Origin of the sequence: Trinickia sp. Y13 (genome assembly GCF_029522115.1) — a bacterium.
GTDB lineage: Bacteria > Pseudomonadota > Gammaproteobacteria > Burkholderiales > Burkholderiaceae > Trinickia.
This window is the reverse complement of sequence record NZ_JAKWFK010000005.1, coordinates 56791-170790: the sequence shown is the minus strand read 5'-3', so window position 1 is coordinate 170790 and position 114000 is coordinate 56791. Positions and strand designations below refer to the sequence as shown.

The 114000-nt window shown below is 63.3% G+C and carries 102 protein-coding genes and 1 pseudogene (1 of these 103 only partly in view); 51 read left to right on the top strand and 52 right to left on the bottom strand.

Annotated elements, in window-relative coordinates:
* The 4 genes from MMB74_RS11605 to MMB74_RS11590 form a co-directional block, all read right to left on the bottom strand.
* Nucleotides 1-615, bottom strand: coding sequence for a hypothetical protein (locus MMB74_RS11605; RefSeq protein ID WP_277428780.1), 615 nt, complete (start codon nucleotides 613-615; stop codon nucleotides 1-3).
* 52 nt (nucleotides 616-667) lie between these two features.
* Nucleotides 668-946: a DUF1488 domain-containing protein gene (locus MMB74_RS11600; protein ID WP_277428779.1), complete on the bottom strand. Its 279-nt coding sequence runs from the start codon at nucleotides 944-946 to the stop codon at nucleotides 668-670.
* 64 nt (nucleotides 947-1010) lie between these two features.
* Nucleotides 1011-1574 (bottom strand): type 1 glutamine amidotransferase domain-containing protein, encoded by a 564-nt coding sequence (locus tag MMB74_RS11595; protein ID WP_277428778.1) that lies wholly within the window; start codon nucleotides 1572-1574, stop codon nucleotides 1011-1013.
* Nucleotides 1575-1640: 66 nt separating this feature from the next.
* Nucleotides 1641-2195 (bottom strand): ferritin-like domain-containing protein, encoded by a 555-nt coding sequence (locus MMB74_RS11590; protein ID WP_277428777.1) that lies wholly within the window; start codon nucleotides 2193-2195, stop codon nucleotides 1641-1643.
* A gap of 247 nt (nucleotides 2196-2442) precedes the next feature.
* Between MMB74_RS11590 and MMB74_RS11585 the strand changes: the two genes are divergently transcribed.
* Together MMB74_RS11585 and MMB74_RS11580 are read left to right on the top strand one after the other, a co-directional pair.
* Nucleotides 2443-2838, top strand: a complete 396-nt coding sequence (locus tag MMB74_RS11585) for a DUF3175 domain-containing protein (protein ID WP_277428776.1) — start codon at nucleotides 2443-2445, stop codon at nucleotides 2836-2838.
* Nucleotides 2839-2868: 30 nt separating this feature from the next.
* Nucleotides 2869-4197: a cation:proton antiporter gene (locus tag MMB74_RS11580; RefSeq protein ID WP_277428775.1), complete on the top strand. Its 1329-nt coding sequence runs from the start codon at nucleotides 2869-2871 to the stop codon at nucleotides 4195-4197.
* Here MMB74_RS11580 and MMB74_RS11575 read toward each other — a convergent pair.
* Together MMB74_RS11575 and MMB74_RS11570 are read right to left on the bottom strand one after the other, a co-directional pair.
* Nucleotides 4194-4697 carry a hypothetical protein gene (locus MMB74_RS11575; protein WP_277428983.1) on the bottom strand — a complete coding sequence of 168 codons (504 nt, stop codon included), beginning with the start codon at nucleotides 4695-4697 and terminating at the stop codon, nucleotides 4194-4196. The two genes, MMB74_RS11580 and MMB74_RS11575, sit on opposite strands and share 4 nt — an antisense overlap.
* A 186-nt stretch (nucleotides 4698-4883) precedes the next feature.
* Nucleotides 4884-5318, bottom strand: a complete 435-nt coding sequence (locus tag MMB74_RS11570; RefSeq protein WP_277428982.1) for a response regulator — start codon at nucleotides 5316-5318, stop codon at nucleotides 4884-4886.
* 288 nt (nucleotides 5319-5606) lie between these two features.
* On the opposite strand from MMB74_RS11570, the gene MMB74_RS11565 reads away from it, so the two are divergent.
* Complete coding sequence (locus MMB74_RS11565; RefSeq protein ID WP_277428981.1) at nucleotides 5607-6410, top strand: MipA/OmpV family protein; 804 nt, start codon at nucleotides 5607-5609, stop codon at nucleotides 6408-6410.
* Nucleotides 6411-6427: 17 nt separating this feature from the next.
* Here the strand turns inward: MMB74_RS11565 and MMB74_RS11560 are convergent, their stop codons facing one another.
* On the bottom strand, nucleotides 6428-7903 hold the full coding sequence (locus MMB74_RS11560) for a PAS domain S-box protein (RefSeq protein WP_277428774.1): 1476 nt from the start codon (nucleotides 7901-7903) through the stop codon (nucleotides 6428-6430).
* 269 nt (nucleotides 7904-8172) lie between these two features.
* Here MMB74_RS11560 and MMB74_RS11555 point away from each other — a divergent pair, with 269 nt between their 5' ends.
* The 6 genes from MMB74_RS11555 (at nucleotide 8173) to MMB74_RS11530 (ending at nucleotide 13309) form a co-directional block, all read left to right on the top strand.
* Nucleotides 8173-8553 carry a response regulator gene (locus MMB74_RS11555; RefSeq protein WP_277428773.1) on the top strand — a complete coding sequence of 127 codons (381 nt, stop codon included), beginning with the start codon at nucleotides 8173-8175 and terminating at the stop codon, nucleotides 8551-8553.
* 202 nt (nucleotides 8554-8755) lie between these two features.
* The gene (locus tag MMB74_RS11550) at nucleotides 8756-9103 is read left to right on the top strand and encodes a hypothetical protein (protein WP_277428772.1); all 348 of its coding nucleotides are present in this window, start codon (nucleotides 8756-8758) and stop codon (nucleotides 9101-9103) included.
* Between the two features lie 209 nt (nucleotides 9104-9312).
* Entirely contained in the window at nucleotides 9313-9501 is a 189-nt protein-coding gene (locus MMB74_RS11545; protein WP_277428771.1) for a hypothetical protein, read from the top strand.
* A 386-nt stretch (nucleotides 9502-9887) separates the two neighbouring features.
* Entirely contained in the window at nucleotides 9888-12092 is a 2205-nt protein-coding gene (locus MMB74_RS11540; protein WP_277428770.1) for a PAS domain S-box protein, read from the top strand.
* Nucleotides 12089-12736, top strand: a complete 648-nt coding sequence (locus tag MMB74_RS11535) for a response regulator transcription factor (RefSeq protein ID WP_277428769.1) — start codon at nucleotides 12089-12091, stop codon at nucleotides 12734-12736. The genes MMB74_RS11540 and MMB74_RS11535 overlap by 4 nt, the downstream gene beginning before the upstream one ends.
* Nucleotides 12737-12898: 162 nt before the next feature.
* Nucleotides 12899-13309, top strand: a complete 411-nt coding sequence (locus tag MMB74_RS11530; RefSeq protein ID WP_277428768.1) for a response regulator — start codon at nucleotides 12899-12901, stop codon at nucleotides 13307-13309.
* A 31-nt stretch (nucleotides 13310-13340) separates the two neighbouring features.
* On the opposite strand, the gene MMB74_RS11525 is transcribed toward MMB74_RS11530, so the two are convergent.
* The 5 genes from MMB74_RS11525 to MMB74_RS11505 all read right to left on the bottom strand — a co-directional run bounded on the left by MMB74_RS11525 (nucleotide 13341) and on the right by MMB74_RS11505 (nucleotide 20455).
* A complete protein-coding gene (locus tag MMB74_RS11525; protein ID WP_277428767.1) occupies nucleotides 13341-13658 on the bottom strand; it encodes a hypothetical protein in 318 nt (105 codons plus the stop codon).
* 246 nt (nucleotides 13659-13904) lie between these two features.
* On the bottom strand, nucleotides 13905-14516 hold the full coding sequence (locus MMB74_RS11520; protein ID WP_277428766.1) for a hypothetical protein: 612 nt from the start codon (nucleotides 14514-14516) through the stop codon (nucleotides 13905-13907).
* An 11-nt stretch (nucleotides 14517-14527) separates the two neighbouring features.
* A complete protein-coding gene (locus tag MMB74_RS11515) occupies nucleotides 14528-17917 on the bottom strand; it encodes an EAL domain-containing protein (protein WP_277428765.1) in 3390 nt (1129 codons plus the stop codon).
* Nucleotides 17918-18357: 440 nt separating this feature from the next.
* On the bottom strand, nucleotides 18358-19500 hold the full coding sequence (locus tag MMB74_RS11510; RefSeq protein ID WP_277428764.1) for a porin: 1143 nt from the start codon (nucleotides 19498-19500) through the stop codon (nucleotides 18358-18360).
* A 61-nt stretch (nucleotides 19501-19561) separates the two neighbouring features.
* Nucleotides 19562-20455, bottom strand: coding sequence for a LysR family transcriptional regulator (locus MMB74_RS11505; protein WP_277428763.1), 894 nt, complete (start codon nucleotides 20453-20455; stop codon nucleotides 19562-19564).
* A 164-nt stretch (nucleotides 20456-20619) separates the two neighbouring features.
* Here MMB74_RS11505 and MMB74_RS11500 point away from each other — a divergent pair, with 164 nt between their 5' ends.
* The gene (locus MMB74_RS11500) at nucleotides 20620-21027 is read left to right on the top strand and encodes a DoxX family protein (RefSeq protein ID WP_277428762.1); all 408 of its coding nucleotides are present in this window, start codon (nucleotides 20620-20622) and stop codon (nucleotides 21025-21027) included.
* Nucleotides 21028-21043: 16 nt separating this feature from the next.
* Here the strand turns inward: MMB74_RS11500 and MMB74_RS11495 are convergent, their stop codons facing one another.
* Nucleotides 21044-22228 (bottom strand): YncE family protein, encoded by a 1185-nt coding sequence (locus MMB74_RS11495; protein WP_277428761.1) that lies wholly within the window; start codon nucleotides 22226-22228, stop codon nucleotides 21044-21046.
* 51 nt (nucleotides 22229-22279) lie between these two features.
* A complete protein-coding gene (locus tag MMB74_RS11490; RefSeq protein ID WP_277428760.1) occupies nucleotides 22280-23095 on the bottom strand; it encodes a creatininase family protein in 816 nt (271 codons plus the stop codon).
* Nucleotides 23096-23281: 186 nt separating this feature from the next.
* On the opposite strand from MMB74_RS11490, the gene MMB74_RS11485 reads away from it, so the two are divergent.
* Together MMB74_RS11485 and MMB74_RS11480 are read left to right on the top strand one after the other, a co-directional pair.
* Entirely contained in the window at nucleotides 23282-23590 is a 309-nt protein-coding gene (locus MMB74_RS11485; RefSeq protein ID WP_277428759.1) for a DUF4148 domain-containing protein, read from the top strand.
* Nucleotides 23591-23876: 286 nt separating this feature from the next.
* The gene (locus MMB74_RS11480) at nucleotides 23877-24872 is read left to right on the top strand and encodes a DedA family protein/thiosulfate sulfurtransferase GlpE (protein ID WP_277428758.1); all 996 of its coding nucleotides are present in this window, start codon (nucleotides 23877-23879) and stop codon (nucleotides 24870-24872) included.
* Here MMB74_RS11480 and MMB74_RS11475 read toward each other — a convergent pair.
* Nucleotides 24869-25684 (bottom strand): alpha/beta fold hydrolase, encoded by an 816-nt coding sequence (locus tag MMB74_RS11475; RefSeq protein ID WP_277428757.1) that lies wholly within the window; start codon nucleotides 25682-25684, stop codon nucleotides 24869-24871. The two genes, MMB74_RS11480 and MMB74_RS11475, sit on opposite strands and share 4 nt — an antisense overlap.
* A gap of 186 nt (nucleotides 25685-25870) precedes the next feature.
* Here MMB74_RS11475 and MMB74_RS11470 point away from each other — a divergent pair, with 186 nt between their 5' ends.
* A complete protein-coding gene (locus tag MMB74_RS11470) occupies nucleotides 25871-26803 on the top strand; it encodes a LysR family transcriptional regulator (protein ID WP_277428756.1) in 933 nt (310 codons plus the stop codon).
* A gap of 216 nt (nucleotides 26804-27019) precedes the next feature.
* Nucleotides 27020-27745 (top strand): pirin family protein, encoded by a 726-nt coding sequence (locus MMB74_RS11465; protein WP_277428755.1) that lies wholly within the window; start codon nucleotides 27020-27022, stop codon nucleotides 27743-27745.
* A gap of 68 nt (nucleotides 27746-27813) precedes the next feature.
* On the opposite strand, the gene MMB74_RS11460 is transcribed toward MMB74_RS11465, so the two are convergent.
* From MMB74_RS11460 to MMB74_RS11450, 3 genes are all read right to left on the bottom strand, one after another.
* A complete protein-coding gene (locus MMB74_RS11460; RefSeq protein ID WP_277428754.1) occupies nucleotides 27814-28209 on the bottom strand; it encodes a type II toxin-antitoxin system VapC family toxin in 396 nt (131 codons plus the stop codon).
* The gene (locus MMB74_RS11455; RefSeq protein ID WP_277428753.1) at nucleotides 28206-28451 is read right to left on the bottom strand and encodes an AbrB/MazE/SpoVT family DNA-binding domain-containing protein; all 246 of its coding nucleotides are present in this window, start codon (nucleotides 28449-28451) and stop codon (nucleotides 28206-28208) included. The genes MMB74_RS11460 and MMB74_RS11455 overlap by 4 nt, the downstream gene beginning before the upstream one ends.
* A gap of 71 nt (nucleotides 28452-28522) precedes the next feature.
* Nucleotides 28523-29188 (bottom strand): DUF1345 domain-containing protein, encoded by a 666-nt coding sequence (locus tag MMB74_RS11450; RefSeq protein ID WP_277428752.1) that lies wholly within the window; start codon nucleotides 29186-29188, stop codon nucleotides 28523-28525.
* Nucleotides 29189-29363: 175 nt separating this feature from the next.
* Here MMB74_RS11450 and MMB74_RS11445 point away from each other — a divergent pair, with 175 nt between their 5' ends.
* The 4 genes from MMB74_RS11445 to MMB74_RS11430 all read left to right on the top strand — a co-directional run bounded on the left by MMB74_RS11445 (nucleotide 29364) and on the right by MMB74_RS11430 (nucleotide 36558).
* Nucleotides 29364-31055, top strand: coding sequence for a VRR-NUC domain-containing protein (locus MMB74_RS11445; RefSeq protein ID WP_277428751.1), 1692 nt, complete (start codon nucleotides 29364-29366; stop codon nucleotides 31053-31055).
* On the top strand, nucleotides 31052-33328 hold the full coding sequence (locus MMB74_RS11440) for an ATP-dependent DNA helicase (RefSeq protein WP_277428750.1): 2277 nt from the start codon (nucleotides 31052-31054) through the stop codon (nucleotides 33326-33328). The genes MMB74_RS11445 and MMB74_RS11440 overlap by 4 nt, the downstream gene beginning before the upstream one ends.
* A gap of 230 nt (nucleotides 33329-33558) precedes the next feature.
* Entirely contained in the window at nucleotides 33559-35364 is a 1806-nt protein-coding gene (locus MMB74_RS11435; protein ID WP_277428749.1) for a methyl-accepting chemotaxis protein, read from the top strand.
* A 162-nt stretch (nucleotides 35365-35526) separates the two neighbouring features.
* Nucleotides 35527-36558, top strand: coding sequence for a hypothetical protein (locus tag MMB74_RS11430; protein ID WP_277428748.1), 1032 nt, complete (start codon nucleotides 35527-35529; stop codon nucleotides 36556-36558).
* 42 nt (nucleotides 36559-36600) lie between these two features.
* On the opposite strand, the gene MMB74_RS11425 is transcribed toward MMB74_RS11430, so the two are convergent.
* From MMB74_RS11425 to MMB74_RS11415, 3 genes are all read right to left on the bottom strand, one after another.
* The gene (locus MMB74_RS11425; protein WP_277428747.1) at nucleotides 36601-37242 is read right to left on the bottom strand and encodes an alanyl-tRNA editing protein; all 642 of its coding nucleotides are present in this window, start codon (nucleotides 37240-37242) and stop codon (nucleotides 36601-36603) included.
* Between the two features lie 174 nt (nucleotides 37243-37416).
* Complete coding sequence (locus MMB74_RS11420) at nucleotides 37417-38253, bottom strand: AraC family transcriptional regulator (RefSeq protein ID WP_277428746.1); 837 nt, start codon at nucleotides 38251-38253, stop codon at nucleotides 37417-37419.
* Between the two features lie 2 nt (nucleotides 38254-38255).
* Nucleotides 38256-39260 carry a LysR family transcriptional regulator gene (locus tag MMB74_RS11415; RefSeq protein WP_277428745.1) on the bottom strand — a complete coding sequence of 335 codons (1005 nt, stop codon included), beginning with the start codon at nucleotides 39258-39260 and terminating at the stop codon, nucleotides 38256-38258.
* A gap of 127 nt (nucleotides 39261-39387) precedes the next feature.
* Here MMB74_RS11415 and MMB74_RS11410 point away from each other — a divergent pair, with 127 nt between their 5' ends.
* The gene (locus MMB74_RS11410; protein ID WP_277428744.1) at nucleotides 39388-40233 is read left to right on the top strand and encodes an NAD(P)H-binding protein; all 846 of its coding nucleotides are present in this window, start codon (nucleotides 39388-39390) and stop codon (nucleotides 40231-40233) included.
* 147 nt (nucleotides 40234-40380) lie between these two features.
* A complete protein-coding gene (locus MMB74_RS11405; RefSeq protein WP_277428743.1) occupies nucleotides 40381-41355 on the top strand; it encodes a LysR family transcriptional regulator in 975 nt (324 codons plus the stop codon).
* Nucleotides 41356-41378: 23 nt separating this feature from the next.
* Here MMB74_RS11405 and MMB74_RS11400 read toward each other — a convergent pair whose 3' ends face one another.
* A complete protein-coding gene (locus tag MMB74_RS11400) occupies nucleotides 41379-42407 on the bottom strand; it encodes an AraC family transcriptional regulator (RefSeq protein WP_277428742.1) in 1029 nt (342 codons plus the stop codon).
* 102 nt (nucleotides 42408-42509) lie between these two features.
* Here MMB74_RS11400 and MMB74_RS11395 point away from each other — a divergent pair, with 102 nt between their 5' ends.
* From MMB74_RS11395 to MMB74_RS11385, 3 genes are all read left to right on the top strand, one after another.
* Entirely contained in the window at nucleotides 42510-43046 is a 537-nt protein-coding gene (locus MMB74_RS11395) for a carboxymuconolactone decarboxylase family protein (protein WP_277428741.1), read from the top strand.
* A 182-nt stretch (nucleotides 43047-43228) separates the two neighbouring features.
* On the top strand, nucleotides 43229-43648 hold the full coding sequence (locus MMB74_RS11390) for a DUF1801 domain-containing protein (RefSeq protein WP_277428740.1): 420 nt from the start codon (nucleotides 43229-43231) through the stop codon (nucleotides 43646-43648).
* 258 nt (nucleotides 43649-43906) lie between these two features.
* Nucleotides 43907-46459, top strand: coding sequence for an EAL domain-containing protein (locus MMB74_RS11385; protein ID WP_277428739.1), 2553 nt, complete (start codon nucleotides 43907-43909; stop codon nucleotides 46457-46459).
* A gap of 14 nt (nucleotides 46460-46473) precedes the next feature.
* Here the strand turns inward: MMB74_RS11385 and MMB74_RS11380 are convergent, their stop codons facing one another.
* The 3 genes from MMB74_RS11380 to MMB74_RS11370 all read right to left on the bottom strand — a co-directional run bounded on the left by MMB74_RS11380 (nucleotide 46474) and on the right by MMB74_RS11370 (nucleotide 50159).
* Nucleotides 46474-47889, bottom strand: coding sequence for an MFS transporter (locus tag MMB74_RS11380; RefSeq protein ID WP_277428980.1), 1416 nt, complete (start codon nucleotides 47887-47889; stop codon nucleotides 46474-46476).
* Between the two features lie 168 nt (nucleotides 47890-48057).
* On the bottom strand, nucleotides 48058-49206 hold the full coding sequence (locus tag MMB74_RS11375) for a CaiB/BaiF CoA-transferase family protein (RefSeq protein WP_277428738.1): 1149 nt from the start codon (nucleotides 49204-49206) through the stop codon (nucleotides 48058-48060).
* The gene (locus MMB74_RS11370; protein ID WP_277428737.1) at nucleotides 49203-50159 is read right to left on the bottom strand and encodes a hydroxymethylglutaryl-CoA lyase; all 957 of its coding nucleotides are present in this window, start codon (nucleotides 50157-50159) and stop codon (nucleotides 49203-49205) included. Before MMB74_RS11370 ends, MMB74_RS11375 begins: the two co-directional genes overlap by 4 nt.
* 162 nt (nucleotides 50160-50321) lie before the next feature.
* On the opposite strand from MMB74_RS11370, the gene MMB74_RS11365 reads away from it, so the two are divergent.
* From MMB74_RS11365 to MMB74_RS11355, 3 genes are all read left to right on the top strand, one after another.
* On the top strand, nucleotides 50322-51314 hold the full coding sequence (locus MMB74_RS11365; protein ID WP_277428736.1) for a LysR family transcriptional regulator: 993 nt from the start codon (nucleotides 50322-50324) through the stop codon (nucleotides 51312-51314).
* A gap of 121 nt (nucleotides 51315-51435) precedes the next feature.
* Complete coding sequence (locus MMB74_RS11360) at nucleotides 51436-53556, top strand: D-(-)-3-hydroxybutyrate oligomer hydrolase (RefSeq protein ID WP_277428735.1); 2121 nt, start codon at nucleotides 51436-51438, stop codon at nucleotides 53554-53556.
* 127 nt (nucleotides 53557-53683) lie between these two features.
* Entirely contained in the window at nucleotides 53684-54274 is a 591-nt protein-coding gene (locus tag MMB74_RS11355; RefSeq protein WP_277428734.1) for a YSC84-related protein, read from the top strand.
* A 38-nt stretch (nucleotides 54275-54312) separates the two neighbouring features.
* Here the strand turns inward: MMB74_RS11355 and MMB74_RS11350 are convergent, their stop codons facing one another.
* The 3 genes from MMB74_RS11350 to MMB74_RS11340 form a co-directional block, all read right to left on the bottom strand.
* Nucleotides 54313-55431, bottom strand: coding sequence for a 3-deoxy-7-phosphoheptulonate synthase (locus MMB74_RS11350; protein ID WP_277428733.1), 1119 nt, complete (start codon nucleotides 55429-55431; stop codon nucleotides 54313-54315).
* Nucleotides 55432-55588: 157 nt separating this feature from the next.
* Nucleotides 55589-56923 carry an argininosuccinate synthase gene (gene argG, locus MMB74_RS11345; RefSeq protein ID WP_277428732.1) on the bottom strand — a complete coding sequence of 445 codons (1335 nt, stop codon included), beginning with the start codon at nucleotides 56921-56923 and terminating at the stop codon, nucleotides 55589-55591.
* A 156-nt stretch (nucleotides 56924-57079) separates the two neighbouring features.
* The gene (locus tag MMB74_RS11340) at nucleotides 57080-57277 is read right to left on the bottom strand and encodes a ribbon-helix-helix protein, CopG family (RefSeq protein ID WP_277428731.1); all 198 of its coding nucleotides are present in this window, start codon (nucleotides 57275-57277) and stop codon (nucleotides 57080-57082) included.
* Between the two features lie 249 nt (nucleotides 57278-57526).
* Here MMB74_RS11340 and hyfB point away from each other — a divergent pair, with 249 nt between their 5' ends.
* The 8 genes and pseudogenes from hyfB to MMB74_RS11300 all read left to right on the top strand — a co-directional run bounded on the left by hyfB (nucleotide 57527) and on the right by MMB74_RS11300 (nucleotide 68758).
* The gene (gene hyfB, locus MMB74_RS11335) at nucleotides 57527-59533 is read left to right on the top strand and encodes a hydrogenase 4 subunit B (protein ID WP_277428730.1); all 2007 of its coding nucleotides are present in this window, start codon (nucleotides 57527-57529) and stop codon (nucleotides 59531-59533) included.
* Complete coding sequence (locus tag MMB74_RS11330) at nucleotides 59527-60477, top strand: NADH-quinone oxidoreductase subunit H (protein ID WP_277428729.1); 951 nt, start codon at nucleotides 59527-59529, stop codon at nucleotides 60475-60477. Before hyfB ends, MMB74_RS11330 begins: the two co-directional genes overlap by 7 nt.
* Nucleotides 60478-61137, top strand: a complete 660-nt coding sequence (locus MMB74_RS11325) for a formate hydrogenlyase (protein ID WP_277428728.1) — start codon at nucleotides 60478-60480, stop codon at nucleotides 61135-61137.
* Nucleotides 61130-62593, top strand: coding sequence for a hydrogenase 4 subunit F (locus MMB74_RS11320; RefSeq protein WP_277428727.1), 1464 nt, complete (start codon nucleotides 61130-61132; stop codon nucleotides 62591-62593). The genes MMB74_RS11325 and MMB74_RS11320 overlap by 8 nt, the downstream gene beginning before the upstream one ends.
* A gap of 3 nt (nucleotides 62594-62596) precedes the next feature.
* Nucleotides 62597-64159 carry an NADH-quinone oxidoreductase subunit C gene (locus MMB74_RS11315; protein ID WP_277428726.1) on the top strand — a complete coding sequence of 521 codons (1563 nt, stop codon included), beginning with the start codon at nucleotides 62597-62599 and terminating at the stop codon, nucleotides 64157-64159.
* Nucleotides 64159-64674, top strand: a complete 516-nt coding sequence (locus MMB74_RS11310; protein WP_277428725.1) for a formate hydrogenlyase — start codon at nucleotides 64159-64161, stop codon at nucleotides 64672-64674. Before MMB74_RS11315 ends, MMB74_RS11310 begins: the two co-directional genes overlap by 1 nt.
* A gap of 255 nt (nucleotides 64675-64929) precedes the next feature.
* Nucleotides 64930-67446 (top strand): annotated as a pseudogene (locus tag MMB74_RS11305) (transglycosylase domain-containing protein); the annotation flags it as partial.
* Between the two features lie 85 nt (nucleotides 67447-67531).
* The gene (locus MMB74_RS11300; RefSeq protein WP_277428724.1) at nucleotides 67532-68758 is read left to right on the top strand and encodes an MFS transporter; all 1227 of its coding nucleotides are present in this window, start codon (nucleotides 67532-67534) and stop codon (nucleotides 68756-68758) included.
* 89 nt (nucleotides 68759-68847) lie between these two features.
* On the opposite strand, the gene acnB is transcribed toward MMB74_RS11300, so the two are convergent.
* Complete coding sequence (gene acnB / locus MMB74_RS11295; RefSeq protein WP_277428723.1) at nucleotides 68848-71433, bottom strand: bifunctional aconitate hydratase 2/2-methylisocitrate dehydratase; 2586 nt, start codon at nucleotides 71431-71433, stop codon at nucleotides 68848-68850.
* A gap of 287 nt (nucleotides 71434-71720) precedes the next feature.
* On the opposite strand from acnB, the gene MMB74_RS11290 reads away from it, so the two are divergent.
* On the top strand, nucleotides 71721-73139 hold the full coding sequence (locus MMB74_RS11290; protein ID WP_277428722.1) for an acetate kinase: 1419 nt from the start codon (nucleotides 71721-71723) through the stop codon (nucleotides 73137-73139).
* 214 nt (nucleotides 73140-73353) lie between these two features.
* Here the strand turns inward: MMB74_RS11290 and MMB74_RS11285 are convergent, their stop codons facing one another.
* The 5 genes from MMB74_RS11285 to MMB74_RS11265 all read right to left on the bottom strand — a co-directional run bounded on the left by MMB74_RS11285 (nucleotide 73354) and on the right by MMB74_RS11265 (nucleotide 77563).
* A complete protein-coding gene (locus MMB74_RS11285; RefSeq protein WP_277428721.1) occupies nucleotides 73354-73983 on the bottom strand; it encodes a hypothetical protein in 630 nt (209 codons plus the stop codon).
* An 8-nt stretch (nucleotides 73984-73991) separates the two neighbouring features.
* Nucleotides 73992-74678, bottom strand: coding sequence for a C39 family peptidase (locus tag MMB74_RS11280; RefSeq protein ID WP_277428720.1), 687 nt, complete (start codon nucleotides 74676-74678; stop codon nucleotides 73992-73994).
* A gap of 3 nt (nucleotides 74679-74681) precedes the next feature.
* Entirely contained in the window at nucleotides 74682-75128 is a 447-nt protein-coding gene (locus tag MMB74_RS11275; protein WP_277428719.1) for a hypothetical protein, read from the bottom strand.
* A gap of 193 nt (nucleotides 75129-75321) precedes the next feature.
* Entirely contained in the window at nucleotides 75322-76554 is a 1233-nt protein-coding gene (locus MMB74_RS11270; RefSeq protein ID WP_277428718.1) for a hypothetical protein, read from the bottom strand.
* A 16-nt stretch (nucleotides 76555-76570) separates the two neighbouring features.
* Nucleotides 76571-77563, bottom strand: a complete 993-nt coding sequence (locus MMB74_RS11265; protein WP_277428717.1) for a hypothetical protein — start codon at nucleotides 77561-77563, stop codon at nucleotides 76571-76573.
* Here MMB74_RS11265 and MMB74_RS11260 point away from each other — a divergent pair.
* The 3 genes from MMB74_RS11260 to MMB74_RS11250 all read left to right on the top strand — a co-directional run bounded on the left by MMB74_RS11260 (nucleotide 77538) and on the right by MMB74_RS11250 (nucleotide 80324).
* Nucleotides 77538-77750, top strand: coding sequence for a hypothetical protein (locus tag MMB74_RS11260; protein ID WP_277428716.1), 213 nt, complete (start codon nucleotides 77538-77540; stop codon nucleotides 77748-77750). The two genes, MMB74_RS11265 and MMB74_RS11260, sit on opposite strands and share 26 nt — an antisense overlap.
* 928 nt (nucleotides 77751-78678) lie before the next feature.
* Nucleotides 78679-79023: a helix-turn-helix transcriptional regulator gene (locus MMB74_RS11255; RefSeq protein ID WP_277428715.1), complete on the top strand. Its 345-nt coding sequence runs from the start codon at nucleotides 78679-78681 to the stop codon at nucleotides 79021-79023.
* Complete coding sequence (locus MMB74_RS11250; RefSeq protein WP_277428714.1) at nucleotides 79020-80324, top strand: type II toxin-antitoxin system HipA family toxin; 1305 nt, start codon at nucleotides 79020-79022, stop codon at nucleotides 80322-80324. Before MMB74_RS11255 ends, MMB74_RS11250 begins: the two co-directional genes overlap by 4 nt.
* A gap of 68 nt (nucleotides 80325-80392) precedes the next feature.
* Here MMB74_RS11250 and MMB74_RS11245 read toward each other — a convergent pair whose 3' ends face one another.
* From MMB74_RS11245 to MMB74_RS11235, 3 genes are all read right to left on the bottom strand, one after another.
* A complete protein-coding gene (locus tag MMB74_RS11245) occupies nucleotides 80393-82039 on the bottom strand; it encodes a sensor histidine kinase (protein ID WP_277428979.1) in 1647 nt (548 codons plus the stop codon).
* A 267-nt stretch (nucleotides 82040-82306) separates the two neighbouring features.
* Nucleotides 82307-83752 carry a DEAD/DEAH box helicase gene (locus MMB74_RS11240; protein WP_277428713.1) on the bottom strand — a complete coding sequence of 482 codons (1446 nt, stop codon included), beginning with the start codon at nucleotides 83750-83752 and terminating at the stop codon, nucleotides 82307-82309.
* Nucleotides 83753-83846: 94 nt separating this feature from the next.
* Nucleotides 83847-84152, bottom strand: a complete 306-nt coding sequence (locus MMB74_RS11235; RefSeq protein ID WP_277428712.1) for a panthothenate synthetase — start codon at nucleotides 84150-84152, stop codon at nucleotides 83847-83849.
* A gap of 432 nt (nucleotides 84153-84584) precedes the next feature.
* On the opposite strand from MMB74_RS11235, the gene MMB74_RS11230 reads away from it, so the two are divergent.
* On the top strand, nucleotides 84585-84905 hold the full coding sequence (locus MMB74_RS11230) for a hypothetical protein (RefSeq protein WP_277428711.1): 321 nt from the start codon (nucleotides 84585-84587) through the stop codon (nucleotides 84903-84905).
* A gap of 92 nt (nucleotides 84906-84997) precedes the next feature.
* Here the strand turns inward: MMB74_RS11230 and MMB74_RS11225 are convergent, their stop codons facing one another.
* Nucleotides 84998-85735 carry an MBL fold metallo-hydrolase gene (locus MMB74_RS11225; RefSeq protein WP_277428710.1) on the bottom strand — a complete coding sequence of 246 codons (738 nt, stop codon included), beginning with the start codon at nucleotides 85733-85735 and terminating at the stop codon, nucleotides 84998-85000.
* Between the two features lie 505 nt (nucleotides 85736-86240).
* Here MMB74_RS11225 and MMB74_RS11220 point away from each other — a divergent pair.
* A complete protein-coding gene (locus MMB74_RS11220; protein ID WP_277428709.1) occupies nucleotides 86241-87914 on the top strand; it encodes a methyl-accepting chemotaxis protein in 1674 nt (557 codons plus the stop codon).
* A gap of 15 nt (nucleotides 87915-87929) precedes the next feature.
* On the top strand, nucleotides 87930-88478 hold the full coding sequence (locus tag MMB74_RS11215; protein WP_277428708.1) for a chemotaxis protein CheW: 549 nt from the start codon (nucleotides 87930-87932) through the stop codon (nucleotides 88476-88478).
* Nucleotides 88479-88752: 274 nt separating this feature from the next.
* Here the strand turns inward: MMB74_RS11215 and MMB74_RS11210 are convergent, their stop codons facing one another.
* The 10 genes from MMB74_RS11210 to pqqD all read right to left on the bottom strand — a co-directional run bounded on the left by MMB74_RS11210 (nucleotide 88753) and on the right by pqqD (nucleotide 98179).
* Entirely contained in the window at nucleotides 88753-89829 is a 1077-nt protein-coding gene (locus tag MMB74_RS11210; RefSeq protein WP_277428707.1) for a chemotaxis response regulator protein-glutamate methylesterase, read from the bottom strand.
* Between the two features lie 12 nt (nucleotides 89830-89841).
* Nucleotides 89842-90651, bottom strand: a complete 810-nt coding sequence (locus MMB74_RS11205; protein ID WP_277428706.1) for a protein-glutamate O-methyltransferase CheR — start codon at nucleotides 90649-90651, stop codon at nucleotides 89842-89844.
* 60 nt (nucleotides 90652-90711) lie between these two features.
* Nucleotides 90712-92184 carry a methyl-accepting chemotaxis protein gene (locus tag MMB74_RS11200; protein ID WP_277428978.1) on the bottom strand — a complete coding sequence of 491 codons (1473 nt, stop codon included), beginning with the start codon at nucleotides 92182-92184 and terminating at the stop codon, nucleotides 90712-90714.
* The gene (locus MMB74_RS11195; protein WP_277428705.1) at nucleotides 92105-92737 is read right to left on the bottom strand and encodes a hypothetical protein; all 633 of its coding nucleotides are present in this window, start codon (nucleotides 92735-92737) and stop codon (nucleotides 92105-92107) included. Before MMB74_RS11195 ends, MMB74_RS11200 begins: the two co-directional genes overlap by 80 nt.
* A gap of 50 nt (nucleotides 92738-92787) precedes the next feature.
* Entirely contained in the window at nucleotides 92788-93321 is a 534-nt protein-coding gene (locus MMB74_RS11190; RefSeq protein ID WP_277428704.1) for a chemotaxis protein CheW, read from the bottom strand.
* A gap of 18 nt (nucleotides 93322-93339) precedes the next feature.
* On the bottom strand, nucleotides 93340-95451 hold the full coding sequence (locus MMB74_RS11185; protein WP_277428703.1) for a chemotaxis protein CheA: 2112 nt from the start codon (nucleotides 95449-95451) through the stop codon (nucleotides 93340-93342).
* On the bottom strand, nucleotides 95448-95771 hold the full coding sequence (locus MMB74_RS11180; RefSeq protein WP_277428702.1) for an STAS domain-containing protein: 324 nt from the start codon (nucleotides 95769-95771) through the stop codon (nucleotides 95448-95450). The genes MMB74_RS11185 and MMB74_RS11180 overlap by 4 nt, the downstream gene beginning before the upstream one ends.
* Before the next feature lie 26 nt (nucleotides 95772-95797).
* Entirely contained in the window at nucleotides 95798-96166 is a 369-nt protein-coding gene (locus MMB74_RS11175) for a response regulator (protein WP_277428701.1), read from the bottom strand.
* 8 nt (nucleotides 96167-96174) lie between these two features.
* Complete coding sequence (locus MMB74_RS11170; protein WP_277428700.1) at nucleotides 96175-97323, bottom strand: methyl-accepting chemotaxis protein; 1149 nt, start codon at nucleotides 97321-97323, stop codon at nucleotides 96175-96177.
* A gap of 568 nt (nucleotides 97324-97891) precedes the next feature.
* Nucleotides 97892-98179, bottom strand: coding sequence for a pyrroloquinoline quinone biosynthesis peptide chaperone PqqD (pqqD, locus tag MMB74_RS11165; RefSeq protein ID WP_277428699.1), 288 nt, complete (start codon nucleotides 98177-98179; stop codon nucleotides 97892-97894).
* Between the two features lie 443 nt (nucleotides 98180-98622).
* Here pqqD and MMB74_RS11160 point away from each other — a divergent pair, with 443 nt between their 5' ends.
* The 6 genes from MMB74_RS11160 to MMB74_RS11135 all read left to right on the top strand — a co-directional run bounded on the left by MMB74_RS11160 (nucleotide 98623) and on the right by MMB74_RS11135 (nucleotide 104468).
* Entirely contained in the window at nucleotides 98623-100023 is a 1401-nt protein-coding gene (locus MMB74_RS11160; RefSeq protein ID WP_277428698.1) for an ATP-binding protein, read from the top strand.
* The gene (locus MMB74_RS11155) at nucleotides 100020-100667 is read left to right on the top strand and encodes a response regulator transcription factor (RefSeq protein ID WP_277428697.1); all 648 of its coding nucleotides are present in this window, start codon (nucleotides 100020-100022) and stop codon (nucleotides 100665-100667) included. The genes MMB74_RS11160 and MMB74_RS11155 overlap by 4 nt, the downstream gene beginning before the upstream one ends.
* A gap of 165 nt (nucleotides 100668-100832) precedes the next feature.
* Nucleotides 100833-101978 (top strand): pyrroloquinoline quinone biosynthesis protein PqqE, encoded by a 1146-nt coding sequence (gene pqqE / locus MMB74_RS11150; RefSeq protein WP_277428696.1) that lies wholly within the window; start codon nucleotides 100833-100835, stop codon nucleotides 101976-101978.
* Between the two features lie 107 nt (nucleotides 101979-102085).
* Nucleotides 102086-102583: a urate hydroxylase PuuD gene (locus MMB74_RS11145; protein WP_277428695.1), complete on the top strand. Its 498-nt coding sequence runs from the start codon at nucleotides 102086-102088 to the stop codon at nucleotides 102581-102583.
* A gap of 5 nt (nucleotides 102584-102588) precedes the next feature.
* On the top strand, nucleotides 102589-103719 hold the full coding sequence (gene serC, locus MMB74_RS11140; protein WP_277428694.1) for a 3-phosphoserine/phosphohydroxythreonine transaminase: 1131 nt from the start codon (nucleotides 102589-102591) through the stop codon (nucleotides 103717-103719).
* A complete protein-coding gene (locus MMB74_RS11135) occupies nucleotides 103716-104468 on the top strand; it encodes a hypothetical protein (protein ID WP_277428693.1) in 753 nt (250 codons plus the stop codon). The genes serC and MMB74_RS11135 overlap by 4 nt, the downstream gene beginning before the upstream one ends.
* A gap of 93 nt (nucleotides 104469-104561) precedes the next feature.
* Here the strand turns inward: MMB74_RS11135 and MMB74_RS11130 are convergent, their stop codons facing one another.
* From MMB74_RS11130 to MMB74_RS11120, 3 genes are all read right to left on the bottom strand, one after another.
* Nucleotides 104562-105308, bottom strand: a complete 747-nt coding sequence (locus MMB74_RS11130) for a glucose 1-dehydrogenase (RefSeq protein ID WP_277428977.1) — start codon at nucleotides 105306-105308, stop codon at nucleotides 104562-104564.
* 194 nt (nucleotides 105309-105502) lie between these two features.
* A complete protein-coding gene (locus MMB74_RS11125) occupies nucleotides 105503-107296 on the bottom strand; it encodes a methyl-accepting chemotaxis protein (RefSeq protein ID WP_277428692.1) in 1794 nt (597 codons plus the stop codon).
* A gap of 369 nt (nucleotides 107297-107665) precedes the next feature.
* Nucleotides 107666-108568, bottom strand: a complete 903-nt coding sequence (locus tag MMB74_RS11120) for a GNAT family N-acetyltransferase (protein ID WP_277428691.1) — start codon at nucleotides 108566-108568, stop codon at nucleotides 107666-107668.
* Between the two features lie 406 nt (nucleotides 108569-108974).
* Here MMB74_RS11120 and MMB74_RS11115 point away from each other — a divergent pair, with 406 nt between their 5' ends.
* The 4 genes from MMB74_RS11115 (at nucleotide 108975) to MMB74_RS11100 (ending at nucleotide 113434) form a co-directional block, all read left to right on the top strand.
* Nucleotides 108975-110105 carry a DSD1 family PLP-dependent enzyme gene (locus MMB74_RS11115; protein ID WP_277428690.1) on the top strand — a complete coding sequence of 377 codons (1131 nt, stop codon included), beginning with the start codon at nucleotides 108975-108977 and terminating at the stop codon, nucleotides 110103-110105.
* 388 nt (nucleotides 110106-110493) lie between these two features.
* On the top strand, nucleotides 110494-111162 hold the full coding sequence (locus MMB74_RS11110; RefSeq protein ID WP_277428689.1) for a haloacid dehalogenase type II: 669 nt from the start codon (nucleotides 110494-110496) through the stop codon (nucleotides 111160-111162).
* Nucleotides 111163-111371: 209 nt separating this feature from the next.
* Nucleotides 111372-112106 (top strand): cupin domain-containing protein, encoded by a 735-nt coding sequence (locus tag MMB74_RS11105; protein WP_277428688.1) that lies wholly within the window; start codon nucleotides 111372-111374, stop codon nucleotides 112104-112106.
* Between the two features lie 2 nt (nucleotides 112107-112108).
* Nucleotides 112109-113434, top strand: coding sequence for an FAD-binding oxidoreductase (locus MMB74_RS11100; protein ID WP_277428687.1), 1326 nt, complete (start codon nucleotides 112109-112111; stop codon nucleotides 113432-113434).
* Nucleotides 113435-113529: 95 nt separating this feature from the next.
* On the opposite strand, the gene MMB74_RS11095 is transcribed toward MMB74_RS11100, so the two are convergent.
* A protein-coding gene (locus MMB74_RS11095) for a M20 aminoacylase family protein (protein ID WP_277428686.1) crosses the window boundary here: on the bottom strand, nucleotides 113530-114000 show its 3' end. It continues 714 nt past the right edge of the window; 471 of the gene's 1185 nt are visible here — the last part of the coding sequence; its start codon lies off the right edge, out of view; the stop codon is at nucleotides 113530-113532.

Here is a 114000-nt window from a genome sequence, read left to right as displayed (position 1 = left end):
CTAATGATGCGCGGGCGCCTGCGTGCCCGTTGCGGAAGGAGGGCGCGCACCGGTCGCGCCGTCGATCGGCTCGACGTCTTTGGTCGGATCGAAATCGGCCCAGCGGCCGTGCTGCCAGCGTCCGTGCGCGCGCTCCACTTCGAGGCTGCCCGCTTCGCGCAATACCCGCGCCGCTTCCTGCTGGTTATCGGGCGACACGTGCACGGCAACGAGCACCCCCGAATCGCGCGCTTCATGCATGACTCGATGCTCGGGCAGTTTGCCGCCGCCGCGCGTATGCGACATCGCACCGATCAACGAACCCAAGTACGCGCCGACCCCGGCGGCCACGACGAGTATCAGAAACGGCGAGGAAAATGCGCTGAACAACGCAACGCCTATCACGGCGCCGATCACGGCACCGATGGCCCCGCCTTTTCCTGCCCCCTTCGCCGCGCTCGACGCCTGAGGATCGGCGTAGTGGTCGCCGCCGATCGGATAGCGCGCGTGCTGGCCGCGCGGATTGACGAAGAACAGCGTGACATCCTCTTGCACGAACCCCGCTGCGAAGAGGCGATTCGCGGCCGCCTCCGCAGCGGCGAACGTGGTGAAGCGGCCTGCGACGATGAGCGACATGACACGTCCTCCTAATTCGTTTTCGCGCGACCTGGCGACGGATGCCCCGGCGTCAAGCGCGCTCGATACGGAACAGGCCGCTGCGCAATACGACGGCGGCCCCGCCACTTTGCTCGATGGTACGCTTGCACACTTCGTGAATGCGCTCGCGGCCTTGAGCGAAGGCGCGCAGCAATTCGGCCTCGAGCGTAGAAGGGGCGCCGAAATGATCTTCCAACGCCTCGGCCGTGACCGCGCACGACACGGGCACGCCATCGACGATGGCAACAAAGCGCACTACCATCTGCGCGCCATCGAACATGGGCGCATCATCGGAAAAGATCACGCGCATTGCCGGCTCCGCGCGCTTTGCATTTGCCGCGCACGAGCGCGGGGCGGCAAGCTTTGGGCGCAACTCATGCGGCCTGCCCGCGATGTTCGAGCTGCGCGATCAGCGTTCGATTGAATGCCGGGATGTCGTCGGGCTTGCGGCTCGTGATGAAATTGCCGTCCTCGACGACTTGCTCGTCCACCCACGTCGCTCCCGCATTGCGCAAGTCGTCTTGCAAGCTCGGCCAGCTCGTCATGGTATGACCTTTGACGATGCCCGCGGAAATGGGAAGCCACCCGCCATGACAAATCACGGCGACCGGCTTATGGGCTTCGTCGATCTCTCGCACGAAAGCCTGCGCCTGCGGCACGGTGCGCAGCGCATCGGCGTTGACGACGCCGCCGGGCAACACCACCGCGTCGTATTGCTCGGGCCGCACTTGATCGAAGGTCGCATCGACGGTCACGGTGCCGCCGCGTTCGACGTGGCGAAAGCCTTGGATTTGCCCATGCTTGTTCGAAATCACATGCACGAGCGCGCCCGCCTCCGACAACGCCCGTTTCGGTTCGGTAAGCTCGGCCTCTTCGAAGCCGTCCGTTGCCAGCATCGCAACCTTGCAACCCTCCAGCGGTTTGGTCTTGGTGGTCATCGGCCCCACTCCTTTCATTGAATGAAGTGCTGCACGCACCGCAGCAATCGCGGTGCCCGGCGTGGATCAACGCCCCTTGAGCTCGCCCGGCAAACCGGCCAGCAAGTCCGCCATATCGTCGGCATGCTCCTCCTCGACGGCGAGGATGCTTTCCATGACGCGCCGCGAGGTAGGGTCCTTCTCGCCCAAGTACTGAATGATCTCGCGATAACTGTCGATCGCCACGCGCTCGGCCACGAGGTCTTCCTTGATCATGTCGACGAGCGAGGTCCCTTCCACATATTCGGCATGGCTTCGCGCAAGCAGTCCCTCGGGCGAGAAGTTCGGTTCGCCGCCGAGCTGCACGATACGTTCGGCAAGTTGATCGGCATGGCCTTGCTCTTCGTTCGAATGCTGCAGGAATTCATCGGCGACGCTTTTGGATTGGATACCCTTCGCCATGAAATAGTGCCGGCGATAACGCAGCGTGCAGACCAATTCCGTGGCCAGAGCATCGTTCAGCAGCTTGAGCACCGTTGTGCGATCGGCCTGATAGCCGGCGGTCACAGCCCCTTCCTCCATGTGCTCGCGCGCACGTTTTCTAATGGCCTGGACGTCCGACAAGAATGGTTGATTCGCCATGGGATTTCTCCATCGGTTTGTATTTACGAAACGCGGCTTAGACTGCACGCCGCCTGGGGTGGGAGGCGGGGCTCGACCTATCGCATGGCACGCATCAATCGTGCCAAAACGAATTGCCGGTTGTGCAAAAGGCCGGGCATAGGCATTGCGTGAATCCTCGCAAGCCCCTCTCGGGCCGCGCAAGACGACCCCCGCTTGCGCGACACCGTTCACGGACCACGCCGCTGATCAACATGTGAGACAACCGATGGCCTCCCGCACTGCTCATTCGTCGACGCGACGACGTGCCGGCCGCCCGCCGCGTCAACGCCACGCCCAAAGCCGGGCCGAACATCGCAAAGCCAGCAGCCATGCAAGCGCGCGCAAGCAACCGCATCGCTGGTCGCGCGACGTGATGGAACGTAGCGATGCCCTCGATCTCGAACCGGGCATTTTCAAATCGGCGAGTGCGGAAGAGATTGCGCAATCGCTCAGACGCTCGTCTCTCGCCAGCAAGCGAAGACGCGGCACGCCCTATCAGTCCGCGATGTCGATGCTCAACTTCTTCATCAACCGGGCGGGCAAGAACCTGCCGAAGACGCGCCGCGACGTGCTGCAAGCCGCCAAGGGCAAATTGCGCGAAGCGTTCGGCCGTCCCCGATAACGCCGCTCGAGTCGGGTTCATCTCAATCGCATGCGCGAAACAACCTGGTTTCTGATCGTCGGCGGCATGTTCGTCGGCATGGGCATCGCCAGTTCGCTGTTCAAGCGGTTGCCGCTGACGGGCGCGATGTTGTATCTAGCGACTGGCTTCGCCCTGGGGCCGAGCGGCGCCGGGCTGTTGGCAATCGATATCGTCAAGCAGGCGCCGCTCGTGCGCATCGTGACCGAAATCGCACTGCTCGCTTCGTTGTTTGCGATCGGGCTGCGTTTGCGCGCACCGATTCTCGCGTCGCTGTGGTCGCTGCCCGTGCGCCTAGGCTTGCTGGCGATGATCGTCACCGTGCCCCTGCTCGCGGCATTTTGCGCTTGGGGGCTAGGGCTCGAATGGGGTCCTGCCTGGGTCCTTGCGGCGATGCTCGCGCCGACCGACCCGGTGCTCGCGCACGACGTGCAAGTGCGCGACGCGAACGATCTGGACATCGTGCGGTTTTCGCTCTCGGGCGAGGGCGGGTTGAACGACGGCATTGCCCTGCCCTTCATGTTGTTCGCGCTCGCCCTTAGCGCGCACGGCGCGCCGCACACGGACGCGCTCGTCACGCTGCGAGGGCTCGCACAAACGGCATGGGGGATCGTCGGGGCCGTCGCGGTCGGCGCATTGCTCGGGTTTGCTACGACGCACGCGGTGGCATGGTTGAGAACGCGCTACGCACAAGCGCTCGGTCTCGAAGGGTTCTTCGCCCTGGGTCTGATCGAACTGTCGTACGGCACGGCGCAATTGCTCCATACGTTCGGCTTCCTTTCAGCCTTCGCGGCCGGTGTTGCGATGCGCCGCGTCGAGCACCGGGCGACGGGCGAGCGTTCGCCACAAGATGCGATCGGCGCGATCGACTCATCCGACGTCGCGGCCACCGCGGCGGACCCGGCGAAAGCCCATGCCTACATGGCCGAGTCCGTGCTGCATTTCACGATCGAGCTCGAACGCATCGCCGAGATGGGGATGATGATCATGATCGGCAATGTACTGAGCACGGTGTCGGTGTCGGCGCCGCTCGTCACGTGGCGCACGGCGGCGCTGGTGCTCGCGCTGTTCGTTGCGATCCGCCCGGCAGCCGTCGAGCTCGCGCTGCTGGGTTCCCGCGCCGAGCCGATCGAACGGCGCATGATGAGTTGGTTCGGCATTCGCGGCATCGGCACCGTCTTCTACCTGGCCTATGCGCTCGAGAACGGCCGCAGCGAGGCCATCGCACCGCTCGCGCCCTATGCGCTCGCCGTCGTAACGGCTTCGGTGTTCGTGCATGGCATGTCCGCCATGCCGCTCATGAAGAACTACCGGCGTGCGCGCGCGGCAGCGCGGCGCTAATCGTCATCGTGCGGATAAGCGGCCTTGTCGGGGTCGGCCTGCGTGCGATAGGGCAGCGACGAAGATCCCGGATCGGTCGTCATATCGTCGATGACGCGCTCGACGTCGGCCGTTTTCGCCATTTCGGAAAGGAACGCCTGCTTGTCGAAGTCCGGCACGACACACCCTTGCACGTAAATGAAGCGCCGCTGCAACGTCAACCAAAGCGTCGTGCGCTCGCGCCAATGCGTCGCGGCCTCGATAAAGTTCAGGCGCCGCTTGGCCGCCTCCTCGATTTCCTTGTCGTAGAGATAGCCGTTCGGCAGCCTGCAGCGCCCTTCCCACCAGCAACTGTTGCCGCGCTCGATTCGATAATGCGATTCGCCGAGCCATTCCTGCTCGGTCTCGAGCGGCCCGAGCGGGGCCGGGCACGCCGGTACCGCCTGCGAAACCTGAAAGAACGGGTCGTTGCCATGATTTGCGCGCGAGGCGTCGGCCCAGGCCGGCCCGCTCACCGTCATCGCGACCGCTGCGGCGGCCACGATGACGCATGCGTGCAGCGAATGCTTCATCGGTCGTTCCCCCCCGGATTTGCACTGCGCCTCACGGTGTCGGCGCAGCGTCGGCTGGGCGCGATTGGAGCACGCCGTAATGGCCTTGGCAAGCGGGGGCGAACGTTGCGCACGCAACCTGTGCGGCAGCGCCGTTCAAAGACGCGTGCAGGGCGCGTTCTCTTTCGAACCGTCGATCTCGTCCGCGACGCGGTGCGTACCCTCGCTCGCGAACTCGAGCACGCGAAGTATCAGTTGCGGCGTGAGCGGCTTCGCGCAATGCGCGTCGAAACCTGCGTGGCGTGCGCGCGCCCGATCCTCCGAGGAGGCGTAGCCCGTGCAAGCGATCAACAGCATGTGGGCCGTCTCGGGGTCGGCCCGCAACCGCCGCGCCAGTTCGAGACCGTCGAGCCCGGGCATCGCGATATCGAGCAGGACGGCGAACGGTTGCCATTCGCGCGCGATCGCGCAGGCAGCGTGCGGATCGCTCGTCGCGCGGCATTCGAAGCCATCGGCATCGAGCAAAAGTTGCAAGGCCTCGGCGGCATCGCGGTAGTCGTCCACCACCAGCACTCGGCGATGATCGGCCATCGCCGGTCTGAACGACCGCCACAGCACGACGTCTTCGTTCGTTTTGTCAGGCTCGGTCACAGCCGCTTCTCCTAGGTTGGTCTCGACGCAGAGCCGAACTAATGCAAATTGCGAACCCGAGACGCGCACTGCGACAAAAAAAAGGCATGCGCTTTGCTGTGAGCTCTGGCACGATTTGCTCAGGCAGCGCGCGCATCGTTCGCATGCCGCCGGGCGTTCCCATAAGGAAAACAGTTTATGTCGACCTCACACGCGGCATCGCGCATCGTCTTCGCCAGCGCGGCTCTCATGGTCCTCGCGCCCGCATCGGTCCACGCGCAAACGCCTTCGCCGCTCGCCGAGTGGCAATACTCCTCGGGCGTTCTGCTCGAGCAGATGTTCGAGCCCAAAATACCGACATGGCGCATTCGCGTCGGTCCATCTGCCAGCTTCCAGCCGCTCTACGACGGCTCCGACCGTTATCACTGGCTAGGCGGTCCGAGCCTTGACATTCGCTATCGCGACCGCTTCTTTCTTTCGACGGGCGAAGGCATCGGCATGAACCTCGCGACCGGACCGAATTGGCGGCTCGGCCTTGCAGCGAGCTACGATCTCGGACGGCGCGCGGCCGACGATCTCGGCCACTTGAATGGGATGGGCAACATCAATCCCGCTCCAAGCCTGCGGCTGCTTGGCGAATATGTGATTTCGAAATCGTTTCCGCTCGTGCTGCGCGCCGATCTTCGCCGCAATTTCGGCGGCGACAACGGATGGATAGGCGACCTTGGCGCTTATATGCCGATGCCCGGCAGCTCGGAGAGATTCTCGTGGTTCGCCGGCCCGACGATGACGATCGCCGATTCACGCTACATGAACAGTTGGTTCGGCGTCAATGAGGAGCAATCCGCGCGATCGGGATACCGGCAATACCACGCGTCGGCCGGCATTCGTTCGGTTGGGTTCGGCGTCACTGCTTCGCTGACGCTCAACAAGCATTGGATCGTAAGCGCCGACGGCGCATTCCAACAACTCGTGGGCGCGGCCGCGCACAGCCCGATCACGCAAACGCGCGCGTCTGGCGTTTTCAACGTTTCGGTCAACTACCAATTCTGAACCGCGCTCGGCGTGCGTCACGACGCGGCCGACGATTCCACGACCGCGCGCGGCAGCGACAAGCGGATCGAAAAGCCCTCGCCCGCTTCCCCGCCGATCTCGACCGAGCCGCCGAGCCGGCGCACGCGCTCACGAATTCCCGCAAGCCCGGAGGGACTCGGCCGCCCCATTTGTTCGCCCGCGCTCGCGTCCCCTGCCACGCCGTTATCGCGGATCGAGACGTTGCACGCCGTGGCGTCGCACGCGAGTTCGATGCGAACGGCAGTCGCGTTTTTCGCATGCCGCACGACATTGGTCAGCGCTTCCTGCACGATGCGAAAGATCGCTGTCGATGCGGCCTCGTTGAACACGACATCTTGCGCGTCGCTCGCGATGTCGATTCGCAAGCGCGAGCGCTGGCGAAAATCGTCGACGAGCCATTCGAGCGCCGGCAGCAAACCAAGATCGTCGAGCACGGCGGGACGCAATCCGGCCGCAAGCCGCCGCACCGACGCGATCGCATGATCGACGGCGTCGCGCATCGCGAGCGCCCGCGTTCGCACCGCATCGAACGCCTGCGGCTCGCTTTCGAGCGCCTGCGCATCGGCTGTCGCGAGGGTCGCTAGATCCATCTTCAGCGCCGTGAGTTGCTGCCCCAAGTCATCATGCAGTTCGCGCGCGATGCGCTTTTTCTCTTCTTCGCGCGTCGCCTCGATACGCGCGGCAAGCTCGCTCGCATATTCGAGCTGCCGCAACTGCTTGCGCTCGGTGATGTCACGCACCACCTTAGCAAAGCCCACGAGTTCCCCGGCCGCGCCATGAACGGCTGTCACGACGATATTCGCGCAAAAGCGCGTGCCATCCCGGCGCATGCGCCAGCCTTCCTTCTCGATGCGTCCACGGGCGGCGGCATCGGCAAGGTCGCGCTCCGGGCGGCGCTCGGCCGTCTCCTCGATCGGATAAAGACGCGAAAAATGCCGGCCGATGATTTCCTGCGCGCGAAAACCGAGCACGCGCGTGGCTCCGCCATTCCAACTCGTGATCTGCCCTCCGGGATCGAGCATGAAGATCGCGTCCTCCACGGCATCCATGAGCCGGCGCAAACGCTCCTCGCTCTGGCGCAGTCGCTCCTCGTTGCGGCGCCGCTCGGTCAAGTCGCGCGTGATCTTCGCGAACCCCATCAGCTCGCCTTTCTCGTCGCGCAACGCCGTAATCACGACGTTGGCCCATAGACGCGAGCCGTCTTTACGCATTCGCCAACCCTCGTCCTCCCAACGGCCGAGCTTGGCGGCGTGGCGCAGCTCTTCGTCGGGATAGCCGCGCGCCGCGACCTCCTGGGGATAAAACACCGAAAAATGGCGGCCGATGATTTCCTGCGCCCGATAACCTTGGATCCGCTCGGCCCCCGCATTCCACGTCGCGATCCGGCCCTTCGCATCGAGCAGAAAGATCGCGTATTCCTCGATCGAATCGACCAGCGCCCGGTAGCGATCTTCCGGCGAAATACGGGCCAAAAGCGTGTCGCCAATAGGCCTGTTCGAAGGTGACGGCTGACTATCCACTGACCCGGCTCCCGCTTACGCAGATATCCCAGTCTAGCCTTAGCGCAAGAAACGTGTCACGCAAGGCCGCACCGCATGGCAAACGTTTGCTTCGATTCGCTTGTAGGCCTTGCCTGACAAGGCAGCGCAAAGGCGCACAGAAATCCCGTCCACCGCTGATTTCCTCGGCGAATCGTTTCGTGGACACTCGAAGCGTCAAGTCGAAATCTCAGCTGTCAATCATGAAGGTGTTACTCGTAGAAGACTTTGCGCCTATCCGCGACCGCTTGTGCGAACTCGTGCAGATGGTCCCGGGCGCACAAATCGTGGCGCAAGCCGACGACCCCGACGCCGCGCTTGCCGCGATCCGCGAGCACGAGCCCGACGTCGCCATCGTCGACCTGCAGCTTCGGGCCGGCACGAGCGGCCTTACGATTCTGAAGTGGTTACGCGAGCATCGACCGGCGATTGCGGCGATCGTGCTCAGCAACTCGGCCTACGCGCAGATGCGAACGGCTTGTCTGGACCTCGGGGCGCGGCTCTTTCTCGACAAGGCGGTCGAATTCGCTCGCTTGCCAGATGTGTTGACCGAGCTGAGCGACCAGATGCCGCCCGCCGCCTGACGCTCGTGACCGTTCGGGAAGGTTCGCTGCCGCGCAAAACCATCGATCTGCTTTCTTTGTTTATCTGATTTTCTTTCATTATCGATACAACACGTGCAAATACGATGGCGGAACACGACACGGCGCTTTCTCGTTTGATTCATGTCAAAAGCGCGCCGTCGACGCACACATAAAGTGAAGCCGTCACCGACGGGAGATCGTCATGCAGCAGACTCATCGCGTTGATCGCGCAATCGCGCCGCACGCTGCGCCCACTTACCTCGGCAGCTATGTCTTCCCCGTGCTGCTGCTCTTCTTCGTGGTGTATCGGGTGGGCCATTGGATGGCCGCCCATGGCGTGGACTTCGCCGGATTCGGCGAGCGCAGTTTCCAGTATCCGCTGATGCTCGCCGTGTTCGCCGTCCAGCTCGTAGCCGAAGGTGTGTTTCTCGCCATCGCATGGGTGAGCCGGCAAGCGGATCTCGAGCGCCGCTTCACCACGCTCTCGCTCGGCCTCGTCAGCTCCTTGCTGATCCTCGCCTTCGACTACGGTTTGCAAATCGCGTTTTAGACGCGTCTCGCAGCGCCCTCGCGACTTCATACGCTCGATGTAGGCAAATGCTGACAACGATGCTCGCAGACCTACGCGAAGTTCGGCGACCCCTTATTTTCAATGCACGCAGCGCGGCCAATACTTTAGACAACGGATACCGATCCACAGAGCCGCACGCCGGACCTCGCCATCGCGGCTCTCGATCAAACGCCACACGGAGAGCCGCCATGTCACCCCACGTCACGAAAAAAGCCCCGGCCGGAAGCGTCGAAGCCATCCTCGAGCTCGCGCGCGACGCAGGTTTGCTCGTCACGCTCGACGGCCAGATCGGACGCGAGAAATACCAAAGCGTGGCCGGTTCGCTCACGTCGTTTTTGCGGTTCGTCGACGCGCTGCGCGAGACGAACGGCAACTGAGGCGGGCCGCTCGGCGCCCGCGCCAAAGGCTACGAGCGCGGCTTCTTCCAATACGGCGGATCGACCGTTTGCTTGATTTTCCAGCATGGCGCCATCGACCCATTTGATGCCGCAACCGCCGTTCGACGACACGACCCGGCCGATCGAGGTCAACGCCCACCTGGCCACGGCGCGCTATTCCATCGCGTCTTTTTCTTCTCTGATCTATTCTTTGCGTGAGCGGCGACGGTACGCACGATAACGTCCGCCATTGGCACGCAGGCGTTTATCCAGCACAATTGGCCGAACCACGCATAAAGCGCGCCAGATAATCCGTCATCAGCATCAGTTATTCCGGCCCCGGCCTGTTCAAGCGGCACGGGAACTCGACCTTCCGCAGGATGCGCATGTCCGCAGCAGGAAACACGTCCTCATCCGCCACGCCAGCCGCTACAGGAAAGGACGGCGGCACGCCGCTGCGCGCGCCCCTGCTGGCCGCCGCGCTGACGGGCGCCATTTTTCTCGCAGCGGCCCTCGTTGCCGCATTCGTCGTGCGCGACCATCTGCTGGATGTAGCGCAAGCGAACTTCGACGCGCGGGCCGCGCATGTCACCTCCGACATCCGGCGCGAACTATCGCTATGCTCCGAGTTGCTGCGCGGCGCCAGCGGTCTCATCGTTTCCCGAACGCAGTCGAGCGGCGACGGCAAGCCGACGGCGGAAGTCTGGGACCGGTACATCTCGCGTCTGGACTTGGACGACACCCCGCCCTGCGTACGCACGTTGGGTTACGCCGATGCATCGCCGGCTGCGATCGCGCAGGCCCCCGAGGGGGCTAGCGGGGGCGCAGCGACCGGCCCGCTCGCTCATTCGGTGCTGATGTGGCCGCCGCGCGGGGACGCGACCGATGGCGTGGACCTCGGCGTGAACGACGCGACGCGCGCCGCCCTGATGCGCGCCGCCAACAGCGGCGACGTGGCGATGTCGATTCGGCCGCTGGCGCGAGAAGGCGCGAATGGGAGCGATCCCAATGGCACCGAGCCCACCGAAAGCCAAGCGCGGGCGCGCGTCGATCTCTATCTGCCCGTCTACCGCGTAGCGCCGCCGCCCGTGCTCGTGCCGGCGCGTCGCGCCGCCCTGCTCGGTTTCGTCCTCGCGCGTCTGGACACCGAGTATTTGTTCGCGAGCATCGCGGCGCATGAACCCAATATGCAAATGCGCGTCTCGGCCGGCCAGCCGCCCATCGCGCTCTACCCGCCGGGCGCCGCGGTTTCGTCGCAAAACGACCGCAGCCAGCGTTTTCGCCATACCGACACGCTGCGTGTCGGCGGCCAGCCGCTCTCGCTCGACTACGCGACCAGCGATCCCTCGCTGACCGCCTCGGCCGATTTCAGCAGCAGCGCGATCTTGTCCGCGGGCTTCGCGGCCGCTCTGATCACCAGCGCGGCGGTGTTCGTGTTCATGCGCAAACGCGGCATGACACTTGCAGAAACCGGATTGGCGCGTTCTCGCTCTTCCTTGAACGAAGCACGGCTGATGGCGATTTTTCACTCGTCGGGCGAAGCGATCATCACCCTCGACGAACGGCAGCGGATCGTGATGTTCAACCCGAGCGCGGAACAAGTGTTTCGCTGCTCGGCGATGGACGCGATCGGCACGTCGATCGACCGCTTCATTCCCGCCCGCTTCCGCGAGGCGCACCGCAAGCATGTCGAGCGCTTCGGCGAGACGGGCGTGACGCAACGCAAGATGGGCCGGCAGCAGTTGGTGCTCACCGGTCTGCGGGCCGACGGCGAAGAGTTTCCGCTCGAAGCGTCGATCGCGCAGGTGGGCGACGGCCAGGGCGGCAAATTGTTCGCGGTTATGTTGCGCGATGTCACCGAGCGCGTGCAGGCCGAAGAGGCCCTGAAAGCGTCGCGCCAGGAGCTGCGCGAGCTGTCGGCCAACTTGCAGAACGTTCGCGAAGACGAAAAGACCCGCATCGCGCGGGAGTTGCACGACGACCTTGGGCAGCAATTGACCGCATTGAAGATGGATTTGTCCTCGGTCGAGCAGTCCCTCGCGGAAGTGCCGTCGGCGCCCCCGCCCGTGCTAGCGCAACTGCATGGCATGCGACGCCTCATCGATTCGACGGTCGGCTCGGTGCGGCGCATCGCGGCCGATTTGCGGCCCGTCATGCTCGACGATCTAGGCTTGCTGCCGGCAATCGATTGGTTGCTCAACGATTTCACGACGCGTTATGGCATCGACATCGAGCGCCGCATCGAACCGGGCAATACGAGCTTTTCGAAGAGCGGCGCAACGACGATATTCCGCATCGTCCAGGAAGCATTGACGAACGTGGTGAGGCACGCCGAGGCCACGCGCGTGTCGGTGTCGCTCGTCGGCGAAGACGGCCACTGCACCGTGCGCATCGCCGACAACGGCCGCGGGGCGCGCGATGTGCAAGCAACCGAAGGCCACGGGGAAAAGTCCTTCGGGTTACTGGGGATACGTGAACGGGTGCATATCTTGGGCGGGTCGGTTTCGATCGATACCGCGCTCGGCCGTGGCTTCGCGCTGACTGCGCGCATTCCGCTGGCCGCAATACAACAGGAAGAGGCCGTGCAATGACAAGAGTACTTCTAGCCGACGACCACGCGCTCGTGCGCGATGGCCTGCGCCATATTCTCGAAGGCACGAGCGGCTTCGAGGTGGTCGGGGAGGCATACGATGGGCCCACCACCATCGCGCTGGTGCGCAGCACGCCCGCGGACGTGCTCGTGCTCGATCTGTCGATGCCGGGCCGCAACGGCATCGAGCTCGTCAAGCAAATCAAGGACGAGCTGCCGATGCTGCGCGTGCTCGTCTTGACGATGCACGCGGAGCAACAATACGCCGTACGCGCGTTCAAAGCAGGCGCATCGGGCTATTTGACCAAGGAAAGCGCGAGCAAGGAACTCGTATCGGCGCTGAGCAAAATCTCGGCTGGCGGCGTGTACGTGAGCTTGTCGATGGCGGAGCGGCTCGCGCAGAGCCTGAACGAGCCCACCGACATGCTGCCGCATCAACGGTTGTCGGACCGAGAATTCGACGTTTTCCGGCGCATCGCGTCGGGCCAAACGATCAGCGAGATCGCGCACGAGTTATGCGTCAGCGCAAAAACGGTCAGCACCTACAAGACGCGCATTCTCGAAAAGATGCAGATGCCGCACGAAGCTGCCCTCGTCCGCTATGCGATCCAGCACAAGCTGTTCGAAGACAGCGAGGATTTGTAACGATCCGTTACTTCGGAGTCGCCGTTCCTTGCGCCGAAGCGCCGCCGCACGGGGCCGTTGTGCTTTCTGTAGGCAACGGCTGACAAGCGCCTTCCGCATGACTTACAACACATTCCTACCGGGACGATATTTATTTGGCCGAGCGCTGACGATACTGTGCTCATGAAATCGAGCATCCCCTCACCGCTAAGAGTGTTCGTCGTCGACGAGTCGACCCTCGTGCGCGAACGTCTCACGCAGCATATCGGCCCCGACGGCGCCGCATGCATCGTCGGCGAAGCCGAGGACGTCCAGATGGCGCTGCAAGGCATAGCCGATACGGACGCGGAGGCCGTTGTTCTCGATCTGCGCCTGATCGACAGCAACGGGATGGACTTGCTCCACGCATTGCGCGATCGAACCGATCCCATCGTCACGATCGTCCTGACCAACTACGCGTCGCCCGTATTTCGCGAGGCGAGCGTCACCGCCGGCGCCGACTACTTCTTCGACAAGACGACGGAATTCGATCTGGCGATGGAAACGATCGCCCGTTTGGCACGCGAAAAGGCGCACGGCCCAGGCCGTCATTGAACGCTTACGGCCAATCCCAAGCTCGTCGGCCTCACGCGCCGTGGCGGGCGAAATCGCCGCCGCGATGGGTCAGTTCCCGCTCGGCATAGTCGAACGCCGCGCGCACCGCCGCCTCCGGATCCTTGTCGGCGCAATGCGGCAGCGGAATGAACTGCTTCTCGGGCGTCACGATGTCGAGACGCGCATCGTAGTAGAGCCCGTTCGGCCCGCGCATGGCCTCGATCGCTAGATGACAATGGCTCACGCGCGCTGCGAAGCGCATGAGCCGCAAGAGTTGGACGCCCGCCTCGGCCTCGATTCGCGCCGCCCCGGGAAAGCCGACGTACACGATTTGCATGCCGATGCCCATTTACTATTCCTCGCCCTCGTTCGGTCACCGATCGAGCGCCGCATGCTGGCGGCGCTCGATGGATTCGCTCTCATGTTGGCGCATCGCGTTCGAAGGGGCTTGACCTGGGTCAATGCAGTTCGATAGTCCAGACGCGCCGCCTCGTGGCGTGTCTGCGGTAGCGGCGCGCACTGGCCGCTTCCGAGCGCGGCGGATAGCGCGAAACCGGGACGGCGGGCAAGTCGAACCGCCCCGTGCGGCAAGCGCTCAGGCGCTGCGGTGCCGCGCTGACTCGCCGCTCGCCGGCAACGCCATCGGACGAACGCAATACGCCTGGGCGTCGGCCTTGGCCTGGGGCTTCACGCAATACGCCTGCGCATCGCCCTTCGCTTCGGGTTTCACGCAATACCCCTGGGCGTCGCCTTTCGCCTCCGGTTTCACGCAATACGCCTGCGCATCGCCCTTTGCCGCAGGCCGCACGCAGTAGGCGGCGCCTTCGCCGAACTCGTATGCGGCCAAGTCGCTACTGCGCGCCGTCAGCGCGAGATGACGCGCCTCGTCCTCGCCGCCGTCGATACCGCTATACGGATCGTGATGGATCAGATAGCCGAAGATCCGTTCGCAATCGGCGCTATAGCGCTGCGTGTCGAGAATATGCATGTGCCAAAATTCGTCCACTTCCTTGCTCGGCACGAGCGGTGCATGGGGATATTTCGCCGCCAACTTGAGAAACTGCCGATACCCCGCTTCGGCTCGCTCGATCGTGCGCAACGCCAGCACGCCATCGCGCCGGTGCATGAGCTTGGCCTTGATCCGGCCGAAGTCGAGCGCGTCGATGGCGTCGTACATATCGGCAACACCCCGTTTCGTGGTCTGCATGATGCTTCCTTCTAGACATGGTGGGAGCCCTGTGGTCGATTGACGTCGGCTCCCGTTGTTGGCGGTCTCGCTAGCTCGAGACCGGAAGCCGCCACACGTCCAAGAAAACTTTCGACGTCGTCGGCGGGAATGGGACGGCTGAAGAAGTAGCCCTGCACCTCGTCGCAGCCTTCCTTACGGAGAAAATCGATCTGCGCTTGCGTCTCGGCGCCTTCGGCGATCACGGATAGGCCCAGGCTATGGCCGAGCGCGATCACCGCACTCGTTATTTGCGTGTCGCTATGACTGTCGGGCACATTGCGGATGAACGAGCGATCGATCTTGACGGTATCGATGGGGAAGCGATTCAGATACGCGAGGGACGAATAGCCGGTGCCGAAATCGTCGATCGAGAGCCGCACGCCGGTGCGTTTGATCGTGGCAAGCCAGCGCGCCGCTTGCTCAGGATGGCGCATCACCATGCTTTCGGTCAGTTCGAGTTCGAGAAACGCGCCTGGCAGCCCGGCATCCTCGAGCGCCTCCAAAATGCTTTCGTGCAGCCGCGGATCGGCGAATTGCCGCGCCGACAAATTCACCGCCACATGAATCGGACCCATCCCCCGAGCCCGCCACTGCGCCCCCTGCCGGCAGGCCTCGCGCAACACCCAAGCGCCGATCGGCACGATCGCGCCGGTTTCCTCCGCCACCGGGATGAAATCGACGGGCGATACCGAGCCGAGCACCGGACTGTTCCAGCGCAACAATGCCTCCACGCCCGTGCAATGGTTCGAGCGCAAATCGATACGGGGCTGATAGACGAGCGTGAATTCGCCGTTATCGACTGCATGCCGCAATTGAGCTTCCATCTCCACGCGCCGATGCAGCGACATGCTCATCTGCCGCACATACATTTGATAGGTATTCTTGCCGCGCTGTTTCGCCCCATACATCGCCATGTCGGCGTGCTTGAGCAAGGCCTGAGCATCGTCGCCGTCGCCAGGGAATGAACTCACGCCAATGCTCGCGCTTACTTGGAGTTGCGAGCCGCCGATCGTGAATGGCTGAGCGAGGGCCGCCTGAATTTCGTCGATCGTCTCGATGACGACCGTCAACCCGTCGCTCTCCTGCTTGACGAGCACGACGAACTCGTCGCCGCCGAGGCGAGCGATCATGTCGCTGTGCGTCAACGCGCCATGCAAACGCGCCACCACCGCCCGCAACAGCAAATCGCCGACGTTGTGCCCCAGCGAATCGTTGACGTCCTTGAACCGGTCCAGATCGATGAAGAGCACGTGCAACGCGGTGGCGTCCGCCCGTGCATGCGCGAGCAGCGCATCCAAATGCTCCCGGAACATCAAGCGATTGGGCAGGCCCGTCAATGCATCGTGCGTAGCCAGGAAATGCAAGTTCTCCTCGGCTTGGCGGCGCTGCAGGAAGTGGCTCATCTGGCCGACGATCGAGCGCGCCACCACCAGCGCCTGCGGTTCGACATGGCGTCGTTCGCGCGAATAAAACTCGGCCACGCCGACTACGACCGAACCCATCCGCAATGCGAACGAGAAAGTGGTGGCGATGCGAGCATCGACGAGCCACCCCGCCGCATCCGCCGGGCGCAACGCAGTCCAACACGGCGCCGGCGGGGCCTGCTCCTCGCTCGTCGCACTGGGCGCATAGGCCAGCAGCCACGCTTCCAGTTCGCTATCGAGCGCGGCCGACGTGGCGCACAGCAATTGCTTGATGCCCGAGGGCGTCGGACGGAAAGCGCCGCCGTCCCAACCCATGCCCCGGACGATCGATTCGATCAGATGCCGGCATACGTCGAACTCGTTGCCGGCGGTCGCAAGATAGAGCGTGAACGTATGCTCCAATTCCCTTGCTCGCTCGATCGACTTCTGCTTCGTGATTTCAAGCGCGGTGCCGCGCAAGCGGAGCGATCCGGTGGCGCCGTAAGCATGGCCGATCACGCGCAGCCACCCGCGCCGGCCACGCCGGGAACGATAGCGGCACTCGATCTCGAACGCATCGCGCGTCGCTGACGTCGCGCACGCGCGCTCGATCAGCAAACGCCGATCCGGCGCCTCGATCGTTCGCAGCAGCGCCCTGAGGGTTTGGGTTTGGCATGGCGAACCGATCAAGCGCGCCATCTCTTTGGACAGATGCGCCCGACCCTCATCCACATCGACGAGCCAATCGCCGAGATGCGCAATGCGCTGTGCCTCGGCGCGTGCTGCCTCGCTCTCGCGCAGATCGTGCGTCATTTGATCGGCCAGCTCGACCGCTCGGACCCTCGAGGTCGACAACGCGTACGCCAAGACCGCCAGCAACGCGCTGATCAGTAGCCCCGAGATCAACGCGAGATTGGGCAAGACCCGCTGTGTGCCGCTCAGCGCGCCGACATCGGCCGAAAATTCGATCACCCAGCGTCGCCCGGCAAAGGGTTGCTCTGCGCGCCGTTGCAGCCGATACGGCTTCGCCGTGCGGACCGCTTGCGGTGCGAACGGGGCGATCGGCGCAGCTACGGCCGCCGCGCGCATCGGAGCGCGCGTGAGCCCCCCGGTCGTCGCGGCGTGATGACGCGCCACGCCGCTCACGCTGTCGTACAGCAGCGATTCCTTCGAGGGCGGTGTCGCCGGGCCGCGCAAACCGCCGGCGTCGTAGATCTTGAACTTGATGACGCGCAGCGTGTTGGCGCCGAGCACCCCGTCCATCATGTCGTTGACGCGGATCCCAGCCCCCACGGACCCGATATAGGCACGACGGCGCTGCGCGACCGTGGAAACCTCCGTTCCCTTGCGATAAACGGGCATGCGCATCGCCAATCCGACGAACGGCGCACCGCGCTCGTCGAAGATCAATCGGCCGCTGCTGACCGGTTCGCCCGTATCGCGCAACGCTTCCATTGCCGCGCGCCGCTGCGGCGTCGCATCCATGTCCAGACCAACCGCCTCGCGGTTGACGCCGAGCGGCTCGAGGTAGGTCAGGACGTCATAGCTGTCGCGGATACCGGGCGGATGAATCGAAAAATCGATCCCCTCATGCTGCAAAATCGGATCCTTGCGCTGCGCCGAGCTGAATGTATCGGCATCGGCGGCGCGAACGAAAAACGCATAATTCAATGTCTGGAATCCGGGATATCGCCCCGGTAAATCCAGCCCATCGACAAAATCACGAAAGTTCTGCCGCGTCACCTGCGCGTCTTCGCCGAATAATGCGCGCATCGTGACCAGCACGTCCGTATAAAGGCGCACGCGAACGGCAATTTGCTGCTCGACGCTGCGAGAATCGTTTTCAAACCGCAGTCGGGCCTCCCGATCCACGAACTGCTGGCACAGCGAATAAACGGTGACCGTGGCGGCCAACGCAAGCGCGAGCACGCCGAGTGCTAAACCCTGGGCAAACCAATCGCGATAAGCGTGCCTCATGCGTTCGAAAAAAGGTCCCACATCCGCTCCCCAACCGCAGCCCCCAAACCCAGCGCACCAGCACCAGCACGAGTTCGACGCGCGCATGCTGTCCGCATAGGCCCAGGCGGCTGCGCCTTTCGGGTCCGCAACGCATTGCGTCGCATTGTGTTGATCGATCGCCGGACGTGTCGTATTCAGCAACATGTCGAACTGCGGCGTGCGTGCTTAGTAAAGGGAGCGCCAAGGCAAAACTACCCGAAATCATTCTCAGGCGTTCCGTGGATCATGTTCGATGTTTTATGACTGTATATGTACGAACAATGACGCACGCCAACTTTGATGCAAGTCAAAGAAACCCAACCCATAAACACACGCCGTGAAATTTCTTAGGTCGACGGTTAAAAAATGGGGAAATTCGAAATAAACGTTTTGTTAAAAGGCGGCGTAGCAAATTACCCCTAGAACAGGTGCCGCAGACCGACTGACACGACAGTTTGAGAATTCGAGCTTGCCGCCGGCAGGGAAAATAATTGCGCGCGCACGCCGCTACTCGCACGCAACATCACCGCGCTGCCATATATATCGGTGCGTTTGGACAGCGCGTAATCGATACCAGCCGCGATTTGATTCCAATGGGCATCGCCGAGGTTCGAATACGCGAAGCTACCCGCCACCGACAGAGCGAAGCTCAGCGAATACTTCACGCCTCCTTCTGCCGTGCGTAGCGACGCACTCGCGCCATCCTGCCGAAAATCGACGATGGTATAGAGCGCGTGCAAAAACGCAGGCCCCCATTGATAGCCCGCACCGAAACCGGAAACCGTCAACTTGTCGAACACCTTGAACGGCGAGAGCAGTCCTTGCGGTCCCGTGCCGACGAGCGAAGCGCCGAGCACGCTCGTGCCGATACCGAAAGGCGTCGCGACATTGTGAATACCCACATACGCCGCACCGGCGCGAAACGACCCGCGCGCGTAGGTCGCGCCAAAAGCCACCGCACTGTTCGCGACGAAATTGCCCGGTTGACCGCCAAACGAATAGAGTGCGCCGAACTGAAATCCGGCGATCTCGGGCGTGACGTAGCGAACCGCATTATCGACGCGTTCCGCGCCAAGACGGTCAAGATCGCCCAGGTGAAATGCAAAGACCGACGGCGTGAGCGAGGCCGCCGCAAATTGCGTCAGGTTCGTCGCCATGAAGTCGTACTGCCGGCCAAAGGTCAATGTCCCGAACCGGTCGCTCGATAGACCGACGAACGCTTGCCTTCCGAATTCGAGGCCGCCTTGCGAAAAACGTCCGTCGTTGATCGTGAAACCGTTTTCGAGGCGAAACAGTGCACGCCAGCCGCCGCCGAGCGCCTCCACGCCGCGCATCCCCCAGCGGTTGGATTGCCCGACACCGCTCGTCTGCGTCCATGTATGCTTGCCGCCCTCGTTGGAGACATACGCGAGCGCGTCGTCCACGATGCCGTAGAGTTGCACCGTCCCTTGCGCGCAGGCGTCGCTCGTCGCCCATAGCAGCACTGCACCGCAGAATAGCTGGGTGGTTTTTGCTCCGCGCCAGCGCGCACGCCGATCACACGAACCGCACGATTCGAACATTGCGCCTCCGTTGAATGTCGCCGCCAAACCGATATACGGCCGCGCTTTCGAGCATCACACATCAGCGCAAGCGCGCATCGTCGCACAGAAAATCCAAGAAGGTCCTCACCTTCGGGGAGAGGTACTTGCGATGGCGATAAACGCCATAGAGCTTGGTGCCGAAAAAGCGATAGTCGGTCAGCACCGCTACCAATGCGCCCGCTTCCAAATCGCGCGCAACCAGCACCTTCGGCAAGAACGCGAGCCCCATGCCTTCTAGCGCGGCCAGCCGTAGCAACGATTCGTTGTTCGTCTGCAAGACAGGATCGAACTTCAGTGCTTCGAGGCCCCGGGGTCCTTCGACCTCCAGCGTATTATTGGCCGGCAGCATCGAATAGCCAAGGACGGTATGACTAGCCAACGCTCGTGCATCGGGGGGCTCGCCCGCCACGCGCAAGTAGGCGGGCGAAGCGACGAGATGGAACGTTACCGGTGCAATCGGCCGCGCGATGAGCGCCGGCCCCAATGAAAGCGGATTGGTCACACGCAGCGCCAGATCGAAGGCTTCTTCGACGAGATTGACGAAACGCCCCGACAGATCCACATCGAACATGACGTCGGGATAGCGCTTTCGATAATCGTTCAACACGCCGACGAAGTCGGGGTTCGCCATCCAAACCGGCACACTGAGCTTGAGCGTGCCGTGCGGCGAGGCCGTCGATTGCGCGACCGCCGCTTCGACGTCGTCCAGTTCGTCGAGCCATTGACGCACGTGCTCGAAATAGGTAGCGCCCGATTCGGTGAGACTCAAATGCCGGCTCGTTCGATTGAGCAGCAGTGAGCCCAAGCGGCGTTCCAGATGCATGACGTGCTTGCTCGCCATCGCAGGCGACATATCGAGCCTGCGCGCCGCCGCCGCGAAGCTTTTCAGTTCGACGGCAAGGCGAAACACCCGCATGCTCGTTAGCGTATCCATCCATCGTCAACCAGGAGTAAATGGTGGATGAATCATAGTCGAGTTGATCGGCGCCGGCAGCAAACGTATCGTTGCGCCATTCACGGACCTTCGCGCCCGGAAATCGAGGGACGCCGTTGGTATGCGCGCCCCGCAATCTTTCTCATCCGTTACGGTAGACCATCATGATCAACGATAAAACCGCGCCGCTCGCCGCGCTCTTGCTGCGCGTCAGCCTGGGTGTGCTGTTTCTCGCGCACGTGGGCCTGAAGCTGTTCGTCTTCAGCGTGCCGGGTTTCGTCGGCTATTTCGCTTCGCTCGGTTTGCCAGCCGTCGCGGCCTATTTGACGATCGCTCTCGAACTATTCGGCGGTTTCGCGCTGATTCTCGGCATTTATGCGCCGTGGGTAGCCGTGCCGCTCGCCGTGGAAATGCTCGGCACGATCGCGCTCGTTCACGGGGCGAACGGTTGGCTCTTCACGAACAAAGGCGGCGGCTGGGAATACCCGATGTTTTGGGCCGTCGCCCTTATCGTGTTGTTCTTGCTGGGCGATGGCGCCTACGCGCTACGCCCGGCCAAGCGCAACGCATAGCGCGCGGCCAACCCTCTCAACGCATGTTGCCCGTATGCCCGAGCGAATACCGCCCGGGCTGCGGCCATACCGTCAGGCCGTGCGGCTCCATGCCGACGGGAATCGACTTGACTGCCCCCGTCGCGGTATCGAACGCATAGACGACATCGTCGAAACGCCCTGAGAGCCATAGCGTCTTACCGTCGGCGCTGACGTTGCCCATATCGGGACTGCCGCCGCCTGGAATCGGCCAGTTCGCCACCACCTGGCGCGTGGCGAAGTCGAGCACCGAGACGCTGCCCTTGCCGTGCCGCGAACCATGCACGTGGTTCGACCCGCGATTGGCGATGTACAGCTTCGTGCCATCGCGGCTCGGATACAGCCCATGGGTGCCTACCCCGGTATGGACGAAGCCGATGCGCTGGAAGCTGTCGCCATCGACGAGATACACGCCGTCGGCCATCATGTCGGCCACGTAGAACACTTTGCCGTCGGGCGAAACGCGAATGTCTTGTGGCATGCCCTTCTTGTGCAGTTCCAGATAACCGACGACCTTACGCTGCACCATGTCGATCTTCGCGAGCTTGCCGCCGAACTCGCAAGTGAAGATCGCGTATTTGCCGTCGATCGAAAAGTCGGCGTGATTGATGCCCTTGCATTCGGGCACGTCCAGGCTCGATAGCAGCCGCATGGTGTGCGGATCGCGAAAATCGAGCCGCGCGTGAGCCTCCGCCACGACGATCGCTTCCTTGCCGTCCGGCGTGAAATACATGTTGTAGGGATCGTCGACCGTCACATCCGGCCCGGGCTTGCCGGTAACCGGATCGATCGGCGTGAGGCTGCCGTCGGCGCGGCCTTCGGCGTTATTCGTCACCCATAGCGTGTGCAGGTCCCACGACGGCACGATGTGCTGGGGACTGCGGCCCACGGCAAACGTGTCGACGACTTTGAACGTCGACGGATCGATGACGTACACATCGTTGGAGCGCAAGTTCGGCACATAGACGCGCGACAGCGCGCCGGCCACGGCGGGGCTCAGGTGATTCGCGCGCGCCTCGCCATATAGATTCGACGCGTCGACCACGCTCGGCATGCCGGGCACTGTTCGTATCGTCGATGTCGATGCCGCTGCCGCGCTTGCCCCGAAGGCGATCGACGCGCCGACGAGCGCCGCGCCGATAGCCGATGCCAAGTGCGTGTACCGAAAGCCTTTCAAGCGCATCTCGCCTCCTATTCAGGGCCGTGGCCGCAGGCATGCGGCGAAGCCCACGTTTCAACGGTCCGCCGTTTCCTTGCGGATAGCCTCGGTCGTGCGGACAACGATTGCATCGATACCTATTCGTCCCAATTCGGCGCTCGCGCGCCGCGGATCTCCACCGTAGACGCCATCGGCCGCGCCAAGCTTCGGCGCGTGGCGCAGCGCATCGAGCCGCACCATGTTCGGGGCGACGGCGAGCAGCAACGATGTATCGGCCAGTCCCGCATGCGTGCCGATCTCGTCGTCGCGATATCCCTTCTCTCGCAGCGTGCGCGCATAGCCGTCCGAGCTCTCGGCGTAATACTCCGGCGGTGCGAAAGCGCGCGCTTTGGAGCCGGCCCATGCTTTGTTCAAACGCGCCACCGCGCGCTTGATGTCGTCCTGATAGCCGCCATGGTCGCCCAGAAATACCACATTCTTGACGCCATGCACTTTGAAGCTGTTGGCCGCCGACTCCAACGTTTTCTCGAAGACATCGTCAGATACCGTGATCGTGCCTGGAAAGCGCATGTGCGAGGTAGGCGGCAAATAGCCGCCCTCGGGAACGTAAGCGATGACCGGCGCGACGAGTGCATTGCCGAGCGCCCGAGCGATGCGTGTCGCAAGAAATTGAGCGCGCGCGTTGTGCTTGCCGAGCGCCACGTAGGGTCCGCTTTGCTCGGTGCCGCCGATGGGGATGATGATCGTCGTTTTCCCCGCGGCGATCTGATCGCGAAACTCCGTCCATGTCAGCGCTTCGAGCTGAACCGTATCGGGTGCTTGCGCGAACGAATGAACTTGCAATACGGACAGGCCGATGCCAATGAAAGCTTTTCGTAACGATAAACGCATGCCGAACTCCGCAATGAAGCTGCAATGATGCGCTGGACAGCGCGTCGATTATGACCAAATTTGTAACGATGATTTCTCCAATTAGGCGTTAACCCTAGCGCCTTCGATCGCTAGACTGCAGTCATCGGTTCCACACAACGAACCCGATGCAACAGCCAGGACAAACAAACTTTGGAGGTAGTTACCATGAAATCGCTCATTCAATCCGTCGTCATCGCCGCCGCTCTGACCGCTCCCGTTGCCGTCTTCGCCCAATCGAGCGCACCGGTGAGCCGTGCGCAAGTCAAGGCCGAGCTCGTGCAATTCGAGCAAGCCGGCGGCGCGCGCAGCTTCAGCAACGACCCGTACTACCCGACGGATGCGCAAACGATCCAAGCGCGAGTCAATGCCCAAAACGGCAACGATCAAGCGGTCGGCGGCGTTCACGCCGGTTCGTCGGCTGCGGGCGCGCCGGTTCAAGCGGGCAATGCCAAGTCGCTGTATTTCGGCAACTAAGTTGAGCCGCCGTGAAGTGGCGCGCAGCGGTGCCCCGCTGGCCGTACAGGTCGAGATGAGGCAGCTTCACCGTATAGAAGCGAAACCGGCTTGCTTCGTCATCACGACGACAAGCCGGTTTCGCGTTTTGTGCGTTCTTCGTATGTCTCCGCCCGCCCGGGTGACCTCGTCCCGCGCGGCAGACTGCGCCGCCGTCCGTTCGTGCTTCGCGCGCAACAACGCATCGATCGCGGCATAATTCGCGAGTGCCGCCTGCCAGCGGCCGCTCACCGCGAGGAAAACCCGAATGCTCCACGATCTAGTCGCGCGCTACGGCCCTGGCCTAGTCTTTGTCAATGCGCTGGCGGCATCGCTGGGGTTGCCTGTGCCCGCCATGCCCACGCTCATTGCATTCGGCGCCATGGCCGCGTTGCACCCGGCGTCGATCGGCGCGCAATTGCTGCCGGTGCTCGTGCTCGCCGTGTTCGCGTCGGTCGCGGGCGACAGCGTTTGGTTCTTTGCGGGCCGCTACTACGGGGGCGCCACCCTCAAAACACTGTGCCGCCTCTCGCTCTCGCGCGATACCTGCGTGAAGAAAACCGAACGCTTTTTCGGCCGCTGGGGGGTGCGCGTGCTGACCGTCTCCAAGCTCGTGCCGGGTTTGTCGCTGTTGTCCGTGCCGATGGCCGGGGCAGTGGGCGTCCCTTTTCGCGCGTTCGTCGCCCACGACGGCATCGGCGCGGCGATCTGGGCGACGCTCGGCTTGGCCGTGGGTGTGATGGTCTCGCGCCAGGTCGATTGGCTGCTCGGCGCCTTCAACCGCTTGGGCCCCCGCAGCTTATTCGTCGTCGCGGCGCTGCTGGCCGCTTACGCGGGCTATCGCTGGCTGCGGCGGCGCGCGCTCAACGCCAAACTCGTCGACGCGCGCATCGCCGAGGACGAGTTGCATGCATTGATGTCGGGCGAACCAGCCCCGGTCGTGCTCGACATTCGCTCCGATGAAAAACGGCAGCTCGAACCGTATGTGATCCCGGGCGCGCAATTGGCGGACGAACGGCGGCTGGACGAGATCATTGCCGCTTATCGCCCCGATCAGAAGGTCGTCATCTATTGCTCGTGTCCGAACGAAGTTTCCGCGGCGTGGATGGCGAAAAAATTGATCGAGGCGGGCTTTCACGATGTCTTGCCGCTCAAAGGCGGCATCGATGCCTGGCGTGACGCCGGGCGGGCCGTCGCCTCGCTGCCGCTTCGCGCGGAGGACGAGGGTCGGGCCGAAGGCCATTCGCCCCCTCGAGCAGCCTAGTCGCGCGCGCTCGACACGTCTTCGGCAAGAAACCCTAGAACCGCGTCGACGAACGCGCGCTCCACTTCGACGTTGGGCAGATGAACGCTTGGCAGCGCGAGATATCGTGCGCCGGGTATCGCCGCGGCAATCGCTTCGCCGTGACTGGCGGCTGTGACCGTATCGTGCTCTCCGGCAATGACGAGCGTAGGCCGATTCACGAGCTCGATGACCGGTCGCAAGTCGGCATCGCGCACCGCGGCGAAGCTTCCGGCCAGCCCTTGCGCCGACGTTTCCAACACCATCTTCCGAAACGCCTCGACCACGGGTAGGCGGGCATCCGCCATGCGCGCCGGAAACCAGTTCCGAATGAACCCTTCGGCCGTCTCGGTCATCTCGATGTCGCGCGCGAGCTCCGCGATTCGGCGATCGAAATACTCGGCCGGGCCAAGATGCGCGGACGTATTGCTGAGCACGAGCCGATCGATGCGCTCCGGTGCATGCACGCCCAGCCATTGGCCGATGAATCCGCCAAGCGACAACCCCAAGAAGTGCACGCGTTCGAGACCAAGCGCGTCCAGCAGCTCGATGACGTCGCGCCCGAAACGATCCAGCGAATAGGCCCCGGCAGGCGCTTGCGAAGCGCCATTGCCGCGCGTGTCGTAACGCAACACGCGAAACCGCTCGGCAAATTCAGGCATCACGCCGTCCCACATATGCAACGAAGTTGCGATCGAATTGGACAGCATCAGTACCGGCGCGTCTTCGCGTCCGTCAAAGCGATAAGCGATGCGGACACCGTCGCCGGTAGTGAAGAACGATAGATCTTCCATAAAGCGTCTCTCCTCGTGAGTCGAATCACTCGATTCGGTACCGGCATCGTAGGCGTGCACCCTCCGAAAAGACATTACAAAGTTTTGATATTCTTTGTAATGCCGCTTGGCGGCCTACTTCCCGGCCCACGCAAGCTGCGCTGCGCGCCATCCTGAAGCGCGCGTTTCGACCGGAGCCATGTCGCCATGAACGAATTCACACTGCACGACCTGCAGTGCTTCGACGCCGTCGTCCGCGCAGGCGGATTTCAAGCGGCGGCCGCCGCGTTGCACCGGTCGCATCCGGCCGTCTTCGCGGCCGTGGCAAGACTCGAGCGACAGTTGGGCCTCGCCTTGCTCGATCGCAGCGGCTACCGCGTGCGCTTGACCGCCGAGGGCCGCGCGCTGCATCGCAAAGCGCAAACGTTGCTGAGCGAATGCGAGGGGCTGCGCACCTACGCCACCCAGTTGGCGATGGGAGAAGAAAGCGCGTTGCACGTCGTGATCGGCGACTTGTGCCCGAGGCAGCCGGCGCTCGAGCTGCTCGCCCGCTTCTTCAGCGGGTGCCCGGGCACGCGCCTGCATCTGCACTTGGAAGCCGTCGCCGGCCCGCAGGAACGCCTGCTCGACGGCGATGCCGACTTGATCGTCCACGCCGTCGACAAGGCCGACCCGCGTATCGAATGGGTCGATATCTGCAAGGTCGCGCTCGTCCCCGTGATCGCCCCGGCGTCGTTACCGCCGGGACTGCCGCGCGCCGTCAGGCCCGAGCATTTGCGCGACCTGACGCAATGCGTCATGCGCGATACCGCGCGCCATACGCCGGCGCGCAACTATTTCGTGATCGAAGGCGCCGCGCAATGCACCGTCGCGGATCAATCGATGAAGCGCGACATCATTCTGCAGGGGCTTGGCTGGGGGCATCTGCCGCGCTATCTGATCGAAGACGATCTGCTGCGCGAGCGGCTGCGCTCTTTGGCCAACCGTCATCTGCCGGGGGCGAGCGAGCAAATCGTCATCGCACGCCGCGCCGACCGGCCTCACGGGCCGGTCGCCGAGCGGCTTTGGCGCTATCTGGCCGAGCGGGCGCCGCGCGCCATCGGCGCGCCCACGGCATCCCGAAAGCAGAGGCGTGCATAAGGAGCGACTGGGCCGGGAGCGATCGGCGATGCTCCGCCAACCCAGCCCATCAGCGCGTTCGATCCATCGGCAGTGCGAATGCGATTGTCCCACCCATGAGACGGTGAGTGTGTACGGTGAGTCTTCTTGCGGACCGTGCATTGGCCTAGACTTCTTAGTCATCGACACCGGCAAGCTTTTATTCGTTCGGCGTCCTAACGTTTCGGAGAAACGATAATGATCGAGATCAGGAAAGCGGCCGACCGCGGCGTTGCAGAACATGGATGGCTCAGTTCGCGGCACACGTTTTCATTCGCCAACTACTTCGACCCGGAGCAAACGGGCTTTTCCGATCTGCTCGTCATCAACGACGATCGGGTCGCCGCGGGCCAAGGCTTCGGCCGCCACCCGCATCGCGACATGGAGATCTTCTCGTATGTGCTCGAGGGCGCGCTCGAACACCGGGATTCGATGGGCAACGGTTCGACGATCGTGCCGGGCGACGTGCAGTTGATGAGCGCCGGCACGGGCGTCGCGCACAGCGAATTCAATCCGTCGGCCGATCACCCCGTGCATTTTCTGCAGATTTGGATCCTGCCTTCCGAATCGGCGCTGGGGGCGCAGCCTCGCTATCAGCAAATGCACGTGAACCCGCAAGAGAAGCGCGGGCAGCTACGTCTCATGCTTTCGCCAGACGGTTCGGGCTCCTCGCTTGCGCTGCGGCAGGATGCGCGCGTATATGCGGCGCAGCTCGACGGCGACGAGACGGTGTCGCTAGCGCTGCCGAGCGACCGTTATGCATACGTGCACGTGGCGCAAGGCGAGGTGACGCTCAACGGCATCAGGTTGACTGCGGGCGACGGCGCGAAGCTGCGTGAGGAGGCGGCGCTGACGCTCGCCGATGGCGATTCGGCGGAGGTGCTCGTATTCGATCTGCGTGCGCGGGAGACGACGTTGAAGTGACGAATCGAAGCCGGGGCACCGCGGCAATCACGCGGGCCCGGCTTCGAGCCGCAGACGATGGCAAGGTACTACTTGATAAGCCTCATACCCGCGATCTTAGCCGCCTTCGCATCGAAGGTCACCGTATGTTCGCACTGCGCGCGGTATCCTGCTCGCTCTATCAAGCAGTCGGCGAAATCGGCGGAAGAATTCGCAAATAAGCGCAGTGCTTGCCAGACGGTCTCGGATGCCTCCACCACGAGTTCCTTCGTCCGCAACAATGTCTCGACTACTTGCGCGATCTCGTCCCGCGCGGCGCGATACGCCCGTCCCAATACCCAAACCACTTCAATGAGAGCGACTAGCGTGACATAACCGGGCCGCTCGACCGTCAGCGATTCGATCAGCGAATTCGCCTTTTTCGATTGCGACGGATCATCTTGCGCGAAGTACCGCACTAAAACGTTCGTGTCGAGACCGATCATCGGGCCGAGGCTCCTTGCTTGGCAATCGCGGCATTCATGTCCTCGATCGACACCGGCTTAGCCGGTTTGCGGATGATCCCCTTGAGTGCGGTAACCGACCGCGTCGCCGGCACTACTTCATACCGCCCCGTTGCCTCATTGAAGATGAATTCAAGCCGATCACCGGTCGCAAGTCCCAATTGCGTTCGGACATGTACTGGGATCGTGATCTGTCCCTTCGATGTCACAGTGGCCGAGGTCATAATTCCTCCCGAAAATATCGTTTCCTTACATTAAGGTAAGGCACCGTAGAAGTCAAGGATCGCGACACGCCTCAAGACCCCAACAACCCCGCTGCAATATTCACCGAAAGGCCAATCACCGCGGCGTTGAAGAAAAATGACAAGATCGATTGCGCCAATGCCGTGCGTCTAGCGCGACGCGAGCACAGCGATACATCGGAAGTCTGCGAGGCCACCGCGATCGTGAACGAGAAGTACAGAAAGTCCCAGTAATCCAGCGGCTGGGCCGGCTCCGGAAACTTCAGCGATGCTTCGTCCTTCCCCGCCTGGTGGTAATAGCGTGCGTATTGCAGCGTGAATACGGTCGGAATGAGCAGCCATGTTCCGATCATCGTAGCGCCCGTCAACGAGTAGTTGATGCTCGCTTGAGCCGCCCCGAGTCCCTTCGCGGCCGACAACTCGACGACGATCGCCACCAAACTCGCAATAGCCGCACCCGTGATGATCGCGAGTACCGCCGTTGCGCCCTCGTCCTCGCGCTCGGCCACGCGCTGCACGGCTTCCGGGCTTGCCCGAGCCATGAGCGCCCATATCATGGCTAGGTACAGCCACATGCCAATGTCCCATGCGAGCAGCGCCCGCTGGATTGGCCGCAAATGCCAAGGCTCGATCCAATACGCCACGATACCCAGCACGACGCCGATGGAAATCCGCGGACGATTGCGCAAGAAGCGAGCGACGCGAGTCAATGTAGCCATAAGGCTCCGAACGAGTGAAAACACGACAGGCCAAGCGCCTGTCCGAAAATACGCCGTGCGCCATTATCGCCGCGCCTGCTACTCCCGCGCGAACTCGATCGACCCCTGCCAAACCGCGCAGCCCCCCGCGAATTTGCTATCATCCCTGTATATTTATACAGTCCCACAAACCGCCGTGTCGCCCCCCGCTCCGTCGCCCTATTACTTGTCGAACTTCGAGCGCGCGCTGGCCTGGATCGCCGAGCGCTACGGCGACTTGCTCGACGCCGCCGAGCACGCGTTTCTGCACGATTTCGCCCAATTGCCTCAGCCTTCGCGCGCATTGCTCGTGCGCATGCTGATGCGGCAAGGGCCGCTCTTTCGCGCCAGCCGCCTGGTGTACGAAGAGATCGGATGCCCGCTCCAAGCTGCCGCGCCTTTGGCCGCGCTGGGTTGGGTCGACGCCGACGCCCCGGTGACGATCGACGAGCTGTTCTCGATTGCCACGCGCCCCGAGCTGTGCCGCATGTTTCCGTCTGTGGCGGGTAACAAACACGCGCGCAAAGCGGCTTGGCTAGAAGCGTTGCGCGAGACACATGCCGAATCGCGCCGCTACGGCGAGTGGTATGAGAACGCAACCGAATCCGGATCCGACACTGCATTGCGCACGACGATCGATGCGCTTTGCGAGCGCCTGCGGCTCATGTTCTTCGGCAACCTGCACCAGGATTGGTCGGAGTTCGTGCTCGCCGATTTGGGCATCTTCCAGTACGAATCCGTTCCGTTTCCCGCATCGGCTCGCGCATTTCGCCAGCGTGCCGATATCGACGCCTATCTCGCGCTCCATGCGTGTCGCGCAGCGCTCGACGCGTTCGCCGACGAAGAGCACATCGCCTCCTTGCTCTCGGCGGCTCGCGCCATCGCCATCGACAACCCGTGGCTCGAGACCCGGCGCGCCAAACTGCTGTTTCGCATCGGCCAGCATGCCGAACGGCTAGCTCGCTGGCCCGTCGCGCTCGATGCATACGCGGGCAGCCAATGGCCCGGCGCGAGGCATCGCCGCATACGCGTGTTCGAACGCGATGGGCGCTGCGCGCAAGCGCTCGATTTGGCGAAGCAAGCCCTGCATGAACCGGAAAGCGAAGCCGAACACCAGCGCGTCGCGCGCATGCTGCCGAGGCTGCATAGAGCATTGGGACTGCCTGCCCAGCGCCTCGCGCGCGAACAGGCGATCGAGCGCGAAACGCTCGTGCTTCCCTACCCCGGCACACCGTTTTCAGTGGAGTACGTGGCGCGCGACCATCTGAGCACGGAAGCGGCTCCCGTCTTTTACGTCGAGAACGGCCTCGTCAATTCGCTTTTTGGGCTGCTGTGTTGGGAAGCCGTATTTGCCCCCGTGCCGGGTGCGTTCTTCCATCCGTTTCAACGCGGCCCGGCCGATCTGCACGCGCCCGACTTCCTCTCGCGCCGCACGGAAGTGTTCGCCCGCTGCCTGTCGCAACTCGATGACGATGGCTATCGATCGACGATTCGGCATCACCTCGAAGCAAAGGCCGGGCTGCAATCGCCGTTCGTATTTTGGTCGATGCTGACGCCGCAACTCGTCGATCTCGCCCTCGACTGCTTGCCCCCAGCGCACTTGAAACTGTGGTTCACGCGGTTGCTCGCGGACATCCGCGAAAACCGCTCCGGCCTGCCCGACCTCGTCCGCTTTTGGCCCGCCGAGCGGCGCTACGAGTTCATCGAAGTGAAAGGACCCGGCGATAAGCTGCAAGACAATCAAACGCGCTGGCTGCGCTTTTGCGTTGCGCACGGTATGCCGGTGCGCGTGCTCGATGTCCGCTGGGTTCAGGGAGACGGCGGTGCCACGATGATGGCCGCGGCATGACGTACGTCGTGGCGGTCCGCACGCTGTGCGAGTTCACGGCCAAGCGCGGCGACCTCGATCTTCGCTTCACGCCGTCGCCCACGGCGTTGGAAGGCATCGAAGGTCATGCGTACGTCACGTCCCGTCGCGCCGCCGGCTACGAATCCGAGCTGACATTGAGCGGCGCCTACGGCGAACTCACCGTGCGCGGCCGCGCCGACGGGTACGATCCCAAGGCGAACCGGCTCGAGGAAATCAAGACCTATCGCGGTCAGCTCGATGCGATGCCCGACAATCACCGCGCGCTGCATTGGGCGCAAGCGCTCGTCTATGGTCATTTGCTCTGCCAAGCAAGAGGGCTCGCGCAATTGGACGTGGCGCTCGTCTATTTCGACATCGGCACGCGCAAGGAAACCGTCCTGACGCAATCCTACGACGCGGCCGCCTTGCAAGACTTCTTCGCTCAGCAGTGCGAGCGATTTCTCAGTTGGGCCGCGCGCGAAAGCGCGCACCGGCATGCACGCAATGCGGCGCTCGAAGCGCTGCAATTTCCGCACGGCGCATTTCGCAGCGGGCAACGCGAACTCGCGGTGGCGGTCTACCGTGCCGCGCGCGATGCAAGCGCATTGATGGCGCAAGCGCCGACCGGTATCGGTAAAACGCTCGCAACGTTGTTTCCCGCACTCAAGGCATGCGGGCAAGGGCATATCGAACGGATTTTCTTTCTCACGGCAAAAACGCCAGGCCGAGCGCTCGCGCTCGACGCCATCGAGTCGTTGCACCGGCACGCAGCCGCGCAGGCCGCCGAAGTGCCATTGCGCACGCTCGAACTCGTCGCGCGGGACAAGGCGTGCGAACACCCGGACAAAGCTTGCCACGGGCAATCGTGCCCGCTCGCACGCGGCTTTTACGATCGGCTCGCCGACGCGCGTGAACGCTCGCTCGCTCAGCGCCGCCTCGATCGCGAGACGGTGCGCGAAGCGGCGCTCGCGCACGACGTTTGCCCTTACTACTTGGCGCAAGAGCTGACGCGGTGGTGCGACGTGGTCGTCGGCGACTACAACTATTACTACGACAGCAGCGCGCTCTTGTACGCGCTCGCGCGCATCAATCAATGGCGCGTCGCCGTGCTCGTCGATGAAGCGCACAACCTGCTCGAGCGCGCCCGCAAGATGTACACCGCATCGATCGATCAAGCTTCGTTCAAGGCTGCGGCAAAGCACGCGCCGCAGGCGCTCAAATCACCGCTGCAACGCTTGCAGCGTGAATGGAACGCGCTCAATCGGACGCAAACGGACGCGTATCTCGCGTATGCCGAGGTGCCTTCTCGGGTACTGTCAGCCGCGCAGAATCTGATCGGCGCCGTCACCGATCTCCTCGCCGAGGCACCGCTTTCGATCGACGACGCGCTAATGCGCGTGTTCTTCGACGCCATGCATTTCGTGTCGCTGTCCGAACAATTCGGCGAGCATTCGATCTTCGACGTGCAGTTAAGCACGCACGCCGCGGCGGGCCGTGCAAAGCCTCGATCCACGCTGTGCGTGCGCAACGTCGTGCCCGCGCCGTTTCTCGCACCCCGGCACGCACACGCGCATGCGACAGTCATGTTTTCCGGCACGTTCGCACCGGAGCATTTTTATCGCGACATGCTCGGCTTACCCGAGCGCGCGGCATTCATGAACGTGGACGGTCCCTTTCGCCCGCAGCAATTGACCGTCCATATTGCCGCGCATGTTTCCACGCGCTGGCGCGATCGCGAGCGGTCGCTGTTGCCCATTGCCAATCTAATGGCACGGCAGTACGCCGAGCGTCCCGGCAATTACTTAGGGTTCCTAAGTAGCTTCGACTACGTTCAACGCGTTTTCGCGCTCATGCAGGAACGGCATCCGGACGTCCCGCTATGGGTGCAAGCGCCCGGCATGGACGAAGCGGCCCGCGATGCCTTCCTCGCCCGGTTTCGCACGGCCGATAGCGGGATCGGCTTGGCGGTGCTGGGCGGCGCCTTCTCCGAAGGCGTCGATCTGGTCGGCGAACAACTGGTCGGCGCGTTCGTCGCCACCTTGGGCCTGCCGCAAGTGAACGAAGTCAACGAACAAATGCGCCGCACGATGGACGCCAAGTTCGGCAACGGCTACGACTACGTCTACTTGTATCCCGGCCTGCAAAAAGTCGTGCAGGCGGCGGGACGCGTCATTCGCACTGAAACGGACGTAGGCGTCTTGCATCTGATCGACGACCGCTATCGGCGCGCGGAAGTGCGGCGCCTGCTGCCTAAGTGGTGGGCGCTGCCTTGATTGCGGCCATCTAAAGCCGCCAGCAATCGGCCAGCGGCGATGCTGCGTTAAGCAAACGCCCCACTCGCCGTTAGACCGAACTTTATTCGGTGCGCGCCACGTAATGGATCAGCGAGCGCTGCCGGTCTACGGCCTAAAGTCGCGATTCCCCGCGCCGATAACAGCGGATGAGATGCTCGCCATCCAACCCCATTCCTGACAGCGCGGCTAACCAAGAGGGACTCAGACTTATGCTGGCATCGATTCGCGGACGTATCCTGGCGGCCTGCGTCGCCATCGTGGCGACGGCCCTGGCCGTGACAGGAGGCCTGGCCTACACCGTCGTCAAGCACCATAACGACGAGGCGATCGATCAGAATTTGATGTCGATCTTGACGGGGCATTCGCTTGCGATCGATGAATGGGTCTCCGACCGCGCGCGGCAAACCCAAGCGCTCGCGGATACGATCGCAATTGGCGAAGGCGATCCGCTGCCGGCGCTGAAGCTGCTGGCGAAATCGGGCGGTTTCGAAGTAATGACGCTCGGTCTGCCGGATAAAACGGCGGTCTCCAACGTGCCGCTCGCACCCGGCTACGATCCGACCGCGCGACCCTGGTACAAGCAGGCGGTCGCCGCCCAGCAATTGATCGTCACGGCGCTGTACAAAGACGCCTCGAACGGAAAGCCCGCATTCGCATTCGCCGTGCCGATCGTCCGGGACGGCGCCGTGAAAGCGGTCATGGCGGCCAGTCTCTACATGGAAAGCGTCAGCAGCATCGTGACATCGGTGCATCCCACGCCATCGAGCTTCGCATTTCTGGTCGACAAGGCCGGTCGTATCATCGCGTCGGCTAAAACCGATCTCATCATGAAGCCAGCCACCGAACTCGCGCCGGCCTTGACTCCGGAGATGCTGGAAGGGCTGAAGTCCGGGGCCAATACGGCTACGGTCGACATCGACGGCGCCACCAAACTGCTGCGCGCGCAGCCAATCACGGGCACGGATTGGTCGCTGGTGCTTGCGCTGGATAAGTCCGACGTGACGGCAGGGATGCGCGCCGTGGCAACGACAACGCTCGTCGCCATCATCCTGGTTGCGCTGATCGCGGCTGCGCTCGTGGGCGCGCTGACCAACGCGGCTTTCAAACGCGTGCTGCGCGTTCGAGATGCATTGATCGACGTGGCGAGCGGCAGCGGCGATCTCACGACCCGATTGCCCGCTGCAGGCAAAGACGAGGCTGCGCAGATCGCGCATGCGTTCAATCTCTTTGCGGAAAAAGTCAGCGCGATCCTGCTGCAGATCCGCGTCAGCAGCGAATCGGTCAACGTTGCAAGCGCCGAGATCGCGCAGGGCAATCAGAACCTATCGAGCCGCACGGAGCACGCGGCGTCTAGCTTGCAGGAGACCGCGGCGGCGCTGGAAGAAATCGCCGGCACCGCACGCAACTCGGCCGATGCGGTCACGCAAGTGAGTCAGCTCGCCGCGTCCGCCTCGACTGTCGCTACGCGCGGGGGTCAAGTCGTGGGCGATGTCGTTTCGACGATGGAAGAAATCACGAAGGCTTCAGATAAGATCGCCGACATCATTGGCGTGATCGACGGGATCGCCTTCCAGACGAACATCCTTGCACTCAACGCGGCCGTGGAAGCGGCAAGGGCGAGCGAGCACGGGCGCGGTTTCGCAGTCGTGGCCGCCGAGGTCCGCGCGCTCGCGCAGCGTAGCGCGCAGGCGGCCAAAGAGATCAAGGAACTCATTCACTCCTCCGTCGAAAAGATCGGGGAAGGATCGGCGCTCGTGCAAACGGCCGGCGCGACGATGACCGAGATCGTCGACAGCGTGCGCAGCATCTCGGGCGTGATCGACGAGATCACGGTCGCCGCCAGCGAGCAAAGCACGGGGCTGGGGCAGGTGAACCAGGCCCTCGCGCAGCTCGATCACACGACGCAGCAAAACGCGGCGCTAGTCGAGCAATCGACCGCGGCGGCCGCTCTGTTGCGTGAAGAGGCGTCGAAGCTCGCTCATGCGGTCGGGGAGTTCAAGCTCGCCCACCACTGACGCGTCTAACCCGCGGTGAGGGTGCGTCACCGCTCAGACAAGCGCATCCCAGCTTCGTCACAATCGATGGGCACGGCTCGAGAGGACAGTCCGCGAGCCTGACCTGCGCCCTGCGCGCCGGGTTTCCCACGACGAGAAAGACGAACGCAATGGGGCAGCGCCATGGCTCGTCGCACCGCATTGATCGGAGCCGGGGTCGCTTTGCTGGGGCTGTATGCCGCCGCCCAACCGGCGCCGCCGTTGGCTGCGCGCCCGATTCCGGTCCAAGCGCCTCTCGCTCGCGCGGCGCTCGACGCGCCGAAGGCGGCATCCTCGGCCGACGCCACTCAAATCGAAAGCTTGCTGGCGGGCCAGCAATTGAAGCCGGCGCCCACCGCCGTTCTCGCCGACGCCGACGCCGACGCAGCGACCGAGATCTCCCGCTGCGTTGCGCAAAACATCCGCACGCTCGATCCGAGCAATCCGCACTGGAACGAAACCGACCCGCGCTGGGAGCCTATGCAACGAACGATCGAGCACGATTGCGCTCGACGCCGCGAATACCGAATTCGCGACGTGGAGCCGCAATTGCAGCGGCTGTACCGGGATGCGCTCGCAAACAGCTATGCGAGACGATTGTCGCATCGCGACGCCGACTTCTTGATCGGTTTTTATGCAACGGGAACAGGCCACCGTTTTCAAGCGTTTCAAAACCGTTTGACGGAGATCGAATTCGCCGCGATGAAACACATGCAGGCGCTCGGCGATCGCGACGGCGCCGTCAGCCCGCCTGCCACCTCCCCGCCCGATGTCGTCAAACGTCGTGCCTCCCTATTGCTCATGTCGCGTCAGACCTTGCTGATGGTGCAATGGCAGCGCGATGCCGTCCGCGCGGGCGGCGACACGAGCGGCGGCGCCGTCGCACCGATGGTCATGAGCATGGCGGCGGCCACGGAAGGCGACGCGATCGATCGCGTCGACAAGGAATTCGCGCACGACTTGCCGGCCTTCTCCGCGTTTCTCGCTTCGCCAGCCGAGAAGAACGAGATTCGAGCGTTGGCCGACGCGCAAATGTCCTTCGGTAAAGCTTCGGCCACGCAACTGATCAAGCTTGCGCCCGAATGGAACGGGGATTTGCGCAAGTGGAGGGAACGGTACCGAGCTTTGGCGCATGCATCCGTCGCGGCGCCTGCCAGTGCGCCCGAGCGCAAGTGAGGGCTTGCGGGTGCGAGAGCAGTCGAGTTCGCGTCCGATACTTCACGACCGAGCGGCGTCGACGTCGTAGTGCACCGAAAGCTGCCCTTTCTTTTCTTTGACTTTGAGGATGCGGATCGCGCCGACGGCCGACGACGAAACGACATGGGTACCGCCGCACCCGTAAGCGGGCAGATGGCCGAAGCCGATGACGCGTTTCGCGCCGTCCCACGTCATATGGCGTGGCAGATCGGCGGCGACATAGGCATTGGCCATCGCTGACACCGTGTCCGCATCGAACGCGGGCGCACCGTCATTCACCTCGAAAACGACGCGCGCCTCGCCCGGCCAATGGTGCCCCTTGACGGCGCGCCAACCGAGCGCGTCGCCACAGTAGCCGATCAAATGGCCTGCCGAGTGCAAGCGCGCATGCAGCGCCCGCGCTTCGGCACACACTTCGATGGGGACTTCGCTCTCGACAACGGCCCGATCGCAGACATGGACGACCTCGTCTTCGACCGCCACGACCCGCAAGACGTTCGCGTCCGCTATCGTGCCGCGATCGGCCAGTTGCCCGCCCCCTTGCGGATGGAAAAGCGTTGCCGATAGCACCACGTCGAAATGACCGTCGTCGCGTTGCGTGCAACGCCGCACGCGGGCCGACGTCGCAAGGCGATCGTCCGTCATGTAAAGCCGTTCCGTCATGCTGCCTGTCCTTCTCTCCGGGTGGTGGGGAGCGGAGTCGAGCGCATGATCGCGATGCGCCCCGGTCCCGCTCGTTGGATAACCCAGAGCGTATCGGAACCCGCTTGCGGCGCATTGTAAAAAATTGACGGACGAACGGCGGCCCGGCGCGACCGCCGATGTCGAGCTCGGCGCTCAATACTTCGATGGCGCCACGCCAAATGCTTGCCGGAACGCGCGATTGAAGTGACTTTGATCGTAAAACCCCACACCCTGCGCCACTTCGGCGACCGATTGCGAACCGCGCGCCAACAACGCGCATGCATGCTCGAGACGCAGCCGCAACAGCCACGCGTGCGGCGTCATGCCGATCGTTTGCTTGAACTGCCGCAGAAACTGAAAACGTCCGAGCGCACACAGCGCAGCCAGCTCATCGAGCGTAATCTTTTCGCTCAGGTGTGCGAAACAATAGTCTCTGACGCTTTGCCACTGCCAAGGCGCGAGCGCGCCGCCCGTCTCCCGAGGCACGATCGCGCGCGAGCGCGTCAGCAATAAGTTCATCAAGCGCAGCCACTCCGACTGCACTGCAAGCGAATCGGTCGCATCGCTCGCCCGCATGACATCGAACAACCGCACGAACTGAGCCGCAAGCTGGGCATCTTCGAGCAGCGCGCCGGCGAACCGCGGCTCCCTCGATGTCTCGCTCACGGCTTCGGACACGTCGCACAGCAAATCGCGCGAAAGGCGAAACGTGCGCAGCGTGTACCCGCGCTCGCTGTCGCTCACGCCGTCATGGATCTCTCCGGGCGGCATCAGCGAGACGCAGCCGGGGCCGACCCGCACCGTCTTGCCGCCGAAGCGTTGCAGCTGCACACCCTCGGTTACGAGCCCGATGTGGTAGTCGAGGTGGAAATGACGATCGAAGCTGAATGTCGAAAACTGTGCCGCGCCCAGCACGAGGCCCGGCATATCGGCCAGATGCCGGTAGTGGACGATGTCTCGCCCGAGGGGAAGCCGCCTCGTTCTCGCCATGCTCAATCCACCTGCTCCATGGGCCGCCCCGGCGCCGGCGCAGCGCCGGGCAGGCGCTCGCCCGCGGCCCTGCGCGCCGCTGCGTGTGCGGGGCCCCAGTCGGCGTCCCCGTCACCGTATCGTTCGCGCAAAAACGTCAAGAATGCGTTGACCTTCGGCGATGCACTCAAGCGCGACGGATGCAACGCATAAAGCTGCAGCGGCTCGAGTTCCCAATCGGGCAACAGCCGGACGAGCCGGCCCGCCTCCACGTCGCTTCGCACTGCCTCGGGTTTGATCGCCGCAATGCCGCCGCCGCTCAGCGCGACCTGATAGCCGATCGACGGATCGGCCACGGTCACGCGCGGCTCGAAATTCACCTCTTGACGGGTTGCCCCACGCCGCATTCGCCACGAGGCGAACCCGGCCGGGAGGCCCGGGCCGCCACAGTGAGCAGTAATGCAATGATGCTCGCGCAAATCGGCCGGTTGTTTCGGCATGCGTCGGCCTGCGAGATACCCGGGGCTTGCGTACATTGCAAACCGGATCTTGAACAGCGGCGTTGCGCGCAGCGTGGAATCCGGGCTGGGATGCGGGCCGATCACGATGTCGGGCGCGGGATCGGTCACTCGATTTTCGCCGCTCACGAACTGCAGGTCCACACGGACTTCGGGATAAGCCGAAAGAAACTCGCCCAGCACGGGGCCTACGGCGAAGCGCGCAAACGGCACCGAGGTTGCGAGGCGCAACAGCCCGCGAGGCTGCGCGTGCATCGCCCCGATCGCGAGATCGGCTTGCTCGGCCTCCTCCAACATGCGCCTGCATCGCTCGAGGTAGAGCTCGCCGGCTTCGGTCAGCATCAGGCTGCGCGTCGTGCGTTCGATGAGCCGCACGCCCAAGCGATCCTCGAGCCGAGTCAGCGCACGGCTGACGCTCGACTTGGGCAGGCCGAGCCGTTCCGCGGCTACGGTGAAACTTCGCGCCTCGCAGATGTGCGCGAAGCATTGCATCTCGTTCAGGTCGATCATCGGCGCATCCCGCTCATTGTTCCCGCTCAGCAACAGACTGTTCAACCTCTGTCAATTGTTGCGAATGATAGCCAATCTTTCGCTCGAGCGTCTGATTCAGAATCCATCCACCCGAGGGAGAACATCGATGTATGTAGTTACCGGAGCAAGCGGCAATGTCGGCAATCAAATCGTTGCGCAGTTGGTCGCGGCGGGTCATCCCGTGCGCGCTTATGTGCGCGACCCGTCGAAGCTGGCGCAATGGGCGCAGCGAATCGAAGTGGTCGCGGGAGACTACGACACGCCCGATGCGTTCGCGGGCGCGTTGGAAGGTCACGTCGAAGGCGTCTTTCTGATGAACATCGGCAGCGCCGACGCTTTTCGCGAGCTCGTCGCGCGAATTGCCTCGAAGCGCGTGCCGCGCGTGGTGTTCCTGTCGACGTCGATGGTCCAAAACGGGCCCGACACGCTGCTCGGCCGCCTGCATGGCGAGAAAGAAGACATCATTCGCGCGGCCGGTCTCGATGGCCGTTTTCTGCGTCCTACCGGTTTCATGTCGAACGCTTACCTATGGCTGCCGAGCATCCGCGCCAACGGCGTCGTCCCGAACCCAATGGGCGACGGACGCGCGGCGCCGATCGCGCCCGAAGACATTGCGGCCGTCGCCGTGCGGGCATTGACCGACGCATCGCTCGAGGAAAGCGTATTGACGCTGACCGGAGGCGAAACCATCAGCGTGCCCGAGCAAGCCGCACTACTTGCGCAAGCGCTCGATCGCCCATTGCGCTGTGTCGATGTCACGCTCGACCAAGCGCTGGAGAACCTGACGCGAGCTGGCGTGCCGCAACCGATCGCGGCCTCGGTCGTCAAGGCGTACGAGCAGGTGAAGGCGGGAAATGCGGCCACGACTGTCGACACCGTGGAACGCGTGCTCGGGCGCAAGCCGATGCGGTTCGAGCAATGGCTGAAGACGCATGCCGAGCGTTTCGAATAACGTTGCGCATCGAGCTCCTCGCCATATCGGGGACACACCGCGGCGCGCCTTGCAGAATCAGGCTTGCGCGCCGCAGTCATAGGGAGGGGTTGAATCTCCCATGCCAAGCGGACTATGCTTTCCTGTTGGTCACACACAGGAGTGAGCATGGACCGCATTCAAGCAATGGAAGTCTTCACGCGCGTCGTCGATGCGAACAGCTTCACGCGTGCGGCCGAAACGCTGGGCATGCCGCGCGCATCGGTGACGACGATCATTCAAAACCTCGAGGCTTTTCTCGGCTTGCGTCTCATGCACCGCACGACGCGCAGGCTTTCGCTGACGCCCGACGGCGCCGCTTACTACGAGCATTGCATCAAGATCCTCACTGAGATCGCCGAGGCCGATGCGAGCTTTCAGGCCGGCAATCGCAAGCCGAGCGGCGCATTGCGCGTTCACATGCCGAGCGCGCTCGGGCGGCGCATCGTCATTCCGGCGCTGTCCACGTTCCATCAACGCTTTCCCGACATCACGCTGGAGCTCGGTCTGTCGGATCGGCCCGTCGATCCGATCGAAGAAGGCGTCGATTGCATGATTCGCATCGGCCCGCTCGAGGATTCGTCGATGGTGGCGCGGCGCATCGGCATGCTCAAACGCATCACATGCGCATCGCCCGCCTACCTCGCGCGCTGCGGCGAACCTGCCAGCATCGAGGATCTGGCTTCGCATCGCGCCGTGAATTTCCGCGCGGCGCATGGGGGGCGCCCGATTCCGTGGGTGTTCGTCATCGACGGCAAACCCGTCGAAGTCAAAATGGACAGCCTCGTCTCGGTGAACGACTCCGACGCTTACGTGACCTGCGCGATCGAAGGCTTCGGCATGATCCAGCCCACGCTTTTCATGGTGCTGCCCTACCTGCTCGACGGCTCCTTGAAAGAGGTGTTGGCCGGCTTCAACCCCAAGCCGAAGCCGATCTCGATCGTCTATCCGCACAATCGCCATCTTTCCGCGAAAGTGCGCGCCTTCGCGGAGTGGATCGACGAGTTGTTCGATTCGATGCCGGCGCTCGACGATGTCTCCCGTCCACGCGAGACGGCCAAGCAGAAAGAAACGCGGCAACGTAGCGATGCAGTCACCGCCTGATTGGGGCTCTTAACCTGAGGCTCTCAACCCTGTGCGCCGCCGCCGATCGAAACGACGCGAGGCGGCCGAACAGGTTCGACGCCCGCCTGCGGAGCCGCGCGCCAGGCCGCCGGCGTGAGGCGCGTCTCTCTCTTGAACGCCCGCTGGAATGCCGCCTCCGACGCGTAGCCGACGGCTTCGCCCACCGCCGCCACCGACTGTTCGCTTTCTTTCAACAATCGGCTCGCTTCGGCAATGCGAATGCGCATCACGAATTCGGCGGGCGTCATCCCAGCCACGGCGCCGAAGCTGCGAATCAACGACGAACGCGACATATTCGCAATCTCGCCCATCTCCTCGATCGTCCATGCTTGCGACGGCGTTTGAACGATTCGCACCGCGAGCTCCCGTAGGCGCGGATGAGCGGCCAATGCAAGCATGCCCGCGGGGGCGTGAGATTCATGCATCGCCGCGCGTAACGTGAGGCCGAACAGCGCCGCGGATAAGTTCCGCAAAACGGCGGCGTAGCCGGGCTGCAATTGCTCGGCCTCCTCTTTCATCAGCATGAGCAAACGGCTCAATCGCGCCTCGCTCGATGTCGCGATTGCGCTCTCGGCGGCACCCGCATGGGCGCGCACGATCACATGCTCCGGAAGCAACGCGCGATACAGCCGCCAGGCCGAGTAGGCCAATAAGAACCGCCCGCACAGTAGAACCGTGGGCACGCTGCCCATCTCGTCGCGCCTCGTCTGTAGCGCGTGGCTGGACCGCCCCTGGGCGAGCGTCGCGCCGTCCGCCTGGTCCACGATGCTGTGCGCCTCGCCCGAGGGCAACATCAGGATGTCACCCGCATATAGCGTGGTCGGTTCGAGGCTCGGCCCCCGCACCACCGCGGCGCCCGCGATCACGGCGTGGTAGGGGATTTCTCTCGGCCCGGTGCCTGCGTTCTCGAGCGCCCACGGCGAGCGCAATTCGCATCGCTCGTCGAGGCGGCCGTCGACGGCGCCGAGGTTCAACAGTCCATCGAGCAAATCCATATCCATCGGCCTGTTCATGTTGGAACGATCGAGCATGTTTGTGAGCCTAGCGAGCATTCATAGAAACCACCCGCCTTCTTAAAGTACAGACACCGCATCACGCGGCTTTATCCACCGAATGCAACCCAGGAGAACAACATGTCCAGACTTCCCGCCATCGCCCCCGACGACACGTCCGACGCAGCACGTCAGGTGTTCGATCGCGTCCGCAAGGCAGCCGGCAAGGTGCCGAACGCGTATGCGCTGATCGGCGGCTACAGCCCCGCCACGCTCGAACTCATGCTGCAAGGCGACGCCGTGCTTGCCAACGGCCAACTGAGCAAGGCGGAGATCGAAGCGATTCGAATCGCCGTCAGTTCGCTCAACGGTTGCGATTATTGCGTAGCCGCCCATTCGATGCTGGGCCAGCGCGCGGGTTTGCAATCCGACAGCTTGCGTCGGCTTCGCGCGGGCGAGGCGTTGGACGATGCGCGACGCGATGCGCTCGTCACGTTCGCTCGCACGGTTGCCAGCACGCAGGGCACGACCGACCCCGCCGTGCTGGCGGCCGTGCGCGAAGCGGGTTATTCGCCTGCGCAAATCGTCGAAGCGTTGCTTGCCATTTCGTTGATCACGTTTACGAATCTGTTCAACCGCGTCAACGATACGGAAATCGATTTTCCGATTCCGCAATGACGGCAGTAGCGTAGCAAAGCGATGCACGGCGGCACGCGCGTCCGTTCGAATCGAGATCGTTCGGGCTCGATTCGGTGCATCATACTAGGCGCGATAAGCATGCCCGGCGATGGAGCGACGCCTGTCGTCCTCGCCGGACGCCGCTTGACTTCTATAAGAACCTTGACGCGTGGGAGAAGACGTTGAACAAAGCGAACCCGACGGAAGGCCGGCCCGCATCCGAGCTCATCGATGAAAAAATCGCAAGCTTGGGCGATTGGCGCGGCGAGACTTTGAAGACCGTACGCGCACTGATTCAAGAAGCCGAGCCCAATGTCTTGGAAGAGTGGAAATGGATGGGCACCCCCGTGTGGTCGCACGACGGCATCATTTGCACCGGAGAATCGTACAAAGCGGTCGTGAAGCTAACCTTTCTCAAAGGCGCCGCGTTGAAGGATCCATCCAAGCTCTTCAACTCGAGTCTGGACGGCAATGCCCGCCGCGCCATCGACCTTCGAGAGGGCGAAGAGATCGACGCAAAAGCGTTCAAGGCGCTGATCCGCGAAGCGGTCGAACTCAATGCCGCGAACGCCGCGGCCAAGCCCAAGCGAGCAAAGAAGTGAATCCCATTTGATCGGAGGCCGCCGCGCGGCAACGGTTGTAGCGGCGCGCTTGCCCGACATCAGGAAGGGCACGCAAACCGCCCGGCCAAGGCCCGCTGCTGATTTCCCGCCTAACGCTAGGGTTGTCCGCACACTTCAGAAATCCCACATTCCTGCCGTTATCCCGGCAGAGAGCGCAGCTTCGGCGCGCAGCGACGCAGCCGATTCGGGAACCGCAGCCTGAGCGGCACTGCTTGGACGAACAGCCACTTGGACGGCATGGAAAACCCTGAGATGGACCGCGAGGACGAGTACCGTGTGCCAGTCGGCGATCTGCATATCGCCGTCATTCGCTACGATGCAAGCGGCCAGCGACGCTACATGAATCGTGCCGCCACGGCAATGATGACCGCCTTGTCGGGCGGCTCGCACGTGTTGCTCAGCGAAGCTCAACTGCTTTCCGCCCCGCGCTACCGGCGCTACCTCGATGCAATCCGGGAAGTTGCCGCCACAGGGGTCGCGCGCGAGATGGAGCTCGCATTCGACGGCTTGCCCTCGGCGCAACGTCAGCATTACCTCGTCCAGTTGGCGGCCGATCCCGCCAAAGACGGCATACCGGGCGTTCTCGCGATCTGCTTCGACATCACCGCGCGCATCCACGCCGAGGCGCAGCTGCGCGAACGCGAATCGTTCCTCGAATCGCTGCTCGACACGATTCCGATTCCGGTCTTTTCCAAAGACAGGCACGGGCGCTATCTTCAACTGAACCGAGCGTTCGAAGATTTCTTAGGGATTTCGAAGGCGCAATTCGTCGGCAAGACCGTATTCGAAGTCAATCCGCCCGAAATGGCGAAAACTTATTTCGAAAAGGACGAAGAGCTATTTACGCACGGCGGCATTCAGCGTTATGAATTCAAAGCGCGCAATGCAAAGAAGGAAGGCCGAGAAGTCGAATTCACGAAGGCTGTGTTTCACGACGCGGAGGGCCGCCAGGCTGGGCTGATCGGCGCAATTTTGGACATTACCGAGCGTAATCGGGCCGGTGCGGAGCTGCAAGCTCAATACGACCGCATTCTCGAGTTGAATAAGAACCTCGAGGAACAGGCGCTGGAATTGTCCAAGCGCGAGCGCGAATTCCGTACGCTCGTCGAACATTCGCCCGATACGGTCGCCCGTTACAACCGCGATCTTCGCCGTCTGTACGTCAATCCCACTTTTGCGTCGCATGCGCCAGGCGGCGAGCAGGCCGTGCTCGGCAAGATGCCGTCCGAATTCCCGGGCGGCCCTAGCGCCGCGCGGTACGAGCAAGAAATCGCACGGGTGATCGCTACCGGCGTCGATAGTCAATTCGAACTGAAATGGCGGCCAGGCGACGGCGAACAGTTGTGCCATTTGATCCGGCTGACGCCGGAATTCGGGCCGAACGGCGACGTGGAAACCGTGCTCGCGGTAGGCCGGGATATCAGCGAATTGCATGCGTCGAGAGAGAAGATTCATCGCATGGCGTATTACGATCCGCTGACGGACTTGCCGAACCGGACGATGTTCAATGAAGCGCTGCGTCGCATAACGGACGCCAGCGAGCAGGACAGGCTGACGGCTGTGATGATGATCGACATGGATCGCTTCAAAGGCGTGAACGACACGCTGGGCCACGCGGTCGGCGACGAGCTGTTGCGCGAGGCGGCCATTCGGCTGCTCGAAAGCGTACGGCCCGTCGATACCGTCGCGCGTTTCGGCGGCGACGAATTTGCCATTCTGCTGCCCGATGCGCGCAATCGCCGCACGCTGGAGCAGATCTCGACCGCGATCATCAACCGCCTCGGCGAGCGCTTCGTTCTGGGCGGCAAAGAGGTGTTCATCTCGTGCAGCGTCGGCATTGCGCTGTTCCCGATCGACAGCACCGACGCCGACGATCTGCTCAAATACGCCGATTCGGCGATGTACCTCGCCAAGCGCTCGGGCCGTCGCGGCTTTCGCTTCTACACGAACGAGCTAACCGTCGAAGCGACATCGAACTTGCAGTTGGAAACAGAGCTACGGCGTGCAATCGATCAAGGCGAACTCGAACTGCACTATCAGCCGCAAGTTGCGTTCTGCGATGCGAGAGTCATCGGCGTGGAAGCGCTGTTGCGCTGGAATCGCGCCGGTTCGGGCTTCGTTCCGCCGGATCGATTCGTGCCCGTCGCCGAGGAAACGGGACTCATCATCGACCTCGGAAAATGGGTGCTGCGCGAGGCCTGCAGAGCGGCTGCGGAGTGGAACACGGAGAGCGCGGCGCGGCACACGGTCGCTATCAATCTCTCGCCCCGGCAGTTTCAGGCGCGAGGTTTGGTGCAGACGGTCGAAAGGATTCTCGACGAAACGGGCTGCCGGCCCGAATGGCTCGAGTTCGAAATCACCGAAAGCCTGCTGCTCGAGGAAGACGAATCCGTTACGCGCGCCCTGGCCGCATTCAAGGAAATGGGAAGCTCGATCGCGATCGACGATTTCGGCACGGGGTACTCGGCGCTCAGCTACCTCGCCCGCTTCCCAATCGATACGCTGAAGATCGATCGCTCTTTCGTGCAGAAAGTCACGACCGATTCTCGTCACGCAGAACTCGTCAAAGCCATTCTGTCGATTTCGCGCTGCCTCGGGCATCGCGTCGTCGCGGAGGGCGTCGAGACGCCGGAACAAGCGGCGTTTCTCGAGATGCACGGTTGCGAAGTGGCGCAGGGCTTTCTCTACAGCAAGCCGTTGCGCAAGCTGGAAATCGCATCGCTGCCTCGCTATCTGAGGCCGGAACTCGAACTCGACTCCGACCTGCAAATGGCTCGCAGCGGCCGGTAGCTGCGGGACGGCTCTTACCGCGACAGCACTTCCAGCTGAATGCCGTTGGTTCGGGGGCCGAACCCGCCGATCGCAATCATCACCGTTACCATGCATGCGGTGATTCCGGCAAACACGCCCCCCACCCCGAAGTCGCGCAACAACGAAGCCACCAAGAACCCCGACATCATCGCGCCGGCACGGCTCGCCGAATAGACGATGCCGTTTGCGCGGCAGCGCACGGCCGTAGGAAACAATTCGGCCTGATACGCATGATATGAAACCGAGATCAGTTGCCCCGCGAGACTGATCAGCACCCCCAGGACGATCAGCCACGACGCCGCGCCGCCTCGAGCGAACAGCAAACCAAAGACAACGACCGCGAACGCCGATGCAACGATGATCCATTTGCGCTCGATCCGGTCCGCGATCGACATGCCGAGCAACGGCCCGATCGGAAGTGCGATCGCAATCACGAACGAATACAACAGGCTTTTCGTGACGGTCACGCCTTGTCCCACCAGCAGCGTCGGCACCCAGTTCGCGAAGCCGTAATATCCGATCGCCTGGCAAAAGTTGAAGACGATCAGGAGCGCCAAGCGAGCGCGATAAGGCGCTTGCCAAAGTTCGGCCAACGACGCGCGCCGATGCGGGGGCACCTGCAACACCGAAGCAGGTTCAGGCAACGCCCGCCCCAAGTCGGCTTGCGCCCTGTGCTCCATCTCGCACACGATTTGTTCGCCGCGTTCGAATTGCCCATGCGCCGCCAGCCAACGCGGGCTTTCAGGCACGGCTCTGCGAATGAACCAAACGAGCACCGCCCCGCCCGCTCCGGCCAGCATCACCCACCGCCATCCCTCGAGGCCGAACGCACTCGTCGGTACGAGCCAGTACGAGAGCAGCGCGGCGACGGGTGCGGCCATGAACATGACCGCCTGATTGAACGCCATCGCCCGACCGCGCATCGATTGCGGAACGAGTTCGGTCACGTAGCTGTCGATCGTCACGATCTCGATGCCGACGCCGATCCCCGTGATGAACCGCCAGAGCACCAGTCCTTCCGACGTATGCTGCAACGCCATCGCGATCGAGCCAAACGAGTACCAGAGCAACGAAAAGGTGAACACCGACCGGCGTCCGTAGCGATCGGGCAGCCATCCAAGCGCGAAGGTGCCGACAAATAGACCCGCGAAGGTGGCGGCAATGAAGCCCGCGATCCCGTTCAGGCCAAAGAACGCCGCCGTCGTCGTCTTCAGCAAACCGCTCTTGGCCACGCCCGGGGCGATATACCCCGTGAAAATCAGGTCGTAGACTTCGAAGAATCCGCCGATCGAGATGAGGAACACGAGCAGCCAGAGATGACGAGATGCGGGCAGCCGATCGATCCGCGCGGCCAGGCGCGGCGCCGCTAATGCCGCGTCGTCGAACGTCGTTCGCGCGAGCGGCAGCATACCGCTATCCACTATAGGTTGCATGTTTGTCTCCGTGAGGTTCCGCATCTTCGGCGGAATCGATTAATCGATTAGGACTACTAAATTAAGTGAAACCGCTCTTGGCCGAACGTAAAAATCGCTGGCCAATGGCGACGATAAAGGGCCCAGTGCGATGCGATCGCTTCGCTATCCCACTCGCGCTTTGATCCGCCCCAATATCTCCTGGGTGTGCTCCCCTATTCGGGCCAACGCCTGCCGCACCCCCGGCCGCCGGCCGCCCATCGTCAACGGCAGCAACACGACGTCGGTCGTGCCACCGTCCTCCGTCGTCATCGGGGCAAGGCCGCCGCTTGCTTTCAGATGCGGGTCGTCCAGCAACTGCTCGGGCCGCACGATCGGGGCATAGGGGATGCCCGCGGCTTCGAGCTTCGGCACGAGTTCGGCAACGCGATGCTCCAGTAAAAGCTGGGAGAGAATTGGAATCAATTCGCCGCGCGCCGCCACGCGTTGCGCGTTCGTCGCAAACCGCGGCTCGGCCGCCAAGTCGGGGCGTTGCAGCACCCCGCATAGCGCGACGAATTGCTTGTCGCTAACCGCGCCGACGAACAATTGCTCGCCTTGATCCAGCGTGAAAACATCGTAGACGCTCCACGCCGACACGCGCGCCGGCATCGGTGGCAGCGGCTCGCCCGTCATCGCATGCTGCTGCATATGCTGCGAGCACAAGAACACGCAGTTTTCGAACAGCGCGCTTTGCACTTCTTGCCCGCGCCCCGTTCGATCGCGCTCGCGCAGCGCCGCCAAGATCCCGATCGCGCCGAACATGCCGCCCATGATGTCGTTGACCGAGGCCCCGGCGCGCAGCGGGCGCCCCACCGGGCCGGTCATATAGGCGAGGCCGCCCATCATCTGCACGACTTCGTCGAGCGCGAGCCGCTTCTCGTACGGCCCTGGGAGAAAGCCCTTGTGCGATGCATAGACGAGCCGCGGGTAGCGTGCGCTGAGCGTCTCGTAGTCGAGCCCGAACTCGCGCATCAAGCCGGGCCGGAAGTTCTCGATCACCACGTCGCATTCGCCGATCAGTTCGGCGGCCTGCGCCTGCCCTTGCGGCGTCGCGATGTCGATCACCACGCTCTTCTTGTTGCGATTGAAGGTGCGGAAGAAGCCGATCCCCAGACCCGGAAGCCGGCGCGTCTTGTCGCCGCCGGGCGGTTCGACTTTGATCACCTCGGCGCCGAGATCGGCGAGGATCATGCCGCAGGTCGGCCCCATCACCATATGCGTGAACTCGACGACACGAATGCCCGAGAGAGGTAGCGAGGACGCGGCGCTCATTGGATCTCGCTCGCAAGAGGGTGGGAGGTGCCCGTGGCCGATGGCTTCGGCAAACCGGCTCGCGCAAGCGCGCCGTGCAACGTCTCGCCGGGCAACCAAGCGGGCAATTGAGCGCGCAGCGCCAGCAAACGTTCGATGTCGATGCCGGTATGCACGCCCATCTCTTCGAGCATGAAGACGAGGTCCTCACTCGATGCGTTACCGCTCGCACCGGGCGCATGGGGACAGCCGCCGATCCCGCCCAGCGATGCGTCGAACCGCTCGATACCGGCTTCGAGCGCAGCATAGACGTTAGCCAATGCAAGGCCCCTCGTATCGTGGAAGTGCGCGCAGGCCAGCGCTTGCCCTGCGATGCCGCGTGCTTTCTCGAACAGGGCGCGCACGGCCCCAGGCCCCGCATATCCCACCGTATCGGCCAAGCCAACTTGATCGGCGCCCGCATCGAGTGCGGCCTGCATGCAACGCAGGACCTCTTGCTGCGTCACTTCTCCTTGAATCGTGCAGCCGAAGGCCGTGCTGATGCCCACCTCGATACGCGTTCGCGAGCCCGATGCGTCGCGCGCCGATCGTATCCGCGCGATCTCGGCGATCACTTCGTCCGGTGTCCGGCGCAAGTTGGCGAGGCTATGTGCGCGACTCGCCGATAACGGCACGAGCAGCGCATGCGCTTGCACTTCGAACGCACGCTCCGCGCCTTTCAAGTTCGGCACGAGCACCGACACGACCAGGCCCGGCAAGCGCTTGGCGTAGGCGACGAGCTCGGCAGTATCGGCCAACTGCGGCATCAAGCGGGCGGGAACGAACGAGCCGACCTCCATTTCGCGCTGACCCGCCTCGTAGGCCCGGCGTATCCATTCGCATTTTCGAGCCGTGGGCAGGATCGTTCGAATGCTCTGCAGACCATCGCGCAGGCCCACTTCTCTGACGATTGCGCGGGTAGGGAATGACTTCATCGTAAAGATCGTCTCCGGTGATTCGCCGGTCGCTTACTCGCCGGCCGTGTGCTAACTTTAGACATTCCCGCTCGTCCATCAAGCGTTATTTTGGAAGCGGAGACATTCCAAATCGGAAACCCAACAAGCCGCATCTCAACTTCATACCCCACGGGCATTCCAATGCGTGACATCGACTTGAAGACGCTGCGCCTGTTCGTGGCGGTCTGCGATCACCGCAATATGGCGCGGGCCGCCGAAGAAATGCACATCGAGCCGTCGGCGATCAGCAAACGCATCGCGCAGCTCGAAAACGATCTGGCGGTCCCGCTCCTCGTGCGCACCCGCCGCGGCGTGCAACCGACGCCGGCCGGCATCGTCCTGCTCGAACATGCGCGCACCGCGCTCTTTACGATGGAGCGGATCGCCAACGATGTCGCGGGTTTCAAGCGCGGGCTCGTCGGCAGCGTAACGGTATGCGCATCGGCATCGGCCATTGCCGAGACGTTGCTCGACGATATCGCCTCGTTTCTGCGTCAGCCCGAGCACGAGAACGTGAAGGTCAGCGTCGACGAGCAAATCTCGCTCGAACTCGTGCGGCGCGTGCGCGACGGCGAAACCTCGATCGGCGTCTGTTGGGACAATGCCGATCTGCAGGGACTCACGCACCGCCCCTACCGGCACGACCATTTGGCGTTGGCCGTCCATCCCGGCCACTCGCTTGCGCGCCACACATCGCTTTCGTTCGAGCAAACGCTCGATTACGAGCATGTGGGCTTGCCGCCGTCGACGGCCGTGCACACCATGCTGCGCCGGGCCGCAGCCGCGCTGGGACGCAGCGTGTCGTATCGCATGATCGTCTCCACGCTCGACGCAACGTTTCGCGTCGTGGCGGCCAACCTCGGCATCAGCGTCGTGCCTGCCGAAGTGGGGCGAACCTACGCCCGGCTTTTCGACGTGAAGATCGTTGCGCTGACCGATGCATGGGCCGAGCGCCGATTCGCCGTGTGCTTCAAGGACTACGAAGCATTGCAGCCGGCCGCCCAGAGGCTCGTCGAACATTTGACGGCACTCGGGCCTGTTCACGCTAATAATGGGCTTGCGAACGTCGCAGGGAAAACAAAAGTTGATGGCCCCAGCAAGTTTGCTCACAATCGCGTGATCGACCGACGGTAACGCGCCCCGCTCTTCACGCTCGTGCTGCGCGTCGATGTCATGGCAGTGTCACGCAGGGTCTTCGCATCGAAAAACGGCGCACCGCGCGCCCACGCTCAACAAGCATTGCATGGAGACACCGATGAAAGCCACTCCTCTTGCAACTCCCCTTGCGGTTCTACTCACGGGCGCGGCGATTGCCTGCGCATCGTTCTCGTCCACGGCGCGTGCGGATGATCGCGACGGCGCGCGATCCCATGTCGATCGCTTGCCGTGGTTCGTCGTCCCAAGCAGCTTGAGCGCCACGACCTACGACGGCGTCAGCGACGACTTGCTCACGGCCGGGCTCGGCAAAACCGGGCTCGCGGGGCCCGCACCCACGATCGCGAACCCCGCTAGCCCAACCGCAGCCGAATTGCGCCGGCTAGCGATCTGGTCGAACTACCGCGCGCTCGTCGATATGACGGCCAATGGCGGTTATGGACGATTCTGGGGTCCCAATATCGACGTCGACGGCAACGACACCCTCGGCGAAGGAAAGATCGCCGGCGCCGAATACATCGCCTATGCGGACAATGGCAGCGGTAAGCAAAACGTCACGTTGATGGTGCAAGTGCCCACGCAATTCGATCCGCAGAAACCTTGCATCGTCACCGCGACATCGTCGGGCTCGCGAGGCGTCTACGGCGCCATTTCCGCAGCAGGCGAATGGGGGCTCAAGCGCGGCTGCGCGGTCGCCTATACCGACAAAGGCTCGGGCAACGGCGCGCAAGATCTGATGACGGGGCAGGTCACGCTCATCGACGGGCTGCTTGCCGACGCCGCGAGCGCAGGCAAGAAAAGCCTGTTCACGGTCGATGCGAGCGCGAGCGACCTCGCGCGCTACAACGCAGCCTTCCCCTATCGGTACGCATTCAAACACGCTCATTCGCAACAAAACCCGGAGCAGGATTGGGGCACGGACACGCTCGAAGCGGTTCAATTCGCCTACTGGGTGTTGAACCACCAATTCGGTCCGGCCGCCGCGGGCTCGCACCATCGCGTGCGCTATGAGCCGGGCAGCATCACGACGATCGCCGCCTCGGTCAGCAACGGCGGCGGCGCATCGCTCGCCGCAGCCGAGCAAGACAAACGCGGGTGGATCACGGCGGTCGTCGTGGGCGAGCCGCAGATCAACGTAGACATGCCCCATCGAGCTCGCGTCCTCGAAGGCGGCCAGCCGATCGCTCAAGCAGGCAAACCGCTGGCCGATTACGTGACGCTCGCCAATCTGCTGCAACCGTGCGCGGCGCTTGCACAAGCCGCAACCGGTGCGCCTTATCTGACCGCGCTACCGCTTGCGCGCACCACGGCGATTCGGCAAGCGCGCTGCGCCTCGCTCGCGGCGGCCGGCTACGTGAAAGGCGCCGACCTGCAAGCGCAAGCCGACGATGCGCTCGCGCAACTGCATGCCGCGGGCTACGAAGCCGATTCGGACTTGCTGCAAGCACCGATGTGGGACTCCCAGGCCGAGCCGGCCGTCGCCGTAACTTACGCGAACGCTTATACGCGCTCGAGCGTGCTCGATAACCTTTGCGGCTTCAGCTTCGGCACGACGAACCCGGCGACGGGCGCGGCAGGCGTGCCGCCGGCCGTCTCGCCCATGCCGACCGTTTTCGGCCTCGGCAACGGGATTCCCCCGACCAATGGCATCAGCCTCGTCTATGGCGATGGGACGACGGCAGCGGCCGATCACCGGCTCGCTACGCCCGACGCAAGCTTTGCGGGCGCCGTATGCATGCGCCGCCTTTGGACGCAGCACGACCCGCGTATGCGCATGAGTGTGCGCGCCGTCAGCGTCGAAGCCGACTTGCACGGCAAGCCCGCGATTCTCGTCCAAGGCCGCAGCGACGCGCTGGTCCCGATCAATCACGCTTCGCGCGCTTACCTCGCGGCGAACAGCCTGCGAGAAGGCGGACGCAGCCAGGTCTCGCTGTATGAGGTAACCAACGGCCAGCACTTCGACGCGTTCCTCGGCGTGCCCGGTTTCGATACGCGCTTCGTGCCGGTCCATTACTACTACCTCCAAGCGCTCGACCTCATGTGGCGTCATTTGCACGAGGGCGCGCCGCTGCCGCCGTCGCAAGTCATCCGCACCGTGCCGCGCGGCGGCACGCCCGGTGCGGCCCCGGCCCTGTCCACGGCCAACTTGCCCGCGATTCAATCGAACCCGGGCAGCAACGCGATCGAGGCGCGCCACGGCGTGGTGGAGGTCCCTCATTGAGACGAATAAGACTGAACTCCCGCGGCGTTTGAGGTGTCTTCGTATTGTGTAGTCTTGCGGCCTGTGCCGAGTGCCACGCATCTCGCTACAGGCCGTCATCCGATCGTGCGTCTTATCAGGAGGATTCATGCAACGCCGCCGATTCATCGCACTGACGGGCGCCGCGCTCGCCTCGAGCGGACTCGCGCTCTCGGGATGCACGACCACGCCGCCCTCCTCGAGCGCCACGCCCGAGGCCAACGCCGGACGGCGCGCGTCGATCGACGCCGACGTCGACGCAACGCTCGCTCGTCTTTACTCGACAGTGCGTGGGTCGCGCGAGCTCGTCAGCAGCGCGCGCGGCGTACTCGTGTTCCCCTCGGTCATCTCCGCAGGCTTCTGGGTGGGCGGGCAATACGGGCAAGGCTCGCTACGCATCGGCGGGCAAACGAGCGGCTATTACAGCATTGCAGCGGCCTCGTTCGGGCTGCAGATCGGCGCGCAGTCGAAAGCCATCATCATGCTCTTCATGACGCAAGAGGCCCTCGATAAATTCACGCACAGCCAAGGCTGGGCGGCCGGGGTCGACGCCACCGTCGCCGTGGTGCGCGTCGGTGCGAACGGCAATGTCGACACGTCGACCGCGACGGGTCCGGTGGAAGCGTTCGTGCTCACGAACGCGGGATTGATGGCCGGCGTTTCGCTGGAAGGCACGAAGATCTCACGGCTCGTGATCTAAGGCACGGCACGGCGCTGCGCCGTGGGCCCGACGCAGCGCTAGCGGGAGCGCCGCCTGCGCACGGCCTGCGCGAGCGACTCGAGCACTGGCTCGGTTTGCGCCCAACTCAAACAGGCATCGGTGATCGACACGCCGTGACGCAACGGCACGCCCGGCTTCAAATCCTGGCGGCCGGCCTCCAAGTGGCTCTCGATCATGACGCCGATGATGCGCGTGTCGCCGCTCGAAAGCTGCTCGCCGATATCGCTCGCGACGTCGATCTGCTTCTCGTGCGCCTTGCCCGAATTGGCGTGGGAGCAATCGATCATCACTTGTTCGCGCAGCCCGGCCGATCGGAGCGCCGCGCAACATGCTTCGACGCTCGCCCGATCGTAGTTCGGCCCCTGCTTGCCGCCGCGCAAGATCACATGGGCGTCCTGATTGCCGCGCGTTTCGAAAATCGCGGCCATGCCCATTTTCGTCATACCCATGAACGCGTGGCTCGCACGCGCCGCGACGATCGCGTCGGCCGCGATCTGCACGCCGCCGTCGGTACCGTTCTTGAACCCGATCGGGCAACTCAGGCCCGAGGCCAGCTGGCGATGGCTTTGGCTCTCCGTCGTGCGCGCGCCGATGGCGCCCCATGCGATCAGATCGGCGATGTATTGCGGGCCCAGCAAGTCGAGAAACTCGGTTGCCGCCGGCAGCCCCAGCCCGTTGATATCGAGCAGCAACCGGCGCGCGGCGCGCAAACCTTCGTTGATTCGGAAGCTGCCGTCGAGCCGCGGATCGTTGATGTAGCCCTTCCACCCCACCGTCGTGCGCGGCTTCTCGAAATACACGCGCATGACGATGAGCAACTCGTCGCGCCATTGCGCAGCGGCGGCCTTGAGGCGCTGGGCATAATCGAGCGCTTGATCGTGATCGTGGATCGAACAGGGGCCGACCACCGTCACGAGCCGATCGTCGCGGCCGTGCAGGATGTCGCCAATTTCCACTCGCGTGCGCTCGACGAGCGTTTGCACGTCGGACGGCACGGGCAGTTCGTCTTGCAGGAGCGCGGGAGAAATCAGCGGACGCACCGCGCCGATGCGGACGTCGTCGATTCGGGTCGTGTCTTGCGTCGCGTCCGCAACGCCGACTTCTAGATCGTGTGAGGGATTGTCGATGTTTCTCATTACCGTCGCTCCGGGCCGCATTAGAGGCGTCGATTATGGCACTTGCGACGCGGCCAACAGCGGCCGAAACACCAAAGGGATGAATGGCAAGCGTGCGGTCGATCACCGCACGCGAGGGGTACGGCCGCGCCATTGCGCGGCCGCGGAGGCTGGCCGCTTACTTCTCGTCGCCCTTGATTTGCGGGAGCGCCGACGCCTCGCCCGGCGTGAGCAGCCCGACTTGCGAGTAGATGCGCAGCTTTTCGCGCGTGTCGGTGATGTCGAGATTGCGCATGGTCAACTGGCCGATCCGATCGCGCGGCGAGAACGTCGATTGCACCTTCTCCATCGACAAACGTTCCGGCTGATAGGTCAGGTTCGGCGACTTGGTGCTGAGCAGCGAATAATCGTTGCCGCGACGCAGTTCGACCGTCACCTCGCCCGTGATAGCGCGCGCCACCCAGCGTTGGGCCGTCTCGCGCAGCATGATGGCTTGCGGGTCGAACCAACGGCCCTGATAGAGCAAGCGGCCGAGACGGCGGCCATTGTCGCGGTATTGCTCGATCGTGTCTTCGTTGTGGATGCCCGTGACGAGACGCTCGTAGGCGATAAACAGCAGCGCGAGCCCCGGAGCCTCATAGATGCCGCGGCTTTTCGCTTCGATGATGCGGTTCTCGATCTGATCGCTCATGCCCAGGCCGTGACGACCGCCGATGCGATTGGCCTCGAGCATCAACTCGACGGCATCGGCATATTCGACGCCGTTCAGTGCCACGGGGCGGCCTTCCTCGAAGCGAATCGTGACTTCTTCCTTGGCGATCTTCACATCGTCGCGCCAGAACGCCACGCCCATGATCGGGTTCACGATCTTGATGCCGGATTCGAGGCTTTCGAGGTCCTTCGCTTCGTGCGTGGCGCCGAGCAGGTTCGAATCGGTCGAATAAGCCTTCTCGGCCGACATCTTGTATTCGAAACCCGATTGGCGCATGAACTCGGACATTTCCGCGCGGCCGCCGAGCTCGTCGATGAATTGCTGATCGAGCCAGGGCTTGTAGATCTTCAGACCGGGGTTGACCAGCAGGCCATAGCGGTAGAAGCGCTCGATGTCGTTGCCCTTGTACGTGCTGCCGTCGCCCCAGATGTTGACGCCGTCTTCCTTCATCGCGGCGACGAGCATCGTGCCCGTGACGGCGCGGCCGATCGGCGTGGTGTTGAAGTAGGTCAGGCCGGCGGTCGAGACATGGAAGGCGCCGCATTGCAGCGCCGCGATGCCTTCGGCGACGAGTTGCGCGCGGCAGTCGATCAAGCGGGCGCCGGCCGCGCCGTATTCGAGCGCGCGGCGGGGAATCGAATCGTAATCGTCCTCGTCGGGCTGGCCCAAATTGGCCGTGTAGGCATACGGGACCGCGCCCTTGAGCTTCATCCAGTGCAGCGCGGCGCTCGTGTCGAGGCCGCCGGAGAAGGCGATGCCGACCTTCTGGCCAGCCGGGAGGCTTTCAAGAATAGTACTCATGAGGAAAACCGTTCAATCGAGGAAAGGAGGTTGAATCGAGCAAACCGGCCGTCTGGCGCCCGCGCAGGCGCCGCCCCAGGGGACGGACAAAGCGCGAAAAGCGCTATTGTAGCCCGTGCGCAGGGGCCAGGGGGCGCGCATGCGGGACGATTGGGTTCAACCCGCGCTTCGCTTCACCCGCTTGCCGAGCGCACTCTTGGTCTTGTAGCTCACGCCGTGTCGCTCGAGATACTCGCGGATCAACTGCCGCACCACCTGCGACGACGTCAGATCTTGTGCCGCGCAAAGCATTTCAAAGGCTTCCTTCTTCGCGGGATCGATCAGAATGGTCAGGCGTGCTGTTTTCGTTTCCATTGCAGGGAAGGATCGGCAAATATGCTAATCAAATTGTAATGCATCTGCCATGCGTTCTCCAGGTTGAGCCCGCATTGACTTTCGGCCTATTCCAGTAAATAAGGTCATGTGGTTCACATGATAACCACATTATCATGCTCTGTTAGCTATATGGGCCTTTCGGTGTCATAATGCGCACGGAACTATGCCGTCGATTCTGCGGCCGTTTCGTGCACCTCGTTAAACCCGAGCGTACTGGAGACATTCCGGATGCCCCCCGTGCCTGTCGTCCATTTGGTCTTGCTGGCCGCGGCCGCCTGGCTCGCGATCGGCACGCTCGGACTCGGGGTGCTGCATCGCACGCGGCTCGTCTCGCATGGGCTGTTTCCGCTCGGCGCACTGGGCGGACTGTTGTTGGGCGCGGCGGGGCTCGTTGGCATCTTTGCGCAGCCGTCCGCCACCGTGTTGCCGATCGGGCTACCCGGCTTGCCATTTCATCTGCGCGTCGACCAGCTCTCCGGCTATTTCCTGTTCGTGCTCGGTGTCGTCAGCGCGGGAATCGGCAGTTTTTCCGCCGGCTACTTCCGTAAGGGCGAAGGGTCTGCGCCGGGGTTGATTTGCTTCGAATACCACGTGTGCGTCGCGAGCATCGCCCTTGTGCTCGTCGCTGACGATGCGTACGTGTTCATGGTCGCCTGGGAAACGCTGACGCTGTCCGCGACGTTTCTGGTGATGACCAACCACCGCATCGGCGAGATCCGCCGGGCGGGCTACTTGTATTTCCTGATTTCGCACGTCGGCGCACTCGCGCTGCTGCTCTGTTTCGGCATCCTGCAGGCGCGCACTGGCGACTACACGTTCGCCAACATGCGTGCACAATCGCTCGGCACGTTCTGGGCGTCGCTTGCGTTCCTGTTGGCGCTCGTCGGCTTTGGCGCAAAGGCGGGTATCTTTCCGCTGCACGTCTGGCTGCCCGAGGCGCACCCCGCCGCGCCGTCCCCCGTGTCGGCGCTGCTGAGCGGATTCGTGCTGAAAGTGGGGCTGTACGGCCTGCTGCGTACCGTGTTCGACCTGCTGCACGTGCAGATCGCGTGGTGGGGCGCGCTACTGCTCGTCCTGGGCGTGGTTACCGCGCTGCTTGGCGTAGCGTTCAGCACCATTCAGGTCGACATGAAACGCCTGCTCGCCTATTCGTCGATCGACAACATCGGGCTGATGGTCATCGCACTGGGGATCGCGGTGCTGTTTCGCGCATACGGGATGACGAGCCTTTCCGCGCTCGCGTTGACCGCCATGCTCTATCAAATCGTGGCCCACGCGGCGTTCAAAAGCCTGCTATTCCTTGGCACGGGCGCCGTGTTGCACGCAACCGGAGAACGCAATCTCGGCAAGCTCGGCGGACTGATCCGCTTCATGCCGTGGACCGCGTGGGCGGTGCTTGCAGGCGTCGCGGCGAGCGCGGGCTTACCGCCGCTCAGTGGATTCGCTGCAGAGTGGTTGCTGCTGCAAAGTGTCTTGTTCACGCCGGGGCTGCCGGACTCGCTGCTCGCGATGACGGTGCCGATCGTCGCCGCACTGATCGCGATGTCGGCCGCGCTGGCGGGCTATACGATGGTCAAGTTCTTCGGCATCGTGTTCCTCGGGCAACCGAGGGAGGCGAAGCTGGACCGCGCTCGCGACGCGAACGCATGGGAACGGGTGGCGTTCAGTTGGTTTGCCGCCATTGGCGTGCTGCTCGGACTCATGCCCGCGCAGTTCGTCAAGCTGCTGGATCGCGTCACGCGCGCGCTCGTCGGCGCCGGCATCGGCGCCGAAAATCACGGCTGGTTGCTGTTCGTCCCTGTGTCGACTGCGCGGGCGAGCTACATGCCCGCGATATTCATGCTGTTTTTCATTGCGTGCTGTGGGCTCGCCTGGGTGCTGGTGCGGCGCTTCTACCACGGCCGGCTGCGGCGTGCCGCACCGTGGAGTTGCGGTTTCCCATTCAGGACCGCACGGATGCAGGACACCGCGGAAGGTTTCGGGCAGCCGATCCGTGAGATCTTCGCGCCGCTATTTCACATCGAGCGGCAACTGCCGTCGCCGTTCGACGCGCAACCGGCCTACCGGGTGTCAGTCACGGATCGAACCTGGTCGGCCCTCTACGCGCGCATCTCGACGCTTACGCAACGGGCCGCCGACTGGGCGGGCCGCTTGCAGACGGGCAAGATCGCTGTGTATCTGACCTACAGCTTCGTCGTGCTGATCCTGCTCCTGATGCTGGTGAGGCGATGGTAACCCTATCCGGCGTGTTATCGCAGACCCTCGAGATCGTGGTCGCGCTCGCGGCCGCGCCACTGCTCACCGGGTGGGTCAACCAGTGCCGCGCATGGCTGCAGAACCGGCGCGCGCCGTCCATCTGGCAGCCGTATCGGATGCTCCACAAGTTATTCAACAAGGAATCGGTTCTCGCATACGATGCGAGTCCGGTGTTCCGCGGCGCACCCTACGTCGTTTGGGCTGCGATGACGCTCGCGTGCGCGATCGTGCCGACGCTGTCGACCGAGCTGCCGCTGTCGCCCGCCGCAGACGCGATCGCGCTGGTCGGTCTATTCGCACTGGCCCGCGTCGCGCTGTCGCTCGCGGCGATGGACATCGGCACGGCATTCGGCACGCTCGGCGCCCGCCGCGAAATGCTGATTGGCTTCCTCGCGGAACCTGCGCTGCTGATGGTGCTGCTATCGGCCTCGCTGATTACGCAGTCGACGCTGCTGACGAGCATCGTTGCAACGCTTGGGCGTCACGAACTCACGATCTATCCGAGTCTAGCGTTCGCGGGTATCGCCTTCACACTGGTGTCGCTTGCCGAAAACGCGCGGCTGCCCGTCGACAATCCGACCACCCACCTCGAACTCACGATGATCCACGAGGCGCTGATCCTCGAGTACTCGGGGCGACACCTCGCGCTGATGGAGTGGGCAGCCAGCCTCAAGCTGTTTGCTTATTCCTGCATCGGCCTTGCGCTGTTCCTGCCATGGGGTATCGCAAGCGCAGGCAATCCAGTCGCGCTGCTGCTGGCCGTGCCGGTACTCGTCGTCAAGCTGATGGCGGGCGGCGCCGCGCTTGCCGTCGTCGAGACGGTCAACGCGAAAATGCGGATCTTTCGGGTGCCGGAGTTTCTGGCAACCGCGTTTCTGCTCGCGGTGATCGGCATGCTCGTTCATCTGCTGCTGGGGGCGTGAATGCACGGTTACGCGACGCAACTCATCAACTTCCTTGCGGCCGTGCTGCTGATGCTGTCGTTTGCAATGCTCAGCCAGCGCCGGATTTTGACGCTGATCCATCTCTATACGCTGCAGGGCGTCACGCTCGTGTCGGCGAACCTGATACTCGGCTTCGTGACGGATGACGCGCACCTGTATGTATCCGCCGGGCTGACGCTGGTGCTGAAGGTCGGCCTGATTCCATGGATCCTATACCGGCTGGTTCGCCGGCTCGATGTCCAGGCCGATGTCGAGCCGCTCATCAACATTCCGACGACGCTGCTGATCGGCATCGTGCTCGTGGTGATCGCGTTCAACGTCGCGTCGCCGATCAGCCAGCTTGCCACGTCGGTGGCGCGTGGCACACTCGGGATCGCGCTCGCGTGTGTGCTGCTGTCGTTCATGTCGATGATCACGCGCGCTAAGGCGATTCCCCAGGTGATCGGGTTTCTGTCGATGGAAAACGGGCTGTTCTTCGCGGCGGCCGCTGCGACCAACGGCATGCCGATGGTCGTCGAACTCGGCATCGGGCTCGACGTGCTGATCGGCATTCTGATTCTCGGCGTGTTCATGTTTCAGATTCGCGAGCAGTTCGACAGTCTCGACATCCGTCATCTCGAGAAGCTCAAGGATGAATAACGCTCAAATCGTGTTCATCGTGCTCGGCATGCCGCTCTTGGCGGCCGGATGCCTGGCGTGCGTGCGGCCGAGCTCCGCCGCGCGCAGCTTGAACGTCGGCTTCAGCCTCGTGACATTCGCGGCGACGCTCGCGCTCGCCGCGCGCACCGTCGAACACGGGCCGTCCTTTGCGTTCGGGCGCGCCTTCTTCATCGATCCGCTCAACGTATATCTGGTTGCGCTCACTGCGTTCGTCGGTTGGACGACATCGCTGTTCTCGCGGCCGTACATGCAAGTCGAGGAAGCCCGCGGCCGGATGACGCCCGCACGAATGCGGCTTTATCACAGCATGTATCAACTCTTCATGTTCGCGATGCTGCTCGCGCTCTTGACCAACAATCTTGGCGTGCTGTGGGTCGCGATGGAGGCCGCAACGCTCGCGACCGTGCTGCTCGTGAGCGTCTACCGGACCGCCGCGAGTCTCGAGGCGGCATGGAAGTACTTCATCCTGTGCGGCGTCGGCATTGCACAGGCGCTGTTCGGCACGATCTTGCTGTACCTTGCGGCGAGCCGGCAACTAACCGGCGGCGATGCGCTACTGTGGACGAGCCTAGCCGCGGTCAAGGCGCAGCTCGATCCGACGATCGTTTCGATCGCGTTCGTGTTCCTGCTCGTCGGTTATGGCACCAAGGTCGGACTCGTGCCGATGCACAGCTGGTTGCCGGATGCGCATGCCGAAGGTCCGACGCCGATTTCGGCGGTGTTGTCCGGCTTGCTGCTGAACGTCGCCCTGTACGCAGTGCTGCGCTGCAAGGCCCTCGCCGACGGCGCGCTCGGCAACGGCCTGCCGGGGCGGCTGCTGGTCGGATTCGGACTCGTGTCGGTGCTGGTCGCGTCGTTCTCCCTATTTCGGCAGAAAGACGTCAAGCGGCTGTTCTCGTATTCGTCGATCGAACACATGGGGATGATGACCTTCGCGTTCGGGCTCGGCGGACCGGTCGCGACGTTCGCCGGACTACTGCACATGACTGTTCACTCGCTCGTCAAGTCGGCGATCTTCTTCGTAGTCGGCCACGCCGTGCAGAAAGCGGGAACGCAAACGATCGAGGGCATCCGCGGGCTGCTGCAAGTCAGCCCGACGGTCGGCTGGGGATTGATGCTCGGCACGCTTGCGATTCTCGGGCTGCCGCCGTTCGGCGTTTTCGCGAGCGAGTTCCTGATCTTGACGACGGCGATGAACACGCTACCGTGGACCGCGCCGTTTCTGCTGCTCGGGCTTGCTGTAGCGTTCGCGGCGATCTTCGCGCGCGTGCAGCAGATGGTGTTCGGTGGCGCGACGACGGCCAAGCCGCTCGCGTACCGCCCAGCGCTGCTGCCGGTGTTCGTCCATCTGGGGATCGGCCTGATGCTCGGCCTTTACGTGCCGCCCTATTTGGCGACGTGGTATCGCCAGGCTGCAACGATGCTGGCGGGGTAGACAATGCGACTCGACTCGATGCAAATCCACGGTTCGGCACGCCTTGCACAAGGCGCGGGTCGGATGCCCGCCATCGTGACCGAAGCTGGCGAAGTGGAGTGGCTCGAGATCGCGCATGCGGCGCGGTCGGGACAAAGCCGGCTCGTTGCGATGTGGGGCGGCGAAGCGCCGGATCGCGTATTGTCGGTAAACGCGGCCTATGAATGCGAGGACGGCATCCTGTGGGTACGTCTGGCGACGGGCGGCATGCCGCGGCCCGAAGGGGATTTTCCCGATCTGGCCGCCATTTTTCCGTACGCAGCGCGCATGCAGCGGGCGATTTTCGATCTGACGGGCCTGCGTGCGCGTGGCGCCCAGGACACGCGCCGGTGGCTCCATCATGGAAACTGGCCCGCCGATTACTTCCCGCTGCAAAAACGGGCAACGGGCATCGAACGATTCGAGTCGAACGAAGCGGATTATCCGTTCGTGCGGGTGGCCGGCGATGGCGTGCACGAGATCGCCGTCGGGCCCATTCACGCCGGCACGATCGAGCCGGGCCATTTCCGGTTTTCGGTCGTCGGCGAGAAGGTGCTGCGGCTCGAAGAGCGCCTCGGCTACGCGCATCGCGGTGTGGAGCGACTGTTCGAGCGAACGCCCGCCTCGCACGGCCACCGGGTCGCCGGCCGGATCGCCGGCGATTCGACGGTAGCGTTCTCATGGGCCTACTGCATGGCACTCGAGCAAGCGTGCGATGTCGCGTTGCCCAAGCGTGCGCTGTCTTTGCGTGCGCTCCTGCTCGAGTGCGAGCGCGTCGCCAATCATCTTGGCGACTTGGGTGCACTCGGCAACGATGCCGGTTTCGGATTCGGTCTCGCTCAATTTTCGCGGTTCAAGGAGGACTGGATACGGACGAACGCTCGGGCATTCGGCCATCGCTACCTGATGGATCGGATTGTGCCGGGGGGCGTGGCAGTCGACCTTTCTTCCGAGCACGCAGCCGAGTTGTCTGCTCAATGCGAACGCATCGAACGCGACGTCCACGCGATGCGGCAAATTTACGACGATCAGTCGGGCCTGCAGGACCGCTTTCTCGGCACCGGCCGATTGACGCCCGATGTCGTCGACCATTTCGGCGTGCGTGGCATGGCGGCCCGCGCCAGCGGCCGGACGTTCGACCTGCGCGCAAACCTGCAAGCGGCCCCGTATGGCGAGCTCGCCGTCAACATTGCGAGCGACGCACGCGGTGACGTCGCTGCGCGCGTCGCCGTCCGTTTTTCCGAAATCGACGAATCGCTCCGTTTAATACGGTTGCTGCTGGCAAATCTTCCGCAGGGGCCGATCGTCGTCGACGTGACGCACGCGGCCGAGCATTCCCTAGGGATCGGGTGGGTCGAGGGCTGGCGCGGTGACGTGTTCGTTGCGCTGGAGACGGCCCCGGGCGATACGGTTGTACGGTGTCATTGCCATGATCCGTCGTGGCAAAACTGGCCGGCGCTAGAGCACGCGATCATCGGCAACATCGTTCCCGATTTTCCGTTGATCAACAAGTCGTTCAATCTGAACTACGCGGGGCATGATCTCTGATGTGGCAACTCATTCGTCAATTCGCGCGCACCGATTTTCCGGACGAAGCCGTGCCGGCAGCAGAAGACGTCAGGCGCCACGAGGAACAGCAGATTCGCCAGGACATTCTCGATCTGCTCGGGCGGGCACTGTGCATTCGTCAGATCGACGCGGGTTCGTGCAATGGTTGCGAACTGGAAATTCACGCACTGAACAACCCGTACTACAACATCGAAGGGCTCGGCATCAAGTTCGTCGCAAGTCCGCGGCACGCAGACTTGTTGCTAGTGACCGGTCCCGTGACACTGAACATGCGGGCAGCCGTGCTCGCTGCTTACGACGCGACGCCCGCCCCGAAGCTCGTGGTTGCAGCCGGCGAATGCGCGTGTACGGGCGGCATCTTTGCCGGCAGCTACGCGGTGTGCGGTCCAGTCTCGTCGATCCTACCGGTCGACGTCACGATTCCGGGATGTCCGCCGCCACCAGGCGATCTTCTGCGCGGCATTTTGACGGCTTGCCGATCACGCCAGGACTGAGGCAAACATCGCAGTGAAGCGACCTGACATCGAGCGCCCACACATCCCCGGGTAACTAAAAACAAGCGCTGTCAGCAACGATGCGTACTTCGGCAAGACATTGAGTGAGCGCGATGCGCGCCGTGCGCCACGCGGCGATCGGCCGCGGCAGATCCGGCCGTTTGGTACCATGCAGCCTTTTCAGACCAGGCTGAGCGCAGCGTGACGCACCGACTCATAACGACCGTCCGGGATTCATGCATCACATGGGCGCGCCGCATGCGGCATCCGACCCGGCGCGGCGTGCTGTTCGCGCTCGCGACCCCGCCCGCCCTAGTCGTGCTGTACGTGCTCGTGTTGATTCCGTTCACGCCCAGCATTAGCGACATCCGCAAGGCGCGCGTCGATCGCCCCGCGCAGATCCTCTCGGCCGACGGGAAGCTGCTGGCCGAATTCAAGCCGGCGAACCGCGAATGGGTCACGCTCAAGCAGATTTCGCCGCACATGGTCGATGCACTGATTTCGACCGAGGATCATCGCTTCTACGAGCACCACGGCATCGACTGGAAACGCACTGCCGCCGCGGCGCTGCACACCTTTCACGGCGACCGCCAGGGCGGCTCGACGATCACCCAGCAACTCGCGCGCAACCTGTACCCCGATGAAGTGGGCCGCGCGCCGACGCTCACGCGCAAAATCAAGGAAGCGATCACCGCCGAGAAGATCGAGATGGCCTATAGCAAGGACCAGATCCTCGAAACCTACTTGAACACGGTGCCGTTTCTATACAACGCCTATGGCGTGGAGATGGCCGCCCGCACCTATTTCAGCAAGTCGGCCGCCGAGCTCGACATTCTCGAAGCTGCGACGCTCACCGGCATGTTGAAAGGCAACAGCTACTACAACCCGGTGCTCAACCCCGAACGCGCGCTACAGCGGCGCAATACGGTGCTCGCGCAGATGGTTAAGTACGGGCGTCTGAGCCCCGCCGCCTACGATAAGCTCAAGGTCAAGCCGCTAGCCGTCGATTTCGAGCGTCAAGTCGAGCCGCCCGGCCCCGCGCCCCATTTCGCCCAGCAATTGCGCAAGTGGCTGATCGGTTGGGCCGATGCGAACGACTACAACGTCTATTCCGACGGCTTGATCGTTCATACGACGATCGATTCGCGCCTACAGGCGATGGCCACTGCCGCCGTCGCTCTGCAGGGCAGAGCCTTGCAGTCGATCGCCAACGGTCAATGGAGCGGCCGTGCGGGTTGCTCGCCGGCGAACGATCTATTCAGGACGTTCATGCGCGAATCGCCCGAATATCGCAGCGCGCGCGCCGCGGGTCAGAGCGACGAGGCCGCGTTGAAACAGCTAGGCGCCGACCGCGGCTTCGTGCGCACCCTCTGTCATGACAAAACCCAGGTGCAGGCGGGCTTTCTCGCGATCGACCCCCGCAGCGGCGCCATCGAGGCCTGGGTCGGCAGCCGCGACTTCGAGGAAGAACCGTTCGACCACGTGCAACAGGCGCGGCGCCAGCCCGGCTCCACGTTCAAGCCGTTCGTCTACGGCGCGGCGTTCGCGGCCGGGGCGAAGCCGACGGACACGTTCATCGATCAACCGGTCGAGATTGCGCTCAAGGGCGGCGAGATCTGGCGTCCTGACGACGACGTCCCGCCGAGCGGCAAGCCGATGACGCTGCGCGATGCGCTCGCCTACTCGCGCAACCGGATCACGGCACAACTGATGGAGCAGATCGGCGCCGAGCGTGTCGCGCGCCTCGCGCAAGCGATGGGCGTGCGCGACAGCAAGCTCGATGCGGTGCCCTCGCTCGCGCTCGGCACGAGCCCGGTCACCGTTAAAGAAATGGTGTCGGCCTATGCCACCATTGCGAACGACGGCGCGTATCTCGAGCCGCGCATGGTGACGAGCATCGAGGATCATGACGGCCGCGTGCTTGCGCAGTTCGAGCCGGCCGCGCCGGAACAGGCGTTGCCGGTCGCGGCCGATCGCACGTTGATCGACGTGATGCGCGATGTCGTCAATCGCGGGACGGGCGCGGCCATTCGCTCGCGCTACGGGATTCGCGCCGATGTAGCAGGCAAGACCGGCACGACCCAGGGCAACACCGACGGCTGGTTCATTCTGATGCACCCGCAACTCGTTGCCGGCGCCTGGGTGGGCTTCGACGATGGCCGCGTCACGTTGGGCGGCAATTACTGGGGCGAAGGCGCGCACAGCGCGCTGCCGATCGTCGGCGACTTCTATCAACGGGCGCTGCGTGCGCGCGTGATCGATGCGCGCGTGCGCTTCGACACCGAAGTGCAGCCAAGCACCTTCGATGTATTCCGCGACAAGCTGCGGGCGTGGATGGCCTGGCTGTCCGGCTCGAAGCCGCAGACGCAAGCACCGGCGCATCGAACGCCGCGGGCCGTGAAACCGGCTGCGCCGGCTTCCGAGCCCGCACCGGCTTCGGAAGCGGTGCCCGCTTCGGCGGGTTCGGCGGCTTCCGCATCGCAAGCGCCAGCGTCCGCAGCGGCATCGGCGGCGGCGCCGGCGTCCCTGCCACCGCTGATCGGCACGCCGGCGAGCGGCGCGGCAGCGTCGGCCCCGCCAGCGGCGCCATCGAGCACACCCGCTTCCGGCGCTGCGCCACAACTCGCACCGACGCTGCTGCCCCCGCCCTCGGGGCCGCACACGGGAGCAACGCCTGAGGGCGGCGGTTTTCCGCCTGCGGGCGCGGGCTCATCGCCTACCCCGACGCCCGACATCCCTCAAACGCCGCCGCCGGGCGCCGATTCGCAATAAACCGCGCCGCCGCGAGCGAGCTTTTCGCCATGCCACTAGAATGGCTGCTTTGCGGGTAAACACCGCTTGGCTACGGCGAACGAGAATGCAACGGATTGAAGCGGCAAAGAACAAGACGGCGTGGGTGCTTTTCGCCCTGGCGGTAGGCGGTTTCGCGATCGGCACGACCGAGTTCGCGACGATGAGCGTCTTGCCGCTGTTCGCGCAAGGCCTGGGCATTAGCGCACCGGTGGCAGGCCACGTGATCAGCGCGTACGCATTGGGCGTGGTGGTCGGCGCGCCCGCGCTGGCCGTGCTCGGTGCAAGGCTCGACCGCCGGCATCTCCTGATCGCGCTGATGGCGTTGTTCGCCGTGGGCAACACGCTGAGCGCGCTCGCGCCAAGCTACGGGTGGATGCTCCTGTTCCGCTTCATCAGCGGCTTGCCGCATGGCGCTTATTTCGGCGTTGCGGCGCTCGTCGCCAGCTCGCTCGTGCCCGAGAACCGTCGCACGGTCGCCGTCGGCCGCATGTTTCTGGGGCTCACGGTCGCCACGATCATCGGCGTGCCGTTCGCGAACTGGCTCGGTCATGCGATCGGTTGGCGCTGGAGCTTCGGCTTCGCAGCCCTGATGGGCGCGATCACGATGACCTGCGTGCGCTTGTGGGCGCCCTCCACGCCGGCCGCCGCAGGCGCCAGCCCGCTGCGCGAATTGAGCGCATTGGGGCGCGCCCAGGTCTGGTACACGCTCGGTATCGGCGCGATCGGGTTCGGCGGCTTGTTTGCCGTCTATACCTACTTGGCCAACGTGCTCATGTCGGTCACCCACGCGTCGGTAGGCACGGCTTCGTTGGTGCTCAGCATCTTCGGGGTTGGGCTCACGGTGGGCAACCTCGTCGTGCCGATGTTCGCGGATCGCGCGTTGATGCGCACCGCCGGGCTCTTGCTGGTTTGGAGCGCGCTGACGCTGCTGGCCTTTCCATTGGCGGCGGCGAACGTCTGGACGATCGCAGTCGACGTCTTCCTCATCGGGGTGGGTGGTGCGCTCGGCACCGTATTGCAGACGCGTTTGATGGATGTTGCCGAAGATGCGCAAAGCCTCGCCGCTTCGTTGAATCACTCGGCATTCAACACGGCGAATGCGCTCGGGCCGTTCCTTGGCGGCCTCGCGATCGCCGGCGGCTTCGGCTGGACCTCGCCCGGCTGGGTCGGTGCGTTGCTGGCGGTGGCCGGCCTTGGCGTGTGGGCGATGGCGGGCTTCGCGCAGCGCAACGCCGATCGCAAAGCCGCGCGATTGGCCTGCGGCGCTTGCTTGGAAACGCAAGGGCGATAAAAAAGCACCGTAGACGTCTTGCCTACGGTGCCATCACGTGACGGGCGAATGCTACGGCGCGAGCGACGCGCCGTAGTGGAGAGGCGCGCTTACATCGTCACGGTGTCTGCCACTTCCTTGAAGTCTTCGATCTGATCGAAGTTCATGTATTGGTAGATCTTGTCGCCGTTGGCGTTCAGCACGCCCATGTCGGCCATGTACTCCTCGCGGGTCGGAATGCGGCCCAAGCGCGAGCAGATCGCGGCCAGTTCCGCCGAGCCCAGATACACGTTCGTGTTCTTGCCCAAGCGGTTCGGGAAGTTGCGAGTCGACGTGGACATGACCGTCGCGCCTTCGCGCACCTGCGCCTGGTTGCCCATGCACAGCGAGCAGCCCGGCATTTCGGTACGCGCGCCGGCTGTGCCGAACACGCCGTAGTGCCCTTCTTCCGTCAATTGCTTCTGATCCATCTTGGTCGGCGGCGCGACCCACAGCTTGACCGGAATGTCGCGCTTGCCTTCGAGCAACTTCGACGCGGCGCGGAAGTGACCGATGTTGGTCATGCACGAGCCGATGAACACTTCGTCGATCTTGTTGCCAGCCACGTCCGACAGCGTTTTCACGTCGTCCGGATCGTTCGGGCAGGCCACGATCGGCTCGTGGATGTCGGCCAAGTCGATCTCGATGACGGCTGCGTACTCGGCGTCCGCATCCGGCGACAACAGTTGCGGGTCGGCCAGCCACTGCTCCATCGCCTTGATACGGCGCTGCAAGCTGCGTGGGTCCTGGTAGCCCTGCGCGATCATCCACTTCAGCAGCGTGACGTTGCTGTTGAGGTATTCGATGATCGGTTCCTTGTTCAGGTGCACCGCGCAACCTGCGGCCGAGCGCTCGGCCGATGCATCGGACAACTCGAACGCTTGCTCGACCTTCAGATCGGGCAGGCCTTCGATTTCGAGAATGCGGCCCGAGAAGATGTTTTTCTTGCCTTGCTTGGCCACCGTCAGCATGCCTTGCTTGATGGCGTAGAGCGGGATCGCGTTGACCAAGTCGCGCAGGGTCACGCCCGGCTGCATCTTGCCCTTGAAGCGGACCAGCACCGATTCCGGCATATCGAGCGGCATCGTGCCGGTGGCGGCCGCAAAGGCGACCAAGCCCGAACCGGCTGGGAAGCTGATGCCGATCGGGAAGCGGGTGTGCGAATCGCCGCCCGTGCCCACGGTGTCGGGCAACAGCATGCGATTGAGCCACGAGTGGATCACGCCGTCGCCGGGGCGCAGCGCGATGCCGCCGCGCGTGCTGATGAAGTCCGGCAGGGTGCGGTGAGTCTTCACATCGACAGGCTTCGGATAAGCGGCGGTATGGCAGAACGACTGCATGACGAGATCGGCCGAGAAGCCGAGGCACGCCAGATCCTTCAGTTCGTCGCGCGTCATCGGGCCGGTCGTGTCTTGCGAGCCCACCGACGTCATCTTCGGTTCGCAGTACGTGCCGGGCCGAACGCCCTGGCCTTCCGGCAGCCCGCACGCGCGGCCGACCATCTTCTGAGCCAGCGAGAAGCCCTTGCCGCTATCGGCCGGTTGCTGCGGCAGACGGAACAGCGTGGACGGCGGCAGGCCCAATGCCTCGCGCGCCTTGGCGGTCAGCCCGCGGCCGATGATCAGCGGAATGCGGCCGCCGGCGCGCACTTCGTCGAACAGCACGTCGGACTTGACCTGAAACTCGGCGATCACTTCGCCGTTCTTCAGCGCCTTGCCCTCGTAGGGGCGCAGCTCGACCACGTCGCCCATTTCCATCTTCGAGACGTCGAGTTCGATCGGCAACGCGCCGGCATCTTCCATCGTGTTGTAGAAGATCGGCGCAATCTTGCCGCCCAGGCAGACGCCGCCGAAGCGCTTGTTCGGGATGAAGGGGATGTCTTCGCCCGTGAACCACAGCACCGAATTAGTGGCCGACTTGCGCGAGGAACCCGTGCCGACCACGTCGCCCACGTACGCGACCAAATGGCCCTTTTCCTTCAACGACTCGATGAACTTGACCGGACCGCGCTTGCCATCTTCTTCCGGCGTGATGCCGGGACGCGCATTCTTCAGCATGGCCAGCGCATGCAGCGGGATGTCGGGGCGCGTGGTGGCATCCGGGGCGGGCGACAGATCGTCGGTGTTGGTTTCGCCCGGAACCTTGAAGACGGTGACGGTCAAGCTTTGCGGCACTTCCGGACGGCTCGTGAACCATTCGGCGTCGGCCCAGCTTTGCATCACGGCGCGGGCGTTGGCGTTGCCCTTGTCGGCCAATTCCTTGACGTCGTGGAATTGATCGAACATCAGCAGGGTTTTCTTCAGCGCGTCAGCGGCCGAGACACCCACTTCGGCGTCCGCCAGCAGCTCGATCAGCGGCTGGATGTTGTAACCGCCGAGCATCGTGCCGAGCAGTTCAGTGGCGCGGGTGCGCGAGATCAGCGCGCAGACGGTCTCGCCTTTGGCGACCGCGGCCAGGAAGCCCGCCTTCACGCGAGCGGCCTCGTCGACACCAGCGGGCACGCGATGCGTGATCAGGTCGAGCAGCGTTTGCTCTTCGCCGGCGGGCGGATTCATCAGCAGTTCGACCAGCTCGGCGGTCTGCTCGGCCGTCAGCGGGAGGGGAGGAATGCCGAGCGCGGCGCGTGCGGCTACGTGAGCACGAAAGTTTTCAAGCATGGGGACCACCTGCTGGTATCGCGGTTCATAGGGAGGCCTGGGGCACGCCGAGTCGGCTGCCGGCACAGCTTCGACCGCGATTTTAGTGGCAACGTCCGGCAACGTCAAATGTCTTATGTCTTATATAAGACTCAAGAGAAGCGGCGGTAGCAGTGTGAATGCAGCGTGATCGCCGCTGGGGACCAGGACGCGGTCGAGCGCACATACGCGCGGGCATCGGGCTTGTATCTTCGATCCGTCATCGAAGTCCATTGGAGTCGACCCGCAGGCTGACATGGAGAAGCCCCATGAAGTGCGTGCCATTTCGGCAGTTCAGCGCGATCGGCTATGCGGCGCTCCTGGCATTTTGCGTCGAAGCCCATGCGCAGTCGCTCGAAACCCAGGCAGCCCAGGCCGGCGAGGCAAACATCAGCGCGCTGCGCGCGGAAGTCGATCAGCGTCTCAAAGAGCTCGAGGCTCTGAAACGCAAGCTTGCCGATGAAGAGGGAAACTTTCGGCAATTGAGCCGTAGGCTGAATGCGAGCCAGCTCGAAAGCAGGCACGCCACAGGCGGCACGGATGCCAACGGTCTGCCGGTTGGAGTCGCGGCGACCGGCGGCGCGACCGCGGCAGCGCAGGCGGTCCAGGCCGATCAGGCAGCACAGGGCGCCGTCCCGCAGAGCGGCGAAAACGCAGGCGCCAATGCCGGTCGCACAGATCAGGCCGGCACGCCTGCAACACCGGTTGGCCAAGCCCCCGTCGCGGATACCCATCCGCCCGCTGTCGCCCCGATCTTCGACCAGCCTGGCGTGCTGACGCCCCGCCATACATTCGTCGTCGAGCCCTACTTCCAGTTCTCCTATTCTTCGCAAAACCAGATCTCGCTCGTCGGGTACACGATCGTTCCGGCGCTCTTGATTGGACTCATCAATGTGAGCGAGGTCAAGACGACGACCCTGACAGGCGGCGTCGCGCTACGGTACGGGCTCACGAACCGGATGGAACTCGAAGTGCGCGTGCCGTACGTCTATCAAACCAACGATACCGTCGCGAGAGAGCCCTTCGTCGGCACCGCCGCGAATACGACCATCAGCAGCAACGGCCACGGCCTCGGCGATGTCGAAGCGACGCTGCGCTATCAGTTCAATCAGGGCGGTCCGGACAAGTTCTACTACATTGGTTGGCTGCGCTTGAAGTCGGCCACGGGCAAAAGCCCGTTCGACGTCGTCACCGATTGCGTCGTGTCCTGTGTCGTGGGCACGACCGCCAATACAGGCCTGCCTCTGCAACAACCGACCGGCTCGGGCTTCCTCGCGATCCAGCCGGGCCTCACGTGGCTATTCCCGACCGACCCCGTCGTGTTCTTCGGCAACTTCAGCTACCTGCACAGCTTCGGCAAGGACGAAAGTCTCACGCTGCGCGATGGACAGACCGAGTTCCTCGGCAAAATTCAACCGGGCGACATCTGGGGATTCAACATCGGGATGGGCCTCGCGCTGAACGAGAAAGCGTCGGTCAGCATCGGCTACGACCAGAGCATCGTATTGCCCACCTCGCAGAACGGACAGACGGTGCCCGGCTCCGTGCGCGTCATACTCGGCACGCTGCTGATCGGCTACTCGTACCGGCTATCGCCGACAACCACCCTGAACTTCTCGATCGGCGCCGGCCTCACGCGAGACACGCCGGACCTCACGCTCTCGCTGCGCGTCCCGATGTCGTTCTGATCCGCCGACGCAAATATGCCCGCCGCCACGACGTGCGGCCACTGCTAGTGTAGTGTTCGGTGCTAAGCGGTGCTTATGGGCCTGCGGATTCGCGTTGGTGGCAAGGCGCAAACCGCAGCGATGCCCAGTGGCATCGCGAGGATTTGCAACGCCGCCACGGGCGCGAAGACGCGGCTCCATAAGTGCCGATTAGCGCCGAACACTGCACAAGGGCCTAGCGAGGACGCACCGCACCGACCAGCGCGCCGTTCATCGTCGACAGAAAATTCGTCGCCGTGAATGCGCCGAGCGAATTCACGCTCGTATTGATCGTCGTCACCGATTGGATCTGCTGGCCGTTCAGCGTGTTTTGGATCAGCGCGCCAGTCAGCCCCGGCAGTGTGCCCTGTTGCACAGAGTTGTGCGGCCCGACCTGGATCAGCGCTCCGGTGTTCGCATTCGCCAGCATTTGCGCCTGTTGGGCTGTCATATCGGCAATATTCGGAATGTCGAAGCTCGTTTGCGCGACCAGGTTGCCGTTCACGAACGCCGCCCGCGAAATGCCGAACGACACCATCAGACCGGACGGCAAGTCAAACCCGCCTCGCATTTCGTCCAGACGGTCCCCGCTTATCGCCACGAGATCGGCGGACGCCCAAGCGGGGTCGGCATCCTGCGTGCGGGAATCGGGTGCAACGTTCGCATCGGCGAAAACGAGCTCGCCTTCCGACATGCCCTGCAGCGCCTTGACCGAACCACTCGCGATCGCCGGCGAATCGCTGACTGCCGCGCCCGCCTGGAAGCCGCATAGGCTGCTGCATAGTGCGGTGACGATGCCCGCCGCCTTCAGATGTTCGAATATCATCGCTGTTCTCAGAATTCGCCCGGCCCGAGTTTCGGCACGACCACATTGAACAAACCGTCGCGCGCAATCGCGGTATCGAGCGGCGCCGACGGCGCAACGTGCCAGTCGCGCGGATCATTGAACCTCGCCGTTTCATGCCGGTTGTGGATGACGAACACGACGTGGTCCTGCCACTCCGCCTCGAAACTGCGCTGCGACAACGCCCGCGTGCCGTTGGCCGGATCGCCGATCAGCACGCGCCCGTTGCGCACGCCCTTGACCACCACGAAGTGGTGGTAACCATGTTCGACGATCAGCACGATCGCAGGCGTGCTCGTCTCGTTGAGCTTGTCGAGCGGCACTTCATAACCGTCGGCCTGGAAGCCGCGCGAGATCAAGAACGAGCGGATATCGAGCAGCGAGAAGCCTTCCCGGCGAATCTTGTCTTGGTTGCCGCGTTGAAACATTTCGACGAAGGCTTGCTGCTCGCTGACGGGATAGTCGTATTGATACGTCAGGAGCGTCGCCACGGCCGCAGAACCGCAACTGAAGTCGAATTGCTGTTTGATCGTTCGCTTGAAGCGGGCCTCCTTCAGGCTCGTCAAATGCAGCGAGTAATACCCGCCCGACGGATCGGTGACGCCGATAGGACTGGCGTGCGCAGCCGGCAGGCAGAACCCGCAGGCGAGCGCAAGGTAGGTTGCGACGCGCTTCATCGCTCAGTTTCCGAAACGCACGTTCAGCACCGTCGCGTTCTGGATCAGCACGTTCGCGCCGGTGTTTTGGATTACCGTCGGCAAGCCGCTCGAATACGCGAACGACCCACCGCCGATCGCGTTCGAGCCGGTCGCGACGTTCGTGGCCGCGTTATCCGCAACCGAGCCCGTCAAATAATTCTGTCCGACCAGCGCATCGCCGCCACGGCGTTCGTCCAATTGCTCGGCCGTCATCGCCACGCCAAAGGCGGATTGCCGCGCGTCCTGCGATGCGCCGGCCGTCGTTGTGGACAGATCGGATTCGGCGCCGCCGATAGGAACGGCCGCGTCGGTCGCCGCAATGTGCGCCGGTTGTGGTGATGCTTGCCCATCGTCCCCTGCATAAGCGTTCAAGCCACGCAGTGCGAAGACGACAGGAACGAGCAGCGACACGCTCTTCTGTATTTGCATGGACGCCTCCTTGGCCTGCGTACAGCGAAAACCCGCTGCACAGTGACCCGGATGTCCGAAACCGCGCCTCGCGGCTGGCCGGAACGGCCTACGCCACGTCGTTCGCGCGGACATCGGGAAAACGCCGTGGAGCGCCAGGCTGCTCGCTCCACGGCCCATACCCCCGGCTTGTGTGGCTAAACGAAGCTGTCGATCAATGCCCGACAGTCAGGTTCGCCTGCACGGTAACGGCTTGCTGCACCAGCGAGGTCAAGCCGCTGTTCTGGCTCATCACAGAGATACCGGCTGCCGATTGCGCTGCGGCGGTCATGTTGTTGCTCATGTCGAAGGTGCCGGCATTGACGGTGTTGACGCCGCCCGCACCTCCCGCACCGCCGACGCCGCCGTTGCCGACACCGCCATTGCCTGCAGCCCCTGCCGCGCCGGCTACGCCTACCGCTCCCGCGGCGCCGGCGCCACCGGTTGCATTGCCGTTAGCGGCGCTCGTGCTTGCGTCGCCGTTGGTGCCGCTGCCGCCAGTGCCAGTGCCGCCGCCACCGCCGGCGCCCGCCGAAGCGGTCGCCGCACCGCCATTGCCGCCCGTGCCGCTGCCTGCTCCGCCCGTTGCGGTGTTAGCGCCGGTCGAGGCCGCTCCGCCCGCGGCAGTTGCCGCGCCGCCAGTGCCAATGCCGGAGCTGCCGGCCGCCCCTGCGCCGCCTGAGCCGCCTGCCGACGATGCGGAAACGGTCGAGTTGCGGTTGGCATAGGCGCCGCCGCCATTGCCGCCGCCCCCGCCGTCGCCGCCCGAACCGCCGCTCGCCTGCGCGTTTCCGCCTGCGCTGGCCGAGAAGCCGCCCAGCGCAACGCCGACGGCTCCCGCACTGCCGCCGCGCCCGGCGCCATTGCCACCCTGGGTGCCGCCGGCGCCTGCGTAGCCGCCATTGCCGCCGTTGCCGCCATTGCCATTACCAGCCGACGCGCTGCCGTTTGTGGCGTTGCCGGCGGTTGCCCCGCCGTTCGTCGCGGTTCCCCCGTTGCCGCCGTTGCCGCTGGCGCCACTGTTGCCGCCATTACCGCCGATGCCTGCGCCGCCGTACCCCTTGCCGCCGCCGCCGGCGCTACCGCCTGCGGCGCTGCCCCAGTTACCGGCTTGGTTGCCGATGCCGTTGACGCCAAGGTGCGTCACCGAACCGTCCAGCGTGCTCAACGCGACAGCGTTCGTCGTGTTGAAGGAGTTTTGCTTCACGCTGGCGTATGACGCGATCTCGTTGGCATTGCTGCCTGCCGTCGAGGTTTGTCCCGAGGAAGCGGAACTGCTCAGCGAGTTTGCGCCGGACGTCGATCGTTGGTCGCAAGATTGGGCGTTGTCGCTACACGGATTCGCTGTCGCGTACCCGCTCACCCCAAGCGCCAACGCCGCGGCCGTCGCCATCAGAGTTGTTCGCATAAGAGCCTCCGGCGCACTAGTGGCCAACGGTCAGATTCGCCTGGACAGTGACGGCTTGCTGCACGAGCGACGCCATTCCGCTGTTTTGGTTCATGACCACGATGCCTGCTGCGGACTGAGCCGCCCCCGTCATCGAATTGGCCATGTCGAACGTGCCAGCGCTGACGGTGTTGGCGCCACCGGCGCCGCCGGCGCCGCCGACCGCTCCGTTACCTACGCCGCCGTTGCCCACACCGCCCGCGCCGCCCGCACCGCCCGCGGCGCCTGTCGCTCCAACGCCGGCGGTTGCGCTGCCGTTGCTGGCCATGGTGCTTGAGCCGCCGTTGGTTGCGCTACCGCCCGTGCCCGTGCCGCCTGCGGCGCCGTTGCCGGCCGTCGCCGTCGCTGCACCGCCGGCGCCGCCGCTACCCGTGCCTGCGCCGCCCGTGGCTGTGCTCGCGCCCGTCGTGCCCGCGCCGCCCGTGCCGGTGACTGCACCGCCCGTCGCGCTGCCTGAGCCGCCCGCCCCGCCAGCGCCGCCCGCGCCGCCCGCTGAAGTGGCGCTGACAGTCGACGTACGGCCGGCGCTGGCGCCGCCGCCGTCGCCTCCTGCGCCCCCACCACCTCCACCGCCGCCGTTGCCGCTGGCGCCGCCTCCGAGTCCAGCCGCCAACCCGCCGGCTGCGAGGCTACCGGCACCCGCCAAGCCGCCGCGGCCACTGCCGTTTCCGCCCTGCGTGCCGCCGGCGTGTGCGTTGCCGCCACTCCCGCCGTTGCCCGCATAGCCGTCGCCCGCGGTGGCTCCACCGTTGCTGGCGGCACCGGCAGAGGCGCTACCATTGGTGGCGCTGCCGCCGCTGCCGCCGCTACCGCCAGCGCCGCCTTTGCCGCCGTTGCCGCCCAACGCTGCGCCGCCGTAGCCATTGCCACCCTTGCCACCGGATCCGCCGCTGGCGCTGCCCCAGTTACCGGCCTGGTTGCCGATGCCATACACGCTGACACCGGTGACGACACCGTCGAGCTTGCTCAACGCGACGACCTTCGTGCTGTTATTGCTGTTCTGCCAGACGGACGCATTCGCGGCTATTTCGTTGGCGTTACTGCCGCTGGTCGAAGTTTGGGTCGACGTTGCGCTACTGCTTAACGTATTGGCGCCGGTCGTCGAGCTTTGGTCGCAGGATTTACTGTTGTCACTGCATGGGTTTGCCATTGCGTAACCGCTGAAGCCTAAGGCGAGCACTGCAGCGGACGCCATCAGTGTCTTGCGCATATGAACCTCCTGTGCAAACGATGGGTGAGGCTGGCGGAACGCACCGAGCCACGGCGCAAGAACGCATAGGCAGTGCCATGCTGCTAAGTAACTGAAATGAAAGGATAAATTTTTAGATTACTGCACCGCGGCATTCTTCTTCGGGTTTTTACTTAGGCCCTGTGTTTCTCGCATGCAACACCCAAACCGGCATTGCGCCGGCTGCGAGTAGTCACCACATCAAAAAACACTTTGCATTCAATGCGATGCGTGAACTTTATAATTCCAAAAAGGAGCAGAGCAAAACGTTTCTTTTCTGAATCGTTGGCCGTCCGAGGTTATTCGTCAATGAAAGGTACTTTTCATTATCCTGAATTATGCGGCTTGCACACACCTATTCTGACGAAAACAAAATGAAGTTCCGTTGATTGCCGCACATTTCTGCATATCCCGCGCCCGTGGGGCTCATCGGCATTCGAAAAACGCCTGGGTATCTGCGTCACGGTCAATCCGCAGAGCCGGCCCCGCCCCGACACGGCCCAATGCCGCAACGAGAGACGGCCGCGCAGCGCGTTCGCACGCTAGCACGCGCCGCCACGCCTTAGCCCGGCAGCGAACTCGCGCCCCATGCATCGCAAACGGGACGCCACGCGATCTGCGCGCCGCCTCCGGTCCCTGATGCTCCGCGTGCCGCCGCGCCCACGGGATGGGCGATGCATGCGACGCCAAAATATTACCAAACATTTTTGTTCTATAAACTCACTTAACCAGTCAAATATGATCGATAACGATGAGTGAGCATTGACAGATCACCTCTGCGGCGAGACAATGTCATCGCCTCTACCGCCGTACTAATCTTGCATATAAGATCGCTTAAACATGTTAACCAATCAAATATGATTGATAAGCCGCCCCCACCCTCCCTGCCGACCCCGGTCAGGCGCGCCATTGAAAAGCTTGGTGCCGACCTGGCCTTGGCGCGCCGGCGGCGTCATCTCACCCAGGCATCGATGGCTGAACGCTTACGCGTATCCGAGGCGACCGTGCGGCGAATGGAACACGGCGACAGTGGGATTTCGCTTGGAACCATCGCGCAGGCATTTTTCGTCCTCGGAGAGTTGGACAAGATCAACCGGCTTCTGGACAGCGCAGCCGACGACATCGGCCTATCGCTCATGAACGCGCAATTGCCTCTACGCGTGCGCAAAAAGCGAATCAAGTCGGACTCCGGAGTCCTATGAGCAGGCCAGCGATCAAACAAACCGTCAAAGTGGCGCTAGGCGAAGCGGCACGGCCAATCGGCACACTCACCTACAGCAAGGACGGGGGCCGGGAATTCACCGCGTTTTCGTACGACACCGCGTGGCTCGCGGCACCGGAGCGCTTCGAGTTGTCGCCAGATCTAGCGCTCGTCGAAGGGCACCAGTTCCGCAAAGCGCCGTCTAAGGACGATTCCGTCTTCCACTTCGCGTTTGCGGATACGGAGCCCGATGGCTGGGGTTGCCGGGTCATTGCACGCGATCACGCGAAGCGGCGCAGAGCAGCACATGTCGCAGGCATCGATGCGACCGCCGCGGCGCTCACCGAAATGGATTACCTGCTGGGCGTGGATGATCGAAGCCGGATCGGCGCGCTGCGTCTCCTGGATCAGTCGGGCAACTTCCTGCGGACGATCGAGGACGGCGGCCACGGCACGCCGCCGCTACTTGAACTAGCGCAACTCATCAGCGCCACACGCGCGGTGGAGATGAACAAGGAAACGCAGGCCGATCTGCATTACCTGCGCGGGCGTGGGACCTCACTGGGGGGCATGCGACCCAAATGCACGATTCTCGATGACGACGGCCATCTGGCCATCGGCAAATTCCCGAGCATCAAGGACGACCGCAGTGTCACGCGCGGCGAGGTGCTGGCCCTTCACTTGGCCGCAGCAGCGGGCGTCACGGTCGCCGATTCACGTATCGTCGTGTCGGACGATATCCCAGTCGCACTCGTGCGCCGGTTTGACCGTACCACGAGCGGAGGGCGCATCCCGTACCTATCCGCGGGCTCCATGCTTCAGGCATCACGCGCGGACAACCACGCGTACACGCAGATTGCCGATGTCATCACGATGCGTTGCGTCGACCCAGCGCACGATCTCCAGGAACTATGGCGGCGCCTCGCGTTCAATCTGCTCATCACGAACGTCGACGACCATGTGCAAAACCACGGTTTTCTGCACGTTGAGCATGGTCAATGGCGGCTCGCGCCAGCCTTTGACATCAATCCCTTCCCAGATAAGGACCAGGAACTGAAGCTGTGGCTCACCGAAGATTCCGGGCCGGTCGATTCCATTGAAGACGTGGTCCGAATGGCGCGGTACTTCCGGCTTTCCGACGACGATGCCAAGCGCGTGCTAACCGAGGTCTGCACTGCGATTCAAAACTGGAAAGCGATCGCGAAATCGGCAAGGGTCGGCATGACCGACGACGACCTCGACGCGTTTTCACCGGCGTTCGAAAACGAGCAGATGCGTATTGCGACGGGTGTGCTTACCTAAGGGCAGCGATACCGAAATAGCGACTGTCGACGGCCTTGAACTTGCTGCCGCTGCAATGGAATACCGGATCAGTTCCCCCGGGCGGCGCTCGGTTCTGGACGAAGCAATTCTGCGGCGCGCGTCGGCGTTGCTTGGGCGACAGGCAGTGGAATGCGCACTTTGATCGACGTGCCGTGTCCCGGCAACGACTCGATACTAACGTCGCCCGCGACGAGATAGGCCCGCTCGCGAAGGCCCGATAGCCCAAACGAATTTAGCTTGCGCGGCATTGAAAGATCGAATCCGACGCCATTGTCTTTCACGATCAACAAGACGTGGTCGTCATTGCGCGTCAAGCTCAGCGTTGCCCGCGAGGCGTGCGCATGTCGCCCGATGTTGGTCAGCGACTCCTGCATGATGCGAAACACTGCAGTCGCTTGCGGCTCCTCGAGATCGAGGCTGGGGGGCTCGACGGTTAACTCGCATTCGATGCCGTGACGCTGTCGGAAGTTCTGCGCGAGCCAGTCCGCCGCGGCGACGAGGCCGAGGTCATCGAGCACCAGCGGTCTAAGGTCCGCCGCGATGCGGCGGGTGGCGACGATCGCTTCGTCGAGCAGCGTATGCACGGGCGCGAGTTCCGCTTTCAACGCCTTCCGTTCAGAGACCAATTCAAGCTCGAGTCGCGACGCTGCCAGCGTCTGGCAAAGTTCATCGTGCAATTCCCGCGCGATGCGCCGATTTTCTTGCTCGCGCGCGGAGGTCCCAATCGACGCCAATTCGCACAATTCCTCGCGTGAGTGCTCGAGCGCCGCTTCAGCGCGCTTGCGCTCGAGCACTTCATTGACCAAGTCGCGGTTCGCCGCCGTGAGCGCAGCCGTACGTGAAGCTACACGGTGCTCGAGCAGCGCGTTCGCTTCGTTCAATTGCACCGTCTGCAACTGGACGCGCTGCCGCTCGATGCGCTCGCTCTCGAGTGCCTGGACGACGCGCGCGTAGAGGTCGATGTTCTCGAGCGTCAAGATGACGAGTACGAAGCTGGCAGCGCACAGGCTGTAAATGCGGCCGGCGTAGAAACCAAGATCGAAGCGGCTATGATTGAGCACGCCCGCGAACGTGATATCGAAAAGCCAGGCGCACATGACAACCATGAGCCATAGGTCCAGCACGGAGTGCGGCCGCCGCAAGAGGAGCGTCGCGAGCGCAAGCAGGCTGAGCAACCAGGTGAGCGTCAGTACGATGCCGTGCGCCACTGTATAGCGCGGCGCCAGTGTCGGCCCAGACAGCTGTGGCGGCAGCACATCGTAGCCGCGGGTCGCCAGAATCGCGAACGCGATAGCGACGAGCGCGGCAAAGGCTATGCTGGCCAAAATCGCCGGCGCGCAAGCGCCCTCCCGCCGCGTTCGCGTTGTTGCGCCATCACGCTTTAGCCACGCATAGGCAATAACGACGACTGGAAAACTGCCATGCCAGAAAACGTAGAGCCAGGCCGTGCTTTGACTGCGCGCCCCTAACCAGCCGGTATCAGAGAAGACGCCCGGAAACGTAAGTAAGTGCGCCGTCGCCGTGAAGGCGGTCAGCAAGTATCCCGTCGCCAAGACCAGCAAGGCTCGGGACCGCAAAATGCGGTACTGGCCAAGCAAGAGTGCTGCCGTAAGCAAATCGCATACGACGACCGCAGATTCGTAGACCGGAATAAAGGCCCAAACTCTGGGTAACTGAAGTTTCGCGAATGGCACAGCCGCAATGAAGGCGATGGCTGTAATCAGGACGACAGCAACCGCGAGTCGCCGCTCGCGGCGCCCGGGCGGCAAGGTCGAGAGGAATACCCGTGAATCGGTCGTCACCTCGCTCACGTTCGCCCCCGTGCTCGTTCGCGCGTTGTTTTTGGATCTCCGCCGGATATCTTACTACCAGAAAATGCAACGCTGCACGTGCATATTAGATGGAATCGGCGGCCTCGTGGGCAGCCGCGGCGGGAGTCGATCGGCGTAGATCTCCACCGGTCAAGGTTGGCGTTTGCCACGGCCACCGGCTGGTTTGCCAGCCGGCTTAGCCGAACCCACAACTGGCTTGCTGGCGGGTTTGCTGCGTGGCTTTTGCACGCTGAATGGGTTACCGCTGGACAAGCTTGAGCCTTTACCCGTGACCATTGCACGCTGCGCCACAGGCTTGCCTTTGTTTTCCCCGCTTTGTGGGCGCGGCTTTTTGCCGATCGCCTGCATGGCGCCCGACGCAACCTGCAGCGCTTTGGGCTTCTTGGGCTTTTTAGGTTTCTTGATGATCTGGCCCATCGCGCCGGTTTGCGGCACGCGGTGTTCGGCCTCAAAACCCGGCTCCTCTTTTCGGGGCAGCGTTTGCCCGATCAGCGCTTCGATCGCGGCCAGCTGCGGCGCTTCGTCGGCGCACACGAGGGACACCGCCACGCCGCTGGCGCCCGCGCGGCCGGTACGGCCAATACGGTGCACGTAGTCTTGCGCCACGATCGGCAGATCAACGTTGATCACCAGCGGCAGGTCGTCGATATCCAGCCCGCGCGCAGCCACATCGGTCGCTACCAGCATATTTACTTCGCCCGTCTTGAAGCGCTCCAGCGCACGCAGGCGCGCCGGTTGCGGCTTGTCGCCGTGGATGGTGTCGACCGAGTAGCCCGCTTCGTCCAGCATGGCCGCCAAGTAATCCACGCCATTACGGGTTTTGACGAACACAAGCGCATGCTCCCAGTTGTTCTCGGCCACGAGGTGCATGAAGAGGTCAGGCTTGTTTCTTTTATCCACCGGTACCACCCACTGCTTGATCTTGCTGGCCGTGGCATTGGGCGGGCTGACGCTGATATTGACCGGGCCGCGCAGAATGCCCGCCGCCATGGCGCGGATATCGTCGGTGAACGTGGCAGAGAACAGCAGGGTCTGGCGCTGATCGGGCAATGCGGCAAAGACGGCGTTGAGTTCGCGCGCAAAGCCCAGATCCAGCATGCGGTCGGCTTCATCCAGCACCAGCGTTTGTACTTGATCAAACTGCACTGCGTTTTGGCGATTGAGATCGAGCAAACGGCCCGGCGTGGCAACGAGCACATCCACCCCTTTTCGCAACTTCATCATCTGCGGGTTGATACTCACACCGCCGTAGGCGGCCAGAAATCGTAGATCGAGGCCTTTACCGTATTCGATAAAGCTTTGCAGCACTTGTTCAGCCAGTTCACGCGTGGGCACGAGCACCAGAACACGCGCGCGGTTGCTGGACACCGCCGGGCCCTGTTGCACCAGCCGTTGCAACAGCGGCAGCGCGAAACCCGCCGTTTTGCCAGTGCCGGTTTGTGCCGCAGCCATGACGTCCTTGCCACTGAGCACAGCTGGAATCGCCTTGACCTGCACCGGCGTAGGTGTCTGGTAATTGGCGTCCCGCACATTGCGCAGCAAGGGAGCGATCAAGCCAAGCGTGGCAAAAGACATTGGCGTATTCCGGCTAAAACCGCAGATTGTAGCGGTTGCTGGCGGATAGCGGCAGCTCCCCGAAGTCGCGCTGTCACACGCCGTGCTGCGCTCGCTACTTCCACTTGGAGCCAAACGTTTCGAGTCCGGCCTTCTTGAGGTCCTCCGCTACCATCGCCACGCGAAACTCGCAGTCGGCATTGAACGTCAGAAACCACGGCTCCGCGAATTTTGGAATCTGCGACGGCTCCTCAAGGTCGACGACGAGGATGGCTCCGCGTGTTCCATTCTGCTCCGTAAAGTAGGCGGCCTCCGGCCTCATCTCCGCGAGTATCTTCTCTATCAACACGCCAATCGACCCGTCGCGCACAAAAGCGTTGAATGGCTCATGAGGTATTCGTATGTTCAGAAGCATGCGCATCGTCAGTCTCCATGATCGTGTCCAAATGGGCTCTTCAAGAATAGGAGTTTGTCGCGTGTTAGCCGAGGCGATTCGGGCATCGGCAACTTCCGGATTCGTTAGGCACCGACGCGGCGCCTGCTCGTTCGCCTCCGAGGGCCCACCCGCCACTCACGCGAACTGGGGCCCAAACGCTCGCGCAGAATGGGGTTCGTGCAACCCGGTATCGAGAACGGGCATTCGCCACACGCCGCGCCAAGGTTGGCGACTTCTATAATCAAAAAAGTGCCGGGCTCGATCGCCTGCAGACCGCTGGCGCAGCCCATGCCAACTCTCCCAGGCGTATTGGTCTGATCATTTGGCGCTAGGATGGCACGCCGCCGCCCAACCGCGAGGAGCGATGTGCGCGACGGCACTTCGACCGACAGGTAGCGATAGCTCAATGAGGAATGTATGGAAATCGAACCAACCGGCTGGTTTCCACTGGATGACTTCGCCCCGGTCCGCGATGGATGGTACGAGGTTCGACTTGTCAGTGGGGACACGACTTTCGCGAAGTTTGGCGAGGGCGAGTGGACCGAAAAGCCTTTGCTCGTCTTTACACATTGGCGCGGCTTGAGCGCCGACCCGACCCGGTTCGGCGAAACGGAAACGATCAGCGCAGAGGCGACTCTGGCAGAAGGCGTGCGCGACGTTTTGAATGTTTTTTTCCCGGGTCGGGGCGATGAGGTACATCAGCCGTCCGAAGATTCCGGACACAGTAAGGGCACCTAATAAGATCCCCACGCCGCCCGCACCAAACCGACAAGCAGGCCCGGTCAAGCTTACTGCGGTCTGCGCGCTTGCGCTCGAATTACGCGCTGGCTTTAGCCGCGCTCGACGCTGTCGGCAAGTGCGCGCAGCAGGGCCGAGCCATCGCCGCGCCAAGCGCTGCCGTGCATGCACGCAAGCGTCGTCGGATTCAGTGCAGCGAGGCGTTCCAACATGGCGCGGGCATTCCTGGTGTGTGAGAAGTAGTCCATCTCGCGTCGGAACGCCTCGCTCGGTTCGAGGATATCGCGCTCGGTGAGCGGCGGGAGTTGCGAACCGCCTTGGGTAAACAAGTCGCCGCAGAGCAGCGTTGCCGACGTAGTTTCCATCAGGAAGCCGCATTCCCATGCGTGCGGTAGATGCGGTGTATGCAGCCAGCGCACGCTGTGCCGTCCAAGCGAGACTGTCTCGCCGTCATCCAGCGCGCGTGGCGGCCGGTCAGCATAATCGCCAACCGAGACCATCGCCGCGATCTGGCCGCATAACGGCTCCGCACGCGGCGCTACCGCGAGAAACGCATTGAGTGCGCCGCATTCGTCCGCCTCGAAATGCGAGAAACCGACGTAGCGCAAACGATCGATTGGCACGATCCGCGCGAGCGCTTCCGCGACGATCGGGAACATCTTGCGCAGGCCGGTATGAAACAACAACGGCTCGTCGTCATCGATGAGGTACTGATTGAACGAGAATCCCCCGCCGGGAATCTTGACCGGCGTGGAGATGCGATAGATGCGATCCGAGATCTCATCAATCGTTGTATCGCTAGAAAAGCTAGAAAGGGATGCGGTCGCCATGTTGCGCTCCTTTCTCGAATAACTGGCGTGGCGGCGTGTCAGTTCCGCGGTGCCGGTTCGTCGATTGTTACCCACCCCGTATTGATTGTCCAATGGCCACCGCCGGCGGCGAGCAGGTATCGCAGAACTGCTGCATGGCCGGACACGTCAGGGGGTGAACCGGAACCCCGATCCGCAGGCCGGTTTTGGACAGTTGCTAACAAAACACCTGCGCGCTCAGTTACAAACAAATTCTTGTCTGAGGGTTAAGCCTTAATGCATGCCTTCCGATATCCACATTTATACGTAGTGCCGCGCGCTTCGAGCTGGACGTCCGCCGCACCCGCGATGCCGGCCGCCGGCATCGCTCGTCCAGCATCTTGGACGTCGTAGAGCGACCCCGAGCGCTGGGTGTGCCACGCCGACGGAAAGCAGTCCCCCATTCACTGCGTCTTCATCCGTCCACAATGCCGCCCAACGGTTTGGGTCTCAGCCGTCAATTAATATTCTCCGAGGGAATTTCATTATGCTAGGCAACATCAAGATCGGCATTCGACTGGTCGCCGCATTTCTCATAGTCGCATCGGCCAGCGGCATCGTCGGTATGGTCGGCATTAGCAATGCCGGAAAAATCAACGATCTGGCCGATCACATGTACAACCACGATGTGCTCGGCGTGTCGTATATCAAGGAAGCCAACATCGACCTGATCTACATCGGACGCGCGCGCGCCAACGCCCTGCTCGCCACGACGCCGGAGGAGCGCGCGAAGTACATCGAGACGATGAACAAGTCGGGCGAGTTGTTGAAAAGCAACCTCGACAAGGCGCGGCCGTTGATCAACACGGAGAAGGGCCAACAGCTGCTGGCCGAGTTTGCTCGCACCTGGGAAAACTACCTGCGCGATCAGGCGACGCTGGTGTCGTTGATCAACAGCAGCAAACTGGCCGAGCGCGATCCGGCCCTCACCAAGGCGATGGAGACCGTGCGCGAGAAAGCCACCTCGCTCGACGGCACCATGACGGCGCTGTCCGAATTGAAGGAAGCCGCCGCCAAGCAGGCATCCGACGACACCACGACGCTCTACACGCAAAGCCGCACGCTGATGATCGGCACGATCGCGGCGGCATTGGCGCTCGGCGCGTTGCTCGGCTTCATCATCAGCCGCGGCGTCAGCAAGCCCATCGGGCAGGCCCTCGATGCCGCGAACCGGCTCGCGGAAGGAGATCTCACGGTGCGCATCGAATCGAAGACCAAAGACGAAGTCGGGCAACTGCTGCGTGCGATGCAAAACATGATCGCCAAGCTGTCTCAGGTGGTCGGCGAAGTCAACAGCGGCGCCGAGGCGATCGCGGGCGCTTCCGAAGAAGTCAGTGCGACGGCGCAATCTTTGAGCCAGGCATCCAGCGAGCAAGCGGCCGGCGTCGAGGAAACGAGCGCATCGATCGAGCAGATGACCGCATCGATTTCGCAAAACACCGAAAACGCGAAGGTGACCGACGGCATGGCGCAGCAAGCCGCAAAGGAAGCCAGCGACAGCGGCGAAGCCGTCAAGGCCACGGTGAGCGCGATGAAGCAGATCGCGCAGAAGATCGGCATCATCGACGACATCGCCTATCAAACGAACTTGCTCGCGCTGAACGCGGCCATCGAAGCGGCGCGCGCCGGTGAGCACGGCAAAGGCTTCGCCGTGGTCGCCGCCGAAGTGCGCAAGCTGGCGGAGCGCAGCCAGATCGCGGCGCAGGAAATCGGCACGGTCGCTACCTCGAGCGTCGAGTTGGCCGAGAAGGCTGGCGCCCTGCTCGATTCGATGGTTCCCAATATCAAGAAGACCTCCGAGCTGGTGCAGGAAATCACTGCCGCCTCGGAAGAGCAATCGTCCGGCGTCGGACAGATCAATGTGGCCGTGAGCCAATTGAGCCAAACGACGCAGCAAAACGCCTCGAGCTCCGAAGAACTCGCCGCCACCGCCGAGGAGATGAGCAGTCAATCCGAGCAGTTGCGTCAAGCGATGACGTTCTTCCGTCTCGCATCGGGCGGCAGCGCCGCGCGCGCGGGCGATGCCGGGAACACGCGCGCCGCGACCGCGCGCGCACGTGCGAAGAGCCCCAGCAAACCCGCCGGAAGCCTGGCGTTTGCGCCAGGGCTCACGTTCGCGGGTTCCGGTATGCCCGACGAATCGCAGTTCGCGAAGTTCTAACACAGAGGGCTGATCATGAACACGACTCACGCTCAAGTAGTGCCCGAATTGCGGAAGCAGATTAAAGCGCCGGCAAGCGCAGGCGCCGCCGAACCGGCGCAGGTGCTCACCTTCGTGCTGGCCGGCGAGCTTTACGGGATCGGTATTCTGTCAATCAAGGAAATCATCAGCTATACCGCGCTGACGACTGTCCCGATGATGCCGTCCTTCGCGCGCGGCGTGATCAATCTGCGCGGCGCGGTCGTGCCTGTTGTCGACTTGCTCGCGCGCTTCGGCAAGCCTTCTTCCGAAGTCACCAAGCGCACCTGCATCGTCATCGTGGAAGTGCAAATGCAAGGGGAACGGCAGGACATCGGCATCGTCGTCGATGCCGTCAACGAGGTGCTCGACATTCCGGCCTCCGAGATCGAGCCGCCGCCCGCCTTCGGCTCGTCCATCCGCGCCGACTTCATTCAAGGGATGGGCAAGGTGCGCGGCCGATTCGTGATCCTGCTCGCGCTCGAGCAAGTAATGTCGACGAACGACATGCTGGCCCTGCAAAGTGCTGCCGAAAACGCACACTAAGGTTCGCGGTAGATCGGTAGGCCGTTCGATCGCTATTGCATTGAATCGCCCAATCGCTAACCACTAACCACTAACCACTAACCACTAACCACTAACCACTAAACGGGTAGAACGAGCGGCAACGGCACATGTCGTTGCCGCTCGCTTTTTTTCGAACGGACATGCTTCGACACGCGGACCTATGCCCTCAAGCGGCAAAAAAAGGCTTGGCGACAGGCCGAAACCGGGAATTCGATCGGGAACGCATAGCACGCAAGCGCGTGCCATCGCGCCATCAGTTGCGGTGTGTGTGAACCGCCACGATCTCGTGGCTAATCGCGGATAGCGGGACGACCTTGTCGACGCCGCCGCGCTTGATCGCCTCCCGCGGCATGCCGAACACGACGCAGCTTTCCTCGTCCTGAGCCACTGTGCGCGCCCCTGCGGCGTGCATCTCTGCAAGCCCGGCTGCGCCGTCATCGCCCATGCCCGTCATGATGATGCCGAGCGCATTGCGGCCTGCGCTGCGGGCGACCGAGCGAAACAGCACATCCACGGAGGGCCGATGCCGATTGACGAGCGGCCCGTCGATCACGTCGACATAATGCTGAGCGCCGCTGCGCCGCACGGTCAAATGCTTGCCGCCGGGCGCGATCAGCGCTCGCCCCTGCATCACACGGTCATTCGGTTGTGCTTCCTTGACCTCGATCTCGCAGATCTGATTCAAACGCTCGGCAAAAGCCGCCGTGAATTTCTCGGGCATGTGCTGAACGATCACGATGCCGGGCGAAACGCGCGGCAGCGCCGTCAACACGACCTCGAGCGCCTGCGTGCCGCCAGTGGAGGTGCCGATCGCCACGATGCGCTCCGTCGTATGCATGAGCGCGATCGGTGCGCTGGGCGGCAGCACCGCATCGGCCGTGTGCTTTGGCACGGGGGCGGCGATCGGTTGCCTGCGAGCGAGCCGCCCTGCGTTGACGCGCGCGGCGGCGCGGATCGTCGTTGTAAGCTCGTCGGCAGCATCGAGCAAGAACTGCTTGAGACCGAGCCGCGGCTTCGCAACGACCGACACGGCGCCGGCCGCCAGGGCATCTACGGTCGTGCGCGCGCCCTTTTCCGTCAGCGTCGAGCAGATGACGATAGGCGTCGGCCGCTCGGCCATGATCTTCTTCAGAAAGGTGATGCCGTCCATTCGCGGCATTTCGATGTCGAGCAGGATCACGTCGGGCCATTCGCGCGCAAGACGGCTCATCGCAGCGATAGGGTCCGAAACGGCATCCATCACTTCGAAGCCGGCCGCCGTCAGCATGCCCGAAACCACCTGCCTGACGACAGCGGAGTCGTCCACGATCAAGACACGAATTCTAGCCATCGCAGCCTCGCTTCACTGCCCGGCGCGGCCGGGCTTGCGAAAAATCGACGGCGCGACGGGAATCAAATCGATGCCCAGATCGTGCAGGCTTTCCGAATGGCCGATGCAAAGATAGCCCTCGGGTCGAATGAGCGATATGACGCGCTGAACGACTTCGCGTTTAGTCGCGGCATCGAAGTAAATCATGACATTGCGTAGAAAGGCCACATCGAAGCGCCCCAAATCCGGCAAAGGCGCGACGAGGTTGGCCTGTGCGAAACGCACGCGCTGGCGCAAACTGCGCTCGACCAGCAGCGTGCCTTCTTGCGGGCCAGTGCCGCGTAGGCAAAACCGCCTTCGATAATCGGACGGCATCTGCCGGGCGCGAATGTCCGGATAATGCGCGCGCTGGGCGGCTTGCAGCATGCGGGTGCTAATGTCGGTGCCAACGACTTCGAACGGTTTGCCCGCAAGACGGTCGGCCAGCACCATCGCGATGCTGTACGGCTCTTCGCCGCTCGAGCAGGCGGCGCTCCAGACGCGAAAGCCGCCCCCCCGCGCCTGCGACGCGACCGCCGCCAGGAATTCGAAGTGCTTGGGCTCGCGAAAAAAGTACGTTTCGTTCGTGGTCAGCAAATCGATCGCGATCTGCCGCTCCGCGCCATGTGCATCGTCCGATAACAGCGCGAAGTAGTCGCCGTAGCTATCGAGCTGGCATGCGCGCAAGCGCTTGGCCAGGCGACCGCTGACGAGCGCCTTCTTCGCCGGCGCGAGACTGATGCCCGCCGCGTCGAAGATGAATGTCTGAAACTTGCGAAATTCGGAGTCGGTAATCGGATCCATCGGTCGTCGCTGTCATGTGTCGTCCCTGGCCCGCGGCAAACCGCGGGCCAGGGACGACGATCAGTAAGAAACGAACTGCGCTTCGTCGAACCGGCTCGCCGGATCGTCGTCGCTTTCGAACATCGTCGCATGCTGCGGCATCTGGCGCACGGACGCCCGCGGCTTGGCGGAAACGGCAGTTGCCGCACCCGGCGCTCGGCGCACCGGGCTGGGCCGCGCCGTCCTGCCCGAATGAACTTTGAAGAAGCTCATTGCCTGCTGCAACTGCGTGGTTTGCGTGCTCATCGTCTCGGCGGTCGCGGCCAGCTCTTCTGAGCTCGACGCATTTTGCTGCGTGGTCTGACTCAGTTGCGCGACGGCGCTGTTGATCTGATTGACGCCCGCCGATTGCTCTTCGGACGATGCCGTGATTTCCTGCACGAGGTCGGAAGTCTTGCGGATGTTGGGCACCATTTGATCGAGCAGATGCCCCGCCTTCTCCGCGAGTTCGACGCTCGATGCCGCCACATTGCCGATTTCCTGCGCCGCCACCTGACTACGCTCCGCCAGCTTGCGCACTTCGGCGGCGACCACGGCGAAGCCTTTGCCGTGCTCACCGGCGCGCGCCGCTTCGATGGCCGCGTTCAGCGCCAGCAAATTCGTTTGATAAGCGATGTCGTCGATGATGCCGATCTTCTGCGCGATCTGCTTCATCGCGCCGACGGTTGCCTTGACCGCTTCACCACCCTCGTTCGCTTCATTGGCCGCCTTGCTGGCCATGCCGTCGGTGACGCGCGCGTTTTCGGTGTTTTGCGAAATCGATGCGGTCATCTGCTCGAGCGAAGCGCTCGTCTCCTCGACGCTCGCAGCTTGAACGCTAGCGGCTTGCGACAGCGACTGAGCCGCGGCGCTGACTTCCTCCGACGCATTGGCGAGCGCCATCGCCCCGCCGTTGACCTCGTCCACCACTTCCGCGAGCTTGTGCGCGGTGCTGTTCACGCTTTCGCACAGCGCCTTCAGTTGGCCTTCGAATGCCGTGCTTGCCGCCTGAGTGAGGTCGCCGCCTTCGATCGCTTTGAGCACGCGGCCTGCCTCGTTGAGCGGCTCGATGACCGCATCCAGCGTCAGGTTGATGCCCTCGACGATGCGGCGGAAATCGCCATGATGTGCGCTTGCGTCGGCTCGGGTTTCGAGCCGCCCGGCGCGAGCCGATGCGACGAGCGCCGCGGAATCGGTGATGAGCGCCTTCAAATTGCGGCGCACTTGTTCGATGGTCTCGTTGATGAACGCCTTCTTGCCCGGGAATTTCTCGAGCGGCGCTTCGAAATTGCCCCGGCCGAACTCGGCCACGCATGCCATCGCCTTCTTCTTCACGGCGATGTGGCCGCCAACCATCTTGTTGATGCCTTCAGCCATGCTACGGAACGCGCCGTCGAAGTTCTCGGCCGCAATCATCACGTCGATCTCGCCCTTGTCATGCTCCACCGACATGCGGTTCATCTCCGCGATGATCCCATTCAGGTTGCGGCGCACTTGTTCTATGGTCTCGTTGATGAACGCCTTCTTGCCCGGGAAATTGCTCGAGCGGCGCTTCGAAATTGCCTCGGCCGAACTCGGCCACGCACGCCATCGCCTTCTTCTTCACCGAGATGTGACCCGCCACCATCTTGTTGATGCCGTCGGCCATCGCCCGGAAGTCGCCCTTCACGTGCGCAAGGTCGATCGTCGCATCGATATCGCCCTCGTCGTGCCGGCGTGACATCTGCGTGAGCTGTTCGTTCAACGTCCGCAGTGTGCTCTTCGTTTGGGCGAGTGCAGCGGTGAGCGCATCGCCGCTCGCGTGTTCCTTTTCCGGCAGCGCTTCGAGCTTGCCAGCGGCGAGATCGAGCGCCATCTCATGCGCCAGTCGAGCGCGACGAGCCGCGGCGCGATCGAATGCAGTGCTCGCCAGCAAGGCGGCCAATGCGGTGACCGTCGATACGCCGATCGTGACGGCGGGGGGCAGCACGCGAAGCGCACAAAGGATGGCGAAGGCGGCAAGCGCGATCACGCTCGCAATGGAGCAAAGCCAGAGGCGGCGCGCGACGAAGGAATCGCTGGGGTTCATGATGTTTCCTGAAAGACGGTGAAAGCGAAGGGCGGATTCAATGCAACGGGTTAGGCGAGGTCGATGGCTGCGAGTTGCCGCTCTCCGGCGAGTGCGGCGAGTTCGTCGATCGCGAGAACGTGCTCGACGGAAAGCAAAATCACAAAACGTTCGCGTACCTTCGCCATGCCGGCGATGAAATCGGTCCGCAGTTTGGCGCCGAATGCCGGCGCCGGTTCGATGTCCGCTGCCGTGATGTCGAGCACCTCGCTCACCCCATCGACGACCACACCGACCACCGGCATTTCGCTGTTCGCACCGAGTTCGACGATAACGATGCAGGTGCGCTTGGTGACCGGTCTCGGCGGCCGGCCGAAGCGTGCCTGCAGATCGACGACGGGCACGACGGCGCCGCGCAGATTGATGACCCCACGCACTGCATGCGGCATCATCGGCACGGTCGTCACCTCATGGAATTCGATGATTTCCTTGATGGTGAGGATGCCGATGCCGAACATCTCCCCGCCGAGGGAAAACGTCAGGTATTGCGCGCAGTGTCGCGCGGTGTCCGCGGACGGCACGCAGGGCTGCGTCGATCGAGTCATCGGATGGTTCCTCAAGACTTAACAAGTCGCGAGCGCGGCACTTGGGGGAATCTGGCCGGCAAGTCCGCCGGGTCCGGCCATCGCCATGAGATCGGCGATATCGAGAATCAGCGCAACTTCTCCGCTGCCGAGAATCGTCGAGCCGCTCACGCCACGCGCTTTGCCGAACATTTTCGACAGCGGCTTGATGACCGTCTGCGCTTCTCCCAGCAGACGATCGACGAGCAAGCCGAATCGTTGCCCGGCGTGCTTGACGACGACGATGTTCGGGCGCGAGCTAACCGGCCCGTCGAGTTCGAAGCACTCGCGCAACCGGATGAACGGCAACACTTGGCCGCGCAAGTCGGTGTAGTCATGCTCGCCGCCCGCAGCGAATTCGACGCATTCCTCGACCGCGTCGAGCGGCAAGATGAAGATCGAGTTGCCGACGCAAACTTGGAAGCCGTCGATGATCGCGAGCGTAAGCGGCAGCCGCACCGAAATCGTGGCGCCGATCCCGGGCCGGCTGTCAATGCCGATACTGCCGCGCAGCGCGGTGATGTTGCGTTTGACCACGTCCATGCCAACGCCGCGCCCAGACAGATTGGTCACGCGCTCCGCCGTCGAAAATCCCGGCTCGAAGATGAGCGCATAGATCTCATCGTCGGTCAGCGTCGCATCGTGCGGGATGAGCCCGCGCTCCATCGCCTTGGCCAGAATGCGATCGCGATCGAGGCCACCGCCGTCATCGCTGACTTCGATGACGATCGAGCCCGAATCGTGGAAAGCGTTGAGCGTGAGCCTGCCGTGCTCGGGCTTGCCGCGCGCGAGCCGCACTTCCGCCGGCTCGATGCCGTGATCCATCGAATTGCGCACGAGATGGGTTAACGGGTCGCCGATTTTCTCGACGACGGTCTTATCGAGTTCGGTATCTTCGCCTTCGACGACCAGATCGATACGCTTGCCCAGTTCTTGCGCGACATCGTGCACGACGCGGCGGAAGCGATTGAACGTCGCGCCGATTTTGACCATCCGCAGTTGCAACGCGCTATCTCGCACCTTCTGAATCAGGTTGTTCAGCGTCGCTGCGGATTCGCGCAGTTCCGTGTTATGCGCCTTGCGGGCGGCAAGCTCGGTGCTTGCCGATGCCGTAATCAGTTCGCCAACCAGATCGATCAAATGATCGAGCTTGTCCGCGTCGATCCGAATGGAATGCGAATCCGCCGATTTGTTTTCGCGGGCTGCCCCGCCGTTACGCACAGCCGCCGGAGCCGCCGCGACTGCGGACTCGGACGAAGATGCGCACGAGGCTGAGGACACAGGCGTCAGAGTCGCACCTTCGGGCGCGAGGGGCGCGCCGGCGATCGCCGGCTCGGCGTCTTGTTGCGCAGGCGATGCGGCGAGTTCATCGCCACCCTCCTCGATGCGCAGCGTGCAGTCCTCGCGAATGAACTCGAAGGCGCCCTCGACGGCCTGCCTGCCTGCGTCGCTCAACAGCTCGATTTCGAATGCGAGGTAGCAAGCTTCAGGATCGAGCGCATCTAGCAACGGCACGCCCTCGACGTTCGTCGCAACACGCGCGACTTCGCCTAGCTTGGCCAGATAGTGAATGATCGAGAGCGGATCCATTCCGTTGCGCAACACCGGCTCGCCGCACTGCAACGAGATCAGCCAGCGCCGGGGATGGGGCGGCGCCGCTGCTTCGCCGCTGTCGCGCGGGGGCGCATCGGGCTTGCTGAGGTCCGCGTGCCCCTCCCCCGCCGCGAGATAACGGCCGAGCGCCTCGACGAGCGGTTGTGCCTGCGCGATGAGCGCCTCGTCCTCGCAATTGCCAGTTTCGGCGGTCAGTTCCACGAGCAGGCCGATGTGATCGCCGCACGCGAGCAACAACGAAATCAACGATTCGTCGATACCGATTTCGTTGTCGCGCACGCGGTCGAGCACGCTTTCGACTACATGCGTGAACGCCACGATGCCGTCGATTCCGAACAAGCCCGACGATCCCTTGATCGTGTGGGCCGCGCGGAAGACCGCGTTGATCTCGTCGCACGGATCGACGCTCTCGCGCATGCTGAGCAAGCCGCTTTCCATCAGCGCGAGCAATTCTCGGCTTTCGGCGATGAAGGTTTGCAGTGCGTCGTCGAGGTTCATGAAACGGTCTCTTCAAGCGCCGCAAGCGTTCCGCCCACGGGCTGCGCTTGCGTCAATAGCTGGGGCGCGCCAAGCAGCGCGAGCGTGGCTTGGACGGGGTCGCTCGCGCCGACGAACGCGCAGGTTTGCCCGCGATCGGCCGCGCTGCGCCGCGTCGCGACGAGCAACTGCACGCCCGCACAATCGATCTCGGGCACGGCGGATAGGTCGAAGCGCACGCAAGGTCCGCGCTCGAGCGCATCGAGCATGGCCTCTTTGAGTTCGGCTGCGTGATAGATCGTGAGCGCGAGCTCGATCTGCACGGTAAAGGGGGCATTCATCGCCGGTGCTCCGTCGTCAAAGCGCGTCAAGGCAACACCAGCTTCTCGACAGCCGCGAGCAATTGAGGCGGCTGAAACGGCTTGACGACCCACGCCTTGGCGCCAGCCATCTGACCTTCACGTTTTTTTGCATCCTGGCTTTCGGTCGTCAGCATGACGATGGGCGTGAACTTATAAGCCGGCATCTGCTTGACCGCCTTGATGAAGGCGATGCCGTCCATGTTCGGCATGTTCAGATCGCTGATCATCAGGTGGACCTTCTGCCCTTGCAGTTTCGCGAGCGCGTCTTTCCCGTCGGAGCCTTCGATGACTTCATAGCCTGCGCCGCGAAGCGCGATCCCGACGACTTGCCGAACCGATGCGGAATCGTCGACGATCATGATTGTCTTTGCCATAGCGGTTCTCAAAAGAAAGTAATGTCTGAACTCGATTCGGCCGCTTGCGCTTTGGCGCCAGTCTCGCCTTGATGTAGCGCGCGCTCGTCGGCCATTGCGTAGGTTTGCTCGAGCTCGCCGAGCAGCGGGCTCGCATCGAGCGCGGGCAGCGGCACGCCCGGCCCGTATTGGGCGCAATGCTCATCGACGACGGCAGGCAGACGCTCGATGTTGGCCTTCACGTGCTGCATGATTTGGCTCACGCGATCCTGGAACTGCAGTTGGACGAGCGCCTCGTAGACTTCGCCTTTGATGCTGCGGCTCTCGTCGCGCAGCAGTTCGGCGGCAGATTCGAGCGACGAGGTGAAATCGCGGAATCGCACGAGCACTTGTTCGATCGCTCGCTGCGAATCGGACATGGCCACGGTGTCATGCTCGGCGGTTCGTTCGGCGGCATTCGATGCGGAAACGATGGCATCGCGGATCGTCTCGATTTTTGCGGCGATATTCGCCCCGGTTTCGCTGGATTTGCGCGATAGTGCCCGGACCTCTTGGGCGACGGTGGCAAAACCGCGCCCGACGTTGCCCGCATGGGCCGCCTCGATCGCCGCATTGATCGCGAGCAGATTGGTCTGTTGCGTGATGATTTCGATGGCCTCGACCATATCGCGCAATTCGTCGATGAATCCGTGCAGCTCGCGCACCTTGCCGAGCATTTCGGCTTTGCCGTCGACCGCCGCGCGCAGGCGTTGGACGACCGTCTGCAGTTCGTGTTCGCTCGCCGAATAGACGTCGTTGCCACCGGCCGAACCCGCGGGTCCGCCCGCGGAGGCGCCGAGCACGGCATCGAGCCGCGAGGCGATACCGCCAAACCGTTCGCTCAACGCGGTAATCGCGGCTTCCATTTGCGTGCGAGACGATTCGATATGGCGCGCCCAGACGGGCGCGAGATCGGCGCTGAAGGCGCGCTGACTGTCGAAGTAGGCTAGCAACTGTTTCACGACGCGCGAGTCGGCATTGCGCTGCCGCCAGCCCGTCGCAATCCCTGCGATGGCAAACGCAACACCGGCTGCCGCACCGGCTGTGCTGAACGACGACACGGCAAAGCACGCCAATGCGCCCACACAACCGAGAATCGGGCCCCCGAGCCAGAGCAATTTATCTTGCGTATGCGTCATGAGTAAGTCGACAGGATTTCAGAGACGAAAACGAATGCCACACCATATTCCGTGCAAAAACTTCGGATATGAGCGCGTTTACGTTCGCAGCGGATTTTTCTTGATACCGAGGAATCGAAATGGCAACGATTGATTGAGCGAAATCATAAGGGGGGACAAATCGGATGCGCGCCTATCGTTTCGCACCTCGGTCCGTGCGAGAGGATTTTTCTCACAACTTCGGCTGGATGATCGGGAGTATTGCTTAGTTCGGCGCCGCATCGCGCGTTTAACTGGAAACTGCGTTGCGCGGTGAAGTGGCCCGGTGGGCCGGTGGGTTTAATTTTTCGATGACACCCCGATTAAATGGGGCGCCATCTTTTTTTAACCTTGCCTACCAAAAACCATCGTTTTCTGCCTAACAGTGCAACATTGGAAGGAAGCGTTCGATCCCAAAACACTCATGATATTGCGTGCCCGAATGGCCGTCGACTCGACGCCCGCGCATGTAGTCTATGCAGTTCCCGGCAAGACGGTGCCTGATGTACCGTTCCCGAAAAAACTCACGTTCGCCCGCACCCTCCCGCCGTTACCAGCGCAACCACCCTTTGCCGCGCGCGACATCGACGAACGCGCGAGCGCTCTGTGCGATCTGCGCATCGGCGCCGGGAAACGCCGTCTGCAGTTCGCCGACGATGTCGGAAACGCTGCGCACGCCGTCGCAGCGCTTCAATATTTCACCGGCGCTCACATTGAGTTTGACGAGACCTTCGGGATACAGGATGACGTAAGCATTCTGGCTGTCTTCCCAGCGAAAGACGAAGTGCGGCGCCAGGCGCGGGCACGCGTCATCAGTGACGGACGAATCGATATTCATGGCTCGATGAGCGCAGGCGTCGGACGGAGACGCTGCCGCTTCCGTCCGGCCGCTTTTAGCGCACGTAAACGTAGGCGGTGACCTCGAAGCCGAGGCGGATCTCGCAGAAAGCCGGATTTTCCCAAGTCATATCAAGTCTCCATTTGTTTCGGAAGGGCAACATGCCATCCGTGGGCCGATTATTGGCTTCGAATCGAGCGCGCTCCAGCGGCATCTCGCCAAAAAAGGCTCATGAAAATCATGACTCGACGCCGCACCCCTGTCTCGTTTTGAAGCAACGCGCTGTCGCGAGTGTCTCGCATTGAAACAAGCAAGGGGCAGGTACGGGGCAGCGCGTCGCGTGTCGCAGCCAGTCGCGGCTTATTGTGGTATCGAATTTGCATGTTTTAGCTTCCAAGAACCGGGGCAACAGAGCCCTCGCTCCTAGAGGAGTGCATGAGAGGATGACAACCCTACGACGACTCAAGCCGTTGAGCCTGCATACCCGTATCGGCATGGTTTTGACGGTGCTCGCCGCGATTCTGATGACAACGCTTGGCGTGCTATGGGTCAGGCAGACGCGCGAGGCGACCCATGAAGAAGTGACTGCCGCCGCACGCGTCGCCGAGCAATGGCTGACGGTCTCCGCCGCCGAGTTGAGGGCGCAGCCGTCGAACGCCAACCGGGCGCGGCTGCTGGCGCAAATCGTCGCTGTCGGCCGGATTCGCGCCAACGCGCTCGAAGTGATCGATGCGGGCCGGTCGTGGCGCTATTTGTCGCCACCGCCGACCTACAAAGCCGGTCGCTCGGCGCCCGCATGGTTCGCCGCGCTCGTCGAACCGGCGTTCGCCGCGTGGCGCATCGAGGCGGCCGGGCTCACGCTCGTCCTGCATCCCGATCCGTCGCGCGCCACGCTCGATGCCTGGGACAACTTGTGTGCCATGGCCGGTTGGGCCGTCGTCCTCCTGTCCGCTTTGTTCATCGCCGTGCGCCACGCGCTCGAGCACGCGCTGCGCCCGCTCGGTCAGATCATGACAGCGCTGGACCGCACGGGCGCGGGCTGCTTCGACACCCGTCTTCCCGCCTTTCCGATACCCGAGTTGGGACGCCTTGCCAAAGCGTTCAACGGCATGGCCGATCGCCTTGCGCAGGCTGTCGACCATAACGTGCGCCTCGAGAGCGAACGGGAATTGGACGAGCAAGTGCATGCAAGGCTCGAAGCAGAACGCCGGCATATCGCGCGCGAGTTGCATGACGAACTGGCGCAAGGCATCACCGCGGTGCGCGCGCTCGCGGGCGCCATCGCCCAACGCACCGATGAACACAGCGCCCTGCGCCGCCCGGCCGAAAGCATCATCGCCGCGACGAATCAAATGCAAGACGGCGTGCGCACCATCTTGCATCGATTGCGCGACGCGCCGGCACCCGCACCCGGTGCGTCCGGCACCGAAGCGGCGCTGCGGCATTACTTGCGCATCTGGCAGCAGCACTACCCGGACATCGCGTTGACGGCAACCTTTGCGCAGAACGCGATGCCGATCGGCGAGGCGGTCCTTCACGCCATCTTGCGGATCGTTCAAGAAGGGCTGACGAACGTGGCGCGTCACGCCTGCGCTACGTGCGTCGACGTCACGTTGCGGCGCTCGGGCAACGGCAAATGGCTCGAACTCGTCGTTGCCGACAACGGCGGCGGCCTCGCCGTCGCCTCGCGCACGGCAGGTAGCGGCTTGGGCCTCGCCGGCATGCGCGAGCGCGTACGCACGCTCGGCGGCGAGTTCGTATTCGAACCCGGCACGAGCGGAGGCGCTCGGCTCGGCGTGCGGTTGCCCGACATCGACCCCGCGCCTTTGGAGCACCGATCATGAATCCCTCTCTCGCTGGTCTCAGCGTACTGTTGGCCGATGATCACGCTATGGTCCGCATGGGCTTTCGCTTGCTGCTCGAAGGGGCGGGAGCCACCGTGCTGGGGGAAGCCGAAAGCGGTGAACAAGCGTTGCGTCTTTACGATGAACTCCGGCCCGATGTATTGACGATGGACGTGTCGATGCCGGGCATCGGCGGTCTTGCCGCGCTTGAACGGCTGCGCGCCCATCATCCCGCGGCGCGCGTGCTGATGCTGTCGGCCCATCACGATGCCGTGATTCCCGTGCGGGCGCTAAAGGCGGGCGCTGCCGGCTATCTGTGCAAGCGGTGCTTGCCGCAAGAATTGATTCAGGCCGTGCGGCTCGTCGGGCAAGATCGGCGCTATCTCGATCCCGAACTCGCGCAGCAGGTGGCGTTGACCCAGCTCTCCGGCGCCGCGCATCCAGCCCAAGCCTTGACCGACAAGGAGTTCTCTGTTTTCTTGCAACTGGCGCAGGGCCGCTCGGTCAACGAAGTCGCTTCGGACTTTCACTTGAGCGCGAGCACGGTCGGCACGCATCTTTATCACATCAAGCAGAAGCTCAACGCGAGTAACGCCGCCGAACTGGCGGTCATCGCCATGCGCGCCGGGTTGATCGAGGCGTGACGCAGCCGCCGCCCCGCACGCTCATGAAAATCACGAGGCCGCATTACCCGAAACCGCGAGTACGTTCTCCATCGATTCGCGTCGCCGCGCTCGCGGCATGAGCCAAAAATATGTCCAAAGGGGCGGGCGCATCGCACCGCCTGATGGAGGAGAGAGGAAACGGCTATGCCTAAGGAATCGCACGGAATCAGCCTCGACGGTCAAGGCCAGCCCCTGTGGCTCACGCTCGAATTGACCTACCGCTGCCCATTGAAATGCTCGTGGTGCAACAATCCGCTCAATTTCAAAGACTACGCGAAGCGCGAACTCTCGACGCAGGAGTGGAAAGACGTCCTGCGCGACGCTCGCGCGTTGGGCGCGTTGCAGCTCGGTTTCTCTGGCGGTGAACCGCTGGAGCGAGACGATTTGGAGGAGCTCGTCGCCTACGCCGACTCGATCGGCTTCTACACGAACCTCATCACCTCCGGCATCGGGCTGACCGAGCAGCGCATGATCGCACTCAAGCAAGCCGGCCTGAAGCAGGTTCAGCTATCGCTGCAAGCGATGCGGCCGCAACTGAACGACGAGTTGGTCGGCGCGAAGGCGCACGCGCACAAGCTCGAAGCCGCGCGTCGCATCAAGGCGCACGGCCTGCCCATGGTACTGAACATGCCGGTGGGCCGGCAGAACATCGGCGAGATCGATGCGGTCTGCGAATTTGCGGCCGATATCGGCGTGGAATACATCGAGTTCGCCAATATCCAGTACTACAACTGGGCGCTGCTCAATCGCGACGAGCTGATGCCCACGCTCGAGCAGGTGCGAGAAGCCGAGGCGACGATTCGACGCTGGCGTGACAAATTGGGCGAGCGCATGACGATCTATTTCGTCATCCCCGACTATTACGAGAGCCGTCCCAAAGCATGCATGAACGGTTGGGGTGCGATCCATCTGACCATCGCCCCCGACGGCGTCGCCATGCCCTGCCAGGAAGCGCGCGTGATCCCGGGGCTCGTATTCGAATCCGTGCGCGAGAAACCGCTGTCGTGGCTCTGGCACGAATCCGAACTGTTTCGCCGTTATCGCGGACTCGATTGGATGCGCGAGCCGTGCCTTTCATGCTCCGAAAAGGAAAAGGATTTCGGCGGCTGCCGCTGTCAGGCATTCCTGCTCACGGGCGATGCGGCCAATACCGATCCGGCCTGCAGCCGCTCGCCGCATCATCATCTCGTGCAACAGGCCGCGAGCCAAGCGACGCAGCCGCTGCGGTTTCGCAAGCCGCTCATCAAGCGCAGCGGCAACGGCGTGTCCACGGCTTTCATGGAGGATTGAATGCGCCATCCTTACGACACCGCCACCGGCACGATCGTGCTGGGCGCGTTGCTCTGCGCCGTGCTCGTCGCCATCGCGCGGCTCTTGATGACTTGAGGCAGAACGCAATGACGATCGATCTTCTTCTGCGCTGGACGCATTTCATTGCGGGCATCATTTGGGTCGGCCACAACTACTCCAGCGTGATTCAACGCCCGAGTTGGCGGCCGCTGCTGCGCTCGGATTTGAGCGACGACCAAAGCCCTCGCTTTCAAGCGCTACTCAATCGCGAGCACGGCATCTTCCGCTGGGCTTCGGTCATCGCGTGGTCGGCGGGCATACTGATGCTTTGGCGCCGGGGGTGGCTTCCAGGCGCGCTCTCGCTGCACGCCGGCCTCGCGCCGATCGGCATCGGCATGTATCTCGGCACGTTGATGATGGCAAACGTGTGGCTCGTGCTCTGGCCGCATCAACAAAAGGTGCTCGGGCTCAAACCCGCGGCGATCGACGAGCGCCTGCGCTGCGCGCGCATCACGCATCTGTCCTCGCGCACCAACACGATGCTGTCGATCCCGCTGCTGCTGTTCATGGCTGCGAGCGCGCATGGCGGCATCGCTGCGGGTTGACGAGCATGATTGCGAACCCGCCCTGCCGGGGCGTCGCGCAAAACGACGCGGCCTGGAGCTTCGCCGCCGGCCCTTCGCGTCTGCCCGACGCGGTGCTCGCGCGAGCGAGCGAAACCTTGTTTCGCCGCGATGCGCATGGGGCGGCCGCCATCGAACGGCCCTTCACCGGCGACCATTTCCGCGAAGCGCTGGCAGACGCGCAGACGCGTCTCATCCGGCTGCTCCAAGTGCCGGAGCACTACCGCGTGCTGTTTCTCGCGGGCGGCGCGATGCATCAATTCGCGGCAGTGCCGATGAACCTGCTCGATCCCGCGGCGGGATTGGGACGCGCCGCCTATGCGGATTCCGGCTACTGGTCGCGCCGCGCGATGCAAGAGGCGCGCCGTCATGCGAACGTGACAGTGGCGGCAAGGCATGCCGGCAGCACAGCGCTCGCGGCGCCTTCGCTCTCCGGGTGGCATCTGCCGCACGATGCCGCCTATTGCCATATCACGGCGAATGAAACCGTCGATGGCGTCGCTTACCCCGCATTGCCCGATACAGGCGAGGTTCCGCTCGTCGCCGACGCGACCTCGTGCATATTGAGCGCGCCGCTCGACATCGCGAAGTTCGGGCTGGTCTATGCCAGCGCCCAGAAGAACATCGGCCCGGCGGGCCTCACCATCGTCATCGTTCGAGAAGATCTGTTGCAGCGCCCTGCAACGGCCGCGCCCTCGCCGTTGCATTACGGCATACAGGCAGCGCAGGGAAGCTGTGTGAATACGCCGCCGACGCTCGCCATTCTCATTGCGGGCTTGGTCTTCGAGTGGATCGAGCAATGCGGCGGATTGACGGCAATGGGCGAGGTCAACCGGCGCAAGGCCGCGTCTCTGTATCGGACGATCGACGCGAGCAACGGCTTTTACATCGCTCCGGTCGCGCCAGGGCATCGCTCGATAACCAACGCCCGATTCCATCTCGCCAACCACACACTGACCGATCATTTTCTCGATGAAGCAGAACGTGCGGGACTCGCTCATCTGCGCGGCCACCCTCACGTCGGCGGACTGCGTGCGAGCCTCTACAACGCCATGCCGGAAGCGGGCGTCGACGCATTGATCCGTTTCATGACGCAATTCGCAAGGCGGTACGGATGAGTGCGAACCGATGGCCGAGCCGGCTAGGATTAGCCGGCGGAATCGATAAGCTCGGAGCGCGGGCTGCCGAGTTGCTCGCCATCGGCTTCGGCAGTGTCGAATTCGGTACGGTTACGCCAAACCCGGAACCGGGCAGCCATGAGGGCGCACGCGCGCTCGCGGCGCGCTTGGCGGCACTGCCTCCGCGCAACCGAGGCACGACACGCATCGGCATCGGTCTTGGCATGCAGGCTGCAGCACCCGAAGCGCTCGCGGCGGAATGGACGCGCGGCCTATGCGAAAGTTGGGCCGCAGCCGATTATGTGAGCTTCAATTTGAGCGCACGCCGATACCGCCCGCTGCTGGCTTATGAGCACTGGACCTTCCTCCTGCGCGCATTCGCTGCTGTCGCCGCAGAGCGAGAGCGCAGCGCCGCCGGTGGGCATCGACACGTCGGGCTTGCGCTGAAACTGCCGCTTGGTGAAACCGGCGAGTTTCCGCTGTTGCTCGCAGAAGCGGCCGTCGATGCGGGGTTCGACGCGGTGATCGCGGTGCTGCCGGAGGACCCCGCCCGCATCGAGCGGCTGCATGCGTTGGCTGCGCACCTGGACGGCCGATCGGCGTTGATCGCCGTAGGGGGCATTCGCACGGGCGCCGATGTGCGCGCCGCCCTCGGCGCCGGTGCGGACGGCGTTCAAGTTCACACGATTTTTGCCGAGCTGGGTGCGCACTGTTTGCCGATGCTGGCGTGCGCAGCCCCCGGCAGTTGAATCCCGTTACCTTCCCGCTGGAAAACTCAGCTCGTGAGCGTCTCGTACAAGACGCGGCACGACTTCGAGATCGGCGCCGCCACGGGTTTAGCCTTATCGCATGCCGCCGCTGGCGACGATGTGTTCGCCCGTGAGCCACCTTGCATCGTCCGACGCGAGGAACACCACGGCCGACGCGATATCGTCCGGTTGCCCCACGCGGCCTAGCGGCGTCTGGCTAACCATGAACTGCTCCATGTCCGATCCGATCACGCCGGCGCTTCGCGTGCCCTCGGTCACGATCATGCCAGGGTTGATCGCATTCACGCGTATCTTCTTCGGGCCCAACTCGCGCGCGAGCACACCCGTGATCGCATCCACGGCGCCTTTCGTGCCGCTGTAGACAGCGCTCTCGGGCGGCGTAATGGTCGATGCGACGGAACTGACGTTGATGATGCTTGCGCCCTCCCCGAGATGCTTGACCGCGGCCTGAGTGGTGAGCAGCACGCCGAGCACGTTCGTATCGAATTGCTTGCGGTAGTGTGCTTCGGTGATCGCCTCGATCGGTGCGAACTCATAAACGCCGGAGTTGTTGACGAGGATGTCGAGGCGGCCATAGGTTTCGATCGCCGCATCGACGATACCTTGCGCATCGGCAGCCTTCGATACATCGCCACCGACGGCCACCGCATTGCCTCCGGCCGCCGTGATCGCGGATACGACGGCATCTGCCCCGGCCTTGCTGCTGGCGTAATTGACCACGACCGAAGCCCCTTCGGCCGCGAGCGCCTTCGCAATAGCGGCGCCGATGCCTTTGGACGCGCCCGTGACAACAGCTACCTTCCCTGTAAGCTTGCTCATCATGCTTCCCTTCGCGAAACTCGCCTTGTTGATCGGAACCGGCGCCGTGACTGACATGCAGTGCTCGGCCGGCAACCAGACGGAATATAGGAGTGGGCATGGCTGCGATAAAGCGGCCTAGGGCGAATTGACTAGTGGGATCGGGCGAATAATCTGGTGCATGGCAAGCCGAGCGCCATGCCCCGCCTGCATGCTCAGTCGAGCTTGAACCTTCCAACAGTCGACGCCAGCGCGTGCGCCTGCGTTTGCAACGCTGCCGAAGCGGCAGCCGATTCTTCCACCAGCGCCGCGTTCTGCTGCACCATCGCATCGAGGTGCATCACCGCACGATTGACCTCTTGAATCCCGCGCGTCTGCTCCGCCGTGGCACGCGCGATGCCCGAGATAACCGCTTGAACATCGACCGCATGGGCGACGATCTCTCCCATCGTTTCCCCGGCTCGACGCACTTGCGACGATCCCGCGCCAACGCGCGACACCGTCTCCTCCACGAGTTGCTTCACTTCACGCGCAGCCTGCGCACTTCGCTGCGCGAGGCTGCGGACCTCATGGGCGACCACCGCGAAGCCGCGGCCTTGCTCGCCCGCGCGTGCCGCTTCCACCGCCGCATTGAGCGCGAGAATGTTCGTCTGAAATGCAATGCCGTCGATGGTGCCGATGATCGCGCCGATCTTGCCCGAAGCCTCCTCGATCTGCCCCATCGTGCCGACCGCGTCGGACACGATCTCGCCACCGCGCGAAGCGATTTGCGTCGCCGCACCCGATCGCTCATCGGCTTGGTGCGTCGCTGCGGCCGATCGGTCCACGGTGCCCGAAATCTCGTCCATCGATGCAGCCGTCTGCTGCAAACTCGCCGCAGCCGATTCCGTCCGCGCCGACAAGTCCTGGTTCGCCGCCGCAATTTCATTGGCCGCGGCACGCACCGATTCGCTCGCACCGCGGATTTCCAGCATCACGCTTTGGAGTTTGCCCACGAACAGGTTGAACGCACGCGAGATGTCGGCAACTTCGTCGTTACCCTCGTCCGGCAGGCGCTGCGTCAAGTCTCCCTCGCCCGAGCCGATCTCCGTCATCGCTTCGCACACCTGCCTCAGACGGCGAAACGCTGTCGTGGTTATGGCGGCCCCTATGACGGATGCGATGCCCACGATAACGAGCAGAGAAACCAGCGACCCGGTAAGCAGCGAACGCATGCCTGTAGTGGCTTCGGACTCATCAAGCGCCACCACGACATCCCAATCGGTTCCCGGCACTTGCTGCGCGCGCATCAGCTTCGTCTTGCCGTCGACCGAGAGCTTCATCGGTGCGCTTCCGGGGCCGGCCGACGCTATGCTAACCCCGGCAAAATCGGCCGCAATGTCGGTGACCGGCTTAAGCCGAAGCTTGGGGTCCGCATGCGCAATGACGCGGCCGCTATGGTCGACCAGCATGCCGAAACTTGCCGGCGTCGGGTGAATCGACTTTACGTTCTCGACCACGCTGTCGAGCGGGATGTTGCCATCGAGCACGGCCTTCACCACACCATCACGGATCACCGGAATGCCCAGGCCAACCAGCAGCGCCCCGCTCGTGCTCACGTACGGAATCGCAACGGGTTTGCCCGATTGCACCGCGGCTTGATACCAGGGGCGGCTAGTGGGATCGTAGCTCGCAGGCGGGTTTGGCCAGTCGTTGAATTTCGCCGTCTTGTTCGGGTAGCCGACGCCGACGTCGAAAAATCCCCCTGCGACGGCGATCTGCTGCAGCATCGGCAGAGGGTCCGCCGTGAGCACGACGTCCTGCAGCGATGAAATCATCTGCGTCTTGCCCGCAATCCACTCGCTGATGACCGCTGCATGATCGTTGGCGGACGAGGTCAACTCATGTTCGATCGCAGCCTCCATGCTCGACTTCGCAATCGAATAGTCGGTTGCCGTGCTGGCAACGACGGAGAATACGACGAGGGCAACGCAGGCAAGCACGACGCGTGCGCGAAGGGACGATAGCATCGTATGGTCTGTGGTTCTTGTGATTGATCTTGTATTCGCGAGGGTGCATCCGCCGCGCGGCGCGCCAAAAAAGTGCCCGCAGACAGGGACTGCCCGCGGGCGAAGCTCACCGGAGGCGTGATTCTCGGATGCCGTACGGAGCCCGATCGCCGGACTCAGCTTGCTGAGTGCTAGATCGTAGTGGCAACCCGTCGGCTTGTGTCACTGTTTGCCGCACCCCGCACAGAAGAAAATGCTGTTCGTGGCCCGTGCTCGAATCGGCCATTGCGCCGGGCCCGTATCGCAGCCGGCAGCGGGCTGCCTGCGCTGCCCCGGCATCGCTCCTGCGCTTTGGCCTCGCCATTCACGCCACGGCGCCCGTGCCGCCGCCTACAACATGGCCTGACTGATGAGGCTGTACAGTCTGCAGAGCGGATCGGGCACACCCCTGTGCGTCGCAGCAGGCGCGTTGCGAACCATCTTCGAGCAGACGTCTACGCACTTCAATCCCTGACTGCCTAGCCAATCAGTCAAGCTTGTCCCCACGGGGACATCGATGCGAACGAAGTCGCCCTCCCGTCGGGTCAGCCAATAGCCGATCAACGCCCTTGCACGGGCATCGTCGCGCGAACGAATCGCGACCACGGGCCCGATCACATAGCCGCGGCCAAAGCGCCGCAGCACCGAGCACCCGACGATCTCGCCATTGCGTTCAAGCACGACGCTTTCGCCGCACTCGAGCAATGCGGATAACAACGCATCACGCTCCAAGCCGGAAGCGCGGCGGACCAGTTCGATAAGACGAGGGAAGTCCATAGCAGTGCCCGGACGCAGTTGCTCGCCGTCGAGCAGTGCGACAGAGAGGGGCTTGTCGACGTGTCCTTGATACTGTCCCAACGATCCGCACACGCTGAAACCCAACTTTTCATAGAGCGGTTGGCCGGCCGGGGTTGCATGGAGGAATGTGATACGTGGCCCCAACGCTTCCAGAACGGCCTCCATCAACGTGCGGCCGATCCCTCGGCCTTGGTGCTCGGATGACACGATGACGTGACCGAGAGAGGCTCGGTCGGCGCCGAACCTCCAATACAGCGCGGTACCAATGACGACGCCGTTTTCCTCGGCGACGAACCCTGTCGCCGTCTCGGCGGAAAACTGCCAGTCTTCCAGACGGTACGGCCAGCCAAGCGCCTTGGATAGGCCATGAGCCGCAGCGATGTCGGGCAGGGTAAACGCTCGATACCCGAGATCCGTCTTCGATGGCGGAATGTTCAAAACGCACGCCTCTTTCATCAAGCGATCCTTCCAAACGTTGCGCGCCAATCTTCCCGCGCCCGCGGCGCGCCCACCGCATCCCCCCAGTTCATGCGAGGAACTATAGAAACAAATGCGTTTCCGGTGCTTAATAGCCAAGAAACATCACGTTAAATTCATGTTAACGACGGCGCCGAACCGACGCCTTTTCAGCGAGTTCCGACCCGCCCCCTTTCGCGATAGCTTGACGCCGCCCGCGCGACAGTCCCGTCTCGCACCGCCATACCGCAACCACGCTCCCGGCGCTTACGCATTCAACGTGGCTTAACGCCCGATTTATCGGTCGTTAAGCACAAATTCTCGGTGCGCTTTTATAGTGGCCCATCCGAATGCGCGATGTGGGCACAGCGATGCCGATCGCGCGACGAATCGCCAGGAGCCAGAAATGAATTTGGAGTCATTGAATACGCCCGCTGCATTGATCGATATCGCGCGCATGAACCGCAACATCGAACGTATGCAGCAACGCATGAACACGCTCGGCGTGGGCTTCCGGCCGCACGTCAAGACAAGCAAATGCGTGCAGGTGGTCCAGGCGCAGATCGATGCGGGCGCGCGCGGCATCACGGTATCCACACTCAAGGAAGCGGAACAATTCTTCGCATGCGGCATCCGCGATATCGTCTACGCCGTCGGCATGGCCCCGAACAAACTGCCGCAGGCGCTGGCACTTCGCCGACAAGGCTGCGACTTGAAAATCGTCGCGGATAGCGTCGCCTGCGCCGAGGCCATCGTCGTTTTTGGCCGGGCCCACGAAGAACCGTTCGAAGTCTGGATCGAGGTCGACGTGGACGGCCATCGTTCAGGCATCGAACCCGAAGACGACACCCTCCTCGCTGTCGCAACGACGCTCGTCGACGGCGGCATGCAGCTTGGCGGTGTATTGGCGCATGCCGGCTCCAGCTATGACTACGATACGCACGAAGACCTCGTCCGTATCGCCGAGCAGGAACGCTCGCGCTGCGTGCACGCCGCCGAGCGCTTGCGGGCGGCGGGCCTGCGATGCGACGTCGTCAGTATCGGGTCGACGCCGACAGCGCTAGCCGCGGAACATTTGGAAGGCGTGACGGAAGTGCGTGCGGGCGTCTACGTCATGCTCGATCTCGTCATGCACAACGTGGGCGTCAACGACACGTCCGAGATCGCTTTGAGCGTCTTGACGACTGTCATCGGCCATCAGAAGGAGAAAGGCTGGGCCATCGTCGACGCGGGCTGGATGGCGATGAGCCGCGACCGCGGCACCCAGCGCCAGAAGCGCGACTTCGGCTACGGTCTCGTCTGCCTCGAAAACGGCGAGGTGTTGAGCGAATATCTGATGAGCGGTGCAAACCAAGAGCACGGCATCGTCTCCCGCTCAGGTGCGCCGGATCACGAGATCGAGCAGCGGTTTCCCATCGGGACGCGTCTACGGATCCTCCCCAATCATGCGTGCGCCACCGGGGCGCAGCACCCCGCTTATCAGGCTGTGAGCCCGGACGGCAGTGTCGCGACCTGGCCGCGCTTCTATGGCTGGTAAGGAACGCAAAATTCAAAGCCATGACAGGAGCATTGCGATGAGGTACGTCTCGACCCGCGGCGACAGCCGTGAGCAGCGGTTTTCGGAAGTGCTGTCGTAGCCGACCACGAGATCATTCGCAGTCCTACACGCACGAACGACGACAAGACGATTTTGCTATTTGTCGTCGATGTTGCATCGCGTCACTTCATGCCGCAGGATCTGCCGCGAATCCCCCTGAAAACAGGTGAAACGCGTTTTTTGCCCTCGTCAATTCGGTGTAGTAGCGAAGTCATTCCCGCTTAAATTTCATCTACCGACACTTCCATCGGCGCTTGCCCGAAGTGGTGTGCGGCAAGCCCTTGATTCAAGAGTCCCTTGGGATTCGTCACTCATCGAGACTGAAGACATGATCGACTTCGAGCCGAAATTCATCACATTCGATTGCTACGGCACCCTCGTCAACTTTCGCATGGCCGACATGGCGCGCGAAATCTACGGCAGCCGCCTCCACGGGCAAGAGATGGAACGTTTCGTCAAGCTGTTCGCCGCCTATCGTCGCGACGAAGTGCTCGGCGCCTGGAAGCCCTACCGCCAGGTCGTCCTGAGCGCCGTGCGCCGCACCTGTGAACGCACCGGCGTGCCCTTCATCGAAACCGAAGCAGAAAAGTTCTACCTGGCAGTGCCGACGTGGGGACCGCATCCGGACGTCCCCGAAGGCCTCTCGCGGCTTGCGAAGAAATACAAGCTCGTCGGCCTGACCAACGCGGACAACTCGCAGATTGCGAGCAACATCGAGAAGCTCGGGGCGCCGTTTCATGCGGTCATCACGGCCGAAGACGCCCAGGCCTATAAGCCACGCATGCAAGGCTTCGAATACATGTTCAAGAAGCTCGACGTGCAGCCTCACGAAATCCTGCACGTCTCGTCCAGCCCGCGCTACGACCTGATGACCGCGCACGATCTCGGCGTCGTGCACATGGCGCACGTGCTGCGCGGCCATGAACCGGAAGCGCCGCAATACGGTTATACGGCGGTCAAGAACATCGTCGAATTGGCCGAGCAGCTTGGCCTGTAAGCGATTTTCGCCTCCGTGACCGCCGAGTTCGACGGCGGCAAAAGATTCGCATCGCACGAAGCGGCAGGCCTATCGGACAGCCCTCGACAGGGGTTTCCGCCATTAAGCGGGGTTTAACGTCCGCTTGTTTGACGGTTAATCATTGGGAGAAGCTCGCGCCGCATAATTACATGCGAGCATCTTCTTCCGCGCAATTCATAGGAGCAAAAGTGACCGCAGCATTCGTATTGCACCGTGCCGAAGGTGCGCCTTTTTCGACCTCCTTGCGCAGGGGAGCTTTCGGTCAAAACGATCCCTTCGCGCGACATCGCGAGATCGCGTGGGAAGGACGGGACTCGATGGCCGCGGGCCGTGTCAGCTTCATCGGCGAGCTCGACGTAGCGCGTTTTCCCCACATCGAAACCATCGTCGTCATGGAAGGCTCGCTCACGTTGGAAGCGGCCGGCATGGCGCCGTTGGTGCTGGGCCCGGGAGAGGGTGCGGTGATCGGCAGCGGAACGGCGCTTCGCGTGAGGGCTGAATCCCGCTCGCTTTTCGTGTTCTGCGCCGCCGCTTGCCAGAGGCCGACGAAGACAGGCCTCGTGCCGCTGCGCGCGGAAGCCGACTTCAAGCCGTCGGCAACGCTGCCGGCGGAGGCGCTGCTGGGCCCGGCCCCTGAATGCCGCAGCGACAACGTGTTCACCGATGACGACGCGCAGTACAAAGCGGGGACGTGGGATTCGACGCCGTACCATCGGATCGTTCGCCCGCATCGCGTCAACGAGTTCATGTATCTCCTGGCCGGCGACGTGCGGTTCGCCGCGCCCGACGGCAGCGTGCTTTCGCTCAGCGCCGGCGACGCGCTCTTCGTGCCCGTGGGTGCTTCGATCGGATGGGAGAGCAGCGAACGCGTGGCGAAGTTTTACGTGACGCAAACCGTCCAGGCTGCAATCGAACGAGATTGATCATGTCCCCTCCGTTGACTCAGATACAAACGTCGCCCACGCTGCCCACTGCCGCCGATGTGGTCGTGATCGGCGGCGGCATCATCGGCGTCTTTACCGCCTACTATCTCGCTCAGCGCGGCGTTTCGGTCGCCCTGGTCGAGAAGGGAAGAATCGGCGCCGAGCAGTCGAGCCGCAATTGGGGCTGGTGCCGGCAGCAAAACCGCGACGAGCGCGAATTGCCGATAGCAAGCAAAAGCCTCGATCTGTGGGAACGATTCGCCGTCGAATCCGGCGAGGACACGGGTTTTCATCGCTGCGGGCTGTTGTATCTGAGCAATGACGACGCAGAGTTGGCCCGTTGGGCCAGCTGGAGTGAGTTTGCGAAGACCGCGGGCGTGACCACCCACATGCTCGACAGCAAGCACGCCGGCGAGCGCGGGAAAGCAACTGGCCGGGCATGGAAAGGCGGCGTCTTCTCGCCCTGCGACGGCACGGCGGACCCCGCGAAAGCCGCCCCCGCCGTGGCAACCGCGGTCATGAAGCTCGGGGGCAGCGTGACGCAGCACTGCGCGGCGCGGGGCATCGAGTTGGAGGGCGGGCGAGTCTGCGGCGTGGTCACGGAAGCCGGGGTCATCAAGACGCGCATCGTCGTGCTCGCTGGCGGCGCGTGGGCATCCGCATTCTGCCGCCAGCTCGGCATCCGCTTTCCCCAGGCATCGATCCGCCAATCCATTCTTAGCGTGTCGCCTGTCGAGCATCGCTTGCCGGATGCGATGTTCACCTCCGGCGTATCGATCACCCGCCGCAGCGACGGACGCTATGCACTCGCGATCAGCGGACGGGCGCGCGTGGATGTCACGCCGCAGTTCCTACGATTCTCCCCGCAATTCCTGCCCATGTTCGCCAAGCGTTGGCGCAGCCTTCTTCCGGGCGGCCTCGAAGGCGTCCGTGGCGGTCACGAGACGCTCAAGCGGTGGCGGCTCGATGCGCCCACACCCATGGAGCGCGTGCGTATCTTGGATCCGAAGCCCGATCTGCCTACCGTGAAGGAAACCCACCGACGTGCCATCGAACTGCTGCCCGAACTTCGCGAAGCGAAGATCACCCACGCGTGGGCAGGCTTCGTCGATAGCACGCCCGACGGCGTGCCGGGTATTGGCGAGGTGCCGGGCGTGCCGGGATTGATCTTGGCTGCGGGCTTTTCCGGTCACGGATTCGGCATCGGGCCCGGCGCCGGACACTTGATCGCGGATTTGGTCAGCGGCGCGACGCCGATCGTCGACCCTAGACCCTATCGGCCTGGCCGATTCGCCCACTCGGCATGGGGCAAGGTCGCTGACTTTTAGAAAGACGGGAGAGCGCTGCTCCTGCAGCAAGCGCCCTCCGGCCAAGAAGTCACGCGGCGCTTTGCACAGGCCACGGATTACGCGGCCTACGCAGATTACGCGGTTTCGAAATAACGCTGCGCCAAAGCCACCCAATACCGCACGCCGGCCGGAATGATGTCGTCGTTGAAATCGTATTGCGGATGATGCAGCGCGGGCGCTGCGGTTCCCACCGGAGCGTTGCCGATGAGGACATAAGCGCCGGGCCGCTCCTCCAACATGAAGCCGAAGTCTTCGGATGTCATGTTCGGCGCGATGCCGCTGTGCAGGCGCTCATCGCCGAATGTCTCGCGAACGACCGCTTCGCACAACGCGGTCTCGGACGGCGTATTGATCGTCGCGGGATAGTACTGAAAAAACGTGACTTCGACTTGCGCGCCATATGCGCCAGCCAGCCCTTCGCACATCGTTTGAATGTCGCGCTGCAATTTCTGTTGCAAGGCCGTCGACAACGTGCGAATCGTTCCGCGCAATTGTGCGCTATCGGGAATGACGTTGTCGGTATCGCCCGCATGGAACATGCAGAC

Excerpts from the sequence above, each read along its gene's own strand:
- MMB74_RS11605 (WP_277428780.1), bottom strand. The coding sequence starts at position 615 with ATGTCGCTCATCGTCGCAGGCCGCTTCACCACGTTCGCCGCTGCGGAG.
- MMB74_RS11600 (WP_277428779.1), bottom strand. The coding sequence starts at position 946 with ATGCGCGTGATCTTTTCCGATGATGCGCCCATGTTCGATGGCGCGCAG.
- MMB74_RS11595 (WP_277428778.1), bottom strand. The coding sequence starts at position 1,574 with ATGACCACCAAGACCAAACCGCTGGAGGGTTGCAAGGTTGCGATGCTG.
- MMB74_RS11590 (WP_277428777.1), bottom strand. The coding sequence starts at position 2,195 with ATGGCGAATCAACCATTCTTGTCGGACGTCCAGGCCATTAGAAAACGT.
- MMB74_RS11585 (WP_277428776.1), top strand. The coding sequence starts at position 2,443 with ATGGCCTCCCGCACTGCTCATTCGTCGACGCGACGACGTGCCGGCCGC.
- MMB74_RS11580 (WP_277428775.1), top strand. The coding sequence starts at position 2,869 with ATGCGCGAAACAACCTGGTTTCTGATCGTCGGCGGCATGTTCGTCGGC.
- MMB74_RS11575 (WP_277428983.1), bottom strand. The coding sequence starts at position 4,697 with ATGACGGTGAGCGGGCCGGCCTGGGCCGACGCCTCGCGCGCAAATCAT.
- MMB74_RS11570 (WP_277428982.1), bottom strand. The coding sequence starts at position 5,318 with ATGGCCGATCATCGCCGAGTGCTGGTGGTGGACGACTACCGCGATGCC.
- MMB74_RS11565 (WP_277428981.1), top strand. The coding sequence starts at position 5,607 with ATGGTCCTCGCGCCCGCATCGGTCCACGCGCAAACGCCTTCGCCGCTC.
- MMB74_RS11555 (WP_277428773.1), top strand. The coding sequence starts at position 8,173 with ATGAAGGTGTTACTCGTAGAAGACTTTGCGCCTATCCGCGACCGCTTG.
- MMB74_RS11550 (WP_277428772.1), top strand. The coding sequence starts at position 8,756 with ATGCAGCAGACTCATCGCGTTGATCGCGCAATCGCGCCGCACGCTGCG.
- MMB74_RS11545 (WP_277428771.1), top strand. The coding sequence starts at position 9,313 with ATGTCACCCCACGTCACGAAAAAAGCCCCGGCCGGAAGCGTCGAAGCC.
- MMB74_RS11540 (WP_277428770.1), top strand. The coding sequence starts at position 9,888 with ATGTCCGCAGCAGGAAACACGTCCTCATCCGCCACGCCAGCCGCTACA.
- MMB74_RS11535 (WP_277428769.1), top strand. The coding sequence starts at position 12,089 with ATGACAAGAGTACTTCTAGCCGACGACCACGCGCTCGTGCGCGATGGC.
- MMB74_RS11530 (WP_277428768.1), top strand. The coding sequence starts at position 12,899 with ATGAAATCGAGCATCCCCTCACCGCTAAGAGTGTTCGTCGTCGACGAG.
- MMB74_RS11525 (WP_277428767.1), bottom strand. The coding sequence starts at position 13,658 with ATGGGCATCGGCATGCAAATCGTGTACGTCGGCTTTCCCGGGGCGGCG.
- MMB74_RS11520 (WP_277428766.1), bottom strand. The coding sequence starts at position 14,516 with ATGCAGACCACGAAACGGGGTGTTGCCGATATGTACGACGCCATCGAC.
- MMB74_RS11515 (WP_277428765.1), bottom strand. The coding sequence starts at position 17,917 with ATGAGGCACGCTTATCGCGATTGGTTTGCCCAGGGTTTAGCACTCGGC.
- MMB74_RS11510 (WP_277428764.1), bottom strand. The coding sequence starts at position 19,500 with ATGTTCGAATCGTGCGGTTCGTGTGATCGGCGTGCGCGCTGGCGCGGA.
- MMB74_RS11505 (WP_277428763.1), bottom strand. The coding sequence starts at position 20,455 with ATGGATACGCTAACGAGCATGCGGGTGTTTCGCCTTGCCGTCGAACTG.
- MMB74_RS11500 (WP_277428762.1), top strand. The coding sequence starts at position 20,620 with ATGATCAACGATAAAACCGCGCCGCTCGCCGCGCTCTTGCTGCGCGTC.
- MMB74_RS11495 (WP_277428761.1), bottom strand. The coding sequence starts at position 22,228 with ATGCGCTTGAAAGGCTTTCGGTACACGCACTTGGCATCGGCTATCGGC.
- MMB74_RS11490 (WP_277428760.1), bottom strand. The coding sequence starts at position 23,095 with ATGCGTTTATCGTTACGAAAAGCTTTCATTGGCATCGGCCTGTCCGTA.
- MMB74_RS11485 (WP_277428759.1), top strand. The coding sequence starts at position 23,282 with ATGAAATCGCTCATTCAATCCGTCGTCATCGCCGCCGCTCTGACCGCT.
- MMB74_RS11480 (WP_277428758.1), top strand. The coding sequence starts at position 23,877 with ATGCTCCACGATCTAGTCGCGCGCTACGGCCCTGGCCTAGTCTTTGTC.
- MMB74_RS11475 (WP_277428757.1), bottom strand. The coding sequence starts at position 25,684 with ATGGAAGATCTATCGTTCTTCACTACCGGCGACGGTGTCCGCATCGCT.
- MMB74_RS11470 (WP_277428756.1), top strand. The coding sequence starts at position 25,871 with ATGAACGAATTCACACTGCACGACCTGCAGTGCTTCGACGCCGTCGTC.
- MMB74_RS11465 (WP_277428755.1), top strand. The coding sequence starts at position 27,020 with ATGATCGAGATCAGGAAAGCGGCCGACCGCGGCGTTGCAGAACATGGA.
- MMB74_RS11460 (WP_277428754.1), bottom strand. The coding sequence starts at position 28,209 with ATGATCGGTCTCGACACGAACGTTTTAGTGCGGTACTTCGCGCAAGAT.
- MMB74_RS11455 (WP_277428753.1), bottom strand. The coding sequence starts at position 28,451 with ATGACCTCGGCCACTGTGACATCGAAGGGACAGATCACGATCCCAGTA.
- MMB74_RS11450 (WP_277428752.1), bottom strand. The coding sequence starts at position 29,188 with ATGGCTACATTGACTCGCGTCGCTCGCTTCTTGCGCAATCGTCCGCGG.
- MMB74_RS11440 (WP_277428750.1), top strand. The coding sequence starts at position 31,052 with ATGACGTACGTCGTGGCGGTCCGCACGCTGTGCGAGTTCACGGCCAAG.
- MMB74_RS11435 (WP_277428749.1), top strand. The coding sequence starts at position 33,559 with ATGCTGGCATCGATTCGCGGACGTATCCTGGCGGCCTGCGTCGCCATC.
- MMB74_RS11430 (WP_277428748.1), top strand. The coding sequence starts at position 35,527 with ATGGCTCGTCGCACCGCATTGATCGGAGCCGGGGTCGCTTTGCTGGGG.
- MMB74_RS11425 (WP_277428747.1), bottom strand. The coding sequence starts at position 37,242 with ATGACGGAACGGCTTTACATGACGGACGATCGCCTTGCGACGTCGGCC.
- MMB74_RS11420 (WP_277428746.1), bottom strand. The coding sequence starts at position 38,253 with ATGGCGAGAACGAGGCGGCTTCCCCTCGGGCGAGACATCGTCCACTAC.
- MMB74_RS11415 (WP_277428745.1), bottom strand. The coding sequence starts at position 39,260 with ATGATCGACCTGAACGAGATGCAATGCTTCGCGCACATCTGCGAGGCG.
- MMB74_RS11410 (WP_277428744.1), top strand. The coding sequence starts at position 39,388 with ATGTATGTAGTTACCGGAGCAAGCGGCAATGTCGGCAATCAAATCGTT.
- MMB74_RS11405 (WP_277428743.1), top strand. The coding sequence starts at position 40,381 with ATGGACCGCATTCAAGCAATGGAAGTCTTCACGCGCGTCGTCGATGCG.
- MMB74_RS11400 (WP_277428742.1), bottom strand. The coding sequence starts at position 42,407 with ATGCTCGATCGTTCCAACATGAACAGGCCGATGGATATGGATTTGCTC.
- MMB74_RS11395 (WP_277428741.1), top strand. The coding sequence starts at position 42,510 with ATGTCCAGACTTCCCGCCATCGCCCCCGACGACACGTCCGACGCAGCA.
- MMB74_RS11385 (WP_277428739.1), top strand. The coding sequence starts at position 43,907 with ATGGAAAACCCTGAGATGGACCGCGAGGACGAGTACCGTGTGCCAGTC.
- MMB74_RS11380 (WP_277428980.1), bottom strand. The coding sequence starts at position 47,889 with ATGCTGCCGCTCGCGCGAACGACGTTCGACGACGCGGCATTAGCGGCG.
- MMB74_RS11375 (WP_277428738.1), bottom strand. The coding sequence starts at position 49,206 with ATGAGCGCCGCGTCCTCGCTACCTCTCTCGGGCATTCGTGTCGTCGAG.
- MMB74_RS11370 (WP_277428737.1), bottom strand. The coding sequence starts at position 50,159 with ATGAAGTCATTCCCTACCCGCGCAATCGTCAGAGAAGTGGGCCTGCGC.
- MMB74_RS11365 (WP_277428736.1), top strand. The coding sequence starts at position 50,322 with ATGCGTGACATCGACTTGAAGACGCTGCGCCTGTTCGTGGCGGTCTGC.
- MMB74_RS11360 (WP_277428735.1), top strand. The coding sequence starts at position 51,436 with ATGAAAGCCACTCCTCTTGCAACTCCCCTTGCGGTTCTACTCACGGGC.
- MMB74_RS11355 (WP_277428734.1), top strand. The coding sequence starts at position 53,684 with ATGCAACGCCGCCGATTCATCGCACTGACGGGCGCCGCGCTCGCCTCG.
- MMB74_RS11350 (WP_277428733.1), bottom strand. The coding sequence starts at position 55,431 with ATGAGAAACATCGACAATCCCTCACACGATCTAGAAGTCGGCGTTGCG.
- argG (WP_277428732.1), bottom strand. The coding sequence starts at position 56,923 with ATGAGTACTATTCTTGAAAGCCTCCCGGCTGGCCAGAAGGTCGGCATC.
- MMB74_RS11340 (WP_277428731.1), bottom strand. The coding sequence starts at position 57,277 with ATGGAAACGAAAACAGCACGCCTGACCATTCTGATCGATCCCGCGAAG.
- hyfB (WP_277428730.1), top strand. The coding sequence starts at position 57,527 with ATGCCCCCCGTGCCTGTCGTCCATTTGGTCTTGCTGGCCGCGGCCGCC.
- MMB74_RS11330 (WP_277428729.1), top strand. The coding sequence starts at position 59,527 with ATGGTAACCCTATCCGGCGTGTTATCGCAGACCCTCGAGATCGTGGTC.
- MMB74_RS11325 (WP_277428728.1), top strand. The coding sequence starts at position 60,478 with ATGCACGGTTACGCGACGCAACTCATCAACTTCCTTGCGGCCGTGCTG.
- MMB74_RS11320 (WP_277428727.1), top strand. The coding sequence starts at position 61,130 with ATGAATAACGCTCAAATCGTGTTCATCGTGCTCGGCATGCCGCTCTTG.
- MMB74_RS11315 (WP_277428726.1), top strand. The coding sequence starts at position 62,597 with ATGCGACTCGACTCGATGCAAATCCACGGTTCGGCACGCCTTGCACAA.
- MMB74_RS11310 (WP_277428725.1), top strand. The coding sequence starts at position 64,159 with ATGTGGCAACTCATTCGTCAATTCGCGCGCACCGATTTTCCGGACGAA.
- MMB74_RS11300 (WP_277428724.1), top strand. The coding sequence starts at position 67,532 with ATGCAACGGATTGAAGCGGCAAAGAACAAGACGGCGTGGGTGCTTTTC.
- acnB (WP_277428723.1), bottom strand. The coding sequence starts at position 71,433 with ATGCTTGAAAACTTTCGTGCTCACGTAGCCGCACGCGCCGCGCTCGGC.
- MMB74_RS11290 (WP_277428722.1), top strand. The coding sequence starts at position 71,721 with ATGAAGTGCGTGCCATTTCGGCAGTTCAGCGCGATCGGCTATGCGGCG.
- MMB74_RS11285 (WP_277428721.1), bottom strand. The coding sequence starts at position 73,983 with ATGATATTCGAACATCTGAAGGCGGCGGGCATCGTCACCGCACTATGC.
- MMB74_RS11280 (WP_277428720.1), bottom strand. The coding sequence starts at position 74,678 with ATGAAGCGCGTCGCAACCTACCTTGCGCTCGCCTGCGGGTTCTGCCTG.
- MMB74_RS11275 (WP_277428719.1), bottom strand. The coding sequence starts at position 75,128 with ATGCAAATACAGAAGAGCGTGTCGCTGCTCGTTCCTGTCGTCTTCGCA.
- MMB74_RS11270 (WP_277428718.1), bottom strand. The coding sequence starts at position 76,554 with ATGCGAACAACTCTGATGGCGACGGCCGCGGCGTTGGCGCTTGGGGTG.
- MMB74_RS11255 (WP_277428715.1), top strand. The coding sequence starts at position 78,679 with ATGATTGATAAGCCGCCCCCACCCTCCCTGCCGACCCCGGTCAGGCGC.
- MMB74_RS11250 (WP_277428714.1), top strand. The coding sequence starts at position 79,020 with ATGAGCAGGCCAGCGATCAAACAAACCGTCAAAGTGGCGCTAGGCGAA.
- MMB74_RS11240 (WP_277428713.1), bottom strand. The coding sequence starts at position 83,752 with ATGTCTTTTGCCACGCTTGGCTTGATCGCTCCCTTGCTGCGCAATGTG.
- MMB74_RS11235 (WP_277428712.1), bottom strand. The coding sequence starts at position 84,152 with ATGCGCATGCTTCTGAACATACGAATACCTCATGAGCCATTCAACGCT.
- MMB74_RS11230 (WP_277428711.1), top strand. The coding sequence starts at position 84,585 with ATGGAAATCGAACCAACCGGCTGGTTTCCACTGGATGACTTCGCCCCG.
- MMB74_RS11225 (WP_277428710.1), bottom strand. The coding sequence starts at position 85,735 with ATGGCGACCGCATCCCTTTCTAGCTTTTCTAGCGATACAACGATTGAT.
- MMB74_RS11220 (WP_277428709.1), top strand. The coding sequence starts at position 86,241 with ATGCTAGGCAACATCAAGATCGGCATTCGACTGGTCGCCGCATTTCTC.
- MMB74_RS11215 (WP_277428708.1), top strand. The coding sequence starts at position 87,930 with ATGAACACGACTCACGCTCAAGTAGTGCCCGAATTGCGGAAGCAGATT.
- MMB74_RS11210 (WP_277428707.1), bottom strand. The coding sequence starts at position 89,829 with ATGGCTAGAATTCGTGTCTTGATCGTGGACGACTCCGCTGTCGTCAGG.
- MMB74_RS11205 (WP_277428706.1), bottom strand. The coding sequence starts at position 90,651 with ATGGATCCGATTACCGACTCCGAATTTCGCAAGTTTCAGACATTCATC.
- MMB74_RS11195 (WP_277428705.1), bottom strand. The coding sequence starts at position 92,737 with ATGAACCCCAGCGATTCCTTCGTCGCGCGCCGCCTCTGGCTTTGCTCC.
- MMB74_RS11190 (WP_277428704.1), bottom strand. The coding sequence starts at position 93,321 with ATGACTCGATCGACGCAGCCCTGCGTGCCGTCCGCGGACACCGCGCGA.
- MMB74_RS11185 (WP_277428703.1), bottom strand. The coding sequence starts at position 95,451 with ATGAACCTCGACGACGCACTGCAAACCTTCATCGCCGAAAGCCGAGAA.
- MMB74_RS11180 (WP_277428702.1), bottom strand. The coding sequence starts at position 95,771 with ATGAATGCCCCCTTTACCGTGCAGATCGAGCTCGCGCTCACGATCTAT.
- MMB74_RS11175 (WP_277428701.1), bottom strand. The coding sequence starts at position 96,166 with ATGGCAAAGACAATCATGATCGTCGACGATTCCGCATCGGTTCGGCAA.
- MMB74_RS11170 (WP_277428700.1), bottom strand. The coding sequence starts at position 97,323 with ATGACGCATACGCAAGATAAATTGCTCTGGCTCGGGGGCCCGATTCTC.
- pqqD (WP_277428699.1), bottom strand. The coding sequence starts at position 98,179 with ATGAATATCGATTCGTCCGTCACTGATGACGCGTGCCCGCGCCTGGCG.
- MMB74_RS11160 (WP_277428698.1), top strand. The coding sequence starts at position 98,623 with ATGACAACCCTACGACGACTCAAGCCGTTGAGCCTGCATACCCGTATC.
- MMB74_RS11155 (WP_277428697.1), top strand. The coding sequence starts at position 100,020 with ATGAATCCCTCTCTCGCTGGTCTCAGCGTACTGTTGGCCGATGATCAC.
- pqqE (WP_277428696.1), top strand. The coding sequence starts at position 100,833 with ATGCCTAAGGAATCGCACGGAATCAGCCTCGACGGTCAAGGCCAGCCC.
- MMB74_RS11145 (WP_277428695.1), top strand. The coding sequence starts at position 102,086 with ATGACGATCGATCTTCTTCTGCGCTGGACGCATTTCATTGCGGGCATC.
- serC (WP_277428694.1), top strand. The coding sequence starts at position 102,589 with ATGATTGCGAACCCGCCCTGCCGGGGCGTCGCGCAAAACGACGCGGCC.
- MMB74_RS11135 (WP_277428693.1), top strand. The coding sequence starts at position 103,716 with ATGAGTGCGAACCGATGGCCGAGCCGGCTAGGATTAGCCGGCGGAATC.
- MMB74_RS11130 (WP_277428977.1), bottom strand. The coding sequence starts at position 105,308 with ATGAGCAAGCTTACAGGGAAGGTAGCTGTTGTCACGGGCGCGTCCAAA.
- MMB74_RS11125 (WP_277428692.1), bottom strand. The coding sequence starts at position 107,296 with ATGCTATCGTCCCTTCGCGCACGCGTCGTGCTTGCCTGCGTTGCCCTC.
- MMB74_RS11120 (WP_277428691.1), bottom strand. The coding sequence starts at position 108,568 with ATGAAAGAGGCGTGCGTTTTGAACATTCCGCCATCGAAGACGGATCTC.
- MMB74_RS11115 (WP_277428690.1), top strand. The coding sequence starts at position 108,975 with ATGAATTTGGAGTCATTGAATACGCCCGCTGCATTGATCGATATCGCG.
- MMB74_RS11110 (WP_277428689.1), top strand. The coding sequence starts at position 110,494 with ATGATCGACTTCGAGCCGAAATTCATCACATTCGATTGCTACGGCACC.
- MMB74_RS11100 (WP_277428687.1), top strand. The coding sequence starts at position 112,109 with ATGTCCCCTCCGTTGACTCAGATACAAACGTCGCCCACGCTGCCCACT.